The following is a 115,343-nucleotide window of genomic DNA, read 5'->3' as shown; positions in this document are numbered from 1 at the left end:
CGCGATAAGCATCCAACGCTAAGCGCAACATCCGGTTAATAACGCGTTGTTCTGTATGCGTAAACTCGCGGCCTTCCACTTTGGTCGGGAAGCGACCATCGCCACCAAACAGGTTATCAACCGCAATAAACACCAAACTCGGAGCGAAAACAAACAGTGCTGTGCCGCGCAACGGTTTCAAATGTATTAAGTTGAGGTTCGTTGGCACCGGTAAGTTACGGGCAAAATCATGGTATGGCTGAATTTTTATCGGGCCAACCGTGATGTCTGGGCTGCGGCGTAACAGGTTAAATAGCCCCATACGGAACTGACGAGCAAACCGCTCATTGATTATCTCCAGAGCATGGAGGCGCTCACGCACTACTCGTCGCTGGGTCGTCGGGTCATAAGGCTTGACGTCTGTCTCATTGCCGATGACAGCTTCGGGTTCATCACCTCCGCTGTCGCCGTTTAACAGTGCATCAATCTCTGCTTGTGAAAGAATGCTATCGCCCATAATGATTATCGCAATATAAATGCGGTAAACAGCACATCGCTGACTACCTGATTAGGTTGACCTTTAACCATTGGCGGGCTAAGAACGTTTTTAATTTCAGCAACTAACCGCTGTTTACCTTCTTCGTTCGCCAGGCTATCAGCCGACTGCCGGGAGAGTAGAAGCAGCAAACGGCTGCGCACTTCTGGCAGATAGTCATTTAGTTTTGTACGCGTGCTATCGTCGGGAAGTCTTAACGTTAATCCGATATAAAGCACACGATCCAGATTATTATCGGGTGTGATCAGATTGACCGTGAAGGTCTCTAGTGGCATGAATACCGGGATCACCGGCACCACTTTCGCTGTGGTGGGTTTACTCTTATTGAGTATCCACCAGCTGTAACCGCCACCCGCAGTGGCTGCTACGGCAATCAGCACCAGCAGGATCACCCAGATCGAACTCTTACGCTTGGCCGGGAAGGTATTTTGAGACATGGAGAAGGCAAATTCCTGTTTTGGTATCAAACCGGTGGATCACGGTAATAGCCAGGTGCAACTGACACCAAGCTATCCGAATTATTACTGACGATTATCCCGCGTATCTTTAATCCCAATAGGCAGAATAGGTGACGAAAAACGGCCTAACTTGCCCGTTTGTCACCTTTTGGCACAATTAATATCCGCGTTAGGCGAAAATATCAACGCCACCATTGCCATTTGCGAGTGCTTGTAGCGAGGCTGGAGTTACCAATGGTGTGCTGGCCAGCGCCTCTCCCGCGGCAGTTTCACCGTATCCAGGTTGACCGCGTGAGGCAAAATCTTGCTGATTCTGTTGGCTTTGTTGCTGCGCTTGCTGCCATTGGCCTTCGCTGCCGACACTGCTTTGGCCTAACTGAATACCACTTTCAGCCAGAGCGGTGCGTAAACTTGGCATGGCAGCTTCAATTGCGGCCCGAACTTGGCTGTGCGCTGAAGCAAAGTGTAACTGTGCCTGGTTATCGTCAATTTTCAGACTAATTTGCAAGGCACCCAATTCTTGCGGGTTGAGTCGCAACTCGGCATTTTGTTGCCCATTGCGGCTGAACATAATCACTTGTTGTCCCAGCGATTGTTGCCATTCCTGGCTGCCCAACTGCGCGCTTAAGTAACCACTGGCGGGAGTCGCGATATGGGTGCTGGCTGTGGTCGATAAAACGGGGCTGGACACCGGAGGGAGAGATGGAGTCACGGCAGCGGTACTGGTCAGCGTTCTGTCTGTCGTAGCAGTTGCTGCGGCATCAATTGATGCTGACAGCGGTGCGACTTTGGCGTTGAGTGTGCTGGTGTCGGCATCTTTCGCACTTAATTGGGCCAGTTTATCTTGTGCGGCGCTGGTTTTGCTCTTGGTGGCTGTGCCCGCTAATGTATCGCTACCGTTCGCGGTTTTATCACTCTTCACACTGCCTACGGTGCCACCGATCAGCGCAGCTAATCCTTTATCTTGCGATGTCAGGTTGGTCAACATGGCAATATCTTGCTGGGCGGAAGTTTTGCTGTCAGTTAAGCCTTTGCCATCAGTCAGTGTGGCCTTTTGCCCATTGTTTGCAGTGCCCAAGGTGTTAGCGACCTGATGCGGCAACATTGCCAGTAACGTCTGCAATGCAGTGGGATCAGTTTTATCATTGGTACTGTCATCATTGATTGCGGTTTTCTTACTACCGACGGCATCGCCAGTCTGTCCGGCATGAGTCAAACCCGCAGGTAACGTGGCGCTGATATCACCTAAGGTAGCCAACAATTGGTTTAACTTGCTGCTACCACCGGCTGACTTACCACTGTCAACATCGGCAACGAGGTCAGTTGTTGCAGCCAGAGATGATTTCAGAGTTGAAGCATCCAGAGCGGTGAGTTCTTTTCCCAATTGATCACCTAACAGTTTGGCGAAATCAGCCGGTAGCCCTGCGTCTGTAAAGAGCGCTGTAATGGATGACGAGGATGATGCCCCCTCGGCTTCACCAGCGGTTGTAACAGTAGGCAATAAAGACAGATTCATGAATTTAGACTCCTTTGTGAGGCGCGCTGGGCGAACTCATCCATCAATTTTTGATCCAATCGGTTTTCTTGCAAGCGCGCGCTGGTTTCGGCCCGCTCATTCAGTGTTTCAAATGCATTCAACCGCTGTTGCTTTTCTTGCCAATGCTTGACTGCTTGTTCAACTTTTACATTCCATTGGGCCAACTGATTACGATGTTGATCAATGGCTTGCTCCAATGTTTGAATAAATTGCTGATAATTTTGCCAACTAGAAGAGGCCATGCCGTGACTCAGCGTGTCATTCAGCCGTACCCGGTATTCATCCTGATAGGACAGCAACATACTGAGTTGCTGCTCAGCATTCTGATAGGACAAACGCGCTTGCCCTAATTGTGTACTTGCCTGCTCGACCGCCTTTTGAGCCAGGTCGCGCAGAGTGACGAGAGGTGACTGATTTTTCATCGTATTCCTCAAATACCTGCGTATTTAACGCCGCAAGGTTGTTAGCTATAACAAGGAAATTTCTTTTATCATCCCGGAAACAGGCTTTTCAGATGCTGGCAGGCATCTTCGTAACTGCTGCGTTCGAACATGCCTTGCTGCAAGAAGATTTCCATTTGCGGATACAAAGCAATGGCCTTATCCAATAATGGATCACTTCCGGCGGCATAGGCTCCTACACTGACTAAATCACGGTTACGTTGGAAGCTTGCAAGTAATTGTTTAAATTGGCGAACTTTGCTGTAGTGGTTCTCATCTATCAGTGAGGTCATGGCGCGGCTGATAGAAGCTTCAATATCAATAGCGGGGTAGTGGCCCGATTCAGCCAGGCGGCGCGATAGCACCACATGCCCATCAAGAATGGCACGAGCAGAGTCGGCGATCGGGTCTTGCTGATCATCACCCTCGGTCAATACCGTATAAAATGCGGTGATCGAACCACCACCGGACACGCCATTACCGGCACGCTCAACCAGCGCCGGTAATTTAGCGAATACCGACGGCGGATAACCTTTGGTCGCCGGAGGCTCACCGATAGCCAGTGCGATTTCACGTTGCGCCATGGCATAGCGCGTTAGGGAGTCCATGATAAGCAGGACATGCTGGCCACGGTCGCGAAAATCCTCTGCAATACGGGTGGCATAAGCTGCCCCTTGCATACGTAGCAATGGCGATACGTCAGCCGGAGCGGCAATAACCACTGAGCGGGCACGCCCTTCGGCACCTAAAATGTTCTCAATAAAATCTTTGACTTCACGGCCACGTTCACCTATCAAGCCAACGACTATGACATCTGCTTGGGTGTAGCGAGCCATCATGCCTAACAACACACTTTTCCCCACCCCAGAGCCAGCGAATAGGCCCATACGCTGCCCACGACCAACGGTCAGTAGGGCATTAATGGTGCGAACGCCAACATCCAATACCTGTTCGATCGCGGTACGTTGTAATGGGTTGATCGGGGGAGTGATAAGCGGGGCGCGATAGCCGGTTTCAGGGGCGGGTAAGCCATCAAGTGGCTTGGCGCTGCCATCTAACACACGCCCCAGTAATTCTGGGCCGAGTGGTAACTGTTTACTGGCAGAAGCTCCACCGGTGGTGATGCGCGCATAAACCCGGGCACCGGGCACAATCCCTTCTACTTCTTCCAATGGCATCAGGAACAAGCGCTGGCCGTTAAAGCCGACCACTTCGCTCTCAACTTCTTGTACTTCGCCATTATCGTGGCGCTCAATCAGACAGGTGGCCCCCAGTGGCAGTTGCAAGCCAGTGGCTTCCAGCACCAGACCAGTGGCGCGCGTTAATCGCCCGTAACGTCGAATGGTCGTTGATTGGCTAATACGCTCTTCGAATTTATCCATCGAAGCCAGCCAACGACCGAGGCGCGCAGTCATCATAATTCTCCCGGTGCTGCCAGACGGCATAATTCGTGCCAGCGCGTCGCCAGGCTGGCATCTAAATCACCTTCTTCAGCGCTGACTTTGCAGCCACCCGGGTGAATTTGGCTATCACCCAACAAACGCCAGCCATGCAGACTTAAGGTAGAGCCTAAGCGCTGCTCAACTACAGCGAGATCATTAGGATTGACGCGCAATTGCGGTTTACCGGCAAACATCGGCTCTTGCTGAATCATTTGCTGAATTTGTGCCAGCAACGCGGTGCCATCACAAATGGCCGGTTGACCCAGAATCTGTTTGGCTGCGGCCAATGCCATTTGCATTAGCCGTGAGGCAATGACACTGTCCAGCGCATCAAGGGTATTTTGGAAATCGCTGACCAAGGTTTGCCAGTGTGCTGTAATGGGTGCTAACTGTTTCTCAGCATCTGCCAGCGCTTGCTGATGACCCTCTTCCAAACCGGTTTGATAACCTTTATCCAGGCCTTCTTGTAGCCCTTTGGCAAATCCTTGCTGGCGACCCTGCTTCTCGGCTTCGAGTTGCAGGTTCATCAGCATCTGCTGTTCATCACCTTTTGTTGGTTCGCCGTCCTCTCTGGGCTCATCAGTAAATAGCATACTGATATCCGGCGGCGCAGTGGCCGCGCTAGGCTCAGGTTGGCTGGCAAAGTCATTCAGTGACCAGGGTTGCCAGGGCAGGGTATTAATCCTATCAGACATAGATATCCTCGCCGCCGCCGATGACTATCTCGCCGCTTTCAGCCAAACGACGGACGATAAGCAAGATGGCTTTCTGTTCGTTTTCGACCAGAGACATGCGTACCGGCCCACGGGTGGCCAGATCGTCGCGTAGAATTTCTGCGGCTCGCAGCGACATGTTGCTGAGGAAGCGCTCGCGCAGCGCCTGATCGGCACCTTTCAAGGCAATCAGTAGCGACTCGTTGTCGACCTCTTGCAGTAAACGCTGGATGCTGCGGTCGTCGACACTGACCAGATTCTCGAACAGGAACATTTCGTCGATAATTTTCTGTGCCAGCTCACCGTCGTATTCGCGTACCGCGTCCATAACCGTTTCTTCCTGCTGGCTTTTCATCAGGTTGATAATCTCAGCCGCGGTGCGGATACCGCCCATTTTGCTACGTTTGAGATTTTGACCATCGAGCAGGTTGTTCAGCACTTCGGTCAATTCAGCCAATGCTGTTGGCTGAACGCCGCCGAAGGTGGCGATACGCAACATGACATCGTTACGCAGACGCTCGTCGAATAGCGCCAGGATATCGGCCGCTTGAGCGCGTTTCAGATGAACCAAAATAGTGGCGATAATCTGCGGATGTTCGTCGCGGATCAGATCGGCCGCCATCTGCGGTTCCATAAAGTTGAGGGTTTCCATGCCACTGGTGGTTTCGCGTGACTCCAGAATGTCTTCTAACAGACTGGAAGCGCGTTCTTCCCCCAATGCTTTTATCAGCACGGTGCGCAGGTAATCGCTAGCATTCACACTCAGTGCGGCATATTGCTCAGCATCGTCTTCAAACTCAGCCAATACATCAACCAACTGTTGGTGAGAAACCTGACGCATACTCGCCATGGTGGTACTGAGTTGTTGAACTTCGCGCGAGGAAAGGTGCTTAAACACCTCGGCGGCATGGTCTTCACCCAGAGTCATCAGCATGATGGCGCTTTTTTCAGTTCCGGTCAGGCTCATTGGTCATTACTCATCCATTGACGGATAACCAGCGCGACAATACGTGGGTCTTTATCCGCTAGTTCGCGTATACGCTGGGCCTGAACTTCAGCACTCACTCGCTGCTGATTTTTCTTACGCAGGGCCAGCTCTTCTTTAGTTTGTTTCGCTGCTTCAGTGGTTTGTGCCGCCTGGACAATGTTATTGACCGACGCCGCTGCTTTATCTGCTACTTGTTTCTTAGCAATCAATGGGCGCACCAGTTTGCGCCATAAGATCCACGCCACCAGTAAGATGAGCAAGTAGCGACCAATATTCAGCAACTGATCAAAGAACGACTGCTGTTGCCAGAACGGCAAGTTACTGCCGCTGGCATCATCAGTGGCATTAAACGGTGTGTTCACCACATTTAATGTGTCACCGCGAACTGTGGAGAAGCCCATGGCCTCGCGCGTTAGCGATTCCACCTGTGCCAACTGATCTTTGCTCAGTGCGATAGGTTTGCCTGCTTTATCGCTGCCGTAATTAACAACCACTGCAACGGAGAGACGCTGTACCATGCCAGCTTGTTGCTGAGTATGGCGAATAGTACGGTCAACTTCGAAGTTGGTAGTTTGGTCGTGACGACTATTACTGGATGTCGCGGTCTGTCTGGCTGCGGTTGCTGGACGATTGGCTGCAGTCGCGGCATTCGCCGTTGTGCCAGCACCAGCCGCAGGGGTTGTCTGAGGTACTTCAATCGGTGCGACCGGTGTTGCGGATGGTTGGTTGGACAACGCGCCAGGAACGCCCCCGACATTGGTCCCACCCAGTTGTTCGCTGGTACTGACTTGCTGAGAGCGCACCGCACCTTGGTTAGCAGCCTGATTTGGTTTGTACTCTTCGTCAGTTTGCTCACGACTGGCAAAATCAACTTGTGCGGTCACTTGCGCATGAACATTACCGTTGCCCACCATCGGTGCAAGGATAGTTTCAATGCGGCGTTGGAAGCGGTTCTCAACTTCATTGGTAAATTTGAGTTGCGCAGCATTTAAATCGCGTCCGGCGCTATCTGATTGCGTCAACAGACGACCGGTTTGATCGACGACGGTAACGTTGGCCGGCGGTAAGCCCGCTACACTACTGGAAACCATATAGACGATGGCATTGATTTGACCATCGTCAAGTGCGCGACCAGGTTGCAGGGCCAAGGTGACAGAGGCAGTTGGGGATTTTTGCTCACGGACAAACAATGACGGTTTCGGCATAGCTAAATGCACCCGCACATTTAATACCGGGCCAAGCGTGCCAATCGTTCGTGCCAATTCGCCTTCCAACGCCCGCTGGTAGTTAACTTGTTCGCTAAATTGGCTGATGCCAAATTTTTCCTGATCCAATAGTTCGAAGCCTACTGTACCACCTTTCGGTAAACCTTGTTGAGCCAGTCGCAGGCGGGTTTCATGCACTTTATCTGCCGGGATCAACAATGCTCCGCCATTATCAGCGAAGCGATAGGGAATATTCAGTTGCGTCAACTGCGTGACGATATCACCACCGTCACGATCATTCAGGTTGCTATAAAGAACGCGATAATCCGGGCTTTTAGCCCATAACATCAGCGCGACAATAATAGCGACGGCCGCAGCCGCAGCAATCAGCAATGGGATTTTTGGATTCGCGCGTAGGCGTGCCAGTGTCGTCGTAAAGGTGTTCTCACGATTTTCACCGCCAGTTATCGAGGCATTCATACACGTCCTTGGCCAAGCTGAATAACGTTTGAGTTAGTATTTTTTATATAACTAATGTGTTGGAACAAAACAGACTCCCAAATGCTGTGAGCGATAACGCATCAATAGCTGATATCCCCTTTTATCGGCATGTCATTATTTGCTTTAAGTGGAAATTCGATGGCTCAATAAGCTGGTATTTTTGTATCTATTTAGCCGCTTTAGCTCAAAAATGATGTGTTAGGGTGTGATCCTGAAAAAAGTGATACCTGCTTGATGGCAAGCAAGCGCAATAACTTATCGATTTGCCATGCAGTTATTGACCAACTGAAGCATTCTGGGGATGAGTATGTCTGTTCAAGGTATCGAAGGGGTTTTACAGCAGTTGCAAGTCACTGCATTGCAAGCATCAGGTTCAGCAAAAACGCTGCCCGCAGAGGCTGGCTTTGCAAGTGAATTAAAAGCCGCTATCGGGAAAATCAGTGAAAATCAGCAAACAGCCCGTACGCTGGCGCAGAATTTTGAATTAGGTGTGCCCGGTGTCGGCATAAATGATGTGATGGTGAATATGCAGAAATCATCTGTATCTTTGCAGCTCGGTATTCAAGTACGTAATAAGCTAGTAGCGGCTTATCAAGATGTCATGAATATGGGTGTCTAAACTTCATGTGACAACGCCCATAAATAAAGAGATGCAGTTGTGCCATAAGGTGTGTAGCGACGGCGATAGCGTTCAAAACGTTCACGAGGTAGCGTTTTGTGGTGATATAGATTCATCATGCCGCGGCGGATTGCCAAATCACCCCAACTGAGTACGTCAGGGCGAGAAAGTGAAGAAATAAGCAGCATTTCTGCCGTCCAGATACCAATACCATTCAGGCTGGAAAGCTGGGTAATGATCTCATTATCCGGTAACAGAGAAATAGCCGATAAATCCAGTGCTCCATCAAGTACTGCATTCGCTGCATCTTTAATATATCCGGCTTTGCGCATCGTCATTCCACAGCCCTGAATAGATTCTATCGGTGCTGCTGCAATAGTTATCGGTGTTACCGCGCCGACTAATGTCACCAGACGCGCATTAACGGTGAGTGCCGCTTTAACGGAAATTTGCTGATCAACAATGTTTCTGATGAGTGCAGCAAATAGATCTGGTGATAATGGGCGGGCAATCATTCCTAATCGCTCGATAGCTGCCGCCATCTTTTTATCTCGTCGCTTAAGATGATTAATCTCTGTTTCACCATAGCTGTAGAACACGTATTTGCTCCCAACATTGCCGATTATAAAATGATTTGATTGAGCATAACCTTAACGCCCATCGATGACTCTGTATTTCTTGCTAACTAAGTGCTCTATGCCAGTACTATATTTTGATGGTCAATTTTTTGCAGTATTACTGAAATATCCACATCATCGATTTTGTCTGTCTCCAAGTGGGCAATGGCATATTCATACCAAATTCCAGACTCCAGGAATAAAATAAACAGATCTCTATCAAGGTGATTTTCATTCACCATGTTTAACATAATATTGAGCGCTTCAGATAATAATTTTCCTGGTTTATAAGGGCGATCTGCTGCTGTTAACGCTTCAAATACATCAGCGATAGCCATCATTCGAACTGGAATACTCATCTGTTTATAAGTGAGTTGATAGGGATATCCCTTACCATCCATACGCTCATGGTGACCACCGGCAATAGAGGGAACATTCGCCATGGTGCGCGGGAAGGGGAGTTTCTTGAGCATGACAATAGTCTGCATGATGTGCTCATTTATTTTATAACGATCCTCTTCGGTCAAGGTACCACGCCGAATACTCAGGTTGTAAATCTCACCACGGTTATAAAGTAAAGTTGGTTCTGGTAGTTTGAAATCATAATATTCTGGGCGTTTGTTTTTATTATCGCGGTAGATAAGATGATCTTGTTTATCTGCCAGTAAGGGTTCCTGTACTGGTAATGGGGTTGCCGGTTGCCGGGCTTTGCGCGCGCGTTCTTCCTGAGCAATACCGGCGTTATCATCTAATGTACGAGTCCAGTGATATCCGGCAATTTGTTGAATACGCGCGATCGCTTCATCAGACATAAATTCACCACCGACATTGCAGTGGGCAATAAAGTAAAAATCATCATCCAATTGGCGTAATTCCGCTGCCAGCACTTGTTGATCAGTTTCATTGGCGTTAACCGCGGCATGTCGACGTAAGAAGTCGATCTCTTTTTCACGTTTTATGACTTCAAATCTCATGCGTATCTCATGAATACGATCGTAGATTAATTCCAGTTTTGTCGACTTATCCACCACAAACTCAGGTGTTGTTATCTTGCCACAGTCATGTAGCCAGCATGCCGTATGCAGTTCTTCCCACTCATTCTCAGATAAATTAAAGTTAGCGAAAGGTCCTTCTTTGATATTCACAGCGGCTCTGGCAAGCATTTTAGTGATTTCAGGGACTCGCTGGCAGTGGCCGCCGGTATAAGCACTCTTGGCATCGATAGCGCCTGCAATAAGCTCAATAAATGCGTTGAGCAGGTTTTTTTGCTCTTGTAATAATTTTTGGGTCTCTACGGAAACAGATAAACTACCGACTAGCGCATTAACTAATTGAATTTTAGAACGCTCACGCTTAGTATTTAATTGATAAGGATTAAATAGCAATAAAAAACCTAAGAGTTGTTTATCGTGAGTTTTCATGGGCACAGCAACAAACCGCAAGGGTAAATAAGGCTGCAATAAGTCTTGTAATTGACTGAATATGTTTTCTTTATTTAGCGTTCCGGCAATGGTTTTTCCCTCAAGAACGGGCTGGAAAGTGATGAAGTTATCTTCTTGTATCCTTAATGAGGACATTTCAGATACTGGGATATTCTCACCATTCCAACGAAATGCTGTCGGTGTGAAATGGCCTTCTTGTTTATCTGCTAGGAATATAATGCCGCCGGTCATCGCGGCGATCTCAGTTGTTTCACTTAATAACCCCTGCATCTGGCGGAAGAAGTTATTTTCCGCCGTCAGCATATTGCCCATTGAAATAAATTGCTTCAGTGTCGATTTCATTTTTGACATTGATTTGTGCAGTTCATCGACTTCTTCAATCATAGAATGTTCAGACTCGCGCTCTTCGAAATGCAAATTACTGATGGAATCAGCATCCTGGCGGAGGCGAATCAGTGGATTGGATATCTTCCGAGAGAAGTACCACACCAACGGCAAACTGAGCATTAATAGGATAAAAGCGATAAGGGTTGTGCGATTCCGAATAGAGTTTGCATCGGCAGTCAAATAACTGGCTGGCGTCGCAATAACTAGCTGATATTTATTTCCACTGTTATCAATATCGATAATGGATCCGTACCAGTGCTTGCCTTGCGCTTCAAACATGATGCTGCTTTCATTGTTATTGGCCTGTTGGTTGTTGCTCTCAAGGCTATTTTCGTGGGTATCGAGCAATGTCTTTAATACCAGGGCTTGCTTATCCACATGAGTAGGACTTGCTGATAAATCTTTAGATTTAGGCAAGCTTGCTATAACCTCACCGTGAGAATTTATAATAATAGCCTGGCTATCAGGTGGTAGATTCTGCCTTATTAAAAACTGCGATAACGAGGCAAAGGAAACATCCAATCCAATTATTGCCTGATTATTTTCAGACCGGCGACTATAAGTAAAACCCGCCTCACCGGTCCCCTTGAAAATATAAATAGGTGATGTAATAAGACCAGGGTTGGTTGATGCCAAAATAAACCAATCCCGCTTTCTGGGGTCATAGTTATCATTATCTCTGGGCATAACGGCAATAATTTGCTGCTGTTTGTTCAGATAAATAAACTGTTTTTCCGGCAAACTATCGAGGAATCGATTACTTTGGATCATCCACTCGGCCCCCGCTGGGGCGTGAAATAGTTTACGGTTAGCGTCGGTCAGACGCCGCAACATAAATAAATCGCCATTAGAATAGGCACTATATACTGCACTGGCATAATCATTCTGTTTCAGTATTTCAATAAACTTACCGACAAAATTTATGCGCTGCTCAAGTGTTGATAACTCTGTAATTTGCATACTGGCAAGAATGTTGACAGACATCATCATGGGCCGTGTTACCGCATCCAATTCTGCCGCGATTGCCTCACCCGTTTTTTGATACTGCCTATTGGTGCTGATTTCAGTCAATTTAGTTAGTTGGCTATGACTGAAAATGATAATGACTGTACCGATTGAAACAATCAATAGAGTGAAGAGTACCGCAATCTGGATATGCAATGGATAGCGGCTTTTTAGTCCGAGCGAGTTACTGGGCATCATTGCGATCCTGATAGGATGTTATTTAATCACTTTAATCATAGGATGCCCTTGCAGAAGTGACATATTCCTCTTTGTTTCAGTGGCTTATATTTATTTATATGATTATAAAGACTTTTGTCTATGGTAAGGCTGTATTACTGGAGGAAAAAACTGGAGGTAGCCTAAAAAATAATGCTTTAGTGTGTAGAATATCTAAAAGCAGTATTTAGCAGTCCGGATGATCATGAGCAAAAAGATGAGGGGATGCAACGGGTTGTATAGCGGGAAGGTAGGTAAATCCTGGCAAAAATGATCAAAGAATAGAGTTTTAACAGACTCATTTAGGTCTTAAATTAGGTTTAAATAACGCTGAAAGTTCACTGGAGGGGGATCAGTATCCATAGGTTGCAAGCGATGATGCCCACGTATGGCTGTAGGGGCAAATCCAAAACGTTTACGAAAACGTTCTGCGAATCGTGATGCACTTTCATAACCAACTTGACTGGCGATTAATGAAATTGGCCAATCAGTACCTTGCAATAAACGTAAAGCGCTGGTCATACGGACATCAATCATCAAATCACGTAAGAGTATATTTTCGGATGCTAATTTTCGTCGCAACACCACTTCGCTCATTGCCATATGTTCGGCAACTTCAGCGGCTGACCATATTTTATGTGGGTCAATTGACAGGCAGCGTCGTACCTTTTCACTTAATAAATGATCATCATTAAGTCTAAACTTAACACCGCGCTGAGCTAACCAAAGTAATAACTCCAACATACGGTGCCTAACGATAGTGCGAGGAATATCGCCTACATCGGATATTGCTTTAAATGTATTACCAAAAGTATTAATAAATTCAGGTGCCAAATCACGCACAGGCATAACCCCAGGAATAACTCCGAGGCCAGCAGAAGCAGGATGATTAGCAAATGTTGTTATCAAACGCGGATCGCAGCGAAGTTGGTGGCTAAAAAATAGCCCTTCAGTAGATAGTCCATTAATTATGTCAATTGTTTGACCACTACTGACGGCGACTATTTCACCCTGACGGACGATGCACTCTTGATTATCCCAGCGAATAACTTTATGCCCACGATTAACCATAATGAGCAAAGGATGCTCAATATAGACAGAGGTAAGGAGTAGCTCTGTATGTTGAATAACATGTGCCGAGCTACCCACACCGGGGCAAAATTTAATTGTACGTTCCATCGATATTCATTTCACAATTTTGGCCTGAGAATATCTTTACGCTTTGAATGGCAGACTAGCAACTTATTTTAATAGAAAATTTACCATCACTGACTATTTTAGCGAAAAGCTATGGAGTGAGAATAATAGTCAATCAGACATAGGAAATTGTTACCATCAATAAATTCATTTGTTAAAAATAATAACAATTTGCATTGATTGCTATTTTAATAATTGTAGTCGCAAGCGATAATTCAGTGATAAACACTATTTTATGACCATGCTATCGGTAGATTACTGCGTTTCGCCTAATAGCAAAGCATGGTCAGGGAATTGGCCGTACGTATTATTTACCGCCTGTTGTTTGGTAGATTGCCCAACTAACTCACTTAATGCATCAAGGCGTAGTTGCAATAAACGTTTAATCTCAATTTCATTATCCAAAATAGCTCTTAGCTTCTCCCGTAATAAATCTTGTAGCATTAGCGATGAGCATGAAGAAATAGTGATAGTAGCGGTACTTTCAATAGCTTTGAGATAAGCCATTTCCAGATCAACCAGCGCATCCCAATTGCCCTCTGTCGCCAGCACTAACATTTGCTCGCTGAGGGTCAGGATTTGTTGATATTCAGACAAAAGGTGCTGGTGACGTTCCATTAAATGGGGTCCTAATCAGGTTGATAATTGGGGCCAATCTGCCGCCAGGCATCTGCAATATTGTCGAGCAAAGCGAGCACTTCGGTAATTGCCTGTTCGTCATTATGCAAGTTGGCATGCAGCAAGCGCCGCGACATATAGTCATATAAAGCTGACAAATTTTGTGCCAGCTCACCACCTTTTTCCATATCAAGGCCTGCACTCAGCCCATTATCAATAATGTTAATGGCTTTAGAAAGTGCAGCACCTTTGGCTGGAATATCTCCCTGATTCATCAATATGCGTGCACGAACCAGGGCGCTTTGCGCCCCGTCGAATAACATCACGATCAATTGATGGGGGCTGGCACTCATCACTCCACTTTCCAATCCTACCTGAGCGTAGGCCTGACTCCCTGAACGATTGTACATAATCTATCCTTTACGAAGAGAATTGCCGAGTTAAAAAGTTGCCGGTATTGGTTAATGAACTCACCAATTTATCCAATTGGGTAAATTGTGCCTTATAGCGTTCAATAGTGGCGTTAATGCTATCAGTAGTTGATGTTACCTGTTTTTCTAATGATTTTAGCGACTTGTTTATTCCGTCTGTGGCTGTTTTCAATGAGCCTTTAGTCGAATCTAGCGCGGTATTTAACAGATTATCCATTTGAGTTGCGAAACCTGTTTTTTTACCGTCACCGACAAAAAATGTGGTCACGCTATTAGGTTGCTCAGACAAGGCTTTATCAAGTTTTTTGGAGTCAATGACTAATTTTCCATCAAGATCTTGAGTAATACCCATTGCAGCTAGAGTTTTAACTTCTCCCCCTTGCGCTGAGGCTAATTGACTTTTTAACTGAGTCTGAATACTGCGCAGTGTACCATCACCCACTAACGCACCATTGCTAGTTGATTGATCTTTACCCGGTTCAACAGCGGTATATTTAGTTAAAGAGGCAAACGTCGTTTGTAATGAGTTATAAGAATCTACAAATGTTTGAATTGCGGCTTTGGTTGCTGTGGAGTCACGCGTAATGGTCAGTTGTTCCGGTTCATCTTTCTTGGTGACTGCTTTTAAGGTTAAGGTCACACCTTGTGGGGCATCTGTAATGGTGTTGCTTTGACGGGTAATCGCCACACCATTAACTGTTAGTGCGGCATCTTCTGCTTTCACTTTCTGTGTCATTGCACCGCTGCCACCGGTACTGCTCGGTGTGTAATTCAGGAGGTTATTTAAGGTGTCATCACCACTGACACTCACGGTCATTTCTGACTTGGTACCTGTTTCTTTTGATGTCAGCGCCAGATAATAGGTATTATCGTCCGCTTTCATAATACTGGCAGTAACGCTACCTTCTTGTTTATTAATCGCATCACGAATACCGGTTAAAGAGGTCTGTTCGCTGGTTAGCTTAACTTCCAACGGTTTGGTTTGACCTGGCTGTTTAATCGTTATGGTGCGGCTATCGTTGCTATTACCCAGTTTATCAGTAGCGTTGGGTACATCCGCAGAAAGCAGTGACTGCGCTTTAGCCAGATTGGTCACTTCCACAGTGTAATTTCCTGCAGTAGCGCCACTACCCGTTGTTGCTGCAAATGCAGTATTGGTGCTGGTAACAGAGGTGGTAGCCAATGTGTCTGCTTTTTTTAGCGCTGCTGATGCTGTTTCTAATTTTGCCAATGCGCTTTGTAATACACCGTAAGCGGTGAGTTTACCTTTATAGCTAGTCTGCTGGTTGGTTAGCGGAGTTAATCGAGTCTGCTCCGAAGCACTTAGCTTATCCAGTAAAGTGCCTAGCTCCATATTTGAACCGATACCTAATGAGCTGATACTTGCCATTTCTAATCCTTAATATTCAAGTGTCGTTGCAGAGGTTATCGGCCAAAGATTCAAAAAGTTTACACATAGAATAGAATTTATGATTGCAGAATAACGGGGGATAACAGGGGGCTATTTGCGCTATTGAATAGAGTGCTAACTAAATAGGCATTAGATAATAATTTTCAGGGAAAATAAAAATTATTTGGCGGAATGTCTAAAGGTTCCTTAAAGAGCGCCGATACAAGTTGTGACGGTGATGAAGCCGTGGGCAGTAAGCCCAAACCATAACCCAACAGCATTTAAGGAATATCACTATGGCGGTAATTAACACTAACACCCTGTCTCTGACGACTCAGAACAACATGAATAAATCACAGTCCTCTTTAGGCACCGCCATTGAGCGTTTGTCTTCTGGTCTGCGTATTAACAGTGCAAAAGACGATGCTGCTGGTCAGGCAATTGCTAACCGTTTCACTTCTAATATCAAAGGCTTGACTCAGGCTTCTCGTAACGCAAATGACGGTATCTCTCTGGCGCAAACCACTGAAGGTGCGTTGGGCGAAATCAACAATAACTTACAACGTGTTCGTGAGCTGAGTGTTCAGGCTGCAACGGGTTCTAACTCATCTTCTGACCTGAAATCAATCCAGGACGAAATTCAACAACGTCTGGACGAAATCGACCGTGTATCTGATCAAACTCAGTTCAACGGCGTGAAAGTTCTGGCTGGTAACAGCAGCATGAAAGTGCAGGTTGGCGCTAACGATGGCGAAACCATCAGCATCAATCTGGAAAAAATCGACTCAAAAAGCCTGGGTCTACAAGGTTTCAACGTTGATGGTGCGAAACAAGCCTCTGTTAACGATCTGACTTCCCAGTTCAAAGCTACCGGTACTAACAACTTTGATGTTGGTGGTGTGGCTTATAATACCGATATTAATAGCGGTGCAGTGACTAAAGCTGGTGCAGCACAATATATCGATGCGGGTACCGGTGCATTCTCTGGCACTTCAACTGCGGCTAATACCGCATCTACTGTTTACACTGCAACAGCCAAAGCTGGTACTGAAGCTTCTTCTATCGCTGCAGCTTCTGTTGGTAAAGCAACGGGTGATAAATTCACAGCCCAAGGTATGGAATTTACCGTTAAGACTGCGGCTGACGCGAGTGGTAACGGTGTTTACAGTGCTACAGTTGATGGTAAAAGCGTTGATTTCACCATTACAGCCAGTACCGCAGCTGCCGGTACTGCTGCCGAAGTGAAAACTTCTAGCGCTTTGTTCACCTCTGTTGTTGGTGGTGGTTTAACCACAAAAGCGGCTGAAAATAACCGTGCTGCAACCTTGGCTGACCTGGATTTACAAGGCGCAACTAAAACTGGTAGTACTCTGACAGTTAACGGCACCGCTTATACCGCTAACGCTAAAGGTGATCAAATCACTGATGGTGCTGGCAAAGTAATGTTTATGTCTCGTACTGCTAACGGCACGACTACCTTGATCAACGAAGATGCAGCGGCATCTCAGAAATCAACTGATAACCAACTGGCGACTGTTGATAAAGCGCTGGCACAAGTTGATGCATTGCGTAGTGGGTTGGGTGCGGCACAAAACCGTTTTGACTCTGCTATCACTAACTTGGGTAACACCATCAACAACCTGACTTCAGCACGTAGCCGTATCCAGGATGCTGACTACTCTACTGAAGTCTCTAACATGAGCCGTGCAAATATTCTGCAACAAGCAGGGACTTCTGTTCTGGCCCAGGCAAACCAGGTTCCACAAACTGTATTGTCTCTGCTGCGTTAATTTCTTAGCAACACAGCATTATTCAACCCCGCCTTTTCTGCGGGGTTTTTATATCGCGATAGAAATTTCACGCTAAGGAAATGATCGACAGAGTTATTTCCTTAGCGCATGAGTTCAAATCGGGCGCTAATGATTTATTTTCAGGGATTTTTTACCGCTATTTAGCGCTCTTTTTTTGCAATCCTTGCAATAGGTTAACAGTAAAAGTAGTGGGCATAAGTCAAATAGCCGCCTTTTTATAGGCCTATTCAGACGATTGCCTGACTGACCGGACAGGATAATGGTACGACTCTCTTACCCTTAGGTGCCTGTCTAGTGAGCGATCTGTATACCGCCGAAGGCGTGATGGACAAGAATTCCCTCTGGCAACGCTATGTTCCTCTGGTTCGACATGAGGCATTGCGTTTGCAGGTGCGCCTGCCGGCCAGTGTAGAATTGGATGATTTATTGCAGGCTGGGGGGATTGGTCTGCTGAATGCTGTTGAGCGTTATGACGCTTTACAAGGAACCGCATTTACCACTTATGCGGTACAGCGTATACGTGGCGCGATGTTGGATGAACTGCGCAGCCGAGATTGGGCGCCACGTAGTGTACGGCGCAATGCACGCGAAGTAGCCAGTGCTATGCAAAAGGTTGAACAACGGCTCGGACGTCCAGCGACCGAGCAGGAAGTTGCGCAAAATCTTGATATTGATTTGACTGAGTACCGCCAGATCTTGTTGGACACCAACAACAGCCAGCTTTTTTCCTATGACGAGTGGCGGGAAGAGCATGGCGAAAGCGTCGAACCCATGCTGGAAGGGCATGAAGACGCTAATCCGCTACAGCATTTATTGGAAGGAAATCTGCGCCAACGTGTTATTGAAGCGATCGAGGCTTTGCCGGAACGTGAAAAAATGGTGTTGACGCTGTATTACCAGGAAGAGCTGAACCTGAAAGAAATCGGGGCCGTGCTGGAAGTGGGGGAATCTCGCGTCAGCCAGCTTCATAGCCAGGCGATAAAACGTTTACGCGCCCGCCTGAATAACGACTCATAATTCATTTTCGCTCAGTGATATCACAGTGTTTAACTTTATTAATGCAGGTCTTCTTATGCCAGGACTTCAGTTAAAAAAGCGGCCGCTGAGCCGTTATTTAAAAGATTATAAGCACGGCCAAACTCATTGCTCACATTGTCATAAACAACTTGATCGTATGGCGTTGGTTTTCCGCGGACAAATTATCAATAAAGAAGCGATTGCTGGTATGGATCAGCCTATTGATGACCAAGTCTGGTCAAAACTTCAGCATGAATTAACCGCATTGTGCCGTTTTTGCAGTGAGATATATTGCAACAGCACGCCGGGTTATTTCGATATTATGGCGTTCAAGCAGTATTTATTTGAGCAAACTGAAATGAGTCATAGTACGGTTCGCGAATATGTTGTGCGGTTACGTCGGTTGGATGAAATGCTGGTTGCGACCAATTACCCGGCAGAGAAATTTGCCAGTGAAACTATGCATCAGCGCATTATTGATGAACTACCAAATGCAGCACATAACAATTACCGTATTGCTTTGCGTAAGTATGATCAATATTTGGCATGGCAAAAGAACTACTAATGTTTATGACGAGGTGTTTTCACTTGAGAGAACTCTGTGGTTTTCATTGAGAACACTTCTAAGATAAAGCAAAACGATTACATCATTACCTTCAGTGATTCCGCGCCCGGTAAGGTTCTCCTTAGCCGGGCTTTTTATTATCCTCTATATTTACCTGCGCTATCGCTTGCCTGCATCTATAATAAAATCAGTGATTATTGATGTCACTTCTGATAAATCTATGTTTTCCCTCCGTACTTGAGCAGGGATGTTAGCGACGTTTACTGACCTGAGCTACCGACTTGAGTCAGTCGGGGTTAGTTTGCTTCTGCCTATCTGCAAATCGAATGACTTGGATAATCGTTGCAGTAACTCATTAATTTTCTGGAGGGCCCGTGACGCTTCAACACAAACTGGCGCAATTTCCGCGTCTGGATTTAGTCGGTAATGCCACGCCATTAGAGAAACTGTCCCGTCTTTCTGACTATTTGGGACGCGAAATCTATATTAAACGTGATGATGTCACACCCTTGGCACTTGGCGGCAATAAGCTGCGTAAATTGGAGTTTTTGGCCGCTGATGCATTGCGGTTGGGAGCGGATACTTTGGTTACCGCAGGAGCGATTCAATCTAATCATGTGCGCCAAACAGCGGCTGTTGCCGCAAAATTGGGCTTACATTGTGTTGCATTACTTGAGAATCCTATCGGCACCACACGGGAAAATTATCTGACCAATGGCAATCGATTGCTATTAGATTTGTTTAATGTTGATGTGGTGATGTGCGATGGATTATTTGATCCCAGCCAGCAATTGGCTGAGTTGGCAACTCGCATCGAGGCACAGGGCTTTCGCCCTTATGTCGTGCCTGTTGGTGGGTCTAATGCTCTAGGGGCTTTGGGATATGTGCAATGCGCATTGGAAATTGCAGCTCAATCGGCCGGAAATGTCACCTTTAGCTCGGTGGTTGTGGCTTCAGGCAGTGCAGGTACGCATGCGGGGTTAGCTGTTGGTTTACAACAACTATTTGTAGCTATCGTTATTATTTTATATTTCTTTATTTCATTAGCAACACTGATAAAGTGTTGAATATCAAAAAATAAACATGACAGTTGGAGTATTTATGGGTTTTTCAATTGTACGTCGTCGGGTTGTTCTGGGCATGATGGCAGTTGCACTGGCAACAGGCCTCAATATGAAGTCGTATGCTGCGGGTGACCTGTTAGATCAAGTCAAAGAGCGAGGAATCCTGGTTGTCGGGTTGGAAGGAACTTATCCACCGTTCAGTTTCCAGGGCGAAGATGGCAAGCTCACTGGGTTCGAAGTGGATTTCGCTAATGCATTGGCAGAACATATGGGCGTTAAAGCAAAAATCACTCCAACAAAGTGGGATGGTATGCTGGCCTCACTGGAATCTAAGCGTATCGATGTGGCGATTAACCAAGTCACTATTTCAGATGAGCGCAAGAAAAAATATGATTTTTCCACGCCTTATACAGTATCCGGTATTCAGGTTTTGACCAAAAAAGGCAATGAAGGCAAGTTCAGCAAACCTGAAGATTTGGTGGGTAAGAAAGTGGGTGTAGGTCTGGGCAGTAACTATGAGCAATGGTTACGTAACAATCTGAAAGGTGTTGATATTCGCACCTATGATGATGACCCAACTAAATATCAAGACCTTCGTGTCGGTCGTACTGATGCCATTTTAGTTGACCGCTTAGCCGCATTGGATTTGGTCAAGAAAACCAACGATACCCTAGCCGTTGCTGGCCCGGCATTTGCCCGTCAGGAGTCAGGTGTGGCAGTGCGTAAAAATAATCCTGAGCTGTTGGTAGCGATCAATCAAGCTATCGCTGAAATGCAAAAAGATGGCACATTGGCCAAAATTTCAGAAAAATATTTTGGCGCGGACGTAACTAAATAATGCAAGAAAGTATTCAACTGGTTCTGGATTCAGCACCATTCTTATTGAAGGGGGCCTGGTTTACCCTCCAGCTCAGTCTGGGGGGGATGTTTTTTGGTCTGGCATTAGGTTTTATGTTAGCCATGATGCGGTTATCCCGATTCTTGCCTCTTTCACTTCTCTCTCGTTTTTACGTTTCTATTTTCCGGGGTACGCCGTTAATTGCTCAACTGTTTATGATTTATTATGGTTTGCCGCAATTCGGGATTGAGCTGGATCCTATGCCAGCAGCCTTAATCGGCTTATCGCTGAATACGGCAGCTTATACCTCAGAAACATTGCGTGCGGCGATTTCATCGATCGAGAAAGGGCAGTGGGAAGCCGCCGCCAGTATCGGCATGACGCGTTGGCAAACTCTCTACCGGGTGATATTACCGCAAGCAGGCCGTACCGCACTCCCTCCGTTGGGCAACAGTTTTATCGGTTTGGTCAAAGACACCTCTCTGGCTGCGACTATTCAGGTTCCCGAGCTTTTCCGCCAAGCGCAATTGGTGACTTCTCGCACCTTGGAAGTTTTTACTATGTATCTGGCGGCCTCACTGATTTATTGGATCATGGCGACCCTGTTATCAGCATTACAAAATCGTCTGGAAGCCCATGTTAATCGTCAGGATCAGGAGTAGCCATGAGTACCATCGACATTAAAGAGCTGACCAAACAGTTTAAAGGTCAACAGGTACTGCATGGTATCTCGCTTGAAGTGAACAGCGGCGAAGTGGTTGCGATAATCGGGCCAAGTGGTTCAGGTAAAACAACACTGTTACGCAGCATTAATCTGCTTGAGACGCCTGACTCTGGAATTATTCGAGTCGGTGATATAGAGATTGATGGCAGTATTCCTATAAATAAGCAGCAACGGCAAGTTCGTGCGCTACGACAAAAGGTCGGCTTTGTGTTCCAGAGCTTCAATTTATTTCCTCATCGCTCGGTGTTGGAAAATATCATTGAAGGGCCGGTTATTGTTAAGGATGAAAAACGGTCAGAGGCTGTAAAACGTGCTCGTGAGCTGTTGGCGAAAGTCGGCTTAAGTGGCAAGGAGAATGCCTATCCCCGCCGTTTATCCGGTGGTCAACAACAGCGTGTGGCTATCGCGCGGGCACTTGCTATGCAACCTCAGGTTATTCTATTTGATGAGCCGACATCTGCATTAGATCCTGAGCTAGTGGGTGAAGTGTTAAATACTATTCGCGCATTGGCTGAGGAAAAACGGACGATGATTATCGTCACTCATGAAATGAGTTTTGCTCGTGATGTGGCAGACCGGGCTATCTTTATGGATCACGGCAGGATTGTGGAACAAGGCCCGGCGAAAGAACTGTTTGCACATCCGCAGCATGAACGTACCCGGCAATTCCTGGATAAGTTTTTGAATAATCACTGATCACGCTATTCCAGCTAATTGTGAAATGTCATTGTGGGGGCAATCATGTGGCCCCCATTTTGTTTTTTCCATTATTCATAATAGAAAGAGAATTACGGCTAGAATTTCTTATAATTATGTGGTTGATTATATTTATACGAATGGCGGTTCTTTTCTTAAAATTTTATCAATAACATTTAACACGCCTGAATCATTATTCGAGTCGGCCCGATACTTCGCTATAGCTTTAATACGATCAGGCGCATTCGCCATCGCAAATCCAAACCCAGCATATTGCAACATCTCAACATCATTGCCACCATCACCAAAAGTCACGACTTCTTCATCTTTTACTCCCCATATATCTTGGAGTAATTTAATACCATTAGCCTTATGTACACCGGGAATGATCAAGTCAACGGAACCATGACCACTGGACACTGGGGTTACAATACCGCCCAATTCAGCCTCAATAAATGTCATAAAGTCAGCCAATTTTTCATCGGGCAAACTGATTGCGAACTTGAATGCGGGCTCCTCAACTTGACTGAAATTATCAATAATTTTAAGCCGATGATAATATTTGCTCATGGTGGTAAAGAAAGCGTTATCTGATGAACTGAGCATACAAGCCCCATTCTTTCCACAAACGATAATGTCAAGATGAGGTACTGGTAATATTGTTTTTAGAACTTTTTCACAGTTTTCACCTGATAGTGCTCCGCAAAAAATTTCTGTATTTTCATTGCTAACGTAGGCACCATTTTCGGCGACAAATGCGATTTCATCAGCGATGTCGGGAAAAAATGAGATGAGCTGGTAATATTGGTTACCACTGGCAACAACAAATTTTATTCCATTGTCTTTTAATTGTGCATATTGAGCACTAAATCGTTTTCTATCAAAATCCATCTGATCGTTAAGAAAGGTTCCATCCATATCAACAGCAACGATTTTAATATTCATTTTGTTTCCCTCTTTAAAATATTGAAGATAGTCGTTTGATAGAAAATATCTTAGTGTTATTTATCTAAAAAAAAGCTAGCAAAATTTTGCTAGCTGGTAAATTTACCATACTCAGTCACAATTGTTATCTTTAGATAAGTCTTTGCAAATAAGTTTACGCTGCATTAATTTTTTGATGCGGTTATTCCTCATTGATATATTTCAGCTTAAATGCCCCAATCCCAATAATAAGGAATGTCAGTGCTATAATGGCGAATGCAGTATAAAGATCAGTTAAGTGAGCAATAAAGCCAATCAGCGCTGGCCCGCCCAGGACACCGAAGTAACCTAGTATTGCAACCATTGCAACGGACATATTGACCGGCATCACTGTTTCCTGGCCGTCCAGGGTTATCAGTACCGGAACAATATTTGCGGCCCCAACTCCGACTAGCGCGAAACCAAGTAATGTGAATTTCCAGTCGGGGATAATGACCACAACCGCATAACCGATCATGGCAATGATACTACTGAGAACCAGTACGCGTTTACGCCCCAAAAAGCTGACAACTTTATCTCCAGTGAAACGCATGATTGACATCGTTCCACCAAAAATTGCGAATCCCCAACCTGCATGTGTTATATCAAGGCCCCTATCATGAGTGAGAAAAACGCCGCTCCAATCTAATACTGCACCTTCAGCCATAAAACAAATCATGCACATCAATGCCATCAACACGAGCCGGAAATTGGGTCTTGGTTTTGTTATTGCTTGCTCAGTAGGTTCTTTATGATCCCCAAAGGGAATTAATTCATTGAAAACTGTCACAGTAATAATAGCGATTACTGCAATGGCAATGAATGTCACGGAGAGAGGCATCAAACTAAGCGTAAATAATATTGCACCACCACCGGCTCCTGCGATCGAACCAACACTGAACAAACAATGAAAACCTGACATGAGTGGTTTATCAGATGATTGTTCAACCAGTGAGCCTTGGACATTGACCGCAACATCAGCCAAGCCGATTCCGGCTCCAAAGAAAAACAGGCATAAAGCCATCAAAGGGAATTGACCAATGACTGCCAGAGTAGGCAGGAATATACAGGTTAGGGCGATACCTAATAATATAATATTTCTACAACCAAAACGGCCGATGAGTTTCCCGGAGAACAGCATGGCAAGCAGAGAGCCAGTTCCTAAGCAAAGCAACAGTAATCCTAACGAACCGGCATCAAAATTTAGACGATTTTGTGCATAGGGTACTAGCGAAGCCCAGAGGCCCATTGCAAATCCTGCGACAAAGAATATTGCCCGTGTAGCGGAGCGTTTAGCATAAGTATCCAGAGTGGTATCGAGTGTAGAGCTAGACATTCAGTAGTTACCTTTCTCTGGTTAGTGGTCGCGAAATCGAATTTGTTAGCGATGTAAAATTACTTACTAAAAGACTTGCATTAAGTTGTAAAATATAATGGTGATGCTCAAGAAGTCAAGAACATTCTTGTCGTGGAAGATGTTTATTTATAGGTGTTAAATAGGGGATAGAATGCGAGCGCTGAAATTGGATTTTTAGTGCTAAGGCAGGTTTTTGACATCATTGATCTGGGTAAGTTAGCTATCGAAGACTCTAAAATTATTATAGGCGTCGAGGGTATATTCAGATATGCCTTTATGATAATCAGATTTTATACAATCGCGATAGACAAATTGCGGGATATGTTTGCTATCAAATCTTTTTAATAACTCAATAGCTAGCGCATCAATGCATGCTTGATCTATGTTATTACCTGATATTGCTACGGTGAGCGGATTAATAATAACAATCAAAGATGAAGTGATATGCAGAAGTCTTTCAAATTCGGGAGTATGATGAGAGCTAGTATTCGTTTCGTTGCTTAAATTATCATAGAAGGGCAGTTTTGATACCTCCCCCGCAAATTGGCTAGCCCCGCGTAACATTTTCCCGGAAATAACCATGCCACAACCCGCGCAGTGTCTTGGAGGCATGAAAATATAAGCGATAGGATCATTTGTATCGCGGCAATCATTTCGGTAGAAGCCAAATGCAGTGTAATTCATATCATTGCCCACTTGGACAAAAATACCAAATTGGTTATTTAACTGCTCAGCAATATTTACTCCTTCTAAGTGAGTAATATCGCAAGTTAGGACTTTTCCATCAACTACAACACCAGGAAGGCCAAGACCTAATGCTTTGATGTTAGGGTGTTTGTTTATTATTTCTTTGATGTGGTTAATTAATTTATCTACAGTCAGATTATTATAAACTTCATTATACTCTTCAGTTTTTTTGCCATCGGCCGAGGTAAGATAAGACGAAATAACGCCGCTGTCATTTGTACCCTCAGCATAGACACTTAATATACTAAAGTAATTTGGATTATATATATAGCGTCTGGCTGGCCGACCACCGCGTGATTCATCGAGAGATTCCTCTATAACCTCTCCCTCAGCGCATAATTCATTCAGTATCGTGCCACAGGTTGCTAAACTTAACCCAGTTTGAGCGGATATATCGCTTTTAGTTGCAGATGCCAATGATTTTAATGTGCCAGTCACCAGCATGATATTTTTTTTCTTCATCTGTCTGGTAGTATTAATCAGCACTGTTGTCATTTTTTTCACTCATAATTTAGCTGGAAGAAATATAACATGTTCGTATTTATGAATAAATAATTATCATGGTCTTCGCCGGATGTTACAGTGCTTAAAATGAGAGATAAACCCCTTGTGCTTGTCGATAGATATTGACAACATTAATATAGCAGCACTTATCCCGAGATTTATCAGTAGGCTGTCATATTTTTCTACCCCAAAGCAGCGTTCAGTATGATAGGAATAAAGTTATGATAAAGATTATCTCGGTGAGAAATCATCCAGATTATAAAGATAAAGCTATTCATTACTTTCAAAGTAAGTGGGCCACAGAAGAAACCCAAATGCTTTATCAAGATAGCATTACGCATTGTATTGGTGCAAAAAAGCCGTTGCCGCAATGGTATTTGATGGAGCTCAATGCGGAGATTATTGGCTGTGCGGGCCTAATTACTAATGATTTTATCAGCCGGATGGATCTGTACCCTTGGTTGTGCGCGCTCTATATTGAAGAGAACTTTCGCGGGCATGCTTATGGTGAGTTGTTGATAAAGCACTTGGCTGACGAGGCCAAAAGTATCGGTTTCGATGAATTACATTTATGCACTGACCATATTGGTTTCTATGAAAAATACGGTTTTACTTTTACCGGGATGGGCTATCACCCATGGGGGGAGTCTTCACGAATTTACTCTCTGTCACTGATTTAATTTGAATAGTGAAATGAGCGAAAGGGGATTGCTGTGAGTATAAATAAGGTCACATTGCTACGGGTCTATGATGTTGAACCACCTTATCAGGCCAATACTTTCTTAGTTGACCGCTTATGGCCGCGTGGGATCAGTAAGGCTCGCCTGGAGGGGGTTGTATGGCTGAAAGAGGTCGCACCGGATAACGCGTTGCGACAATGGTTTCATCAGCATTTGGATTGGCCGGAATTTGTCATACGCTATCGTGCTCAGCTCAATAACTCTACGGCCTGGGAACCTTTGCTGGCGTTGTTGAAACAACAGCCAATCACGTTGTTATATGGCAGTCGTGATGAGCAAAATAACCAAGCAGTCGTTTTACGCGATTTTCTTCTCAGTAAACTGTAGTCCTTTAACTTTACTGACTATTGTGAGTCAATCGGTAGTGTACATTTCATTATTCAATAGTGGTTTGATATTAACCTTAACCGTACTCGCGTAAAACTCAGCCCGTAAGTTTTTTATCATCATACGGGCTGAATGCCTTCTATAACCTACTGGCTTTTGTTCATACAAATCACAGGTTGTACTGTTTTAGCTCCACTTTCTTTGACTGGCATATTTATGTGTTCTGCTGCGACCTCTCGGGCACGTTTACGTAAACTAAACCAGCCAACGACTAACAATACGGCGATGATAGGTAAAGTCGCAACGGTCCAGGTACCATTCGGATAGTCTAACGCCATCATAATTAAGACGCCGGCCAGGAAAAATAGGGTTAACCAAGATGTCACGGGAGCGCCAGGCATTTTGAAAGCGACAGGTTTGGCCGTGCCGTTTTTTATCGCCTGACGTAACTTCATCTGACACACAATAATGAATGCCCATGAGCTAATAATACCAAGCGACGCAATATTCAAAACAATCTCAAATACCTGTGATGGGACGAGAAAGTTGAGCACTACACCAAAAACATAGATGCCGACAGTGACCAGTATCCCGGCATAAGGGACCGATTGGGGGCTCATTTTGGACATGAATTTTGGTGCTGAACCGCCCATCGATAATGAACGTAGAATGCGGCCTGTAGAATACAGCCCCGAGTTCAGGCTGGAAAGAGCGGCTGATAGTACCACGATATTCATGATCGTGCCAATATAAGGAACGCCTAAGTTACTGAAAAATGTCACAAAGGGGCTTTGACCCGCCTGATAGGCATTCCAGGGCAATAAGCATACCAACAGAACCACTGAGCCGACATAAAACAGGCCAATACGTAGAATCACACTATTGATCGCTTTGGGTAGCATTTTCTCTGGGTCTTTGCACTCGCCAGCTGCGGTGCCGATTAACTCAATACCTGCAAAAGCAAATATAACTCCCTGAACTAATACCAGTGCGGGAAGTAACCCGTGGGGGAAGAATCCGCCATTATCAGTGATCAGATGCATACCGGACGAGTGTTCACCTACACTTTGGCCGGTTCCAAGAAAGACAACCCCGACGACCAGAAATATGGAGATGGCAGCCACTTTAATCAATGCAAACCAGAATTCCATCTCCGCAAACCATTTAACGCCAATCATATTCATGGTGGCGACAATTGAAAGTGCGCCTAATGCAAACAGCCATTGGGGTACATCAGAGAAGGTTCCCCAATAATGCATATAGAGAGCAACGGCGGTAATATCGACGATCCCAGTCATTGCCCAGTTGAGAAAATACATCCATCCAGCAACATAGGATGCCTTTTCGCCGAGAAACTCGCGAGCATAAGAGACAAAACTACCACTGGAAGGGCGGTGTAAAATTAATTCGCCGAGAGCTCTGAGAATGAAAAATGAGAAAACTCCGCATACTAAATAAACCAAGGCTAATGCTGGGCCTGCCATTTGCAGACGAGCACCTGTACCTAAAAATAGGCCGGTACCAATAGAACCGCCGATCGCTATCATTTGTATATGACGTCGGCCCATACTTTTGTGATAACCAGTATCATGAGAATCTAACCAGCGTTTTTTTGCGTCGTGATGGGTTTCTGCAGAGTGCTTTCCTGACATCATAGACATTCCCTATTTTCCTGTCTGTTGTGCAATCATCGTGAATGTATTACTGCAACCGATTGCTAAAGGTTAATGCATAAATAGCGTCTTAGCGCCTTCACTTGTTATGGCTTTGATCATGACTCTTGAATTATGGGAGGGCATGCTATCGTTTCTATCGTGATGAGGCAAAAAAATATTCACTTATAAATTATTTTTTTTGCGGTATTAACGGAGTCACTAATTGAATGGCTAAGGTTAATTTATAATCACACCACATGCTTCAATGTTTATGCATTTAGTGTGACTATTGATTGTTTTTAGAGCAACTCGTAACCGGTTGTTATGTAGGTGAATGCGGAGAGCTTGTTTTTTGCTATAAATAAATTCTGACTATTTTCTATCAATACTATTTTTAGCCTGACTTTATCTTTTATTACTATCATTTTGGATTAAATTATAGTTGATCTTAATTTTTTGCATCAGGTGAAGTATTTTATACAGATATTCTTTTTATATTCATGGTTTGTCTTTTCGGCACAAAGCACGTGCTTTAGTATCAGACCTATAAATATTTTAATCATGATCAATATACAGGATTGCCAATAAGGTATCACTCCTGGTGCTGATCACGTACTGAGTTGTATATGGGGGACCGCAAAGCCATAGCACTTAAGGCCGCGAATAGACAGGTTGTCATGAGCGAGAAATTTCGTACATGCAAAAATGTTTATAACTAAACCAAGACATTAATCTCGCTGTCTACAACTAAAAAAGCATAACAGAGAAAATTGATTACATTCAAATTTTTTAATTACAAAACACCGAGTTAAGTTAATTAAAATAAACCTGTCGAGATGCTCTCAAATGCAATAAGTATATCTGTGTCGCTTGTTCTTTTACTCAGAGTGGAGTGCTATCTTGAGGTTGAGTATTTACATCTTATGTTTTTATTATTGATGTTAATAATAATTTTTAGCGACAGGTCAATCGATTATTTCCTTAAATAGGTCGGTGATAAATAGCAAGTTTCTTCAGCTGACCACAATGTTCAATACGTTACCTCTTGTTCCTTAGGTGCTACCAACAGTAGGTCTAAAATGAAAAAAACAAATCAGGACATCACTCTTGCTTCCGACGAAGAGAACGATATGGCAGATAAGTCTTCCATCAAAACATTGATTGCCAACTTGAACCAAATGAATATAAATACGATGCCGATGGTTTTATTTATGACCATTTCGGCTATTGTGTTTATTTCGGCTTATGCCAGTTATCTACCCAAAAATATGATTGGTGGTTTGGCTGTTATTATGACAATGGGCTTTGTGTTATCCCATATTGGTCGCCATATTCCAGTATTAAAAGACATCGGTGGCCCAGCTATATTGTGTCTGATGGTGCCATCAGTGTTGGTCTACTTTGGTATTTTCCAAACCAATACGCTAGATACGGTTCACTTATTGATGAAGGAGGCGAACTTACTCTATTTTGTCATTGCCAGTCTGGTCGTTGGCAGTATTCTTGGCATGAATCGCGTGGTGCTCATTCAGGGGATGACGCGTATGTTTATCCCGCTGGTAGTGGGAACCATCACTGCTGTCGCTACCGGTTTACTGGTGGGTAAGTTATTTGGTTTCACCCTTTATCATACTTTTTTCTTTATTATTGTCCCTATTATCGGTGGGGGCATTGGTGAAGGTATCTTGCCGTTATCCTTGGCTTATTCGGCGATTCTCGGGCAAGCACCTGATGTTTATGTTGCACAGCTGGCTCCAGCGGCAGTAGTTGGAAACATTTTTGCTATCATCTGTGCCGGTGTGCTGTCTCGTATCGGCATGCGGCGTAAAGATCTGAATGGCGAGGGGATGTTAATTCGCTCAGCGCAAGACAACGCGGTGTTTACCTCGCAAGAAGGCCCAAAACAGGCTGATTTTCAGTTAATGGGTGGCGGGTTATTAATGACCTGTGCATTCTTCATTGTAGGCGGGTTATTTGAAAAGATTGTGCATATTCCTGGCCCGGTACTGATGATTTTGATTGCCGTAATGTGTAAATACGCACAGGTTATTCCATCAAAAATGGAGCAGGGCGCGCACAGCTGGTATAAATTTGTTTCTACTACGTTGGTCTGGCCTCTAATGATTGGCCTGGGGATGTTGTATGTTCCGTTAGAAAGTGTTGTCGCCGTATTCTCCGTTGGCTATGTTGTGGTCTGTGGGTCTGTTGTTTTATCAATGGCTGCCATCAGTTTCATTATTGCTCCCCATCTAAATATGTATCCCGTTGAGGCCTCTATTGTGACCAGCTGCCACAGTGGGCTAGGTGGGACAGGGGATGTTGCTATTCTTTCTGCCTCAAACCGGATGTCATTGATGCCATTTGCCCAGATAGCTACCCGTATTGGCGGTGCATCCACGGTCATTGGTGCCACATTGCTGTTAGGTTGGATAATTTAAACAAACATTTTAAGTAATAACATAATAAACGGCATTTTTTATTGGATGCCGTTTATTATTGAGAATTGAGCTCTTCTTGGTGTTAATACTATTGGCAATACTGCTTTAATACCTCCTGCTGGCTGGGCAAGAGTTTATAGAGATAAACCGGCCGTCCAGTTGCACCATACAGAACTTTAGTGCTGAGAACTTCAGTATCGGAAAGATAAATTAAATATTTACGGCAAGAAACACGTGAAATACCAATCGCATTTGCCATCTGCTCTGTCGAAAACTCTCCATCCTGCACTTCCAGAATCCATTCACATACAGTTCGTAGTGTTTGAGCTGTCAGCCCTTTTGGTAACTTTTTGCGCTCGATCGGAGCAGCATTACTGCGCCGCAATAAAGAATCGACATCTTCTTGTGCGCAATATTCACGCTGCCCTAGCAAACTCTGTTTTTCACGATAAGTCGACAGTGCTTCTTCAAAACGTGAGAATTGGAACGGCTTAATTAAGTAATCTACCACTCCGTATTGCAGTGCTTTTTTGATGGTATTCACATCAGTCGCAGATGAAATAACAATAACATCAGTATGCTCACTGAATTCACGTAGGACTGGCAGCAAATCTAACCCATTGTCCTGGCGCATGAAAACATCCAGCAGGACCAAGTGGATCGGCTGTTTCGCTGCCATCACATGTTCCCGGGCTTGCTGCAAACTAGAGACTGAGCCGCAGCAGTTGAAGCCCGTCACTTGGCTTAGATAACACTTGTTCAGCTCAGCTACCATTGCATCATCATCTACTATTAATACATTAATCATGATTTACCGCGCTGATGTTGTTTGAATAATTATCACTGGAAGTCATATTATTTGAGGTTACATCGTAGGGAAGGTTGATAAAGAATTGGGTAAAAACACCCGCTTCGGAATCGAACTCAATATTGCCACCAATACTCTCCAAGCTCTGGCGAACCAGGCTCAAACCGATGCCGTGTTCATTTCCTTTCGTGGAAAAACCATTATCAAAAATACTGTCTTGTAACTCGGTTGCAATACCCGGCCCATCATCACTGACAACGCAATGGACTCTGCCATTTTGATAATGGAAGCTGACATTAATTTCTCGTTGAGACTGGTTGCCAATAGCTTCCATGGCATTCTCAATCAGATTACCCAAAACTGTAATCAAGGTGGTCGTTATTTGCTCATTATCGGTATCGGGCAACAAGCTATCGTCACTGATGGATAACGTGATGCCCAAATCACGTGCCCGATTGATTTTCCCCAGCAGGAAACCGGCAATGACTGGGGATTTTACTTTGCGCAGTAGAGAGCCAATTTCCGCCTGATAATTATTTGATGTTTTGACAATATAATCTTCAAGTTGCTGATAATACTTCATATGCAATAAACCCAAAATCACATGGAGTTTATTCATAAATTCGTGTGACTGTGTTCGTAAGGCATCGGCATAATGTACCATGCCGGTCAGGCGTTGCATCAATTGACTCACTTCGGTTTTATCGCGGAAAGTGGCGATTGCGCCGATAATATCGCCTTTTACCATTACGGGAACAGTATTGGTCAGTAATATGCTGCCATTAAAGTTTATTTCTTCATCGCGTCGGGCAATCCCGGTTTCCAAGACCTGCTCTAAATACAAACGCACAGGCCAATACTTGCTGGCGCTACTGAGTAATAAATTTTCCATCGGCCCACTTTGTTTAAATAAGCGCTTCGCCTCATGATTTACTACGGTAATGCGCGAGTTCGCATCAACTGCGATGACGCCTTCTTTAATGGATTGCAGCATGGCGTTACGTTGTTCAAATAAGTTGGAGATCTCGTAGGGTTCGAAACCCAACATAATTCTTTTCAGTGCTTTGACTAAAAACCAGGTGCCGAGTGATCCAATCAGCGCTCCAAATAATATGGTCCAGGGAATCGTCCAGCGGGTTTCACTGACAACCGAGGCAATGCTAGTAAGAGAAATCCCAATCGCGACAACACCTATTTGTTTGCCGTGAGGCTCATAAACAGGAATGAAAATACGCAATGCTCTTTCCAGTACACCTCGGTTTATCGCGCTGTTTTCTTTGCCTTGTAGCGCTGGTTCTAAATCATTGCCGATAAAATGTTGTCCGATCATCTCTGGATTAGGATGTGAATAGCGAATGCCGTTCATATCAGTCACAACAATAAATAGCAGGTTATTCGCTTTCTGAACTTGGCTGGTATAGGCCTGAATTCGTTTCCCGGCTTCAGGATCAGTTAATCCGTGAATGATGGTGGGCGAAAAAGAGAGTGACCGAGCGACGGCAACTGCTTTGTCTTGCAAACCCTCTTGGGCCATCTTGCTAAGTTGAACGAAGAACAGCGTGTGAACCACCAATAACACGGAGATAATCACCGCAGAAACCATTAGAGTGATAGACGTGCTGAGTCGTAACGGCACTTTTTGCTTTCCAGCCGTTGATGCATTGTTCATGTCATGCTCCAGAAACACCGGCCTGTGTGATTCTCAGATATCCAGATTGATGAGATGGGTGCGCTGTATCAATAGTTGCAAACGAAAAAGGATACAAACGAAGTTGCCCTGTAGTTTACGCTGTTTATTTATTAGGGTGCTAATACTTGGGGTTACTTTAGCTACATAACTATTTATATAGTTATCAATCTTGCCCATGGGCGTTTTTTTTTGCTGTGAGGGAATGACTGTTTTTAAGCTTATGTACACCAGTGAGTGAGGCGCTGGCGGCACTGCCAGTGTGGATGCTCAACGTGATATTGTTTGGCATTAAAATATGTCTATCAATGTATAGCATTTATTTAAATGGCTCGTTATCGATAATAATTTATTATTATATCGGATTAATGCTAGCTGACATGTTTATCTGCTGTTTGTCATTATCTAACTCTTCATAAAACCTTCATGCCTTATCGTTATTACGATGATATTGCAACAATTCTGATGATTTTTCTCTGTAAAAACATAAGTAAACTATTCAAAAACAACTGATATACAGTTTTCTAAACCTAAGATATCTTACTCTAAGAATTTCATGAGTAATTCATAAATCCAAAGGTTAAAGAAGCGCAAATCATTATTACTATTTCATATAAACTAAAAGTATAAGTATTTCTGCTGCTTAAAATAAGCCTTATAGGCAAAAGAAAGACAATAATATAAACAGAAGTTAAACGGGAGGTAACTATATGCCTACAGATGATAGCAAAAATAGAATTATCGACTACGTATCCACCGGGCATCTGCCGGATCCCGAGACTGTGGTCAAATTGGTGAAAGAAGCCCACAAACGGTTTAGCACTGATAATGAAGGTGTCGTTTCGACGGTTTATCCTGCATTAGAACGCATCCCTTCTAATCTATTTGGCGTCTGCATGGTTGGTACTAACGGTAAAGTGCATTCAGCCGGTGATGTAGATTATGAATTTACTATCATGAGTGTCTCCAAACCTTTTGTTTTTGCTCTGGTCTGCCAGGCCATAGGTGCGAAAGTCGCCCGTGAAAAACTGGGGGTGAATAGTACGGGTATGGCATTTAACTCAGTGACTGCCATTGAACGGGCTCCTGATGGGCGTACTAATCCTATGGTGAACTCCGGTGCTATCGCCACGACCAGCTTGGTACCCGGTGCCAACAGTGATGAGCAGTGGAAATTCATTTATGACGGTTTGTGCCGTTTTGCTGGTCGTGAGCTGACTCTTAACGAAGAAGTGTATCAATCTGCATGTGAAACCAATTTTCGCAACCGTGGCATAGCCAATGTGCTGGAAGGTTATGGTCGTCTGGGGTGTGATCCCCTTATCGCAACCGATCTCTATACGCGCCAGTGTTCACTGAATGTCAGTGCCCGGGACTTAGCTGTCATGGGCGCGACACTGGCAGACGGGGGCGTCAATCCACTGACCCGCGAGCGCGTGGTAGATAATGATGTTTGCCATTACGCATTAGCAGTAATGGTAACTGCTGGGTTGTACGAAACATCTGGGGACTGGCTTTATGATATCGGCCTTCCTGGGAAAAGCGGTATTGGTGGCGGTATTGTCACAGTGTCACCAGGTAAAGGTGGGTTGGGGACTTTTGCCCCGTTACTGGATAGCGCTGGTAATAGTGTTAAAGGTCAACTGGCCGCGCGGTTCTTATCACGTAGTCTTGGGATGGACATGTTTGTTTCTGAGCCTTATACCGAAAAGAGTTGAGACGTGAGAGTCAGGTAAAGCTCAAAAAATCGGTCATGTGGCGACAGACGTGCTTTGTAAAACCGGATTGAGCTTAAAACAATATTTTTTCAAAAGGATAAAGATATTTATGGCGAATCAATCAACTCACCGAGCAGGTGCGGATGTTAAAGAGTCTTGGGTACCGATGATCACCATCGCATTGGCCCAGATTCTGATGTCATTTAACGTTGCCTCCCTGCCGGTAGCGTTAGGCGGTATGGTCAAAAGCTTTAATGTGCCACCAACGACGATTGCAACGGCGATCGTGATGTACTCACTCTCTGTTGCTGGTTTCGTTATGTTGGGTGCCAAACTCAACCAACGTTTCGGGCCGCTGGTGGTATTCCGTAGTACTGTTCTGTTGTTTGGTATCGCGCAGGTCATGATGACATTTAGCCCGAATGTGACCGTGATGATCAGTGCCCAGGCATTAAGTGGTCTGGCGGGAGCAGCGTTGGTTCCTGCACTGGTGGCCTTGATTGCTGAAAACTATCGCGGCACGCAACAAGCTACGGCGCTCGGTGCATTAGGCTCAGCACGTGCCGGTGCCGGTGTGGCGGCATTCCTGATTGGTGGTGTTCTGGGAACATACATCGGCTGGCGTCCCGCATTTGGCATCTTGATTGTGTTGTCTGCAATTATCTTTGTATTGAGCTTCCGCTTGAAGTCTGACCAAGGCCGCCCGGAAGTTGGTATCGATTTGTTCGGTGTTATTTTGGCAGCGTCGGCGATTATTCTGCTGTCATTTGGCTTTAACAACCTGAACCGCTGGGGCTTCGGTCTGGTTCGTGATGGCGCGCCATTCGACCTGCTGGGTTTTTCTCCTGCACCTTTCATGATTGTGCTGGGTATCGTGTTGGGGCAGGCGTTTGTCGTCTGGACTCGCCGTCGCCAAGAACAAGGCAAAACGCCTTTATTGGCACTGGAAGTGCTGAGCTCACCGACTGAAAAAGCAGCTGTATTTGCTATGTTTGCGGTGGTTGCACTGGAAGCTATGCTGAACTTTTCGGTTCCGCTGTATATCCAGATAGTGCAGGGCAGTACCCCGTTGGCGACGGCGATTGCCATGATGCCATTTAACTTATCGGTGTTCTTCTCAGCGATGTTGATTGTTCGTTTCTATAAGAAGCTGACCCCACGCAAAATTGGCCGTTATGGTTTCATCACCTGTACCATCGCTCTGTTGTGGCTGGCATTTGTGGTGCGCAATAACTGGAGTGAATTTGCTGTAATGTTTGGTTTAGTGGTGTTTGGCCTGGCTCAGGGTGCATTAGTAACTTTATTGTTCAACGTATTGGTCAGTGCCTCGCCGAAAAAATTGGCCGGTGATGTTGGCTCATTACGTGGTACCACGAATAACCTGGCAAATGCCATAGGTACTGCTGTAGCTGGCGCGTTACTGGTTGGTTTGCTCAGCGCTAACGTGATACGTGGCGTGGCTGAAACGCCAATTCTGACGCCAGAAATTCAGGCGCAAGTGAATATGGACAGCATCAACTTCGTGAGTAATGACCGCCTGCAAGGTGTGTTGGCGCAAACCACTGCGACACCTGAGCAGGTCGCGGAAGCGGTGCGAGTCAATGAAGAAGCCCGTCTTCGTTCGCTGAAATTTGGCTTATTGATTATGGCGTTGTTATCACTACTGGCTATCTTCCCGGCGGGACGTTTGCCTAATTATCTGCCAGGGGAATTACCTGCGGATAATCTGGTTAAAAAAACCGGTAAGTAAGCTGAGCTATCATCGGCAGTAAAAAGAAACTGACTATCTATCATGAACTGACAGTGTGCCGCGAATACGGGCCCTGTCAGTTTTTTTAGCCGAAACACTCATTCAATCATGTCGTTTTTATCTCAGCACTGTAATAGCAGAAAACTGCAAATGATGCATAAATTCGCGTAAAATCAGCAAACGTGCAGCAAATTCATTATCTGCGGGAATTCCTTCCGATGCAGCCGGTCTACCCATCATGACGGCTGCCAGTCGGTCAAACATCCGCTCAACAGACTCCAGTGACATAATAATTTCCGCTTGTATGGATAAGCCCGCAAGATGTGCAATCTCTGAAATATAACCATCGGTGGTAATCAGTTGTGAGGTTTTATCCACCGTCGAGCTGATGCGAATAACTTCATCTTCCACCACCATAATGGCGGTTTCCATCTCATCTGGCGTGGGGGGATTATGTTTGAAATAACTCAAAGCAACATGATTAGAGCCAACAGTAAGACGCTGTTCAGTGAAAACCATGCCAGAGCTACCCATGACCACAGTTGTCGATTCATGGCCGATAGATAGCAAAGTTATCAAAGAATTATCACCGATAATTGCGCGAACCTGTTCATATTCCGTTTGAATGTGACTCATCACCAAACCGCCTTATTCATTGCTGTTACTCGCTCTAATCTTGCGAGGCATTTCGCATTTTTAAACAAAAATTCAAAAGACTAAATATATTTTGATACGGATCAAGACACATTTCCGTTGTTTAGTGTTAATGTTAATAAATCTCATTATCAACTTCATGTGCGTCACTCATTATGCGAATTTGGCACAAGCTTTTCCTGCTTTGCTGTTGTTGGTGGCTATCCAGCTCTTTAGCTTGGGCGACTCCAGATTATCAGCAGTGGGTCAATGATATCCAATCCCGTCTTGATAAAACCTCGCAGTTATACCAACAGCAGAAAAATGATGAGGCCCGCACCACGGTGCAAATGGCCTATTTTGAAGTATTTGAAAATCTGGAAGGCCCGATTCGGATCAATATTTCGGCGCAGAAAAGTTATCAGATGGAAGCCGCTTTTGGTGAAATCCGCCGCATGATCGGTGAGGGGAAACCCCAAGTTGAGGTTGATAATAAAATTAATTGGCTTAAAGGTGAGTTGACTGGCGTCCTGCCGATTTTGACTGATGGCCATAAGCTTACCGCTGAACAGCAACATGCAACCTATGAAAATAGCGACATTGCTGTTTACTGGCAGCAAAGTTTCAAGATTATCGATGACTTATTAGCGCAGGCTATTAGTGAATATCAAGAAGGTAAATTCGCCGCTGCTAGCCAAAGTGTGCAACAGGCGCACTATTTGGGGTTTAAAAACTCTGAAATGGAGATGTCAGTGCGTGGTAATCGCTCTGCACAACAAGCAGCGGCGATTAACCAACAATTTACTGCTCTCATCGATTTAACTCGCAAACCTGACCAACTAACCGAAGTCGCCTATCGTATCACGGGATTACTTCAAACTATAGAAGACATATTGCCGGGCTTACCGACGACCCGCGAACAGCAGCCAGTTACCGCAGATCAACCAGCATCAGGACGACCTTCTGAATCAAATGCCAATTCTGATGGACAGGCTAATGCCGATTGGGCTGCTGTTTCCCGCAAAATAAATCAGGCTATTAGCGAAGCTATCAGCCAGTACCAGAGTGGGCAAACCACGCCAGCAATGATGGCCGTTCAGGATACTTATTTTGATTTATTCGAAGCCAGCGGTATGGAGAATAAAGTTGGCTCGCGTGATGCTGCGTTTAAATCAACATTAGAGGGCCATTTCACCCGCTTAGTCAGCTTGATGAAAGCTGGCCAGCCACTAGAACAGCTACAAATAGAAGCCGCGGCCTTGAAAAAAGATCTGGCCAGCGCGGTGGAGATGCTCGGTGGCGGGGATGAAACTGATTGGAGTTTGTTCATCTATAGCTTGCTGATCATTGTCCGCGAAGGGTTGGAAGCCCTGCTGATTGTGGCGGCTATCGTCGCTTATCTGGTGAAAAATAATCATCAGGACAAGTTACCACTGATTCGCCAATCGGTGGTGGTGGCTTTAATTGCCAGTGTGTTAACAGCCTTTGTCTTCCAGTGGCTATTTGCAAACTCAGGGCAAAGCCGAGAGTTATTAGAAGGTTTCACCATGATGATTGCTGTGGTGATGCTGTTCTCCATGAGTTATTGGTTGCTATCAAAAACGGAAGCGCGCCAATGGAAAGCCTATTTGGAGGGGAAATTCTCCAAGTCACTCAGCAGTGGCTCAATGATAGGGCTATGGCTAACCAGTTTCCTGGCGGTGTACCGCGAAGGGGCTGAAACCGTTCTGTTCTATCTCGCACTGATGGGCGACGCCAATACAACTAGCGGTCATCTGTCGATTTTGGCCGGTTTTGGTATCGGTTGTGTCATCTTGCTGGTGGCTTATCTAGTCATGCGTTTTACAGTCGTCAAGTTACCACTTAAACCGTTCTTTATGTTTACCGGTGGTTTTATGTACCTGATGGCATTTGTATTTGCTGGTAAGAGTGTTCTTGAGTTGATTGAAGGCAAATTGTTTGAGCCAACACTGCTACCTGGCGTACCTGAAATTAGTTGGTTGGGGATCTATCCGTATTTGGAGACATTGATTCCTCAAGGAATATTGCTGATTGCTGCGCTGGTTGCCTTGTGGGTAATGCAGCGGCGGGGGCGAGTTATTCCGGCTTAGTAATATCTCAGTATGACGGCCCGGCATGATGCCGGTATGAATAACAAACTGTACTTATCATTTGATACCTGAGGGTGTGTTATATGACTATCAAGAAAACGATTATTGCCAGCAGCATCATTGCCAGTATTTTTACAGCACCTACCGCTTTTGCTTTTAAAGAGTATCCTGCGGGCGAACCTATCAAAATTAATGATATGGAAATTGCTGCGGTTTATTTGCAACCGATTGATATGGAACCTCGTGGCATGGGCTTGCCTGCCGCGAAAGCTGATATCCATCTGGAGGCGGATATTCATGCTACTGAAGGTAATAAAAATGGTTTTGGTGCCGGTGAATGGATGCCATACCTGACTATCGCTTATACCCTGGTAAATACAGACACTGGCGCTAAACAAGAAGGCACATTTATGCCTATGGTTGCCAGTGATGGCCCACATTATGGCGCTAATATCAAAATGATGGGCGTAGGTAATTATAAAGTTACCTATCATATCAGTGAGCCATCCAAAGCGGGTTTGCATCGCCATACCGACAGCGAAACCGGTGTTGGTCGCTGGTGGAAACCTTTTGATGTGAGTTATGACTTTAAATATACCGGCCTGAATTGATAGAACCGGCCGCGATGACGCATCGTTGTCGCGGCTTTTCTTTATGATAAATGGTCAGATAATGGGTGTTATCAGTTTCCTGTAAGGTCAGCAGTGATAACTGGCAGGTGTTGTGATTCCTCCAAGGTGTGCTAATGAGTTACTTTTTTGTTTCCGTACTACAAGCCTTTTTACCTGTCGCGTTATTGCTGGGGCTGAGTTGGGTTTTTAGGCCCGCGCCGGCACTAAATCGCATCGTATGGATAACAATACTTATGGTAGTGGTGGGGATATGGGCCGGTACCCATTATCCTAAATCGCAGCAATTGCAGTTAGCTCTGGCAGGGGTTCAGCTCCTGGCATTGATATTATTTTTATTCAGTCAGTTTACTCCGAGCCGTGTATTAGGCTATTGCTGGCAGGCTTTACTGGTATTGGGGGCTGCATTTAATTGGGGAAATAACCCCAATCTGGGCGCTTTTACCAATACTCATGTGATTAATACTGATTTACTGCTTAATCTGGCCGCTATTGTGGCGGCATTTGCTTGGGTCGTCTTCAGTGCGGTATTGCTCTTGATGATGGTAAGGCAGTTGCGGTATATCCGCTGGCCGCTGCTGATTCTGTTAACGCTATTGCTGATTTTGCCTCTGAGTGGCGATGCAATCTTGTTATTGATCAAGTTGCAGGCCTTGCCGTTAACCAAATCTCTACTCAGTTATGTCGCTTTAGTGACCAATGGGCATGCCTGGTTGAGCTATGTTTGTGCGCTGTTATTGGCGATAACTACCCTGTGCTATTTAATACCGCTGCGCCATGCCAATGTGATAGTGGCTGAACATTCGGAGCCGATCGCGCGCCGTAAAGCTTTGGCCGATTACCGTAACGTACGCAGAATCTTTATTTTCTCCTTTCTGGCTTGGGTAGTGGTGTCTGGTGCCCAACTTTACTGGGATAAAGTCGCCTCTCAACCCCCTCAATTATCTGAAGCTTTACCCGTTACGCTAACCGCTGATGGTTTAGTTCATATTCCCGTCGAACAAGTGCGGGATGGAAAATTGCACCGTTTTGTCTGGGTTGCTGATGATGGAAAAGCTGTTCGCTTCTTTATTATTAACCGCTATCCCGATCGCTTGCGCCTGAGTGTGGTCTTTGACGCTTGCCTATTATGTGGTGATCAGGGTTATGTGATGGAGGGTAATCAGGTGATCTGTGTTGCCTGTGCGGTGCATATTTTCATTCCGTCTATCGGCAAAGCTGGGGGATGTAATCCGATCCCGCTGGAAGACTGGAAAAGCGATGATAAAGAGTTGGTTATTCCCAAAGCTTCTCTTGAAGCGGGCGTGAATTACTTCACGACGATTGTTACCTTAGACGTCATTGATCCAGTTGATAAAACTCACCTGACTAACCAAAAGGCTGAGTATAAATATAGTTATGGCGATAAAACCTACTTCTTCTCATCCGAGGCTAATTACAACCGCTTCCGCGAACATCCAGAGCAATTTGTCACCCCGGTACTCAGTGATGAAGACAGTGACTCACAGGAGAACCCGTAATTATGCTGTGGCGCATGCTCAAACAGTCTTGGTTGCGAAATGTCCGTCGTAAATCGCTGGCAGTATTCACGGTGTTTTTGGCCGCCGGACTTATTTCTTCATTACTGGCAGTGTCGATAGATATTGGCGATAAAATGTCGCGCGAACTGAAGTCTTATGGTGCCAATATTCTGATTGAGCCAGCCGGTCAGGTAGCATTACCATCCCTGTTTGGTGAGAAAAGTAACCCACTCACGGGCCAGGATTTTCTGGATCAAGCTGAATTACCCAATATCAAAGATATTTTTTGGCGTAACAATATTGTGGGTTTTGCCCCATTGCTGAGTGGGGAAACTGAGGTTAACGGTCAGGATATCCCGCTATTAGGTACCTATTTTAATCAGCCCGTTGATGTACCTGATGAAGAGGATTATCACACCGGTCAGCAAATTATTAGCCCTTATTGGCAAGTTAATGGTCACTGGCCGCAAGAGCCTGTCAAACCTGATGCCACAGAGGTAGAGGCTTTATTAGGTAAGCAACTAGCACAACAGACTGGTTGGAAAGTTGGTGATGAACTGAATCTCAACGGAGCTTCTGGCCCGATGAAAGTGAAGGTAAGTGGCGTGCTCAGCAGTGGTGGTGAAGAGGAAAGCCGCTTAGTGTTGCCACTGGCCGCAGTGCAATCACTGCTTGGTCTTCCGGGGAAGGTTCAGGCAATCCGAGTCTCGGCTCTGACGGTGCCGGAGAATGAACTATCGCGTAAAGCGCGCGAAAATCTGGACGCTCTTAACGCCGAAGAATATGACTTGTGGTACTGCACTGCTTACGTTTCTTCCATTGCTCATCAATTGGAAGAGGCAATATCCGGTTCAGTGGTGCGGCCTATCTGGCAAGTCGCCGCATCGGAAGGGGTGGTGATTGAAAAAATACAGCTATTGTTGGCGGTGGTGACATTGGCCGCATTGATTGCCGCAGCTATGGGGATCGCGTCGCTGATGACCAGCACGATTATGGAGCGGGCGAAAGAGATTGGTTTAATGAAAGCCTTGGGCGCTCGGCAATGGCAAATTCTGATGCTGTTCTATCTTGAAGCGGCAATCAGCGGCTTGATTGGCGGGCTGGCAGGTTGCCTGGCGGGGTGGGGATTGGCAAAAACCATCGGCCTGATGCTGTTTGGTGCACCGCTGAGCTTTGCCTGGATGGTGGTACCTTGTGTGCTGGTGATTTCTGTTTTAATTGCAGTGATTGGAACATGGTTCCCCGCTCGTCGCATCGCCCGTCTTTATCCGGTGGAGGTGCTCTATGGCCGTTAATCATCGGGCAATTCAGCATAAAGGGTTGGATGGCATGTTCTGGCGATTAGTGCTGCGTGCACTGCGCTTGCGCTTGCAACGAGTCAGTGTTGTCTTTGCAGCATTGACAGTTGGCGCGGCGATTGTCACGGCAATGTCGGCGGTATATTTCGATATTAATGCCAAAATGAGTCAGGAATTACGTACTTTTGGTGCGAATTTTTATATTGGCCCTGGGCATGGCAGCACATTTGAACAAGGGCGCTTCCAGCCAATCATTGATGCTGCGCCCAAAGGGCTGATCAATGCTTCAAGTCCCTATATTTATGGGATGGCGCGCACTGAGCTGGAAAAAGTGGTGCTGATGGGCGTGTGGTTTGAATCATTGCAACAGTTGGTCCCTTATTGGCAAGTGACCGGCAACTGGATTGGCGTTAGTTTTGATGATCGCAATGCCATGATTGGTGCCAAACTAGCCGAGCGTTTGCATGTCAAGGTGGGTGAGACTCTCACTTTGGTCAATGGTAGTGAACGCCAACGTTTGCAAGTTAAAGGTATTGTTGAGGCCGGCGACGCCACAGATAACATGTTGATCGTCAATCTGGAGTTGGCGCAAAAATGGCTCAACCAGCCGGGGCATATCAGTAATGCATTGCTGAGTGTCAGTAATGACGTAGGCCAGGTTGAAACCTTTGCCAGCCATCTTCGTGAGCAATATCCGGATCTTGAGATTAGGCCGATTCGTAAGGTTTCAGCTTCCGAAGGGCAGGTTCTCGACAAGATAAAAGGGCTGATGGGGTTGGTCTCTGTGGTTATCCTCATTTTGTCATCTCTATGCGTCAACACCACCTTAATGGCGATAGTGGGCGAGCGCTCAAAAGAGTTCGCTTTGCAAAAAGCACTGGGCGCCAGTGGCGGTGACATTATCCGCCAGATGTTAACCGAAACTTTGATTATCTCGCTGGCTGCTGCCATCTGCGGTGCATTGTTAGGTTATATATTGGCACAAGTGTTGGGGCAGACCGTATTCAGCGCGGCAATTGCTTTGCGTGCGCCGGTATTGCCGCTGACGCTGGTGTTGTCATTGTTAGTGGCCGCTGTGGCGGCAATTGTTCCCACGCGCCGGGCAATTCACATTGAACCCGCTAAAGTCCTGAAAGGAGAGTAGAAAATGACCTCATCACTATTACGGGTGCAACCTGAACACGACACCGATGCGGTTATTGAAACTCGGCATTTATACAAACGCTTTGGGCAAGTGACCGCACTGGACGATATTAATATCCGCATTAATCGTGGCGAGTTTGTGGCGATTATGGGGGCATCAGGTTCAGGTAAAACTACATTGATGAATATCCTGACCTGCCTGGATACCGTAACTGAAGGACAGGTATTGCTCGATGGGGTTGATGCTGCCGGCTTGGATGAAGAAGGGCGCAGGAAATTTCGAGCAGACAAGATCGGGTTGGTGTTCCAGCAATTCCACCTTATTCCTTATTTGACTGCGCTGGAGAACATTATGTTGGCGCAGCATTATCACAGTGTGGTGGATGAAGACGCGGCTCGCCAAGTCTTGGAACAAGTCGGGATGACGCCACGTATGAGTCACTTACCTAGTCAACTTTCGGGGGGTGAGCAGCAGCGGGTATGTATTGCGCGGGCGCTGGTCAATCAGCCACCCATTATTTTTGCTGATGAGCCTACGGGAAACCTTGACGAAGAGAATGAGCAGCGGGTATTGGATTTGTTAAACCATATCCATCGCCAAGGTAGAACCATTGTGATGGTGACCCATAACCCTGATTTAGGCTGTGTTGCTGACCGGATTATCCGCCTCCAGCACGGTAAATATCTTAATGAAGAGAGTAATCATCATGTGGCGTAAAACGGTCGGTTTATGCGCTTTACTGTTATTGCTGAGTGCTTGTAAGCAAGAAGAAGTTGCCTTGGGAGAAGTTGCACCCCAATTGGCGGCCTACGACCTGCAAGGCAAACCTGTTGCACTTGAACAGTGGAAAGGCAAGCAGGTTTACCTCAATTTCTGGTCAGCAAGCTGTGGTGGCTGCCTGGCTGAGATGGCGGCATTGGATAAACTAAGTCAACAATATCAGCAGGATATTGTGGTAGTGGCGATTAATACTGATCCGGAACAGGTGGATATTGCCCCAGTGCTGGCCCAGCGTAACATCAGTTATCCCGTCATTCGCGATCAACTGGGCATTACGCAGGAGCGCTATCAAGTCATTGGCACACCAACCTCTTTTATGATTGACCGTAACGGTAAGGTAACGGAGTTGCATCAAGGGGCGCGGGATGAGAAAGCGCTGGCCACATTGTTCCAACAATGGGCTGCGGGGGCATAATGAAAGTCTCGCTGCTGGCTGCGTGCATAATCGTGTTTAGTGCTGCTGCTCAGGCTGCCACTGACGGTGAACATATCTATAAACAAACTTGTTCAAGTTGTCATGGGCGTTTAGCCGATCGAAAAGGGCTGGATAAAGCACCTCCGCTGATATCGTTATCTCACAATGAAATTGTTGAGAGTCTAACCGCGCGGCGTGATGGCAAGATTGTCGGCAGAGGTAATAAGGCAAAAGCACATTTGACTGATGATGATATTCAAAAATTGGCAGACCATATTGAGAGCCTAAAAGCGGCTAAGTCCAAAATCCCATAGAGTTATTTTGCCCGATATTCTACTGATTTTATGAGTTAGATAAGTTGAAGCCTTGCTACTGATAAACTCCAATGACTCGATCTTGTAAGGTGAGGATAGGTAGAAGAGTAAAGTCTCTGCACCAAGGATGGCGAGGATCGAGACCCCAGGGAAGGGGTTACGGCGTCTTTACGTTCTGCCTGTTTTCACCGATACGAGCACTTTGTCATTAACCTCAAGTTTTGCTGCGAGCTCGCCTGGCAGGGCAGCTTCATTTAATGGTATTTATGCTGTACTATATGTTGCATATTAAATGCAACTTTAATTTATCTGAGGAATATTAGCATGGAAAATACATCAGCCTTGCTTTGCTATAAACAGTTACCTGTCTGGGAAAGCGCTGGCGTACCCGCGATGTTTCGTGAAAAGCACAATACCAAAGCTGGAACATGGGCCAAATTGACGATTCTGAGTGGGGAAATGGATTTTTTGATCCTTGATGAGTCGGGTAATACGCTGGAAAGGCACTCCTTCTCTTGTGAGAATCAGCCCCCCTTTATTGAACCACAAGTTTGGCACCGTATTGCCGCGTGTTCAGATGATTTAAAATGCCAACTCAGTTTTTATTGCACGCCAGAAGACTTTTACCATAAGAAATACAATTTAACACCGACTCATTCTGAAGTGATTGAGGCCGTGAAAACGGTGAAACCCGGAAAAGCGCTGGACTTAGGCTGTGGTTCTGGACGTAATTCGTTGTACCTGAATTTATTGGGTTTTGATGTGACTGCCGTAGATAAAAATGGCGACAGTATTAGTCATCTGCAACAGATCATTGAACAGGAAAAACGGCTGAACATTACCGCTAATACTTATAATATCAATGAAGCCAGCCTGGATAATCGCTACGATTTTATTCTTTCAACCGTCGTATTAATGTTTCTACAGCCAGAAAGAATCCCATATATTATCAATAACATGCAAAACTGCACCTTACCTGGTGGCTATAACCTGATTATCTCCGCGATGTCGACTGATGACTTCCCTTGTACAGTACCTTTTTCCTTCACATTAAAAGCGGGTGAATTGCGCCATTACTATAAAGATTGGGACATCATGAAATACAACGAAGATGTTGGGCAATTGCATAAAACCGATGCACATGGTAACCGGATAAAACTGCGTTTTGCGACTCTGCTTGCAAAAAAACCATAATGACACTGACTGCTTAGTAAGATTCAACGCTCCGCTGGGTAATGTCTTATTTAGCGGGGCGGTAAATCGGGTTCATCACGTAATCGACCGACAATATAATCAATAAAGACACGAAGTTTGGCGGGCAAATAGCGTGTTGGAGGATAGAGTAACCATAAACCGCCGCTGTATGAGCTGATAAAGCGCCATTCGGGTAATACCTGTACTAGCTGTCGGTTCTGCAAGGCAGTTCTGGCGGTAAAATAGGGCAAACTGCCAATACCGATATGTTGCAATACTGCATCTAGTCTGACACCGGTGTGGTTCGCGGCGTAGCGGCCCTTTACTGCGACCGTGATAGCCTTAGTTCCTTGACGAAACTTCCAACGCGCGTCCCCCGGTGTTTCTCCGAGATAAATGCAACTGTGTTGAGCTAAATCATGGGGGTGCAGCGGCATACCGTGGGTAGCAAGATATTCAGGGGTTGCGCACAGTAGGTGTTCGATATTCATCAGTTGCCGCCCGACCATCCCCGGTGGGGGTTGATCAGTAATCCGAATGGCCAAATCCACATTTTCATCAATCAAATCGACATAGCGATCATCCAATATCAGCTGCACATCTATTTTACTATAGCGCTGTAAAAATTCAGACATATGAGGATGGACCACAAATCGACCCACCGCTTTTGGCACACTGACGCGGATAAGCCCTTCCCGTTCCTGACTATATTGGCCGCTGATCTCCATCACCGAGTTAGCGGCATTGAGCATGGTATTACAGCGTATAAAAACTTCTTCACCGCTTTCGCTTAAACGCAATTTACGCGTCGTGCGCTGCAATAAACGGGTTGCCAGTGCTTTTTCAAGCCGACTGACGCTGCGGCTAATCGCTGAAGGTGAAACCCCTAATTGGCGGGCGACAGTTGAAAAACTGCCAGTTTCGACGACCTTAACAAAAATAGCCATTTCACTCAGTAAAGCTAGCGGCAGATTTGTGCTCACAGCGCAATAGTCCTTTGAGTATGTAACGGATTATCACATCAGACTGACATCAATATAATCATAATGGAAATGATAAAAGGATAATGTTTATGACGACGCGTCTATTTTTTGAGAATGATACGCTGACAATGGATGTTGATGTACTGAGCTGTACGCCGGATGGCGAGGCGTTTGCCGTGACATTGCTGGAGACTATTTTCCATCCACAAGGTGGGGGGCAACCTTCTGATACCGGTTATATAGGCGATAATGAGGTGTTGCGGGTTGTTCAGCAGCAGGATCAATTAATTCATTATCTGGCGAAGCCCATCGTACCGGGGACTCATTATGCTCATGTGGATAATGAGCGCCGCCTGTTAAATACGCGTATGCATTCAGCAGGGCATCTTATCGGGAATATTGGTGAAGGTTATGGTTGGAAGCCAGTAAAAGCACATCACTGGCCGGGAGAAGGGCGAGTGTCATTTAAACGGACACAGAACCCACAGGTACTTGATATTGATATTATTCAGGCAGCGTTGGCGCAATTTATCCGGCAAGATTTACCACGAAAAATTTCAGTACAAGGCAATTTCCGCGAAGTTGGTTTTGGTGATTTATCAGCCTATGCTTGTGGTGGTACCCATGTTGGTTCATTACGTGAACTGGGTAAGGTGACTGTACAGTCGATTTCGGAGAAGAAAGGCGTTATGTCAGTCAATTATCGGGTTGATTAACCTGCGAAGATAAAAGGCATAAGTAATTTCTGAGATGACTTGGACGGATGATTATTTAGCATTTAATGCTGTTGATAATTATTAATTAACTTCATTGATAATCATTATCACTGAGTGTAATAATATCATCCATATGAGTTCCGTGGAGTATGGATTGTGGCGAATGCAGCTGAAGTGATTTACCCTTCAACAACTGCGATTTCTGATGAAATCGTCAGTTTGTTCGCCCGCACATTCGTGCACTTCTCAGAATCGTTTTATGTTGATGCGGTAGATATACCCCAAGATAGTGTATTGCTTGAGCAGTGGTCGGCTGAAAATAGTCTGCCAGTATTGATGCAAAACTATGAGAGTCACTATTACAGCGATATTGGACTTAATCCAAATCACAAAGCTCTGTATTCATTATGGGGACAATGGTATTTCGGGTTGGTTATCCCCCCAATGATCTTGATGTTACTGGCATTACCTGCAGCGATTGATACCCGCCCGGAGAGAGTACACATTAAATTTCACGCAACAGGGCGGCCTGAAGCTATCTACTACCAACACGACTGGTTAGATAAATCACCGTCATCTTTACTACAACGGCTCTATTTATTACTCGATCATCATATTATTCCTGTTATGAAGAGGATAGAACGTCAGCCAAAAGCCAATATCCGTCTGATATGGAATAACATAGGGTATCTGATGTTTTGGTATTTGCGCGAATTCGCAAATAAGTTAGGCCCAATTGAAGGCTATGACGCCATTATTGACAACCTTTTTCTCACCTCAAACTTGCCTGATGGGCGAGATAATCCGCTCTATCGTACTGTTATTATACGTAATGGGGAGATGGAACGCCGTACTTGCTGCCAACGTAATAAACTTCCTGGTGTTGGCAGTTGCCTTGATTGCCCGTTAGAATCTCGCCCATAACCGGTATATCATTGAGCTTACAGATTAAAGTAAGCCCTCAAGGATATTTCGGTGAATAAAGAAAAAATTGCTCATTTAAATATGGTCAGTCGCAAAGCTCGTATGGTCATGGAGCGAGAAGGGCTTGATGCTTTGGTTGTCACCGTTTGCGATAATTTCTATTACTTGACTGGTTTTGCCAGTTTCTTTATGTATACCTTTCGGCATACCGGTGCCGCTGTCGCGATTATGTTTCGTGATGAAAGCATTCCATCTCAAATCATCATGAATGAGTTTGAAGCTGCCAGTACGCATTTTGATATGCCCAATATGGCGCTGAAAACCTTCCCAGTGTGGGTGGATGTTGATGACCCGCGCAACCCACTGAATCATCAGAAAAAACTCGAACGTCCTATTGGCCCACCTATCGAGGCTGTTTTTGGTCTGGTGAAAGATGCCCTTGAGAGCGCAGGAGTATTGGATAAGACCATTGCTATTGAATTACAGGCTATGTCTAACGGCGGTAAACGTGTGTTAGATAAAGTTGCTCCTGGGCTGAAGTTGGTTGATTCGACCGCGCTATTCAATGAAATACGAATGATTAAAAACTCGTGGGAGATTCAGCATCTACGGAAAAGTGCTGAAATCACCGAGTTTGGTATTGCCAGCGCGGCTAAGCATATCCGTGTGGGGTGCACTGCTGCTGAATTGACCGCTGCATTTAAAGCTGCCGTCATGACTTTCCCTGAGACTAATGTCTCTCGCTTTAATCTTATTTCAGTTGGTGATAATTTCTCACCTAAGATGTTCCCTGATGGGATCCCGGCAAAGCTCGGTGACTTAATTAAGTTCGACTGTGGAGTCGATGTGGCGGGTTATGGTGCCGATCTTGCCAGAACATTTGTCTTGGGTGAGCCAGATGAACTCACACAACGTATATATAACACTATCCGAATTGGCCATGAACATATGCTCTCAATGGTAGCTCCGGGGGTTAAGTTAAAAGACGTGTTTGATAGCACCATGGATGTGATCAAAAATTCCGGTTTACCGCATTATAATCGTGGTCATCTTGGCCACGGTGATGGTGTATTTTTGGGGCTTGAAGAAGCGCCCTTTGTTAGTACATTGGCAACGGAAACATTTCGGCCAGGCATGGTGCTAAGTCTGGAAACACCTTATTACGGTATCGGAATTGGCTCGATTATGCTGGAAGACATGATTCTCATTACCAATGACGGTTACGAGTTTTTAAGCAAATTGGATCGCGATTTACGCCGCTATAATTAAATTGTGCGTAACTTCTCATTTTTATGAATTAAATTCATTCCTAAATAGACTCTCGTATTTTTAATAGAGTCTATTTTTAATTTTAAGAATGATATATTTAATGAGATGAATATAATAAAATATCCATATAAAATATGGGGTTGAAGTATGATTGTGATTTGATTTTTTGGCAATGCTATTGCGTTAACTCAACAGGCAATTTAAATCACTCTATTTTCTATTATAATGATTATGACATTTTCGCTATATCTTTATTACAGAAGTTCGCTAGGTGTCAGTTTAGGAAATCCTTTAGAGAGTCAAAATTTTAAGTAGCAAATTTCTCCATAACACGCCTGAAACCGCGCCACACGCACTTTTCTTCAGAATACTGTATCGTCGCATTTGCTTAGTAAAAATATTTAGTCTTTAAATTTCACTTACTATTAGCATTTTTCACTAAGAATAATCCTAATGCAATCTAAATTAACGTCCATTCTACTTTTCTGCCTCTATTAATCGCTGGAATAACAATATTCTATAATAATTACGCAATAGTATTTTCTTTCAACTATCCTATGTAACATGCTGTAATACATTCCAAGGACTTCATTTCATCATAATTCCATAATGAAAAATGGATGTTCGTGAAGTAGCTTTTCTTGAAAATCAAACAAGTTGCTGGCTTAAGGGTTATATAATGTATAACGCATTCACGACACTTCTGCGCCCGCTGCACCGGCACAGAATTACTTTATTAGCGCTATTAATTTCCGGTCTTTCCGTTAATCCAGCTTTGGCAGAAACACAGTATGATTCATTGATCATCAAAGCCAGAGCAGGGGATACCGCGCCGGTACTTGATTATTTACAAAAAGAATCTAAAGCCGGGCCGCTTAATAGTGGTCAGGTTGATGACTGGCTACAAATCGCAGGTTGGGCTGGGCGTGATCAGGAGGTCATCGATGTTTACGAAAGATATCACTCCTCGGTGAATCTCTCCTCGCGTGGACTGGCCTCTGCCGCGCGAGCATATCGCAATGAAAAACGTTGGGATCAAGCTCTGGCGCTGTGGCAAAGCAGTTTGAAGAAAGACCCCACCAACCCTGATCTCATTACCGGTATGATCATGACGCAGGCTGATTCCGGCCGTGGTGGTGTGGCGTTACAACAGGCAAAAGAGTTGGCTGAGCGTAACCCTTCCGCACAAAATTATATGACCCTGTCATATCTCAATCGAGCCACTAATCGTAATTATGATGCGTTGCAGGCCTCCAGTGAGGCGGTACGGTTGGCACCTGAATCTGAGGAGATATTAAAAAATCACCTCGAGATTTTACAGCGAAATCGTATTGCTGACCCGGCATTGCAGTTGGCCAGAGAAAACCCGAAATTAGTGACGGCTGAGCAGTATCGACAACTTGAAAGAGATGCGGCGGCTGAGCAAGTTCGTATGGCTGTATTGCCAACACGCAGTGAAACTGAGCGTTTTTATATTGCTGATCAAGCCTTAGCGGACTATCAGGATTTGTTAGCGCGCTGGAGTAAAGACCCTGATGCACAGTCAGATTATCAACGGGCGCGTATTGACAGACTCGGCGCATTATTGGTGCGTCGTAACACCGCAGAGTTGATTAAAGAGTATGAAAGTATGGAAGCTGAGGGCTATAAAATGCCTGACTATGCCCGCCGTTGGGCCGCTTCTGCTTATATTGATCGCCGAATGCCAGAAAAAGCCGCGCCAATCCTCACCAGTCTCTATTACGCCGACGGAAAAACATTCCGCAATAGTGATGATTTGCTTGATGCTGATGATCTCTATTACGCATTGAATGAAAGTGAGCAATTGGATAAGGCTCATCAATTCGCCAAGAACTACAGCGAGCAAACACCTTATCAGCTGGGGGTTTATGGCCTGCCAGGTAAAGAGCCAAATGACGATTGGATGGAAGGCCAGACCTTGCTAGTTCAATCTTTGGTCGCACTGAATGATTTGCCCGCCGCCCAGAAAAAACTGGAGACGCTATCCAGCACCGCACCTGCTAACCAGAACTTACGTATTGCCTTGGCGGGTGTTTATCTGGCCAGAGATTTACCGCGCAAGGCTGAGCAAGAGCTGAAAGCAGTGGAGTCATTAGCACCACGTAGCCTTATTCTGGAACGTGCGCAAGCCGAAACAGCGATGGATTTGCAGGAATGGCGTCAGATGGAATTGCTAACTGATGATGTTATTGCACGATCCCCGGAAGATGTCCCTTCGCAAGAGTTAGACCGGCAACGCAAAGTTCATAATATGTATGAATTGCGTATTTCAAGTAACCGCACGCTCTCGTCCAATAGCCCAGTGAGTGGCAATAAGGACTATGGTGTCGAGACTCTATTATATAGCCCACCTATAGCTGACAACTGGCGTATTTTTGGTGGCGGCGACTATAACAATGCGCAATTTGAAGAAGGTAAGGGCATCAACCGTATTATGCGCCTTGGCGGAGAGTGGACTTCACGTGATGTCTGGGCTGAGGCTGAAGTGAATAACCAGAATTACGGTTTTGGTAATAAGACCGGTTTCCGTTTAGCAAGCTGGTACGATTTTAACGACCACTGGCGTGTGGGTGGGCAGGTGGAGCGACTGGCGAAAGATACTCCGCTGCGCGCCATGAAAAATAATATTACGGCTAACAGTGCCTCTGCCTTTGTGTTGTGGAAAGGTGATGATCGGCGTGATTTAGAATTCCACGTGACGCCATCAGATTACTCTGACGGTAACAAACGTTGGGAATACGAGCTTAACGGGCGTCAGCGTATCTGGACTGGGCCTTATCTGACAGCTGATTTCAATTTGGGCTTAGCAGCCAGCACTAACACCAAAGAAGACGTGATTTATTACAACCCGAAAAGGGATTTCACTTATCTTCCTGCGGTAACCCTGAATCATATTATGTATCGCCATTATAAAACTATCTGGAGCCAGCAAGTGCAACTTGGTGTGGGCGGCTACTGGGAGAAAAACTACGGTAATGGCCTGGTCACTACGGCAAGTTACGGGCAGCGAGTTCAGTGGAATGATGTCGTCGATACAGGGTTAGCAATTACCTACGATAAGCGCCCCTATGATGGTGTCCGTGAACATGACCTCTCACTTGCTTTCGATTTGAATTACCGTTTCTAAGGGAAGTCGCTATGGCGAAGATACTATTTTTTATCCGGATACTTGTAGTTGGAATGATAACGTTGCTGGCTTCCGTTTGTTATGCAGAGAAACCGGTATTTGTTCCACCTGCCGAACGCGCATTGCCGCTCAGTGAAAGGCCGTGGCAGAAGAATACGTTTGTGGTCATTGCTTATCATGATGTTGAAGATGAGTCAGCAGACCAGCGCTATTTGTCGGTAAGAAGTAGCGCATTAAGTGAACAACTGGCCTGGTTAAAGGACAACCGCTACAACGTCGTTTCCGTCGATCAAATTCTGGCAGCACGCAATGGTGGCACTCCCTTACCTAATAAGGCTGTTTTACTGACATTCGATGATGGCTATAGCAGTTTCTATAACCGCGTTTATCCATTATTAGAAGCCAATAATTTGAGCGCAGTATTGGCTCCCGTTGGGACGTGGATCGATACACCACCCAATAAAAAAGTGGATTTTGGTGGTTTAAGCACTGACAGGGATCGTTTCCTCACGTGGAAACAGATAACTGAAATGTCTAAGTCAAAGCTGATTGAGATCGGCGCGCATACTTATGCTTCACACTATGGGGTGATTGCCAACCCACAAGGAAACACTGAACCGGCAGCAGCCAACCTGATTTATGATCCCAAGACCAAAAAGTATGAGACTGAAGCTGCATTTAAGCAGCGGATGGAAAAAGACATTTCCTTAATAACTGAACGCATTACTAAAGCGACCGGTAAGCAGCCGCGGGTTTGGGTGTGGCCATACGGCGCGCCAAATGGCACTGTGCTTAAAATCTTGCGCCAACATGGCTACCAAATGGCGATGACATTGGAGCCGGGTATTGGCAACGTCAATGATCTGATGAATATTCCACGTATTCTGATCAGTAATAATCCGTCATTGAAAGATTTCGCCCAGCTTGTCACGTTAGTGCAGGAAAAAGACATTATGCGGGTGGCGCATGTCGATTTGGATTATCTCTACGATCCCGATCCGGTACAGGAAAAGGAAAATCTGGATAAATTAGTCCAGCGGATTTCCGATTTACGTGTCACTACCGTATTTTTACAAGCATTTTCTGACCCGAAAGGGGATGGTAATATTCGCCAGGTTTACTTCCCGAACCGCTGGATCCCGATGCGTCAGGACTTATTTAACCGAGTTGCATGGCAATTAGCTTCTCGTCCGGATGTTAACGTTTATGCCTGGATGCCGGTATTGGCATTTGAGATGGACTCCTCTTTACCCCGTATTCAGCGTATTGATCCGAAAACCGGTAAGACCAGCATCGATCCGGACCAGTATCGTCGCCTGTCACCGTTTAACCCTGAAGTTCGGCAGCGCATCATCGATATCTATCGCGATATGGCCTATAGCGCACCAATTGATGGCATTCTTTATCACGACGACGCAGTCATGTCTGACTTTGAAGATGCTTCACCCGATGCTATTGGCGCATATGAAAAAGCCGGTTTCCCAGGTTCCATTGCAGAAATACGCAAAGACCCGGAAACGATGGCCCGCTGGACACGTTATAAGAGTAAATATTTGGTTGATTTCACCAATGAATTGACCCGTCAGGTCCGTGATATTCGTGGCCCGCAAGTCAAATCAGCCCGTAATATATTCGCTATGCCGATTTTAGAACCGGAAAGCGAAGCATGGTTTGCGCAAAATCTTGATGACTTCCTGGCTAACTATGATTGGGTTGCCCCGATGGCAATGCCATTAATGGAGAAGGTGCCGTTATCAGAGTCTAACGAATGGCTAGCGCAACTGGTGAATAAAGTTGCGCAGCGCCCAGGGGCACTGAATAAAACTGTTTTTGAACTGCAATCGAAAGACTGGACCAAACCAGAAGGCAGTAATGCCATCAGTGGCCCAATACTGGCAGGATGGATGCGCCAGTTGCAGTTAAATGGCGCGCAAAATTTTGGTTACTATCCGGATAACTTTATCACTGGCGAACCACCGCTAAAAGATGTCCGCCCTGTGCTATCTTCTGCCTGGTATCCCTTATATGATCGATAGAATTATTGCATTACTCATCCTATGCCTGGTGCTGAGTATTCCCGCGGGAATGATCTTGCTCTTTACCGGCGACGTGTTGCTGAATTTTGTCTTCTTCTATCCGCTGTTTATGTCCGGTATTTGGATAACGGGTGGTGTCTATTTCTGGCTAACGCGAGAAAGACACTGGCCATGGGGCGATGATGTGCCGCCCCCAGAGCTGAAAGGTAACCCGCTGGTGTCAATTTTAATCCCTTGTTTTAATGAGGGGCTGAATGCGCGGGAAACTATCCACGCAGCGCTGGCACAGACTTACACCAATATCGAAGTGATCGCTATCAACGATGGTTCCAGTGATGATACTGCGCAAGTGCTGGATGCCTTATTGGCTGAAGACCCGCGTTTGCGTGTTATTCATCTGGCTCATAATCAGGGCAAAGCTATTGCCTTGCGGATGGGGGCAGCGGCGGCGCGCAGTGAATATCTGGTGTGTATTGATGGTGATGCTTTATTGGACAGTAAGGCAGTGCCTTATCTGGTCGCGCCATTAGTTGCTAACCCTCGAACCGGTGCGGTAACAGGGAATCCGCGCATCCGTACCCGTTCTACTCTGATTGGCCGAGTTCAGGTAGGGGAGTTCTCTTCTATCATTGGGCTGATTAAACGAACTCAACGGGTTTACGGGCAAGTCTTTACCGTTTCTGGCGTAGTGGCTGCTTTTCGCCGTAGAGCATTGGCGGATGTCGGTTACTGGAGTCCGGATATGATAACTGAAGATATTGATATCAGCTGGAAACTCCAGATAAGACATTGGTCAGTATTCTTTGAACCACGGGGCCTGTGCTGGATTTTGATGCCAGAAACCTTAGGGGGGCTGTGGAAGCAGCGCCTACGCTGGGCGCAGGGTGGGGCAGAGGTTTTCCTGAAGAATATGTTCAAGCTATGGCGCTGGCGTAATCGTCGGATGTGGCTATTGTTCCTTGAATACTCACTGTCTATCACTTGGGCCTTTACTTATCTGTTCAGTATCATCCTGTTCCTGCTGGGTCTGGTTATTACCTTACCACCAGGCATTCATGTGCAGGCCGTGTTCCCGCCCGCCTTTACCGGCATGGTATTGGCACTGACTTGCCTGTTGCAGTTTGCTATCAGTTTGGTGATTGAACGGCGCTATGAGCCTAAACTGGGTAGTTCACTATTTTGGATTATCTGGTACCCAATGGTTTATTGGATGCTAAGTTTGTTTACCACCGTTGTTTCGTTCCCAAAAGTCATGCTGAACACCAAACGTAAACGTGCGCGCTGGGTCAGTCCAGATCGCGGGATCGGGAGGGTTAAACCATGAGTGCGCCTCTAATTCATACTGAGCAGCGGCTGCTACCGCGCTTAATTGATATTATGATTACCGCTTTGGCCTGGTTCGGTTTTATCTTCCTGCTTGTGAAGGGCTTTTTGGATATAATCCACCGCGCCCCAAACATGGGGCCGATCCCGTTCAGAATGTATATTTTGGCTGGTCTGACGACGTTGGTGTTATATGCAGCCATTGCGGCATTTAATGCCATTGTGCTTATTGTTTGGGCCAAATATAACCAGATACGTTTTCAGGTTGAGCGCCGTGGGCACCGTCCTCATTTGGGTGACGATGAACTTGCCGATAGCATGGAAATGACTGGGGAGATGATTGCCCAATTAAAAGCCAGTTCGTGCCTTACCTTGTACAACGATGAGCATGGGCAACTGTTGGAAGTCAAAGAAGGGTTACAACTTCCCGAAGTCGCACCGGTCATTAATTTGCGGCGAGGGTGATAAGTAATCACCGCTGAATACCTGATAGCAGGCTACCTTGTGCTTATATCAGGTATTCAGAACCAACCAGTATGTTATTTCCACCTAAGTTAATCGTGCCAAACTTCACTTTTAATTCCCCCCTTTCTTTATATATTGCTATGATTTAGCCGGTATTGTTACAGGCAGTCATAATGAATATTCCTATGGAAGCGACATGACAACGGGAGCACACAGTGAATCAAAACCCTTTCGGACAAATTATTGGTGCAGAATTACCGCAGTGGCAATCAGCACAGCAGCCTCAACGAGAAATTTTACCCGGACACTTTTGTTATTTGGCCCCCGTTGACTCAGATAAACATGAAGCATCTTTGTATCAGGCGTACCACTTGATTCCTGATGCCAGTGACTGGACCTACTTTTATTGTGAGCGTCCAGAGAATGAAAATGATTTCCAGCAGTACCTGCAAACATTAATTAATGCGAAAGATTCGTTGCATTACACCGTAGTGGATGCGCAAACAGGTGTGGCGTTAGGAACGGTTGGCTTACAGCGAATTGATGAAACGAATGGTGTGATTGAGATTGGCTCAGTTAATTGGTCACCGCGCTTAAAACGCAATTCAGCGGGCACTGAAGCCATCTATTTGCTATTACATTATGTATTCGACAAATTAGGCTATCGCCGCTGTGAGTGGAAATGTGACTCCTTAAATGGGCCTTCAAATGCGGCAGCAATGCGATTTGGTTTCCAGTATGAAGGGCAATTTCGGCAGGCGATTGTGACTAAAGGGCGCAACAGAGATACCAATTGGTATTCCATTACTGACAGGGAATGGCCATTAATTAAACAGGCATTTCATGATTGGTTAGCGATGGACAACTTTGATTGCCAAGGTAAGCAAAAGACACGTTTACAGGATTTAAGAATCAGTCGCTAATACTGATAAAGTGATATAACGCGATATTAGAAATAATTAGAGTAAAAAATGAGCAAACTAAAAAGTTATATTTTTTTACATTTTGATATCGCGAATTTTAAGAGTGTCATTATACTGTAATCATCTGGCGGTATTTTTCACACGGTGCACAGCTTAGGCTGTTATCTATCACTGCGGGGATCGCTAATGGTAAAGTCCATGATTGGGCTGTTAAGAAAAAACCAAAGTTTTATCCAGGCGACTCGTTGTTACGAGGGCATAAACTCCGACTCTCAAATTCCAGTATTACCATCATCATGTGCTGTTAATATATTATCGTCACCCGTATTCCCGTCTCCAGTTTCAACATCATGTAATAACTCCCCTTGCGATATTGTTTCCCTCCGGCTATTGAACCGGGTGTCGACTTTATTCGCATTTTCATTGGCTATTATTGGCTGCAAAGGAAGCCAAAACCGCATCTGTATGTGAAACATAATCGCGCAGGCTTTCCTGCTGCGGTAGTTGAATCAAACTGAAAGGTGCCACTATGGGAAGACAGAAAGCAGTGATCAAAGCTCGTCGTGAAGCGAAACGCGTTATTAGACGTGATTCACGTAGTCATCGTCAGCGTGAGGAAGAAAACGTGACATCGTTAGTGCAAATGGGCGGTGTTGAATCAATAGGTATGGCGCGGGATAGCCGTGATACCTCCGTTATTCAGGCGCGTACCGAAGCTCAAGGTCATTACTTATCAGCCATAGAAAGTAAGCTGCTCATCTTCGCCACCGGTGAAGCAGGGTGTGGTAAAACCTTTATTAGCGCGGCCAAGGCTGCTGAAGCATTAATTCACAAAGAAGTAGATAGGATAATTGTGACGCGACCTGTACTACAGGCAGATGAAGACTTGGGCTTTTTGCCCGGTGATATTTCTGAGAAATTCGCGCCTTACTTCCGCCCGGTGTATGACATTCTGCTGCGCCGACTCGGATCTTCTTTCATGCAATATTGTTTGCGGCCGGAAATCGGCAAAGTCGAAATTGCGCCTTTTGCGTATATGCGCGGGCGTACCTTTGAGAATGCGGTGGTGATCCTCGATGAGGCACAAAACGTGACCGCCAGCCAAATGAAAATGTTCCTCACCCGCCTCGGTGAGAATGTCACTGTTATTGTGAATGGTGATATCACTCAGTGCGACCTGCCGCGTGGGGTGAAATCAGGTCTCAGCGACGCACTGGAGCGCTTTGCTGAGGATGAAATGATTGGCATTATTCGCTTTGATAAACAGGACTGTGTCCGCTCTGCACTCTGCCAACACACCTTGAATGCCTATTCATAACTCAGGTTATGAATGGATGACCTGATAAAAAAGGGCAAGCGTTTATAGCGCTTGCCCTTTGCTTATCCCCTTACGGGATATCGACAAAGAATTATCGCTACAACATAATCGTCATCATATACGCGGCGAATAATGCCAGATGGGCGGTGCCGTTGAGCACGTTGGTTCTGCCGGTAGAGAATGAGATTTGCGACAGAATCAGGACACTGACCATGACCACGATATGCGGCGCTTCCAGGCCAAAATTCAACTCCTGCCCAGTCAGTACGGCAATTAAGGTTACCGCTGGGACAGTTAGGGAAATCGTGGCCAGTACCGAACCGAAGAACAGATTCATCGCCCGCTGCACCTGATTTGCTAATACTGCTTTTAGTGCGCCCAACCCTTCCGGCGACAAGATAAGCAAAGCAATCAGGAAGCCGGTAAATTTAGCCGGTGCATTTAACTCAGTCAGCAGCGCTTCCAGTGGGTTGGCATCAAATTTAGTCACTGCGATTACCGCAACCAAATGAATCAACAGCCAGAATGTATGCCACAGGCTACTATGAGATGATGGTTTACCGTGATGCGGGTCACTTGGGTCATCGCCTTCATCTTCATGTTCGTAGACAAATAGGCTTTGGTGAGTTTTGGTCTGGATCAGCAGGAAAACCCCATACATCGCCGCCGAAATCGCGGCGACTACCAGTGATTGCGTCACACTAAAATTGCCACCGGGCAGGGTGCTTGGTAATACCAGTACAATGATAGCCAGCGGGAATATAGCCATCAAATACTGTTTGATACCGACCAGATTGACATGTTGGGTGGCAAATTTACGCCCACCGAGCAGTAAAGACACACCTACCAATCCCCCGATAACAATCATAATGATGGAATAGAGTGTATCGCGCATCAAGGCGGGGGCGGCATCACCTGTTGCCATCATCGCTGAGATCAAGCTGACCTCCAGCACCACCACCGACAGACTAAGAATCAATGATCCATAGGGTTCACCCAAACGGTGTGCTAAAACGTCAGCATGGCGTACCACACTGAAAGCACTGCTCAGGATACCAACCAGTGCAATCATGTTGATAACGATTACGGCAGCAAAATTGCTGGTATTACCCCAGATATTAAGAATAACCAGCGCAATCATAGGCAGGATAAGGGAGTATTCGTGATGGCGAGATTTAGATCGGCCAGGATCATTTTGCGACTTCATTTCGAGCACGCTCCTAATAACTTTACTGCATTAAACGGGCATTAGAGCCATTTAACGATAATTAAGCGCCATATTGCAGGCTAAGTAGCTTTAAGACTAACAAATAACAGGGAATTGTCGCAGAAAATTTACAAGGTTTTAACGAGAAAAGGTAAAAAAAGAGTCAACAAAATGGACATCAGAGGATAATGTCCATTGATTTTTCAGATATTAATGAGATCTAGTCGTCAATGTTGTCCATCACTTCATGGCGTTGGTGATGATAGTCCTCTTCATTGAGGCCTTCACGCCAATAGGGAACGGCATAGAGCTGCTGGCGTTCGCAGCCTTTTTCACGCCGGAGATAACGGCGTAACTGTACCACCATCCGATCTTCACCTGCCAGCCAAAATGTAGCTTCCTCCATCGGCAGCTCAAGTGCGCAGAACTGGGTGATAACTTCATCGGTTTTTTCAGTACCACCAATGACCCAACTCAGTTCAATACCTGCCGGTTTCACCAGATTAAGCACATCCTGTGGGGTATCGACACGAATAATGGCATGGCCCTGTGCATCGGCGGGTAATGTTTCTAATAGGGCCGCGATAGCAGGTAATGAAGAGGGGTCGCCAACCAGATAGCTGTATTCAGCTGCTGGTAGCATGGTTTCAGGGCCACCAGGATTGGTAATACCTATCCAGTCACCTGATTTAGCATTGCGGGCAAAATTAACCGCTGGGCCGCTGTGGTCATGAAGCGCAAATTCAATGTCTATCTCACAAAACTCAGGTCTGACGGCCCGAACAGAGTAGGTTCGAACAATCGGTCGCACTTCTGCTGCTGGCCATTGCGGGCCTTTCTCACCAAGTACCGGCAGTTCCGGCTGCGTTTGGTGTGCTAATGGCAGGAAGATTTTTAAATGTGCCCCGGCACAATCTGCCGGATAATTATGCAATGTCGGGCTGTAGAATGTGACTCGGCGTAGGTGTGGGGAAGTGTCTACCACCTTTTTGACCTGCACCAGGCGCGGAGGGGTTGGACGGTATTTGGGTTTTGCTGCGGTTGATTCTGTGGTCACAGTTTATCCTTCTTATCTTATGGCGTTTTATTCTTGTTCGTTAGCAGCATGGATGCGGCTTATCAAGCCATAAACTATATCATCAACCAATGTTAATGATAATTATTTGCATGAGTGGAATGTAAGAAAAACGACAAGAGTGGGTTGCCCCCGGCGGAGTGGGGGCAAAGATATGATTTATCGAAGAGAAGTATTAGCTGATAGGTTGCACGATAGCCACACGGCGGAAGTGCATTCGTAGCCGCAACATGGTCACCAAGGCAACAATCATCACCGCCATAGCGGCCAGAGGGAGTTGTTGTAAGTGCAAGCCAAATGCCAGCAGGGTACCACCGAGCCAGGCCCCCAACGCATTGCCTAAATTGAACGCACTCTGATTAAAGGTTGATGCCAGATTAGGAGCATCTCGGGCTTGATCCACCACCAGTAGTTGCAACATTGGGCAAAGGGCAAAAGCCACAATACTCCAGATGAACAAGGTCAGAACTGCCGGTAAGTAAAAACCGATGGTGTAATGCAATGCCAGCAGAATACCCATCAAAATGGCAATCAGGCGTGTCATTGATCCGACCAGATTTTTATCACCTAACCGCCCGCCCAGCACACTGCCAATGGATAATCCAACGCCGAGGATCAGCAAGACAATCGTGACACCATGTTCAGAGACACGGGTAACCTCGCGCAGCAGGGGGGCAATATAGGTGAAGACGGTGAATAGACTGGTATTGGTTAATACTGAAAGCAGTAAAGCGGTTTGCACTTTTTTCTGCATCAGCGTTTTAAACTCTAATTTTGGGCTGATTTTCTTCATCGGAATATTGCTAGGTAACCAGGCAATCACTGCGATGATGGCAACAACACCGATGGCGCTAACACCCCAGAATGCGGCACGCCAGCCGAAAGCTTGTCCAATGGCCGTGCCCAATGGCACACCGAGCACATTTGCCAGCGTGACCCCCATAAACACTAATGCAATTGCCCGCGCACGGCGATTGGGCTGAACCAAATCGGTAGCGACCACTGAAGCTAGTCCAAAGAATGTGCCATGACACAATGCCGCAATAATACGAGCAGCCATCAGCAAGTTATAAGTTTCAGCCAAGGCACACAGAATATTGCCGATAATAAATAAAACAATTAAACCCAATAGGGTGGATTTACGTGGCACTCGTGCTGTTGCAATGGCCAACAGTGGAGCACCAATGACCACGCCCATAGCATAGACTGATACCAACATTCCGGTTTTAGGGATACTGACCCCGAGATCATGGGCAACTTCTGGTAATAGCCCCATAATGACAAACTCGCTGGTACCAATGCCAAAGGTAGCAATGGTCAGCGCGATAATAGCCAACGGCATGAATAACTCCTGAACCGGCAACGGGTATGAAGAGACTGAAGAATAGTCTTTGCAGGTAAATTTAATCGGCCGATTCTAGCACTGCCCTAAAATAGCGTCTAACGGCAAAGTGCTATATTAAAAAGTTATTTAATATAGCTGATTTTATTCTTGTGTATTAACTTGCGTGAAGCTAGCCATTTTCTACAAATCTTTATTTTTTTGATAATTAAGCTTATTTTTCAATGTTTGGGGTTAATCCGACTTTTTGTGTAAGTCATCAACTTTGCTTAGTACAAAAAAACATAAACAACGGTTTTTTTGTATTTGTTTGTCTCTACTATCCCCGCGATTCTGTACATCAATCAGAATGAAAGGGGTAAAGTATGAATTTCCAACAGCTTAAAATTATTCGGGAATCAGCCCGTTGTAATTACAATCTGACTGAAGTGGCAAACACATTATTTACCTCGCAATCAGGTGTGAGTAGGCATATTCGCGAGTTAGAAGAAGAATTGGGTATTGAGATATTTATTCGGCGTGGAAAACGCCTGTTGGGAATGACTGAGCCGGGCAAAGAGTTACTGACAGTCGCAGAGCGCATGTTAAATGATGCGAATCAAATTCGCCGTCTGGCTGACGTTTTTAGCAATAATGATAGCGGGCAGTTACATATTGCCACCACGCATACTCAAGCCCGTTACAGTTTACCGCGGGTGATAAAAGAGTTCCGTCTGCTGTATCCACAGGTCAAACTGGTTATTAGCCAGGGAAATCCACAAGAAATTGCGGCTATGCTGCAATCCGGTGAGGCTGATATTGGGATTGCCACTGAAGTACTGATGAGTGATGAATCTATCGCAGCATTTCCTTATTACCGTTGGCATCACGCGATTGTGGTACCAGAAAATCACCCATTAACGCAAGAGCCAAACATCACGCTGGAAACCTTGAGTAACTTGCCATTAATTACTTATCGTCAAGGAATAACCGGCCGATCACGGTTGGACAATGCCTTCAAAAATGCCGGATTAACCCCCGATATTGCCCTCAGTGCACAAGATTCTGATGTGATCAAAACCTATGTTGAGCTGGGCATGGGTGTAGGGATTCTGGCGGATATGTCGTATGAAGCACATCGTGACAAGGGGCTGGTGCGCCTTAATGCAGAGCACTTGTTTGATGCGAATACAGTGTGGTTAGGATTAAAACGAGGTCAGTTACAACGTAACTTTATCTGGTTCTTCATTCAACTCTGCAATCCAACACTTTCTGTGCATGATATTAAAGAGAAAGTGTTGGCAGAAACGGCTGACGAAATTGTGATTGATTACCAGATTTAGTCCCTATGTGAGTCGGCTGGCGATTATGTCATATTGTCAGTCAAGGTCATCATTTTCCGGCGTAAATCGTACCTGTACTTCTGTTCCCCCTTCTTCCCGTTGGCGGATATCACAATACCCATGCAGGGTGGCAGCTCGGTCTTGCATAATCATTAGACCGTAATGATTCGGCCGTTTACTGGCTTGACCAATGCCACAGCCATTGTCGAGGATTGACATGACGATATCACCTTGCTTCGCAGTGACTTTAACAGTGGCCTCAGTGGCGTGGGCATGTTTATAAATATTATTCAGCGCTTCACGGGCTATGTTGACCATGTGAATGGCTTGATGGTTGGGAATAGAGTCTGATGGTAAGTTGAAATCGAGTGTAATGGGTAAGTTGGCACGCTCGCTGAATTCATTAACTAAGTTTTGGAGGGCGGCTTGCAATGTCGCTTCATTGAGTTTCAAGCGAAATGTGGTCAGCAACTCCCGCAGTTGGCGGTAAGCGATATTAAGTTCGTCGCGCATTTGCTGTATCAATAGCTTACTGGGTTCGGGCATGTCCGGAACTTGCATCTGCAAACAACTAATTTGTATTTTGAGGCAGGAAAGAGATTGCGCGATTGAGTCATGCAGTTCGCGCGCAATGGCTGAACGCTCCTCCATCAACAGGAGTTGCTGCTGATGTCTCGCCTGGCTTTCCAGGGCCAATGTGCTGGTCAATTGTTCGACCAACATATTCACCAACTGTTGCTGATCGGAGTTAAGCGGTGTTTCTGAAGGGAGCTTTGCCAGTAATAAACCATATTGACCCAGCTTATCACTCAAACTCCAGCTGAGTGATTCCCGCGCGGTGGGTGGGTTCGTGGCAATGAGTGACCCGCTAATGGTTAATTGTGTCGGGCGATTTTGTGGCGGTAAATATTCACCATCCAATTGGTCAGCCAGGTGTGAGCGATAAAGGTGATTCTCGTATAAACAGATTTGCACATTTTCTAGCGGTGTCAGCGTTTGCAATTGTTCGATGACAGGCACCAAACGCTCACTTAATGGTTGAGTGGTATGCAGTTGACGACTGCTGTGATAAAGAAACGCCAGTACCTGGTTTTTCTGTTGTAAATCAGCTGTTTTCTGCGCAACTCTCTGCTCCAAATCACTGTATATCACAGACAGCTCCTGCGACATTCTATTCAGTGCTGTGCCCAACATTCCCATCTCATCGCGCTGATAAGGCAGAGAGAAGCGCTTGCTGAAATCACCGCGTCCGATGGCATTCGCCATTGAGATCAGTTGCAGCCACGGACGCAATAAACGGCGGCGAAGATAATAAATGGTGGCGAGCATCAAGCCCAGAGTCAACACAATGAACACTAACTGAATCATCGTCATCAGCAGTAGACGCTGCTCGGTTTTATGGTCAATGGCTAATACCAATGCATCAAGCTGGTGGACAAAATCGGCCACATTGACGGCAACATCATCGGGCTGCTTAGCTTGTAGCAGTTGCGGTTTTAAGGTGTCTTGCCAGTAACGTTCTATTTGTTGGTATTGACGGGTTAACCCCTCCCGCTGAAGGGCGTGTTGTAAATCATCACTGGTTTTGTCCTGCTCCAGTGCCGCTAAATAGGGGAGATCCTCTTTATCTAATGGCACCATAGAAAGCAGCCGGTAACTTTGCATCCGCAGAGAACCCGCTTTATTGATTGCGTGTGCATTACCTTGAATGCTTTGGGCCATCCATGACGAGATCGTCATACCAGCCAGCCCCAACATGCCCAGTAGTATCATCAGCAATGCAATCTGATTAACTAATGGAATTAGGTAACGTTTCATAAAGCGGGATCCCTGTCATTAATAAGCTGGCAACCTTGCCGTTGTTTATCCCACAGCGTGAGCGCTAATGAGACTTCATGCCGGCGGCTGTCATCATCATACGGAACAGCATAGAAACTGCCAATAAAGCCAGCACACTACTGCACCAGATAAGTAACATCCAACCGACTCTCTTCCACCAAGGAGACTTTACTGGCTCAAGTGGTTGAGATGGTGATGGTGATTTCATCATTCAGTGATAACCCTGTTCGTGATTGATTTTCCCACGGAATACGTAGTAGCTCCAGAAGGTATAAACCAGAATGATTGGAATAATAAAAAGTGCGCCGACCAGCATGAATCCCAAACTTTGCGGAGGAGCCGCGGCCTGCCATAAGGTAATTGATGGCGGAATAAGATAAGGCCAAATACTGATACCCAAGCCGCTGTAGCCTAAAAACACTAACAACAAGATCAATAGGAAGGGAGCATAATGTTCGCCATGCTTGACTGCGCGCAGTAGTGCCCAACTGGCGAAGAGCACCAATATAGGTACCGGTAGGAACCAGAATAAATTAGGCAGGTTGAACCAGCGTGCAGCAATCTGTGGGTGAGTCAGTGGTGTCCAAATACTAATAATGGCAATAATAAGCAACATCATCAGGGTCAGTGGGCGGGCCAGTCTATGCATCACTTGCTGTACATGATCGTCAGTTTTCATAATGAGCCAGGTACAGCCAAGCAGGGCATAGGCAATGACCAGCCCTAAGCCACAAAACAGCGCAAAGGGGGTAAACCAGTCAAATGGCCCGCCACTGTAACTACGGCCGATGACCGGGAATCCGTGAATAAAAGCACCGACCACCATTCCCTGGGTAAATGTGGCGACCAGCGAACCGCCAATAAAGGCTTTATCCCAGATATGCTGTTTTTCCGGCGTAGCTTTAAAGCGGAATTCGAATGCGACACCGCGGAAAATCAAACCCAGCAGCATTAACGTCAGCGGAATCGCCAGCGCATCAAGAATAACCGCGTAAGCCAGCGGGAAAGCGCCCAGTAAAGCTGCGCCACCGAGTACCAGCCAGGTTTCGTTGCCATCCCAGACTGGGGCGACGCTGTTCATCATCAAGTCCCGGTCACTGCTGCTTTTTACCAGCGGAAACAGGATGCCAATCCCTAAATCAAAACCATCCATTACCACATACATCATGGTGCTGAATACAATGATAACAAACCAAATCAGTGGAAGATCGATACCCATCATTAGCTCCTGTTTTGGTTATGGTCAGTGGTCAATATGCCGCTATCAGTATTGGCATCGCTAACTGCCGATAGTGGTCTGGCAGGCGTTGCGTGTTGACCGGGCCCACCTCTATCTTGCTGGCGCCCTTCATGGGCGATTGGCCCTTTGCGGATCAGCCGCATCATATAGGCGTAGCCCACACCAAAGACCGAGCCATACACCAGGATAAATATCAGCAAGCTGATGCTCATATGCATTTCACCGTGTGACGACACCGCGTCACTGGTGCGCTGCAAACCATAGACGATCCAAGGCTGACGACCCACTTCGGTAGTAAACCACCCCGCCAGAATGGCAATCAGTCCTGATGGCCCCATCCATAGCACAAAGTAAAGGAAGGGACGAGACTGATACAAAGCGCCACGCCAACGCAGCCATAAACTCCAAAAACCTGACAAAATCATCAACATGCCTAATCCGACCATAATGCGGAAAGACCAAAATACGATGGTTGAATTAGGACGGTCTTCGGGTGGAAAAGATTTCAGCGCCGGGATCTGCTTATCCAGACTGTGAGTCAGGATAAGACTGCCTAAATATGGGATTTCCAGTGCGAAATGGGTTTTCTCTTGTTTCATGTCTGGCCAGCCAAACAGAATGAGTGGGGTAGGTTCACCGGGTTTATTTTCCCAGTGCCCCTCAATGGCTGCAATTTTGGCTGGCTGATATTCCAGCGTATTAAGGCCGTGAGCATCACCAATAACCGCTTGGAGTGGGGCAACAATCAAAGCCATCCACATTGCCATCGACAACATTTTCCGCATCGCCGGAGTATCGCGTTTTCGCAGCAAATGCCAGGCGGCGGAAGCCCCAACAAAGAAGGCTGAGGCCAGGAAAGCAGCGGTCGACATGTGTAATAGGCGGTAGGGGAAGGAGGGGTTAAAGATCACTTTTAACCAGTCAACTGGCACCACTTGCCCATTAATGACTTCAAAACCTTGTGGTGTCTGCATCCAGCTATTCGAGGCCAGAATCCAGAAGGTTGACATGAGTGTTCCCAATGCCACCATGCAGGTGGCAAAGAAATGTAAGCCGGGGCCAACACGATTCCAGCCAAATAGCATCACACCCAAGAAACCGGCTTCGAGGAAGAAGGCGGTCAAGACTTCATAAGTTAGCAGCGGGCCAGTGATGCTACCGGCAAATTCTGAGAAAAAGCTCCAGTTGGTACCAAACTGGTAGGCCATAACCAAGCCGGAAACCACGCCCATACCAAAGTTGACGGCAAAGATTTTTGACCAGAAATGGTAGAGGTCGCGGTAATCTTCATTTTTGGTTTTTAGCCATAATCCTTCGAGTACCGCCAGAAAACTGGCAAGACCAATAGTGATAGCCGGGAAAATAATATGGAACGAAATGGTGAAAGCGAATTGGATTCTGGCCAACTCGAGAGCGGTTAAGCCAAAGATAGCGACCTCGCTAAAAACATGGTACTGCCTCATCAAACGATAGAAGAAATCGCGCCATAGTGACGATTCAGTGACATCGGCACGGGCAATTATTTCGCGGAGTAAACTTGGCAGTTAGTTAACCATAAGTTAAAGTGACTATAATAGTGACAATTAATTCAATCTTACCTATAACAGTTGGCTTATGACTCGATATGAACAGTTAGCGCAACAAATCCGCGCGCAAATACAATCCAAGGTCTGGCAGGCGGGTGACAAGCTGCCATCCCTGCGCGAAAGTTGTAAGCAATCGGGTTTAAGCTTAATGACTGTGGTGCAGTCTTATCAGTTACTGGAAAGTCAGGGATGGATCGTGGCCCGCCCACAGTCGGGATATTATGTTGCTTCGCGTCCAACCCAGTTGCCGCAACCTCAGCGGGGAAAAAAACTGCATCTGGACGAGCAAGTCGACATTAACACTTTTATTTTTGATGTATTACAGGCGGGAAAAGACCCAGCCATCATGCCGTTTGGCTCGGCATTTCCCGATCCGAGCTTATTGCTGCAACCCCGGTTGTCACGTGCCCTGGCAGGCGTTGCCCGTAAAATATCACCCCAAAGCTCTGTCACTAACTTACCGCCGGGTAATGAAAGTTTGCGCCGTAATATTGCTCAGCGTTATGCCACCAGTGGGATGAATGTTTCACCCGAAGAGATTGTGATTACTGCTGGTGCGATGGAGTCCCTTAGCCTGAGTTTACAGGCGGTGACTCAGCCCGGAGATTGGGTTGTTATTGAATCCCCAGCGTTTTATGGTGCGCTACAGGCCATAGAGCGCCTGCGTTTAAAAGCTATTGCTATTACCACGCACCCGCAAAATGGGATGGATCTTGATGCTCTTGAGCAGGTCATCAGCCAGTATCCGATCAAGGCGTGTTGGTTGATGACGCACTTCCAGAATCCGCTGGGTAGCACGATGTCCTGGCCTCAGAAAAAACGGCTGGTGGCGCTGCTACAACAGAATAATATTTCGTTAATTGAAGATGATGTTTATGGTGAGCTGTACTTCGGTTCTGAGCGCCCCTTGCCGGCCAAAGCACTCGATCAACACCGCCAAATTCTGCATTGCTCCTCTTTTTCAAAATGTCTGGCTCCCGGATTTCGTGTCGGTTGGGTGGCTGCGGGGGAACATGCACAGCGGGTGCAACATTTGCAATTGATGAGTACCGTTTCGGCCAGTGTTCCGACTCAGTTAGCTATTGCTGATTATCTCAGCCAAGGAGGGTACGATACTCATCTGCGCCGGTTGCGTCGTATGATGGAACAGCGGCTAAACGCGCTGCGTCAGGCGGTGGTTGAACACTTTCCCAAGAACGTCAAAATCAGCCATCCATCTGGAGGCTACTTCCTGTGGCTGGAATTGGAACCGCCATTTAATGCCAGTGAATTATATCGGCGAGCGTTGGCGCAGGGCGTCAGTATTGCACCAGGACGGATGTTTACCACCGGCAATCAGTTCGACCACTGTTTTCGCCTCAATGCTTCATTTGCCTGGTCGGAGCAAAGCGAAAAAGCCATCCAAATTCTGGCTATGCTGATAACTCAATTGACCAGCGGTGTTGATTATCGCTCGCGCTAGTCCTGCCATTTCCCCTCTCTAATCGCCTAATGCTGAAGGCTCCAGAAAATGGGGCCATGACCGCATGATCTGCTGTTGAACTCATCGCCTTATTGTTGCACTTGTTATGCATAAACGTCTTTGCCCATCCTTTGCCCATCCTTTTATCCTCCCTTTCCCGATAGCAGGAATGGACTAAATTGATGCATTGACTGCTCATTTATAGGGCATAAGAATCTCTGGTGTTGTTTTTATGTTGCAAAAGTGTGATCTGATAGGGCAAAAATCAACATTAGCTACCAATGCATACAATTTCGAGCCAACCCCCTCTAATTGGTCATTTTGAAGTTCAATACACAGTATGAATGCGAGTGTTTTGCATAATTATGCAAATTAAAACTTTGTTTTAATGAGGTTTATACATTTTATTCACATTATGAACGGTGTGGCACGAAAGCTGCTCTACACTTTATATCAGGTGAATATATTTCATTCTTTATTGTTAACAGAATAAGAGATTTTGTTGGGCGGCAGGGTGATTCCTGGCAATAAGCCTTTCAACAAATGCCGACTCAAACAGTCGGCCTCTCAAACAACAAGTCTCTCAACCCATATTTACGCTGATTAAAGAGGCCACTATGGAACAGCCAATCCCGGTTACCCGGCAGTCTTTTGATGAATGGATCGTCCCAACTTATGCTCCAGCTGACTTTATTGTGGTACGAGGTGAAGGGGCGACACTGTGGGATCAACAGGGTAAATCTTATATCGATTTTGCGGGGGGGATTGCCGTCAATGCCCTAGGACATGGGCATCCGGCCGTAAAAGCCGCATTGATTGAGCAAGCAGACAAAGTATGGCATTTGGGAAATGGTTATACCAATGAACCGGTATTGCGACTGGCAAAACAACTGATTGATGCCACCTTCGCTGAAAAAGTATTTTTCTGTAATTCAGGAGCTGAAGCCAATGAAGCAGCACTGAAATTGGCGCGTAAATATGCCTTGGATAATTTTGCTAATAAGCCGGGACAGCAGGGTGAAAAGAACCAGATCGTTGCCTTTAGAAACGCATTTCATGGTCGGACACTGTTTACCGTTTCGGCGGGAGGCCAGCCCAAGTACTCGCAGGATTTTGCTCCGTTGCCGGGGGGGATTAGCCACGGTATTTTCAATGATCTGGCCTCTGCCGAAGCCCTTATTACCGATCAAACTTGCGCGGTGATCGTCGAGCCGATTCAGGGCGAAGGGGGCGTATTACCCGCAGATAGCGAGTTTCTGCATGGCCTGCGTGCATTGTGTGATCGCCATAATGCTGTACTGATTTTTGATGAAGTACAAACCGGTGTTGGCCGTACTGGTGAGTTGTATGCCTACATGCATTATGGCGTCACCCCTGATGTCCTGACCAGCGCCAAAGCTCTTGGGGGCGGGTTCCCGATAGCCGCCATGCTGACGACAACAAAATATGCTAGTGCACTGAATGTCGGCAGTCACGGGACAACTTACGGCGGTAATCCATTAGCTTGTGCGGTGGCGGGCACTGTTTTATCTCTCATCAATACACCAGCTGTATTGTCGGGTGTGAAAGAGCGGCACCAATGGTTCCTGGAGGGGTTGGCAGATATCAACGCGCGTTACAAGGTTTTCGCCGAAATACGCGGGCGCGGCTTGTTGATCGGCTGTGTGCTGAACAGTGATTATGCCGGCAAATCTAAAGACATCATTCAGGCCGCAGCTCAGCATGGGCTAATTGCCTTGATTGCTGGTCCCGATGTCGTCCGCTTTGCCCCATCACTAATTATTTCTCAGCACGATATTAAAGAGGGCTTGGCCCGACTTGCTATGGGTATTGAGCAGGTCTGTCGTAAGGCTAAGTCGTAATACATAAGCCGTAATACTTCGGCAGTCAGCAAGGACCTTGAATATGATGAGAGTTCGCCCGGTAGAACGCCGTGATTTAGCCGATATTCTGGAGTTGGCTGGGAAAACTGGCGTTGGCATGACCTCACTGCCACAAAATGAGCAACACCTCGCCGCCAGAATTGAGCGTGCATTAAATACCTGGCAAGGTTCTTTGGCTGCGGGTGAGCAAGGTTACTTGTTCGTATTAGAAGACACTGAGCGAGAAAAAGTGGTGGGCGTCAGTGCGATAGAAGTGGCTGTGGGAATGAATGACCCTTGGTATAACTTCCGCGTGGGAACACTGGTTCATGCCTCTAAAACCCTCAATGTGTACAAATCGGTGCCGACGCTGTTTTTGAGCAATGACCACACTGGCTATAGCGAACTCTGCACACTGTTTCTTGATCCTGAATATCGCAAAGATAAAAACGGCCCCTTCTTATCGAAAGTTCGATTTCTGTTTATCGCCGCATTTCGCCAGCACTTTTCGCGCAAATTGATTGCCGAGATGCGCGGTTACACCGATGAACAAGGCCGTTCACCATTTTGGGAAAATGTCGGTCGTCACTTTTTCTCTATCGAATTTGCAAAAGCCGATTACCTGAGTGGAACGGGGCAAAAAGCGTTTATTGCCGAACTGATGCCGAAACACCCGCTGTATGTGGATTTTTTGGCAGAAGAAGCTCGTGCGGTGATAGGCCAGGTTCATCCTCATACCGCGCCTGCTCGCGCGGTTCTGGAGACTGAAGGCCTGCAATATCAGGGATATGTCGATATTTTTGATGGTGGGCCGACTTTGGAAGCCAACACCGACGAAGTGCGGGCTGTACGTGATAGCAGTCAGCGAAAAGTGGTTATTGATGATATTGATATTGATCCAAGTGGTAGCGCTTATTTAGTGGCCAATGACCGTTACCAAGATTTTCGTTCCATATTGATTAACACCCATCTATCAGACGAATCTCTGCATTTAACCACTGACAATGCAGCGGCACTGGATGTGATGGCGGGCGATGTAGTTCGGATAGTCAGCCTTTTTGCACCGGAGAACAAAAAATGACCCATCCTGCACTGTTTATTCAGGGGGAGTGGCGCACCGGTAAAGGTGCTCATTTCGATAAACATGACCCAATGGAACAGCAATTATTGTGGCAAGCGCGTGGTGCTGATAGCGCAGATGTCGCCACAGCTTGTCGTGCCGCGCGTGATGCTTTCCCCCTATGGGCCCGAACGCCACTGGAACAGCGAGTGGCGATTATTCAGCGCTTTGCCGCATTACTTGAACAACATAAGCAGCAATTGGCGCGAACGATAAGCCTGGAAACCAGTAAACCGCACTGGGAAACGCTAACAGAAGTTCAGGCCATGATGGGCAAAGTGGCTATTTCGTTGCAAGCCTATCAAACCAGAACCGGTAGTAGTCAAACGCCGATGGCGGACGCTATCTCAGTGCTGCGGCACCGGCCACATGGCGTGTTGGCAGTCTTTGGTCCTTATAACTTCCCCGGACATCTGCCCAATGGACATATTGTTCCTGCCTTGTTAGCGGGCAATACGGTAGTATTCAAACCCAGTGAACTGACCCCGGTGACGGCAGAAGAAACTGTCAAGTTATGGCAATTGGCAGGCATTCCTGATGGTGTACTCAATTTAGTTCAGGGCGGCTGTGACACTGGCGAAGCGCTGGCGGCTCAATCTGATATTGATGGTTTACTGTTTACCGGCAGTGCTAATACCGGTTACCACTTACATCGGCAACTGGCGGGGCAACCGGAGAAAATTCTGGCGTTGGAGATGGGGGGAAATAATGCGCTGATTGTTGAGCAGGTCAAAGACTGTGATGCCGCGGTAAATCTCGCGATTCAGTCGGCTTTTATCTCTGCTGGTCAGCGTTGTACCTGCTCGCGCCGCTTATTGGTCAAAAGTGGCGCTGAAGGTGATGCATTTTTACAACGGTTCATTGCGGTAAGCAAAGCGCTACGTATTGGGCGTTGGGATAGCCAACCGGCCCCCTTTATGGGGGCGGTGATTTCATCTCAAGCGGCTGAAAAAATGCTGGCGGCACAGCAACATTTGCTGGCATTAGGGGGAAAAGCCTTATTAACCATGACCCGGCCTGACAGCCAAAGCGCGGTTTTGACCCCCGGTATCATTGATATCACTGGCATCAGCGAGGTTCCTGATGAAGAGTATTTTGGCCCACTGGTGAGTGTTATCCGTTATAGCGATTTTAGTCAGGCACTAAAAATAGCCAATCAAACCCGATTTGGTTTAGCCATTGGCCTGGTTTCAGAAGACAGGCAACAGTTTGAAAAACTGCTATTGGAAGCTCGTGCAGGTATTGTTAACTGGAATAAACCTTTGACCGGAGCCTCCAGTGCAGCTCCCTTTGGCGGGGTTGGGGCTTCAGGTAATCATCGACCAAGTGCATTTTATGCCGCAGATTATTGTGCCTGGCCCATGGCATCACTCGAAAGTGAAAGCCTGACACTGCCTGCAACACTGTCGCCAGGCATTTCATTCGACTTATCTGATTAATTCATAGGCGCGAACGGAGAATACGATGGCAGGATATGAAGTTAACTTCGATGGATTGGTTGGGCTAACACATCACTATGCCGGATTGTCTTTTGGCAATGAGGCCTCCACCAAGCATCAAAATATGCTCTCTAACCCACGGCTGGCAGCAAAACAAGGCCTGCTAAAAATGAAAGCGCTGGCCGATTTAGGTTATAAGCAAGGCGTTCTTCCCCCGCAAGAGCGTCCAGCGATGGGAGTTTTACGCCAGTTGGGTTTTAGTGGCTCAGATGAGCAAGTATTAAGTGAAGTGGCGCGCAAATCGCCGCGGCTATTATCGGCGGTCAGCTCAGCCTCATCAATGTGGACAGCTAATGCGGCAACAGTATCACCTTCCGCGGATAGCGCTGACAGGCGAGTTCATTTTACTGTTGCAAATTTAAATAATAAATTTCATCGCGCCATCGAGGCAGATACTACGTCAGCAATATTAAAAAGCATTTTTAATAATCATCGTCACTTTGTTCACCACGATGCATTGCCTTCTGTTGAGCTATTTGGCGATGAAGGTGCAGCTAATCATAATCGCCTGGGGGGAGAGTATGACCGCCCGGCGATTCAGGTCTTTGTTTATGGCCGTCAAGGGCTTGAAAGCGGTGCGATGCCCAGTCGATATCCAGCGCGCCAAACATTAGAAGCTAGCGAGGCCGTGGCACGTTTGCACTTGTTAGACCCTGAACGCGCTGTTTTTGTGCAGCAGAATCCGGCGGTGATCGACCAAGGGGTGTTCCACAATGATGTTATCGCGGTCAGTAACCAAAACGTGTTATTCCACCACCAACATGCCTTTGTACCCGATATCCGAGTAATGGAAGATCTGCGTCGCAAAATGGGGCGAATTGAGCAACAGCTGTTCACTATTGAAGTGCCCGCAGCACAAGTTACTGTCGCGCAAGCGGTATCAAGCTATCTGTTTAACAGCCAGTTACTGAGTAAACCCAATGGCAAGATGCTGCTGGTTATTCCACAAGAATCCCAGGAATGTCCCGCAGTGTGGGAGTATCTGTCTGAGCTGATAAATAGCGGTGGCCCTATTGATGAGGTCAGAGTATTTGACCTGCGTGAAAGTATGCACAATGGTGGTGGTCCTGCCTGCCTTCGGCTACGTGTTGCGCTCAATGATACTGAGTTAGCTGCAGTGAATAGCAGAGTGATGATGACACCCGCTTTGTTTGTTGCGCTGAATAATTGGGTCGACCAGCACTATCGTGATCGCTTGCAATTTAAGGACTTGGCTGACCCACAATTGTTACAAGAAGGGCGGCAAGCATTAGATGAATTGACCAAAATACTCAATTTAGGTTCGATATACCCGTTCCAACATCCTTAACCGAAACATCAAAAATCGAACGGCATGCACCATGAAAAAGATAAGCAAAGGGAAGGGACGATGATGCCAGATTTTCTGTCAATCACCCTATCGGGGTCTCCTCCGCCACTCACTAGTGGCGAAACATCAAACCTTACTTGGCAATGGATGGATGAAGGGGTGTTGATGCTCACCCCCCATGCTACCAGTTCGCAATCAGTGGTGTTATCGGCCGGTATCCATGGAAATGAAACCGCTCCGATTGAGATTCTAAATCAATTAGTCTCTGATCTATTAACTAGTCAGCTGCCATTAGTAGTACGTTTATTAGTGATATTAGGTAATCCACCAGCAATCAGAGCCGGGGAGCGCTATCTCACCGCAGATATCAATCGCATGTTTGGTGGGCGTTATAAAAACTATTCACTAACTGATGAGGCAAGACGAGCTGAAGTCCTCGAACAAAAGGTGGGAGAGTTTTTTGCACCTGATCCACTGTCTTTACGCTTACATTATGATTTGCATACTGCCATTCGGGGTTCACATCATAACCGATTTGGTTTGTTACCTTACCGGACAACGCCTTATTGTGCGGCAATGTTACGTTGGTTAAAAGATTGTGAGTTAGATGCCTTAGTCATGCATACCTCGGCGGGAGGAACCTTTGCCCACTTCAGTAGTGAGTTCTGCCAGGCGGCCAGTTGTACGTTGGAATTAGGTAAAGCGCTACCCTTTGGACAAAATCAGCTCGAGCAGTTTAGTCCAATCACTGAGGGCTTACGTGCATTGGTCAGCGGAGGGCAACTGCCGACTCGATATACTGAGGCAATGATATTTTATCGTGTCGTTAAATCACTCCTGAAGCAACATGCTGATTTTAAGCTGTGGGTGGCGGATGACACGGTAAACTTCACTCGCTATCCGCAAGGAACATTGATGACAGAACAACTCAATGAGCATTATCGCGTTGAGCATGAATATGAGTGGATTTTATTTCCCAATCCGCGAGTTGCGTTGGGATTGCGTGCAGGCATGATGTTAGTGCAGATGGATGAGAATGAGTTACCACAAGTATAAATCAGGCTATACCTAAATAATTCGAGTTGTAGGAAAGGGGTAATTGAGAAATAAATCGGTCGGGAACCGATTTGAACAGCATTTATGCTAGCCCGCAGGGTGAGCCTCAAGGATGAGGCTCATTAATTCCCAAAAGCTTACAACGAGTAACGAAAGCAACCAACGCACATGCAGCTTGAAGTATGACGGGTATATATGACTCATACCGCCCTGGATAGTAACGTAAGTTAATATAACCACAGGGCGTTTTACTTAAGTTAAATTTTAAGAGATATATCTCATTTGGTATGTAAAAAATAATTTCCTATCATCAATAGTTCATTTTCTCAGCATTAAATCAAAAAATATCTTATTTGATTTTATATAACTCATCTCCCGCTTGATAAAGTCTATCTAATTAACGACGATCTAAAGCCATACTTTTTATAAACCTATTGATGCAATCTGTAATTTGCTCTTTTCTTCGTTGCACCAAATAGGATACTCATCCCTCGATGATTTTTATTTTAAATAGTCAATAAATGGCTTTTTATATATAAAAAATAGATTATAAGTGTGATATCCATTCCATTTTACAAATCTAGCCACTCAAAAGAACAAAAAAGAAACAAATTGAAATGACTTTGCACCTAAATGGTGCTAATGCACTTTTTTGGTTATATCTAATTACCTAAAAATGCAGCTAATCAAAGAGTTATGTAAAGTTCCATTGAAAACATTTTGTTACATTTTATTACCTGTTTATACCTATATATCTTCATTTTTGACGTTTTAACTTTTCGTGCTTAGTGATAATGTCTATTCGCTTTACAAAGACAGGTAACTATAAAAAATTAAAAGTTAACTTTTATGAGGCTAAATAACTAATTTAGTCTGCGGGTTAATTTTATTAAAATTTAAAGGAAAAATAATGATGAAGCGCAGTGTACTGGCCTTGGCGGTCACCTTGAGTATCGTTCCTACTCTCTCAAACGCAGCAGAAATTTATAATAAAGATGGCAATAAGCTGGATCTTTATGGCCGCGTAGCCGCTAAATACATTTTTACAAATCATAATAATGCCGATGATACTTATGTGCGTTTTGGTTTTAAAGGTGAAACACAGATCAATAGCCAACTGACCGGTTTCGGCCAGTGGGAATATAACGTTGCGGCTAAAAACGCTGAATCTCAGGGCGACAAAGGCAATAAAACCCGTTTAGGTTTTGCCGGTTTGAAATTTGCTGAGTTTGGCTCTTTCGATTATGGCCGTAACTATGGCGTAGTGTACGACGCACTGGCTTATACCGACATGTTGCCCGAGTTCGGTGGCGACTCAATCTCATACACTGATAACTACATGACCGGCCGCTCAACCGGTCTGGCAACTTATCGTAACTCTGACTTCTTCGGTCTGGTAAAAGGCCTGAATGTTGCAGCTCAGTATCAGGGCCGCAATGATGATGGTGATACCACCAAGAATGAGCGCGCAATTCAGAAAGCTAACGGCGACGGTTATGGTTTGTCTGTTGATTATCAAGATATCGAAGGCAGCGGTGTTGGCTTCGTAGCAGCATACTCTAACTCTAACCGTACCTTGGGTCAGAAAAATCTGGCTAACAGTGCTACTGGTGATAAAGCTCAAGCTTGGGCTACTGCGCTGAAATATGATGCAAATCAGGTTTACATCGCAGCCATGTACGGCGAAACGCTGAATATGACACCATACAAAGCATTGATCGCGAACAAAGCCCAGAACGTAGAATTGGTTGCTCAATATCAATTCGAAAATGGCATTCGCCCATCTATCGCTTATGTTCAGTCTAAAGGTAAAGACCTGGATGCCGTCGGCAGTGCTGATTTGCTGAAATATGCCGAAATTGGTGTGACTTACTACATCAATAAAAACATGTTTACCTATGTTGACTACCAAATTAACTTGCTGGATGAAAACAACCCGCTGGGTCTGGGTACCGACGATACTGTTGCGGTTAACCTGACTTACCGTTTCTAAGTTAATTCAGTAAATATTACCCTTTTCTGTGTCGGAAATAGGTGAATAAAAAAGGCGGGGTAATCCCTGCCTTTTTTGCATTTAAAATCATTAAACGTTGGATAAGAAAGGATTACGACAAATTAGTACTGATAAATTAGCACTGATATTGTTGTTCACCCCACTTCAGCATTGTATTAACTAACTGCTGGAGTAACTGTTGTAAGTGCGCAGCCCTTTCAGGTAGATAAGGATATGGTTCGGCCTCAGACATATAGTTTAACTGTGATAACTCGAGCTGCACCGCATGCTGATGATCCTGTGGTGAACCATATGCTCTAGTAATGTAACCACCTTTAAAGCGGCCATTTAATATATGACTAAACACATATTGATGTTCGCAACACTCAATCAATTTCGTGCTTAGCGATGGCGCGCAACTGGCTCCACTATTGGTCCCAAAATTCAAATCTGGCAGTCGTCCATCAAATAATCTCGGGATAACTGAAGCAATTGAATGGGCATCAAGCAGCAATGCATAACCAAATTTGGCTTTAAGTCGCGTCAATTCGAACTGAATTTGCTCGTGGTAAGGCCGCCAGATGTGTAACAAGTAGGATTGACGCTCCTCAGGAGACGGCGTTTTGCCTGGTACAAAACAGGGGCGGCCATCGAACAGCGTCTCCGGGAACAAACCAGTAGTTGCAGTTGTATATAGCGGCTGATCATCTTCTGGACGGTTCAGATCAACCACTAAGCGGGAATAATTACCGATAACCATGCTGACGCCAATATTATGGGCGAAATCATAGAGACGAAGAATATGCCAGTCAGTATCTGAAAGGGGGCGGGCGGCATCTGTCAGGCCAGCCTCAACGGCGGGAGTCAGCCGTGTACCTGCATGGGGGATACTGATGAGTAAAGGCAGTTTTCCAACCTGGAAATTTAACGGGTCAACCAGATTCATGGGCGAGCATCTCCTTGGAAAATAACAGATGCAGGTAATTGGCCACCGAGCCAATAAGCCAATTCAGCAGGGTGCGATAATGGCCAATGAACCCAATTTGCCAATTTACCTGTCTCCAGTGTTCCTTGAGTTTCTTGCAACCCCAGAGCCTGAGCCGCATGGCAAGTGATACCTGCGAGTGCTTCTTCCGGAGTCATACGGAATAAGGTGCATGCCATATTGAGCATCAGCCGTAGTGAGAGGGCTGGTGATGTTCCCGGATTGGCATCACTGGCTAATGCCATCGGCACGTTATATTGGCGAAATAGTTCAACTGGAGGGCATTGCGTTTCTCGCAATAAATAATAAGCCCCCGGTAGCAATACTGCGACAGTACCTGCATCAGCCATTGCTCTAACATCTGACTCCGTTGCGTATTCAAGGTGATCAGCTGACATAGCATTAAATTTGGCAGCCAGCGTACTACCATTGAGCGAAGAAAGTTGTTCTGCATGCAGTTTTACCGGTAAACCGGCTTGTTGTGCTGCTAAAAATACACGTTCAACTTGAGCGGGTGAAAACGCCAGATATTCACAAAAAGCATCAACAGCATCGGCGAGCTTTTCTTTTGCAGCCTGGGGAATAATGGTGTTGCAAACGAAATCAATGTAATCATCAGCCCGACCAGCAAATTCGGGTGGCAAAGCATGAGCAGCCAGACAGGTCGTTTTGACTGTGACAGGCAATAATTCACCTAACTGGCGTGCCACGCGGAGCATTTTCATTTCACTCTCAAGGCTAAGGCCATAACCAGATTTAATTTCAATGCAGGTTACCCCTTCAGCAAGTAATGGCTTCAGACGAAATAAAGCTTGTTCCAGTAATTGCTGTTCACTGGTGTTTCGTGTTGCTCTGACAGTTGACACGATACCGCCGCCATTGGCGGCAATTTCTGCATAACTTACGCCATTAAGACGTTGTTCGAACTCGGCACTTCTATCTCCACCAAACACCAAATGGGTATGGCAATCAATTAATCCGGGGGTGATAAGACCACCCGAGTAGATGACCTCGCGTGAAGCGCTGAGTCTGGGTAATTCATTATATGGCCCGATCCAGACTATTATGCCGTCAGTCACCGCGATTGCTCCCTGCGGGATCAGGTGATACTTCCCTCCACGCATGGTCACGATATCGGCACCGTACCACAAACTGTCGCAGTGAATTGTTGACACCATCTGACTCCCTAAGACGTACAGAATTTAGTTGTATATACAATTATGGACAACCTAGCGCATAAACTCACTATCGGCAAGATAGGAATTTCAACAATTGCGTAACACTTCGCACTTCTCGCACAGAAATAAAATTGATCAGGACGTGACGGTACCTTGTGGGGTAAAACGGCCATAGAGTTGATAGCGAGAGCCGGGATAAAGCAGTTGAGCAGCGGTCACAATTGCTTTTCCATACCAGGTTCTACGTCGAATCAATAGGCACGGTTCATGCTCTTCTAATTGCAGCAACTGCCGCTCAAGGGGGTTGGGAATAACAGCTTCGACAATATGTTCACCTTCAGTCAGCGGGGCGGCTTGGGTGAGGTAACTGTAAGGGGTGATTTGGTTGAAATCCTGCTTCATATAATCGGGCGCAGTACTTGGGTTGACGCAGCGATTCTCGACCTGAATGGGGACATCATTCTCGTAATGAACAATTTGCGAATAGAACAGCTGTTGACCGGGCTGAATGCCTAAAGCAATCGCCTCTTCAGAACTTGCTGGCCGCGCCTCTAACTGTAAAATTTTACTACTATGGCGATGACCACGCGCAGTGATTTCGTCAGCAATATTATGAACTTCAAGTAAGGCACTGTGCGCCTTTGCTTCAGCAACAAAGGTTCCTACGCCTTGCATGCGGATCAGAAAACCTTCACTGGTGAGTTCGCGTAACGCCCGATTGATGGTCATACGACTGACCCCTAACTCGGCGACTAGCTCACTCTCTGATGGTACACGTTGATGGGGCTGCCAGACTCCAGTCCTAATCTGGCGAATGATAGCTAACTTAACGCGTTGATAAATGGGGGCAGGAGTATCGTCCATTGCGGGACTTAATTGTAAGGTCGTTTGTTGTTCCGCCACGGCGTTAACCTCGTCAGATAAGAAGATATACGCTAAGTCTACGGTTGAATTTAGCGTGTGTATATGTATATACAAGTTAGTGATTTAATTAATTGACGCAGCTGCTGCTCAGTGCGTTTGACTCTGAACAAAATATTGGGATATCGCTATGCCAGTTTATTTTACCAAACGTGCTTTCTTACCAGATGGATGGGCGAATGACGTACAGATAACTGTCAATGAACAAGGCAACATTCAGCGCATTATGACGGGCAGCAGTAATACGGATTGCCAAATTCTCTCGGGGCCGATAGTGCCCGGTATGCCTAATCTACATTCTCACGCTTTTCAGCGCATGATGTCTGGATTAGCTGAGATTGCTGGTCATCCTCAGGACAGTTTTTGGACATGGAGAGATTTGATGTATCGACTAGTCCAGCGATTGACACCAGAACATGTCGGTGTGATTGCTCGTCAGTTATATATCGAAATGTTAAAAGGTGGCTACACCCAAGTTGCAGAATTCCATTATTTACATCACAGCCCCGACGGTAGCCCATACAGTGATCAGGGAGAGATGACGTTACACCTAAGTCAAGCTGCGCAAGACGCTGGAATAGGGATGACCTTATTACCCGTATTGTACAGTTACGCGGGATTCGGTGGTCAACCCGCCCAACAAGGGCAGCGTCGGTTTATTCAAAACACTGAAAGCTATCTTAAGCAGCAGCAAGTTATTACTAAACAACTGGCGACTCAGTCCCTACAAAATCAAGGCTTATGCTTTCATTCATTGCGCGCTGTAGAGTTAAGTCAAATGCAGGAGATATTGCAGGCATCGGATAAACAATTGCCAGTGCATATCCATATTGCTGAGCAGCAAAAAGAGGTCAACGATTGCCTCGCCTGGAGTGGGCAACGACCTGTGGCGTGGTTGTACGATCATCTGCACGTCGACAGTCGTTGGTGCCTGGTTCATGCTACACATTTGGATGAGTCAGAACTTGTTCGGTTGGCTAAAAGTCAGGCTGTTGCCGGATTATGCCCAACAACGGAAGCCAATTTGGGGGATGGTATCTTCCCGGCAGTAGATTATTTACAGCATCATGGTCGCTGGGGAATAGGCTCCGATAGCCATGTTTCACTGAATGTAGTGGAAGAGTTACGTTGGTTGGAATATGGGCAGCGCCTGCGTGATCAGCGTCGTAATCGTCTGACTGATGAACAGTATCCAGCGGTTGCCGATTTACTTTACACCCAAGCTTTAGCTGGGGGGCGGCAAGCTTGCGGTAGCAATATTGGTCAGATAGCAGAAGGTTATCGTGCTGATTGGTTAGTTTTGGATGGCGATGATCCTTATATTAGTGGCACAGAATCTGCTTCTTTATTGAATCGATGGTTATTTGCGGGGGATAAATCGCAAATTCGGGATGTTTATGTGGCGGGCAATGCGGTAATAGTGGATAGATATCATCCGATGCAACAGCAAACTGCACAGGCTTTTCTGGCGGTACTAAAAGCCTGTCAACAGGAGGTCTGATGAGCTTTACCGTTTTTGATTTTGCCAGTTTACCGGTTAGCCGTTGGCGAAATGGCGGTGGTGAAACCCGTGAAATTGCATGTTGGCCAGTTGGAGGTGATGATTTTGCATGGCGTGCCAGCATCGCAACCATTGAGCAGGATGGCCCGTTCTCAGTATTCCCCAATGTTGACCGATCTATTACTTTACTCTCAGGAAAAGGAGTCGTGCTTTCCAGCCCTCACTGGGAAGCCCATACCCTTTCAACACCATTACAACCTTTTGCTTTCCCTGGTGATATACCCATCCATGCTCATTTACTAGGGGGGATCAGCCAGGATTTTAATATCATGACTCGCCGTGGCTGCTGGCAGGCAAGCGTAATACCTATTAGCTCAGCGCAAGAACTTCCTGCTTCACATGGCGGATTAGTCTATGTAGTGAGGGGAAAATGGCTTATCAGCCACACAGAAACGCATGAACTTAGCACTTCGCAAGGAAGTTGGTGGTTGCCAGCCATTAAAGGTGGTCAATTACAGCCACAGCTTCCTGATAGCCATTTGTTATGGGTGAGTTTATTTCCTGAACGATAAAACACCCAATATTCACATCGCTGACACGATGATGCTGTCTCTGGTGGGGGTTGGTGAAAGAGTACAGCGTCCGAGCCAGGAATGGCGATGGCTGGAAATGACATGGTTGTAGTGAGTTGATAAGTAGTAGAAACCTGTTGATTGACGGAGTTGTAATAATATAACATTACAATAATATTAGCCAACAGGAGTTATTCATGCCAATGAAATCGTACCGCCTATCCATCATTGCGCTTAGTGTCTGCGTATCTTTGACCAGTTCTAATTCGTTTGCTCATGGTAAACATAGCCATGTGCATCAACAATCTGAAGCAGCACGCAAAGCAAGTGAAGGTATCTTTGCAGATAAAGACGTTAAAGACCGGCCACTCAGTGATTGGGATGGTGTGTGGCAATCGATTAATCCCTATCTGTTGCAAGGTGACTTGGATCCGGTGCTGGCAGATAAAGCCAAAAAGAACAAAAATAAAACAATAGAGGAGTACCGGGAGTATTATAAAAAAGGCTATGCAACTGATATTACGATGATTGGTATTGAGAACAACACTATTGATTTCCATACCCCGGAAACGGTTAACTCCTGCCAATACAGCTACTCTGGTTTTAAAATAATGCACTATGATTCAGGGAAGAAAGGAGTGCGCTATTTATATGAATGCAAAGATGCCAGTTCCAAAGTCCCGAAATATGTCCAATTCAGTGACCATACCATTGAGCCACAGAAATCCCAGCATTTTCATGTCTATATGAGTAACGAATCGCAAGAGAAGCTACTGGACGAAATGGATAACTGGCCAACCTTTTACCCGATAACGTTAGATAAAGATGACATTGTCCACGAGATGTTGCATCACTAAGGATATGAAAAGCCGCGCAGTTGAGCGAACTGATCCCATAAAGTTGCGCGGCTTTAGTTTGTATCTAATCAGTTAGACTCCAACGATCCGCCCAAGAGATTTGCAAGTTCCTTCCTCAGACTTAACTCCAGCTAGTCTAGATAAACTCTGAAATGTGATATTTATAAAACATCCTTTCATTAAAATTGAAATTTTGTTTCCAAGTTGCTATGGTCTGCACAGTCAAGTCTAACTATCATACCCAATGGGCTGAAGCTCGTTGGCGCAACGGAGATAATAAATGAAAATCGCACTGATGATGGAAAACAGCCAAGCGGGTAAAAACGCAATCATCCTGAAAGAGCTGAACGCCGTAGCCTCAGAAAAAGCGTACCCGGTATACAACGTAGGTATGAGTGATGAGAACGATCATCATCTGACTTATATCCATCTGGGGATTATGGCCAGCATCCTGCTTAATGCTAAAGCCGTCGATTTCGTCGTCACTGGCTGTGGTACAGGCCAGGGTGCGATGATGTCATTGAACATCCACCCAGGTGTAGTGTGCGGTTATTGCATCGATCCAGCAGATGCTTTCCTGTTTGCTCAGATTAACAACGGTAACGCACTGTCACTGCCATTCGCCAAAGGTTTTGGCTGGGGTGCTGAACTAAATGTGCGTTACATCTTTGAGAAAGCGTTCACTGGCGTGAAAGGTGAAGGCTACCCATTGGATCGTAAAGAGCCGCAAGTGCGTAACGCGGGTATTTTGAACCAGGTGAAAGCAGCAGTAGTGAAAGAAAATTATCTGGATACACTGCGCGCTATTGATCCGGAATTGGTGAAAACAGCCGTAAGCGGTGAACGTTTCCAGCAGTGTTTCTTCGATAACTGTCAGGTTGACGAAATCAAAGCATTTGTGAAGCAAATTCTGGCGTAATGATTGCCGCGCTTTATGATTGAAATAAGTATCAAAAAACAAGGCTCCTCAGCAGGAGAGGAGCCTTCAGACTGCTGATAAAGTCAAATGAAGGGGAATCGTGCCGTTGGGGCCGTAGTCGTGTAAGCGACCGGAGTGGCCCTAGGTGCGGTAAACCCTTCACTCACTAAGTTATCAATAGCTTTGTTATTAAGCTCAAGGCTCCTCAGCAGGAGCCTTGAGCTTATCTGCAATTGCATAAAACCCAAGAAAAGCGTTAATTAACTAGCACTTTGGTGGCGTTCCTTGCGCGGGTAGATAGCGCAGTGGGTCAAGCGCTGTTGCCCGGTAGCGAATCTGAAAATGCAACATTATGGTATCTGTTCCTGTGCTTCCCATGGTGGCTATTTTCTGCCCAGCCTTAACATCCTGACCATTATTCACCAGCATGGTGTCGTTATGGGCATAAGCGGTAATGAAATCCTCGCCGTGCTTAATCATGATGAGATTGCCATAGCCTCGCAGCTGATTGCCGACATACACCACTTTCCCTTTGGCTGATGCATAGACTGGCTGTCCGCGTTTACCTCCAATATCAATCCCTTTGTTGCCACCATCTGCAGTCGAATATTTAGAGATAACTTGGCCGCTGGTGGGCCAACGCCAGCAACGACTTGCACCAGGCGGTGGTGTCGATTTAGCCAACGCCGTACTCGATGATTTGCGTTTAGTTGATGTCAAACGCCCCGCTGAACTCGAACTATCAAGTCGCAACTTCTGTCCAACTTCCAGCCGATAAGGGGGTTTTAGCTTGTTGATACGGGCAATGTCACTGACTTCACTGTCACTGATCCAGGCGATAAAATAGAGAGTATCACCCTTTTTAACGGTATAGGATTTGTCGTTGTAACTGCCTTTCGGCAGCTTGGCATAGTCACGATTTGCATTGTTTGAGCACCCAGCCAATAGCAAAATAGCCATTGCATATAACGCCAACCGTGGCCACAACCGCATTCTGCTTTTCGTGTTCAAAACGTTTCCCTTGTCATCGTGATTTCAATTGCCCTCAGCCACTTATCATAACATTGTAACAATAAGCGTCAAAAGCCAGAACAAGGTTATCGTTTAAGATTCGGATATTGGGAGAGTGGATGAACGGCGTTACCCGACAATGGCCGGGTAACATTTACCAGCACAAGATTTATAGCGAGGTTTCAGTTTCAGGGATGAGTTTATTGGCTGATCCGCAGACAGTGATCTTACTGCGCACCACTTCTTTCATGGCATCCATTCCGACGCGCATGTAATAGCGCGGATCGTTACCTTCCGGGTTATCGCCAAACCATTTTTTCACCGCGTCGGCAAAAGCGATTTTTAGCTCAGTTGCGACATTCACTTTGCATACGCCGAGTTCGATAGCACGCCTGACATATTCGTCAGGGACATCACTTGCGCCATGCAAGACCAGCGGAATATCGACGATTTCATTAATTTCCGCTAAACGCTTGAAATCAATTTTGGGGCGCTTGGTGTAAAGGCCGTGCGCTGTTCCAATGGCGACAGCAAGGCTATCGACACCGGTAAGCTCGATAAAACGACGCGCCTCTTGTGGGTCGGTGAGAAACGCGCTCTCCTCATCGACATCCATATCATCTTCCACACCGCCCAGACGGCCCAACTCGGCTTCAACACTGCAATCGTGGCGATGACAAAAATCAACTACAGTCTTGACCAGACGCACGTTCTCGGCAAACGGGAAATGGCTGCCATCAATCATTGCACTACGCACACCGGCATTCACCTTGCGGCTAATATCATCAAGGGATTCGTGGTGGTCAAGATGGAGCGCCAGTGGCATCCCGTAACTCTCAGAATAGGCTTCACACAGTGCGTAGATTTCTTCAAAAGCGATATGTTTAAAAGTACCGGGCGTGCCCGCCAGTATCACCGGAGACTGCATCTCTTTACAGACTTCGAGGATGGCCTGAATGGTTTCCGCGTTATGGATGTTGAAAGCCGGTACTGCGTAGCGCCGGGCCTGCGCATCCTGAAGAAGATATTTAGTAGAAATAATACTCATGTCATGCTCCTCTCAGCCTTTCCAGGGATGAATAACCACACCTTGCACTACACGGTTTACCGTGCCGCTGGCAGAAGGGGTGTCCGGGGTAATACCTGCTTTGATGGATTCGGTGAGGGCGAAAATTTGTGCATACATCAGGAAGCAGAAGGCCTGTTCGACATCAATAAAATGCCGTGATGCTGGTAACAGGATGTGCGGGCCTTGTTCTATTTCAGGACTGGTTACGGCAGATATTGCTACGACGCGCATCGCCTGTTGATCGCGGTGTAATTCGGCCAGTAAATCGAGGTCATACTGGCGAGTGTATGAGTGGCTTGAAACAAAAACCACCACCAGTGTTTCAGCATTTACCAGTGATTTTGGTCCGTGGCGAAAGCCAGTCGATGAGTCATAAAACGCGGCCACTTTACCTGCCGTCAGCTCTAATATCTTGAGTGCAGACTCACGTGCGACGCCTTGCAAACCGCCGCTGCCGAGGTAAACCACGCGTTTGAAGGGCAGGTCACCAAATACATTTTCGTGAAAGTCACCTTGTGAGGCGACAATCTGCTGACAACGTGTGGCTACATCCTGAAAACTGACTTGGTTGATAACTTCTGGTGCGAATACAGACAGGCAACTGGCCATCATAGTGGTGATGCTACTGGTCATGGCGAAACCGCGGTCATGTGTTTCGGGTGGCATCAATAGCGCCAGCGCGTTGTCATTTTTCACCGCATTTTGATACAGGCTGCCGGCTTCGTTACAGGTGATGACCAGATGGTGGCATTGCTTTACCAGTTGGTTAGTAAGGTCTACCGCGGCGACACTTTCCGGGCTGTTGCCTGAGCGCGCAAAGGAGATGAGCAACGTCGGTCGGTCAGTCGATAAATACTCCACCGGATTGGTGACGAGGTCAGTTGTCGGAACTGAAACAAAACTCTCCCCAGTGTGGTGTGATAACCATGGCGCAATAATATCGCCAATAAACGCAGACGTACCTGCACCAGTCAGGACAATCTGCAAGTCAGATTGTTGTAAAAGTGGCGCAAGAAAGGCGTCGATAGCATCACGTTGATTTTCTTGATTTTTTAACGCTCGGATCCAGCTATCGGGTTGCTGACGGATCTCTTCTTCAGTCCAGGTGGAGCTGCCACAAATAGAGGTGGAATGGGTTTTGCTCATAACTAAGTCCTTAGCAATACATTTTCAAAGGTTCAGCACAAAACAGAACAGACTATCTTTCGTTTTGTTTCACTTAATTCACTTTATGCTTTAATGAAAATCTATAGAAAAGGAAACGAAAGGTCAATGTGCAAAAAAGAAATAAAACGAAAAACGTGATCTAAAAGAGGGTGGGTTAATTAAACTGGTTGATTTATATGAATATATTATTTACTAACCTGAGCTTTACGAGAGAAAGAAAAGGAAAAGAAAGATTTGAGACGAAAACGTCACTCATCAAAAAGAGGGTTAATGAAAGGGTAGGTTGCCTCAAGGCTCAATTGTGGATATCGCACCAGCCGTGATCCATAAGAACACGACTGGATTAATACCATGATGCTATATGCCTTCCTCGACAGCGACGGCCTCGCGATAGCGCCCCATTTCGTCAACCAGGCTGGTTAATCCCCGATGGCCGCATTCAAGTGCCTGAAGCCGGAACTCCTGACTATTGAGGCCATCGCGCTCCAGCACCATCTCCAGCAGCAGTTGTAAATTCACTCCGGTGATCACTTCGTAGTTTGCTTTCTGCATTGCCAGAGTAGAAGCTACGCGAAAGGGCGTGCCGCCAAGTAAATCCGTTAAAAAAATCAGCCCCTCGCGTTGATCCAAATTGGCTAGTGCTTCTTCGAACTGAGCTGTGAGCAGGGCGGTGGACGAACTTTCAGGAAAATCGATAGCGATCACTTGCGGCTGTTCGCCTAATATCTGCTTCATGGCTTTTTCCAGCCCGGTGGCAAACCCACCGTGGCCGCTGAGAATAATGCTTAACATGCGGTTTCCTCTCACTTACAAAAAGTGACCAAACTTGCCGACAATGCCCAATACCACGGTAAGGCCGATTAATCGCAGCGGGCTCCAGCCACGGCGCACTAACCAATACATAGTTAGGGTGTATAGCAGTGGAAGAAAAGCGGGCATAAGTTTATCGATAACATCGGCTTGTAACTTAACTACCGCGTCACCCGCCGTGATTTCAAGCGTAGTTGATAAACGAACGTAGGTGGCAACAAGAGCACCAATCACCGTCATCCCAACGATAGAGGCGGCATGACCCACTTTACGTGTATTGGCTTTTATCAGTGGGATGGCGGCCACACCCATACGATACGCATAGTGAGCAAGCCCAAATCGTAACCCGAGGTGGACGACATTAAACATAACGATAAATACCACTGCGCCAAGGATAGATCCTTGCAAAGCCAAACTGGCCCCAATCCCGCCACAGATCGGAAGTAGGGTGAGCCAAAACATAGCATCGCCTATCCCTCCCAGCGGTGCACCCACGGCGATTTTAGTACTTTGGATACTGTTCACATCCTGCTTGGATCGCTCCATTGCCAGAATGATACCGATAACGAAAGTCACCAGAAAGGGGTGAGTGTTGAAGAACCCCATATGGCCTTTCATTGCCCGCGCCAGGTCATTTTTATTGGTGTGGATCTTTTTCAAGGCGGGCAGCAAACCATATAACCAACCGGAAGCCTGCATACGCTCATAGTTAAAAGAGGCCTGCAATAGCATAGATCGCCATGCTACGCGGTTGATATCTTTCCTGGTTAATTCGGCACCAATGGTTTGATCTTCATAGATATTATCATTGCTATCAGTCATCGGTTTTTCTGTCACATTGACGTCTGGCAAAACTTGAGTATTAAATGCCATCTTCGAATTCCTCTTGCTGTGTGCGGGAAGGCTGCGGTGGAGTGGAGTCTTTGCGCATAAAGTCAATTAACGCCATCGCCAGTGCGGCGGCGGCAATCGCCAACACCGGGAGTTTCAGCCAGGCGGCAGCGACAAAACCGAGAATGAAATAGGGGATATAGACGTTTTTCATCATTATTTTCAGCAATACGGCAAAACCGATTGCAGGCATGATGCCCCCAGCCACACCAAGCCCATCTATCAGGCGGGCGGGCAGGACATCGATGACGGTTTTTGCATGCTCTGCACCAAAATAGATGGGCAGAAATGCGCACAGAAAATAGAAAGTTCCAAGTGCCAGTAAGGCCAGATAGTTAACCCGCTCGATGCCATCGGTATCCGCATTGGCGGCCATCCTGTCGCAGCGCGCCATCACACCAGACATGATGGAGAACAAGAAGGTGATCCCCATCTGCACGGCCACGGCGAACGGCACGGCCACCCCAACGGCAACTTCGGGTTTGACACCGGCAGTAATTGCAAAAGCAGTTCCGACGATGGTACCAATAATCACATTGGGGGGTTGGGCTCCAGCAAGTGGAGCAAGTCCCATCCAGACCAGTTCCAAAGTCCCCCCGGTCAGTATCCCCATGTGAAGGTCACCGAGGATAAGGCCCACTAGAGGCCCAAGCACCACAGGGCGGTGCATATGCGTAAGGCCATTGAACATATCCAAGCCAGCAATAAAGGCCAGAATCCCCAACGCTAATGCCTGTAATAAGCTAATTTCCATAGAAAATACCTCAGAGGAGTTTGTAGAGATCCTGAGCGGGCTCAGTCGGAACGCCTTGAATAAAACATTCCACCCCTGCTTTTTTCAGGCCATAAAAAGCTTCAATATCCTGATCGTCAACAGAGACAGTTTTTGCTATCTGTTGCTTACCATCGGCGTAATGCATATTGCCGACGTTGATGCGTGTCACCGGTACTGCACCGTTGACCAACGTCAGAAAGTCTGTTGGGTTTTTGCAAACCAGTAGAATTTTCTGCCGATCGGCCGCGCGGTGAATGTTGTCGATAACTTTTTGCAGTGGCCAAAAGCGCACAGCAATGCCCTCCGCCAGCACCATTTCCATCAAATTTTGCTGAACCTGATCTTCAGCGACTTCATCATTGGCAACCAAAACCAGATTTGCGCCGGAAAAACCGACCCATTGAACGCCGACCTGACCGTGAATGAGGCGCTCATCAATACGACTTAATACAATGTTTGGCATATTTTATTCCTTATTATCATTGTGTTAATGGGATGGCGATGTTCCCAAACAAGCAGCATGGTACTGGTGCAACACATCCTGAATATGGTCGATGATCAATTCGTGTGGTGTAGCGGTAATTCGGCCTTCACGGACCTTAACGTATTGAAGCGGGAGATATTGGCTGATCAGCGGCAGTGGAATCGATTCATCCGCCAAATTTCTCACTAATCTAGAGTAAGCCTCGTCAATATCGTGATCAGGCCAGTAATAGCGAACACGATCGGAGTAGCTGTATCCACGCGCCAACCGCCGCGCATCGTTATTACCGTGATAGTGATGTTTCCAATGTTCGGGATGTTCTAACATGACTGTTTCCAACACATCCCGCAGGCCCGAACACTGATGTGCAGGCCGCAATTCCTGTTCGATAGCCGCCAACGAAAATAGCGCTTCACGTAAAGCAAAAGTGAGCGCAGGGCCGACTTTCAGAATAGCGAAGTGATGTTGGACTAATTGTTGTAAGGCGAGTGGAGTCTGATAATCAGTGGAGTGAGCTTCAAAGACCAGAGTATCAAACCCTTCAATCATCTTACTGAGAGAGAGTGACTTTTCCGGTTGATAATCAATTATATGAGTGTGGTCGAACTCGACACCTGGTTGGACGACTAACCCGATAATACGTGGCCACAGATCATGCAGGCCCCGTTGTTCAAACGCGTGGCGATGGGCTTCTAGTGTGGCTTTTGCCGCCTGTGGTGAGGTGACAGCCAGCTCTGACAAGGTTTCATGCGCCCCACCAGGAACGGGGACTTCTGTTCCGATGATATATACCAAGTCGGATGAACCTTGCATTTCTTTGCAGGTTTGTTCCGCAATCTGAGCTAATCTGGCTGCGCGAGTGGCAACGATTTCGTCCGTTAATGGCACCGGATCATCGGTGCAAGACATACTACAGTCGAGGTGGATTTTCTTAAATCCAGCGGCCACATAGTGGCGGATAAGCTCTTCCGCATGAGACATGGCTTCTGTCGCAGGCGTGTTTTGCCAGCGATTGGGCCCGAGGTGATCTCCCCCTAAAACTAATTGGTCGCGGGGGAAGTGATGGCTATCCGCCATTTGCTCAACAAACCGATGAAAATCAGCCGGCGTCATACCGGTATAGCCACCATACTGATCGACCTGGTTGGAAGTCGCTTCTATTAATAAGATGGATTGCGTGTCCCGTGCGTGACGCAGTGCCGCTTCCAAGACCAGCGGGTGAGCAGAACAGACGGCAAAGATGCCACATCCTGTATCCTGTTTATGGTCAGCCACAAACTCGGTTAAATGTTTCACTTTCCTCTCCGTATGAGTTAGATATCTCTTTGTCTTTCGATTTGTTTCATTTAATACTGCTTTATGGGTTAATAAAAACAAAATGAAAGATAATGGAATTGGGATCTGTTTCGCAAAAGAAACATAATGAAAGGTTTTTTACGGCGTAAGACTGCAGATTTTCAGTCATGTTAAGACTTGCTTTCCGGCAAAGGAAAGGCGTTAATAGATGAAGTGAAATGAAACGAAAGGCTTCTAGAAAGGATCACCTATGAGCAATACTGATTCGACAATGGATAAACGGATAACAGGTACCAGTGAACGGCGTGAGCAAATTATTCAGCGCCTTCGCCAACAGGGAAGTGTCCAGGTTAATGATTTATCGTCATTCTTTGGCGTTTCAACGGTGACTATCCGCAACGATCTGGCTTTTTTGGAAAAACAGGGGATTGCCGTGCGTGCCTATGGTGGTGCCTTGGTTTGTGATGGCGGCACGCCAGCCGTTGAGCCAACCGTAGAAGATAAAAGCGCCCTGAATACTTCTCTAAAACGTCGCATTGCTCGTGTTGCAGCAGGTCTGATAAAACCTGGGCATCGCGTTATCCTCGATTCTGGTACGACCACCTGCGAAATCGCGCGACATATGCGTAATCATAAGGAGGTTATTGCCATGACCAATGGCATGAATGTGGCGAACTCGTTGCTGGATGCCGAAGGCGTGGAACTGTTGATGACCGGTGGGCATTTGCGCCGCCAGTCGTTATCTTTCTATGGGGATCAAGCTGATCAATCTTTGCAAAATTATCATTTCGATATGCTTTTTCTCGGAGTAGATGCTATCAGTCTTGAACGCGGGGTGAGCACTCATAATGAAGATGAAGCGCGTTTAAACCGTCGGATGTGTGAAGTGGCGGAACGCATTATTGTGGTCACTGACTCCAGTAAATTTAACCGTTCCAGTTTGCATAAAATTATTGATACCCAGCGCATCCATATGGTGATTACCGATAAAGGTATTCCCGACGACAGTTTGAATGGATTACGCAGAGTTGGGATTGAAGTGATTCTGGTTGGTGAGTAAAAGCATTCTTTTATCCATATAATAGAAAACTTAATAACGTAGGGTTATTGAGTGTTGATATTTTCAGTATCAAAGGATTTTATGTTTAGCAAACACACGCTAATTTACTCACCTGCGCTGATAGCGTCGGTTTTTTTGCTGACCGGCTGCCCGCCGCCACCTGATTTAACGCAATGGCAGCGACCGAATTCGACGGTGAATGAAGCCCGCGTAGCAATGGGGCAATGTGGTGTTCCTCTGCCAGGGCCTCAACCCGACTTTACCGATAACGAGACGGTGTTGTATTACCACTGTATGGAGCAACAAGGTTTTGTTTTTAAACATGGTTTTAAGATTTGTGACGTTTATGAACAAACGCCTGCCTGTGTTGCACAGAAACAGGGGAGAGCAGTGAGTCTACGCCAGCTTGAGGCGCTGCCTTTTGTCGCTGATAGTGGATTCCACCCCATCAAGCCGGATTCGGGTATTGATCAATCTTCACGAATAAGCTGGCGTAAAGCAGGGGCTTCATTGCATTTCTCATATGCCATTGAGAATGACCGTGTTGCCAAACAAATGATGTACCAGTGTGGTTATCCTCAACCCCTGGGTTCAAATTCCTTTGTTCCTACTATTAGAAAGGCGGCTGATATACAGCGCTGCATGCTGGATAACGGTTTTGAGCCCAAAAGAAAACTCATGTTGGTGTGCCGTAACTATCCGCAAGTCACTGGGTGTCAGAAATAGTATTCTCTCTCCCCATATTTAATATTGATTATTAGACAGAAAAGTTATCTCTATGACATGAGCTTTAAGTGTTTTGTTCGTCTTTTTCAAGTTGGAGAGGCACTTTCAATATAGGTAGGTAGGCTTTTTTACATCCCCATACACATCTTGACATTTGTTGCTCTATTCTCAGGTTGTTTACTCCACTTTATTGGTGAAGATTATGAATAACTTGATGCAACAATTACAGTCAATGCTAGGGCAGACAACGAAAAAGAACGGTGATGGAGCTTCTGGTCTGAGTAATCTGTTAGTGCCTGGTGCATTGGGTGGTCTTGCCGGCTTACTCGTTGGCAGTAAATCCTCACGTAAACTGCTGAGCAAATATGGTAGTAGTGCGTTATTAGCTGGCGGTGGCGCGGTACTGGGAACCGTGTTATGGAATAAATATAAAGACAGAATTCGCCAGAACCATCAGGATGAACCGCAGTATGGTCAGCAAGCCGCCCCAGTAGATCAACGTGTGCAGCGGTTGGTTATAGCACTGGTATTTGCGGCCAAAAGTGATGGGCATATTGATGCGAAAGAACGCAGTATCATTGAGCAGAATATGCGCGAAGCTGGTATCAGTGAGCAGGGTGAACGCCTGGTGCAACAGGCAATTGACCAGCCATTGGATCCTCAATTACTGGCGCGTGATATTCAAAATGAAGAGGAAGCGTTGGAGCTCTACTTCTTGAGTTGTGCCGTCATTGATGTGGACCACTTTATGGAGCGTAGCTATCTTGCCGCGCTGGGCGACGCACTGAAAATTCCACAAGATGTTCGTGATGGAATTGAACAAGACATTCGAGAGAAAAAGCAAAGCATTACCGACTAATTTATTCGCTGGTGGCCTGTGGTATTCTCCAATAGGCCACTGTTCAAACAGGGTTATTAGATGTTGATACAGCGCTATCCTCCCTAAGACTTAATTTCAGATAATAACCACAGAGCAAAATCCCGCATAGCCGGCGTTTCAGTGCGAGACTGTAGGCGAGTTAACCAATATCCCCCGAGGCTGACTGTCATGCTAAAAGGTTGGATTATGCGTTCACTACGCAGCAGGTGCATAAACATGGCGGGGGGAGCCAGTGCGATACCTATTTCTGCCTGCGCCGCTTCCAGCATACTGACTGACGAGTCGAACGTCATTATTTGCTGGGAAGGTGAAGGTACTGACCCTCCTGCAGCAGCAAACCAAGCCGACCATTCATCGCGACGATAGGAACGAAGCAGCATAAACTTCTGAAGATCAGTAGGATGGCTTAATTCTTTAGCAAATGAGGGGGCGCACAGGGGAGTAAGTGGGGCATCACATAAAAATTGTGACTCAGTGCCGTGCCAGGCCCCATTACCGTAGCGAATAGCATAATCCAGCCCTTCAGCCACGACATCGACACGATTATTATGTGTTGAAAGTAAAATATCTACATGTGGGAAATGTTGTTGAAAGTCCCTCAGTCGAGACAATAAATAGCCTGTTGCAAAGGTCCCAACAACGCCCACCCTGACTTTTTCACGCATTATTCCAGCGGAGAAACGGTCTAGCGTATCGGCGATACGATCAAAAGAATCGTTCAGGATGGGGAGCAGATTCTCCCCTTAGGTTGTGAGCACTAATCCGCGTGAAATACGAATGAAGAGGCGGCAGTTGAGGCGCTGTTCCAGCGCTTTGACCTGCTGACTTATTGCTGCATGGGTAACATTTAATTCGATAGCAGCCTTAGTAAAACTTAACTGTCTGGCCGCAGCCTCGAAGGCGCGAAGTGAATTTAACGGAATATAGCTACGAACCATAGATTTACTTGTTAGATTTTCTATTATCAAGTGCTAAATATAATCGATTGTTATCCGTAGTCAATCATTGCAGAATCTTCAACGCAAAAGGAGCCACACTGCATGCCATTTACCATTCTATGGAAGATTTACTAATGATGAAAAAGTCTATAATCAATACCTTGATCTTTACCGCTATCGCAACTTTCCCACTTTATACTTTGGCACAAACCAAACTTACGGAGCAGCAGGTTGCCACTATCGTCAATAAAACGCTGACGCCGTTGCTCGAAAAACAGGATATTCCCGGTATGGCCGTCGCAGTATTTTATGACGGAAAGCCGCAATTCTTTAACTATGGCATGGCGGATATAAAAACAGGTCGTCCGGTAACCGAAAATACACTGTTTGAACTCGGTTCAGTGAGTAAGACCTTTACCGGCGTCGCCGGAGAATATGCCATGCAAACCGGTATTATGAACCTTAATGATCCCGTGACGGAATATGCTCCCGAACTAACGGGTAGCCAGTGGAAAGATGTGAAAATGTTGCATCTGGCTACGTACACTGCGGGTGGACTTCCTTTGCAACTCCCGGATTCGGTGACCGACCAAAAATCATTGTGGCAATATTATCAACAATGGCAGCCACAGTGGGCTCCTGGGGTGATGCGCAATTATTCTAATGCCAGCATTGGACTATTCGGCGCGCTCGCGGTGAAAAGAAGTCAGTTAACATTTGAAAACTATATGAAGGAACATGTGTTCCAGCCTTTAAAACTGGATCATACTTTTATCACTGTCCCCGAATCCATGCAGTCAAATTATGCGTGGGGATATAAAGATGGTCAGCCAGTGCGTGTCACCCTAGGCATGCTGGGTGAGGAAGCCTATGGAGTGAAATCCACCTCGAAAGATATGGTGAGATTTATGCAGGCCAATATGGACCCAGACACCTTACCTGCCGGTAACGATAAGCTAAAAGAAGCGATCATCGCATCTCAATCACGTTATTTCCAAGCAGGAGACATGTTCCAAGGCTTGGGATGGGAAATGTATAACTGGCCTATCAATCCACAGAGGGTGATTGCCGATAGTGGCAATGATATTGCGCTGAAACCACGTAAGGTTGAGGCATTGGTACCCGCACAGCCTGCCGTGCGAGCATCTTGGGTTCATAAGACCGGTGCGACCAATGGCTTCGGCGCTTATATTGTATTCATCCCAGAGGAGAAGGTTGGCATAGTGATGTTAGCGAACAAGAATTACCCTAATCCAGTCCGCGTACAAGCAGCATATGATATTCTTCAAGCATTGCGTTGAGACGACAGATAGCTAAACATTTCTGCTGCGTTTCCACGAGATAAATTGAAGCATTGTAAAAAAAAATCCACGCAAGTGCGTGGATTTTTTATTGATTGTTATTCTTCATGAGGCTCAGTAAATCCTCATGAGACAACAAAAGCGGTTTAGACGTTGAACAAGAAGTTCATTACATCGCCATCTTTTACAATGTAATCTTTACCTTCTGAACGCATCTTCCCAGCTTCTTTTGCACCTTGTTCACCTTTGTAGGTAATAAAGTCGTCAAAAGCGATAGTTTGTGCGCGGATAAAGCCTTTTTCAAAGTCGGTGTGAATTTTACCGGCAGCTTGTGGCGCGGTTGCACCTACAGGGATAGTCCAGGCTCGGACTTCTTTAACACCGGCGGTAAAGTAAGTTTGCAGATTCAACAATTCATAACCGGCACGGATCACACGGTTCAAACCTGGCTCTTCAATACCCAACTCGGCCATAAATTCAGCGCGATCTTCATCTTCCAGCTCTGCAATGTCGGATTCAACCGCCGCACATACGGCAACCACGACTGAACCTTCAGCGGCAGCAATGGCACGCACTTGATCAAGGTATGGGTTATTCTCAAAACCATCTTCATTGACGTTAGCAATATACATGGTTGGTTTCAGCGTCAGGAAGCTCAAATAACGGATGGCCGCTTTATCTTCTGCTGTCAGATTCAACGCACGCAGCATGCCAGCATTCTCTAAATGCGGCAGGCATTTTTCCAGGGCTTCCAGTTCAGCTTTAGCATCCTTATCACCACCTTTGGCTTTCTTCTGCACGCGATGAATAGCACGTTCGCAAGTGTCCAGATCGGACAGCGCTAATTCAGTATTGATGGTGTCAATATCGTCAGCTGGATCAACTTTACCAGCAACATGGATGATGTTGTCATTTTCAAAACAACGCACTACATGTCCAATTGCTTCGGTTTCACGAATATTGGTCAGAAATTGGTTACCCAGCCCTTCACCTTTCGAGGCTCCTTTCACCAGGCCTGCGATATCAACGAATTCCATAGTGGTTGGCAAAATGCGCTGAGGTTTTACAATTTCTGCCAGTTGGTCCAGACGCGGATCCGGCATTGGCACCACACCCGTATTGGGCTCAATGGTACAGAACGGGAAGTTAGCGGCTTCAATACCCGCTTGTGTCAACGCGTTGAACAGGGTGGATTTACCAACGTTAGGCAGGCCCACAATACCGCATTTGAATCCCATGTTTTATATCACCTTAAATAACTTAAAAATCAACTCGTTAGGGTTAACGGGCCGATGTAATCAAAATTTATGCCGCCATTATACACATTCTAACGATTTATCTCGATCACGCTCTTTCATTGTGTGAATTGCTTGCATCGCAATATCCGATAGGTAATTGATTTTTCTGACTCTGTGCTCTGGATCACGCTTCCTCTATCTGAAGTTTTTTGCTTAATGTCCGATAACTAAACATTAGGATCAGCATACTGAATTTGGATTATTCCCATGGAAATGAATATCTATAAATGGCTGATAGTAATTTTGTTTGGGGGAGTGGTTGGGATCTTGGGAATGTGGTTTCTGACGACAGATTCTGAACCTGCTGGGCCAAGTTTTGCAGAGTGGGTTGATCAATATGGTCTGCAAATAGAAAACCGATCAGACAAAAGTTTGAGATATGTGGGTTACCAGAAAAAAACACTGTATGAGGATTTTGACGGTGTTCAATTAAAATTCACCGCCATTAATGACAAGTTCGAGCGTAGCCATGATTTATCAGATAATAGAAAAAAAGCTGCAGATTGGGATACGCTTTTTTGCACTGATGAACTGCAAGATATTGCGGATGAATATGATGCCATAAGTAATCATTTTCTAGGGCGGGTTAGAGTGATTATTGCCGGTGTTGTCCTAACCGGTGAAGGTCAGCAGGGTATCAATGCGTTGTGCAACAAAAATCAATAAAATGAAAGGTAAGGTAAACTCCCCGGTGAATGGCGGGTTCCGGGGAATTAGGCAAACCTTTATGCTGACGCTTTGAAAGAATGTAGGCGATTCATAGCCTTGGTAATATCTTCTTTCAGCAGCACTTCAGTACAGCGAATAGATTCATCAATGGCGTCGTCAATTAAGGTTTGTTCACTGGCAGGGGGTTTGCCCAGAACAAAACCAGTTACTTTACTTTTATCGCCAGGATGGCCGATACCAATGCGTAAACGATAGAAATTAGGATTATTGCCGAGCTTGCTCTGAATATCTTTTAGACCATTATGGCCACCGTTGCCTCCCCCGAGCTTCAATTTCGCCACACCCGGTGGGATATCCAGCTCATCGTGCGCGACTAAAATTTCTTCTGGTAAGATGCGGTAAAACCCTGCCATTGCCGCAACAGCCTTGCCACTTAAATTCATAAAGGTAGACGGTACCAGCAAGCGCACATCTTGGCCTGCCAGATTTAACCGTGCGGTATAACCGAAGAATTTGCTCTCTTCTTTCAGTTGTTGGTTATGGCGCTGCGCCAATAAGTCCACATACCAGGCTCCCGCATTATGGCGGGTTTGGGCATATTCTGCGCCCGGATTTGCCAGTCCAACGATTAATTTAATGCTACTCACATCGTCATTCGCTATTACTAAAGGAATTAAAGTGTGACAGTTTACCTGTCATGGCGCGTAATGACAAAACTGCTGGGGTGAGTTTGCTGGGGGTTAATAATTCGAACGGTGAATAGTTCATTTGTGTAACAATTCAACTTTAGTGCCAAATAACTGGAAAATGTAAAGATTTGTCGGAATATATTCGCCAGTTGTGATCGCAAGCGCAATACCTTTACGGCCAGCCTGACTATACTAAGTTATTAAGTGGACATGAATAATCGCATTAAGCAAGCAATTTCGGATGCTGAACATAGTGATTATTTATTGGCAACCCAAGTGGAGGTGGCATATGAAACGTAAAAGCGCAGCGAGACTCGGTAATGTGCTGATGGGACTGGGATTGGTGACAATGGTCGTTGGGGTAGGTTACTCAATTTTGGCCGAAGTTACACAGTTTGGTTTACCGCAATTCTTTGCCCACGGCGCAGTGATGAGTATTTTTGTTGGTGCTCTGTTATGGCTGGTCGGCGCTCGTATTGGTGGGCGCGAAGAAGTTGCAGACCGTTATTGGTGGGTTAAGCACTTTGATAAACGTTGCAATCGCAACCAGCGCCACTCATAACATCTGAGTGGTTGCACGAGGTATATGACAACATTTAACCTGTTACCGCAGCTCTAAATTGAGCTGATGTCCAGGAGGCGTAATGATGGCTCAAAAATCCGCAGATAATGAACCTATAGAACAAGAGTAGAAAACCCGTTGTAGCAGCCGCTTCAACGGGTTTTTCTTTCTCTGTATTATACCCGTCATACCTCAAACTGCATGTGCGTTGGCTGCCTTCGCTCACCCCAGTCACTTACTTGTGTAAGCTCTAGGGGATTTACTCAGTTGCTGCTTTCCTGCAACTCGAATTATTTAGGGTATAATTCATTCATCAGTTATGAACGCCCACACAATGATGCCAAAGTGGCTCATCATCTTAACTGCGGCCAGATAGCACCGCAGGGATATTCACAACTCAATGTTGATTAATGCTCAAACATCGCAGAGATTGACTCTTCATTACTGATGCGGCGGATGGCTTCAGCCAACATGCCAGACAGTGTCAGAGTACGTACATTTTTCAATGCTTTGATTTCAGCTGACAACGGAATAGTGTCACAAACAATCACTTCGTCAATCACTGAGTGCTTGATGTTTTCAACCGCATTACCAGAGAAGATCGGGTGAGTCGCGTAGGCGAACACACGCTTAGCACCACGTTCTTTCAAGGCTTCAGCCGCTTTACACAAAGTGCCACCGGTATCGATCATATCGTCAACCAATACGCAGTCACGGCCAGCTACGTCACCGATGATATGCATCACCTGAGAAACGTTAGCGCGTGGACGGCGTTTATCGATAATCGCCATATCAGTATCGTTCAGCAGTTTTGCGATGGCTCTGGCGCGAACAACGCCGCCAATGTCTGGAGAAACGACGATGGGGTTTTCCAGATTCTGCTGCAACATGTCTTCCAGCAGGATTGGGCTACCAAATACGTTATCAACCGGAACATCAAAGAAGCCTTGGATCTGTTCAGCATGAAGATCCACTGTCAATACGCGGTCAACCCCAACACTTGAGAGAAAATCGGCAACAACTTTGGCAGTGATCGGCACACGAGCGGAGCGCACACGGCGATCCTGACGGGCGTAACCGAAGTAAGGAATAACAGCAGTAATACGTCCTGCGGAGGCGCGACGCAGGGCATCAACCATGACAACCAGTTCCATCAGGTTATCGTTCGTGGGTGCGCAGGTGGACTGGATGATGAAAATATCACCACCGCGTACATTTTCGTTGATTTGCACGCTCACTTCGCCGTCGCTAAAACGACCTACAGCGGCGTCACCAAGACTGGTGTACAAACGGTTGGCAATACGTTGTGCTAGTTCCGGGGTGGCGTTACCAGCAAAAAGCTTCATATCAGGCACGAGAAGAACCTCAGGCATGCGTCCAGAGAAGATATTGTCAGATCAGTAATCACGGGCGACTATTCATACTGATTGCAATATACATACGGGTATTTAAAACCAAAACAGTATTATGAACCGGCTTTCAATCAAATGAGACAGCTATTTTCACAAACTCAGGTCAGTGGTGCCATGATCTAGACCTTTGTCGTGCATTCTTATCTGTGCTCACTGTTTTCCATTTTCCCAGAGCGTACGCGATGCAGTGGCGAAAGGTTCACTCCACGGGCAACAAAACCGTGCAACCACTCCGGGGCAATACTTAACACCTGCCGGGCCGATGACTCCGTGTCAAATTCTGCAAAGACACAAGCTCCGGTTCCAGTCAGGCGTGACGGGGCATATTCTAACAGCCATGAAAGAGCCTGTTCAACCTCGCGAAAACGTTTTCTTGCGATTGGTTCGCAATCATTTGCGTACGGAGCGCTTAAAAGCGCCGCCAGTGGGCGAATTGGCGTGTTTCTTTTTAATTCCGGATCGGAAAAAATAATGGGTGTTGGGATGTTTACACCGGGGTGTGCCACCAAATACCACTTCTCTACAGGCTCTGCGGGGTGCAACTTTTCACCAACTCCCTCGGCAAAGGCGGCATGACCGCGAACAAATACCGGCACATCGGCCCCCAATGTGAGTCCAAGAGCGGCTAATTCTTCATCAGACAGACCATAGTGCCACAGGGTATTGAGTGCGATTAGCACGGTTGCTGCATTAGACGAACCGCCGCCCAAACCGCCCCCCATAGGCAAGCGTTTATCGATGCTAATATCCGCCCCTCGAGGTACTTTTGCTGAGCTGGGGTATTGTTGCAGCAATCGCGCCGCACGGATTATCAGATTTTGTTCATTTTCCACCCCGACAATGGGGGTTAATAGCCGAATCTGATCGTCATCACGGGGCACAATCGTCAGTTCGTCGCCATAATCGAGAAACTGGAACAGAGTCTGCAATAGGTGATAGCCATCAGCGCGTTGCCCGGTGATATAAAGAAACAAATTCAATTTAGCAGGTGACGGCCAGACGTATTGATTGGTATTCACCATACTATTTGACCGTCCAGTTATCCATCTTCAGTTTGATGCGCTGACCACCCTGACTGAGCTCCATGCGGCTAGGTAATGCCGGTGTGACCTGAGTATTATATGCTTGATAATCAACCACCCACGTAACGCCATTTTGTTGGTAAGTCAGTTGTTTCAGGCGATATTTATCGTCGAGAGTAAAATCAGTGGTATCACCCGGCAAGCCCAGAATCCATTGGCGTAAACTTTCCAACGGAATCGACATCCCGGTTAATTTTTGAATCATTTCTTGTGGATCATTACTGACATAGCGTTTGCCTTGATTGTCCGTCAATTGGCTCACCCCGGGTTGTACGACCAATTCTAATTCGGTGCTACCCAACGGATTGGTCAGCAACAGGCGATAGCGCTCAGGGGCCGTTTGTTGCCAGAAGAAACGCGCATAAACTTTTTGTTTTTCTGAGAGATAAGCAAAGGCACCGCGGGTTTGAAACTGGCTCAATTGCTGCAACTGTTGCTCATGCTGACGCCATTGTGGCGATGTGGGGCTGGTCGCAGGGCCGGATGGTGGCGTGGTGCTACAGGCGGCTAATAGCAAAGTAGCTAATGGAAGTAGACGATAAAAACTGATTTTGCGCTGAGGCATATGGGTATAAATCCTATCGGTCGCACTGGCGGCACGTTTTATAAAGCATCATTATGATAAAGCAAATTCGGTTGTTGCGTATGAATAATGGGCATCATTGTTGCTCACGCTAACGACCTGAGGGCTGAGCGTCAATATCTTGTTCTGTGTTGTACATCATATAATCAATTATTGAGCATAATTTGGGATAATACTTAGGATGATGCACTGCGACTTTTATTGATCCCGCGCATCAAGTAGAATGCGGTTCAGACGAGAATCCATACTAACATCAGTATTACTCGAAGCCGTTCTCATGACTCTGCTTGCATTAGGCATTAACCACAAAACTGCTCCTGTATCGTTACGTGAACGGGTGACATTTTCACCTGAATCGATCGATCAGGCACTTGCTAGCTTGCTCCAACAGCCGTTGGTGCAGGGCGGTGTCGTGTTGTCTACGTGTAACCGAACTGAGTTATATCTCAGCGTAGAACAGCAAGAAAACCTGCACGAACAACTGATTGCCTGGCTGTGTAACTATCATAAGCTCAGCCTGGATGAAGTGAAAAAGAGTCTCTATTGGCATCACGGCAATGACGCCGTCAGCCATCTGATGCGCGTTGCCAGTGGGCTGGACTCCCTGGTGTTGGGCGAGCCGCAAATTCTGGGACAGGTAAAAAAAGCCTTTGCTGAGTCGCAACGCGAGCAATCGCTCTCTGGCGAATTGGAGCGGTTATTCCAAAAAACATTCTCGGTCGCCAAACGGGTTCGTACAGAAACTGAAATTGGTGCCAATGCTGTTTCGGTGGCGTTTGCCGCCTGTACATTGGCACGGCAAATCTTTGAATCCCTGTCCGAGTTGAATGTATTGTTGGTTGGCGCGGGGGAAACCATTGAGCTGGTAGCTCGTCATCTTAGAGAACATCAAGTCAAGCATATGATTATTGCTAACCGTACCCGCGAGCGCGCCCAAGCGCTGGCGACAGAGGTCGGAGCAGAGGTCATTACATTGCCAGAAATTGATGCGCGTTTAGCCGATGCCGATATTATTATCAGTTCAACCGCCAGCCCGCTGCCCATTATTGGTAAAGGGATGGTGGAGCGCGCGCTGAAAAGCCGCCGCAATCAACCCATGTTGTTTGTTGATATCGCGGTGCCGCGTGATATTGAGCCGGAAGTGGGTAAACTGTCGAATGCCTATTTATACAGTGTTGATGATTTACAGGCGATTATTCAGCACAATATGGCGCAACGCCAGGCTGCCGCAGTTCAGGCAGAGTCGATAGTACAGCAAGAAAGTATGAATTTTATGACCTGGTTACGCGCTCAAGGTGCGGTAGAAACCATTCGTGATTATCGCTCTCAGGCTGAACAAGTTCGTAGTGAGATGACGGCAAAAGCGTTAGCCGCCATTGAGCAGGGTGCCAATGTTGAGCAGGTGGTAAATGAATTGGCTCATAAGCTAACCAACCGTCTGATTCATGCTCCCACCAAATCCCTCCAGCAAGCTGCCAGTGATGGCGATATGGAGCGGTTGCAATTATTACGCGACAGCCTTGGGCTGGATCAGCACTAGTTTCCTCTAATTACAGGGTTTAAAACCACGGATGAAGTCTTCTATTGTTGCCAAATTGGAAGCGTTACAAGAGCGCCACGAAGAAGTGTTAGCGCACCTTGGCGATGCCAATGTTATTGCCGACCAAGACCGTTTCCGCGCGTTATCACGTGAATATGCGCAATTGACGGATGTTACTCGCTGTTTCAAAGAATGGCGCAGTGTACAAGATGATATCGAAGCAGCAGAAATGATGCTCGATGATCCCGAAATGCGAGAAATGGCGCAGGATGAGCTGAAAGAAGCTAAAGCTCGTTGTGAAGAGCTGGAACAGCAACTGCAAGTTCTGTTACTACCTAAAGATCCTGATGATGAGCGTGATTGCTTCCTGGAAATCCGCGCAGGAACCGGTGGTGACGAAGCGGCTATTTTTGCCGGTGACATGTTCCGCATGTATAGCCGCTACGCTGAAGCCCGTCGCTGGAAAGTGGAAATAATGAGCGCCAGCGAAGGTGAACATGGCGGTTATAAAGAAGTGATTGCCAAGGTATCCGGTGATGGCGTCTTTGGGCAGTTAAAATTTGAGTCGGGTGGTCATCGTGTTCAGCGCGTACCAGAAACCGAATCGCAAGGCCGAATCCATACTTCTGCTTGTACGGTGGCGGTGATGCCGGCTATTCCCGAAGCTGAAATGCCGGAAATCAATGCGGGTGATTTGCGCATCGATACCTTCCGCTCTTCAGGTGCCGGTGGTCAGCACGTTAACACCACGGATTCAGCCATTCGTATTACCCATATTCCCACCGGAATTGTGGTGGAATGTCAGGACGAGCGCTCGCAACATAAGAACAAAGCCAAGGCGATGTCAGTGTTGGGCGCACGTATTCGTGCCGCCGAGATGCAAAAACGTCAGCTAGCCGAGGCCTCTGAGCGCCGTAACTTATTAGGCTCTGGTGACCGTTCTGACCGCAATCGTACCTATAACTTCCCTCAAGGACGCGTGACAGATCATCGTATCAACCTGACACTTTACCGTCTGGATGAGGTGATGGAAGGTAAACTGGATATGCTTATCCAGCCGATTGTGCAGGAATATCAAGCTGATCAGCTCTCTGCGTTGTCCGAGCAAGATTAATGGATTATCAGCAGTGGCTGTCGCAAGCGGCAGCCCGTTTTAACCAAAGTGACAGTCCAAAACGCGACGCCGAAATTCTACTGAGTTTCGTTACAGGACGCGCTCGTACCTATTTATTGGCCTTTGGTGAAACCCCACTTACTGCCGAGCAATTGGCGGCGTTAGAACCCTTGGCCGCGCGTCGTGAACAAGGTGAGCCGGTTGCCTATCTGGTGGGAGAGCGTGAATTTTGGTCTCTGCCGTTGAGTGTTTCCTCCGCCACATTAATTCCCCGTCCGGACACCGAGTGCCTAGTTGAGCAAGCTTTGGCGTATTTGCCTGCCACTCCATGTCGTATTCTGGATTTAGGAACGGGCACTGGTGCTATTGCTTTGGCATTAGCCAGCGAGCGCCCAGATTGCACGGTGATAGGGGTTGATATTAAAGCTGATGCTGTTGCTCTGGCCTGCCATAATGCCCAAAAACTCGCGATAAATAATGTGGATTTCCTGCAAAGTAGCTGGTTTGACTCGGTGAGTGGGCGATTTATGCTGATTGTGAGCAATCCTCCCTATATCGATGCCAATGATCCTCATCTTAATGAAGGTGATGTGCGCTATGAACCACATAGTGCGCTGGTGGCTGAGGCTGAGGGAGTAGCTGATCTGGCTGAAATTATTCGCCAATCTCCGGCTTATTTAGAGGTGGGGGGATGGTTGATGTTGGAGCATGGTTGGCAACAAGCCACAGTGGTACAGAAGCTGCTTAACAAGACGGGATTTAGTGCTGTAATGACGTATAAAGATTATGGTAATAATGATCGTGTGACTTTGGGTCAATGGGCACTTAAACAAGAAAATTCCCGTTCAGCATAAATTAAGGACTGAGAGACATGTGGGTTGACTACATCGCCATGAAGTATTTGCATTTACTCACAGTGGTTATCAGTATTACGCTGTTTGTGTTACGTTTCTTCTGGAAATGTCGCGGTTCAGCTATGATGGATAAACGCTGGATAAAAATAACACCTCATATCAATGATACGCTGCTATTTGTCAGCGGCATTGTATTGATTTTTATGACTGGATTTTATCCTTTCAGTCCGCAAGGAACCTGGCTGACTGAAAAGTTGTTTGGCGTTATTATCTATATCCTGCTTGGCTATGTTGCATTAGGTAAGCGAACTCGCAGTCAGAATCGTCGCTGGCTTGCCTTTATACTCGCATTGGGTTGCCTGTATTTAATTATAAAACTGGCAACAACTAAGTTACCACTGCTGATGGGATATCTATGAGTAGCATTGCTGATTTCGAATTTAACAACGCGTCCCTGTGTGATGGGGTGTTACTGGTTACCCAGGAGATTCGACAGAATTTTCCACTGGCTGATGTACGCAATCAACTACAACAGCTCGTCGATGATGCCAGGGCTGCAATGCCCGACGGTCTCAATCAGGATCAGCAATTAGAAGTGCTTATCGATCTGTTTTACCGTAAGTGGAAGTTTGGAGGGGCGGGCGGTGTTTACCGTCTGTCAGATGCTATCTGGCTGGATAAAGTGCTGGATAAGCGGCAGGGGACTCCGGTATCACTAGGGGTGATTTTCTTGCATATCGCGCATCAACTGGACTTGCCATTGATGCCTGTTATTTTTCCAACCCAATTGATTCTTCGCGCGGATTGGCTAGACGAAGAAATGTGGCTGATTAACCCATTGAACGGTGAAACACTGAACGAGCATATGCTGGAAGTGTGGATAAAGGGCAATCTGGGCTTGAGTGCCGAATTGGAAGATGAAGATTTGGAAGAAGTGGAAAACACCTTGATTGTGCGTAAAATGCTCGACACTTTAAAAGCCGCATTAATGGAAGAAAAGCAGATGGAACTGGCTTTACGTGCCAGTGAAGCGGTGTTGGCTTTTGACCCCGATGACCCGTATGAAATCCGCGACCGTGGCCTGATTTATGCCCAACTGGACTGTAACCATATTGCTATCTCTGATTTAAGCTATTTTGTCGAACAGTGCCCGGAAGACCCCATCGCTGAAATGATAAAAATGCAGATCCACTCCATTGAGCAACAGCGAGTGACATTGCACTGATACCCGTCATACTTCAAGCTGCATGTGCGTTGGCCGCCTTCCTGCAACTCGGATTATTTTGGGTATATTTATGGTAATCACCTTGTTGAGTAATAACTCACTGTAATTAATCTCGATTTATCCTTTATAAAGGTATTTGTATGAAACAGAAAGTGGTTAGCATTGGCGATATCAACGTAGCGAACGACTTGCCTTTCGTGCTGTTTGGTGGCATGAACGTGCTTGAGTCTCGCGATCTGGCGATGCGCATCTGCGAGCATTACGTGACTGTCACCCAAAAGCTGGGTATTCCTTACGTCTTCAAAGCCTCGTTCGACAAAGCCAACCGTTCTTCAATTCACTCTTACCGTGGTCCTGGCCTGGAAGAAGGGATGAAAATTTTCCAGGAACTGAAACAGCAATTTGGCGTAAAAGTGATCACCGATGTTCACGAAATAAGCCAGTGCCAGCCTGTTGCAGAGGTTGTTGATGTTATCCAATTGCCAGCATTTCTGGCGCGTCAAACTGATTTAGTTGAAGCGATGGCACGGACTGGTGCGGTTATCAACGTGAAGAAGCCTCAGTTTGTTAGCCCAGGCCAAATGGGCAATATCGTTGAGAAATTCAAAGAAGCCGGTAATGATCAGGTTATTCTTTGCGATCGTGGTAGTAACTTCGGTTATGACAATTTGGTTGTTGATATGTTAGGTATCAATGTGATGGTACAAGCGACGGGCGGTCATCCGGTCATTTTCGACGTGACTCATGCATTACAATGTCGCGACCCGTTTGGCTCTGCATCAGGCGGCCGCCGTGCTCAAGTGGCTGAACTGGCCCGTGCGGGTATGGCTGTTGGCTTGGCTGGGCTATTTATTGAAGCTCACCCAGAGCCGAACAGCGCTAAATGTGATGGCCCATCTGCATTACCACTAGACAAGCTGGAGCCGTTCTTGGTGCAGATGAAAGCTATTGATGATTTGGTAAAAAACTTCCCAGAACTTGATACCAGCAAGTAATCCAATCTATCACCCGCATCCTTGATGTTGTTGCGGTGAAATAGACAAAAAGGCAGTGTAGGTCATCTACACTGCCTTTTTTGATCGCGGAAAAGGTTATTTTATTGCTAATGCCGCCAACGCCTCAGGGAGTGAGCCGTAGAAGCTCAACTTACCCTCGATAGGTTGTACTCGTGCTCTGGCCAGCGTTTTCAGCGGTTGGAAAGGAATATTCGTGATAATGAGTTGCTGATGCTCGCCTAAGGCCTCTGTGAAGCGCAGAAACGCGTTCAGCCCTCCTGCATCCAGAACCGGTACCGCGTCCCATTGCAGAATGATGGTGTCGTAATTCTCGCTGCGGCTGAGTAACTCGTTAAAAATCCGCTCTGCGGCGGCGAAGAACAGTGGCCCATTCACGCGTAACACCAGCCGATGTTCATTCATTTCAGTAGGTACTTCACTTAAACGGGTCATGCGGGCAATACGGCGCATAAACAGCAGTGAGGCCAATACAATACCTACTGTGATAGCAATCACCATGTCGAATAATACTGTCAGACTCATACACAACAGCATGACGATAATGTCATCTTTAGGGCCACGACGCAGTAAGTCGACCACTTTATGCGCCTCACTCATATTCCAGGCTACGATAAGCAGCAACGAGGCCATGGCAGCTAGCGGCAGGTACGACAACATCGGTGCCAGAACCAATAAAGCCAATAACACCAGCAGTGAATGGATAATTGCTGACACCGGTGAGGTTGCTCCTGCACGAACGTTAGCTGCAGAACGTGCAATAGCTGCAGTGGCGGTGATACCACCAAAGAAGGGTGCGACCATATTACCGAGCCCCTGACCGACTAACTCACTGTTTGAGTGATGTTTTTGTCCAGTCATGCCATCAAGAACCACTGCGCATAATAACGACTCAATCGCGCCGAGCATTGCCATCGAAAAGGCTGCTGGTAGCAGTGCCGAAAGTGTGGCCCAATTCAGAACAAATTCTTGCCCATTGGCGGCTGGGAGATGCCAGGGTAAAACAAATTGCGGCAAAATAGGGGGGATGCCGTGACCCTGTGTGCCATCAGCTAATAAATAGCCAAAACGTGAGCCGATAGTGGCAACTTGATGATCAAATAACGATAAAACTGCCATAACAGCGGTACCGGCGATGAGCGCAGGTAAGTGACCTGGTAACTTTAATTTTAATCGTGGCCAGAGAATTAAAACCATCAGAGTGACAGCTGCAATTAACGTATCACTGAAGTTGATGGTTGGCAGCGCTTGGGCAAGTGCTGCCACTTTACCCACATAAGTTTCCGGCACCTCCGGCAAGTGTAGACCGAAGAAATCTTTCACTTGCATGGTGGCGATGGTAATACCAATTCCCGAGGTGAAGCCAAGCGTGACTGACAGCGGAATATATTCAATTAAACGGCCTAATCTGCCGAGCCCCATGCACAATAAAAACACGCCAGAAAGCAATGTCGCCAGTAATAAACCCGCCAAACCAAATTGTTGTGATACTGGATAAAGAATAACCACAAAAGCCGCGGTAGGGCCAGATACGCTATAACGGGAGCCGCCGCTGACCGCAATAACAATCCCGGCAATAGCCGAAGTATATAAGCCGTACTGTGGGGGAACACCACTGGCAATTGCCAGGGCCATAGCCAGTGGGATCGCAATAATGCCGACTGTAATACCGGCAATAATATCTTTTAAAAATCTTTGAAATGTATAGGTTTCTCGCCAGCAAGCGTCAATTATCGCGCTGAACGGCCTAATGCCGTTAATTCCGTGCGTTTTCATCTAAGGTGCAAACCAAATAAAGAAAAGACAAAATAAATGGCGGGCCAATAAGGGTCCGTCTCGAGTAGCAGATAACCACGATACGCCAATTCACAGTCTGAGATCTAGATGTATATCAATCTCTGGCAGAAATAGAGATAACAGCCGGTTTTATAAAGTGGTTTAAATGAGCGGATTCATGACCGGCAAGACAATTTTCTGTAAGGCTAAATTCAAACTGCTTATTATCTCGGGTAGGAGCTGCTTTGAGCATCAAGTGTTAGAAACTGAGTGAAAGCTTTAACAATAGAAGAATGCAGCTTGTCTTAAGTGGGTTAAGTGATTAGGCGATATCTTGTTACCCCAAGAGAGGGGAAGGCCGCATAATAAAATTATTCAAGAATAAAGCCTATCTCGCAGCTAAGATTTAGGTTAGAAACTATCAATCTCTGTATAAGACCTAAGGTTCCGATGAATAATTTAGAGCTAGAACGTGACTTGATTTTAGAAAATAATCGGCAGCATGTGTGCGGCCAAAAATCATCACTGAGAATTCAAAGGACTGATGCTACGCCATGAGTGAATTAGATTCTTTGTCGACGTTATACCGAGATGCCTGTGTCACTTATGCAACTCTCTCTATTGGTTATTTTGCCTTAAGTAAGAACAGCCCTTTCTCCTATAATGGGGAGGTTTGGAAGCGTATCGTATTTGGGCTAATATCGGGGCTGGTGTCACTTTACCTCAATCAAGATCAGTGGGTTATTTCTGGAGCTTACTTCTACAGTTTCGAGATGATCCCGATTATTTTGGTCACATTTTATGGCGGTTGGCTAAGTGGTTTAACTGCGTTGATGATAAATTTCATTTTTACAGGTTGGCTGACATTAGATAATGTTTTAATAACAATAGCAATTATTCCTCTTTTGTTCTCTAAAGTGTGGGAGAAAAAGAGTAGTCGCATCTTTTATACCACTATTATCTTAATTGCCATTTATCGAATGCTTACCGCTGTTTTATTGGTTCCTAATACTCTTTTCTGGACACAGATTGTAGTATATCAACTCATTTCTGCTCTTTGTTTAGCTATTTGTTATCACGCTCTGAATTTTAAAGAGCGCCATATTTATGCATATTTTGCAATGAAAAATCGAGCAAACATCGACAAGTTAACTCAGTTAAATAGCCGGTCGAGTGTCGATTATCGCCTGAACAGCATTCATCACAATCGTCAGGCATGTGGTTTACTTATTTTGGATCTCGACAACTTTAAGTCCGTTAATGATACCTATGGTCATGATGGTGGTGACATCTTATTAACTGAAGTTGGGAAATTATTGATGACGGCTATCAGGGATGAAGATTTTGTGGGTCGCTATGGTGGTGAGGAGTTTATTATTATTACTTATAGCCATGACCCACAAGCTATTAAAGCGGTTGCAGAGCGTATTCGTCAGCGTGTAGAGAGTTTAGATGTGCAATTGCCTGATGGACGAAAAGTTAAGGTGACAATTTCAATTGGAGCCTCTCTTTACTTACCGGGAATGTCGATGCTAAAGGCATTGAAAATGACGGATGAAGCACTGTATCAGGCGAAAAATCAAGGTCGTAATCAGGTGGTTTATAGCCGATTAATGCCTCTTTCTCCTCTGGGTGACCGCATAGTTAAAGATAAACGCAGACGATCTTTATAATGAATCGACTCCGAATTTGGTACCAAAGAAAAAGGCCCTGACTTTCGTCAGAGCCTTTCGCTCGAATATGGCGGTGAGAGAGGGGTTCGAACCCTCGATACACTTACGCGTATACACACTTTCCAGGCGTGCTCCTTCAGCCACTCAGACACCTCACCGTTCCGTTACTGCGCTAAGCACTCCAACGGGGCGCTACTATAGTGACCGGTACGCAGATGGTCAAGCAGTATTTATTTGTTGTTTGTCATCTGGTTATTCCGCGCACAGATAGACTGATTCACCAACAAATAAGATGAGTTTAACGCCA

101 protein-coding genes, 1 tRNA gene and 3 pseudogenes (2 of these 105 only partly in view) are annotated in these 115,343 nt (G+C 46.1%); 56 read left to right on the top strand and 49 right to left on the bottom strand.

The genetic code is table 11. The features are described 5' to 3' along the window. The 8 genes from fliM to fliF form a co-directional block, all read right to left on the bottom strand. Window positions 1–496, bottom strand: partial view of a flagellar motor switch protein FliM gene (fliM, locus tag ACF3VQ_RS12210; RefSeq protein WP_005160396.1) — the 5' end (the start) only. 509 nt of this gene lie to the left of the window's left edge; only the first 496 of its 1,005 coding nucleotides appear in the window; it begins with the start codon at window positions 494–496; its stop codon lies off the left edge, out of view. 5 nt (window positions 497–501) lie between these two features. Next, window positions 502–972: a flagellar basal body-associated protein FliL gene (fliL, locus tag ACF3VQ_RS12205; protein WP_392431155.1), complete on the bottom strand. Its 471-nt coding sequence runs from the start codon at window positions 970–972 to the stop codon at window positions 502–504. A gap of 190 nt (window positions 973–1,162) precedes the next feature. Beyond that, on the bottom strand, window positions 1,163–2,509 hold the full coding sequence (locus tag ACF3VQ_RS12200; protein WP_392431153.1) for a flagellar hook-length control protein FliK: 1,347 nt from the start codon (window positions 2,507–2,509) through the stop codon (window positions 1,163–1,165). Continuing rightward, window positions 2,506–2,952 carry a flagellar export protein FliJ gene (gene fliJ / locus ACF3VQ_RS12195; protein ID WP_392431151.1) on the bottom strand — a complete coding sequence of 149 codons (447 nt, stop codon included), beginning with the start codon at window positions 2,950–2,952 and terminating at the stop codon, window positions 2,506–2,508. Before fliJ ends, ACF3VQ_RS12200 begins: the two co-directional genes overlap by 4 nt. 68 nt (window positions 2,953–3,020) lie before the next feature. After that, complete coding sequence (gene fliI / locus ACF3VQ_RS12190; RefSeq protein WP_392435559.1) at window positions 3,021–4,385, bottom strand: flagellar protein export ATPase FliI; 1,365 nt, start codon at window positions 4,383–4,385, stop codon at window positions 3,021–3,023. After that, window positions 4,385–5,107, bottom strand: coding sequence for a flagellar assembly protein FliH (gene fliH, locus ACF3VQ_RS12185; RefSeq protein WP_392431149.1), 723 nt, complete (start codon window positions 5,105–5,107; stop codon window positions 4,385–4,387). The genes fliI and fliH overlap by 1 nt, the downstream gene beginning before the upstream one ends. Beyond that, a complete protein-coding gene (gene fliG / locus ACF3VQ_RS12180) occupies window positions 5,100–6,092 on the bottom strand; it encodes a flagellar motor switch protein FliG (protein ID WP_392431148.1) in 993 nt (330 codons plus the stop codon). The genes fliH and fliG overlap by 8 nt, the downstream gene beginning before the upstream one ends. Beyond that, window positions 6,089–7,798 (bottom strand): flagellar basal-body MS-ring/collar protein FliF, encoded by a 1,710-nt coding sequence (gene fliF, locus ACF3VQ_RS12175; protein WP_392431147.1) that lies wholly within the window; start codon window positions 7,796–7,798, stop codon window positions 6,089–6,091. The genes fliG and fliF overlap by 4 nt, the downstream gene beginning before the upstream one ends. A gap of 328 nt (window positions 7,799–8,126) precedes the next feature. Here fliF and fliE point away from each other — a divergent pair, with 328 nt between their 5' ends. Beyond that, window positions 8,127–8,438 (top strand): flagellar hook-basal body complex protein FliE, encoded by a 312-nt coding sequence (fliE, locus tag ACF3VQ_RS12170; protein ID WP_005160376.1) that lies wholly within the window; start codon window positions 8,127–8,129, stop codon window positions 8,436–8,438. On the opposite strand, the gene ACF3VQ_RS12165 is transcribed toward fliE, so the two are convergent. The 6 genes from ACF3VQ_RS12165 to fliD all read right to left on the bottom strand — a co-directional run bounded on the left by ACF3VQ_RS12165 (window position 8,435) and on the right by fliD (window position 15,741). After that, the gene (locus ACF3VQ_RS12165) at window positions 8,435–9,037 is read right to left on the bottom strand and encodes a DNA-3-methyladenine glycosylase family protein (protein ID WP_392431144.1); all 603 of its coding nucleotides are present in this window, start codon (window positions 9,035–9,037) and stop codon (window positions 8,435–8,437) included. The genes fliE and ACF3VQ_RS12165 overlap by 4 nt on opposite strands. 95 nt (window positions 9,038–9,132) lie before the next feature. Further along, the gene (locus tag ACF3VQ_RS12160; RefSeq protein ID WP_392435557.1) at window positions 9,133–12,084 is read right to left on the bottom strand and encodes an HD domain-containing phosphohydrolase; all 2,952 of its coding nucleotides are present in this window, start codon (window positions 12,082–12,084) and stop codon (window positions 9,133–9,135) included. A gap of 330 nt (window positions 12,085–12,414) precedes the next feature. After that, entirely contained in the window at window positions 12,415–13,284 is an 870-nt protein-coding gene (locus ACF3VQ_RS12155) for a helix-turn-helix transcriptional regulator (RefSeq protein ID WP_392431143.1), read from the bottom strand. 273 nt (window positions 13,285–13,557) lie between these two features. Next, window positions 13,558–13,920 (bottom strand): flagella biosynthesis regulatory protein FliT, encoded by a 363-nt coding sequence (gene fliT / locus ACF3VQ_RS12150; protein ID WP_392431141.1) that lies wholly within the window; start codon window positions 13,918–13,920, stop codon window positions 13,558–13,560. An 11-nt stretch (window positions 13,921–13,931) separates the two neighbouring features. Then, window positions 13,932–14,330 (bottom strand): flagellar export chaperone FliS, encoded by a 399-nt coding sequence (gene fliS / locus ACF3VQ_RS12145; protein WP_392431139.1) that lies wholly within the window; start codon window positions 14,328–14,330, stop codon window positions 13,932–13,934. Between the two features lie 10 nt (window positions 14,331–14,340). Further along, a complete protein-coding gene (gene fliD / locus ACF3VQ_RS12140) occupies window positions 14,341–15,741 on the bottom strand; it encodes a flagellar filament capping protein FliD (protein WP_392431137.1) in 1,401 nt (466 codons plus the stop codon). A gap of 296 nt (window positions 15,742–16,037) precedes the next feature. Between fliD and ACF3VQ_RS12135 the strand changes: the two genes are divergently transcribed. The 7 genes and pseudogenes from ACF3VQ_RS12135 to tcyN all read left to right on the top strand — a co-directional run bounded on the left by ACF3VQ_RS12135 (window position 16,038) and on the right by tcyN (window position 22,456). Continuing rightward, the gene (locus tag ACF3VQ_RS12135) at window positions 16,038–17,531 is read left to right on the top strand and encodes a flagellin (RefSeq protein ID WP_392431135.1); all 1,494 of its coding nucleotides are present in this window, start codon (window positions 16,038–16,040) and stop codon (window positions 17,529–17,531) included. A 315-nt stretch (window positions 17,532–17,846) separates the two neighbouring features. Further along, a complete protein-coding gene (locus tag ACF3VQ_RS12130; protein WP_005160341.1) occupies window positions 17,847–18,569 on the top strand; it encodes an RNA polymerase sigma factor FliA in 723 nt (240 codons plus the stop codon). A gap of 55 nt (window positions 18,570–18,624) precedes the next feature. Beyond that, window positions 18,625–19,134, top strand: a complete 510-nt coding sequence (gene fliZ / locus ACF3VQ_RS12125; RefSeq protein WP_005160338.1) for a flagella biosynthesis regulatory protein FliZ — start codon at window positions 18,625–18,627, stop codon at window positions 19,132–19,134. Window positions 19,135–19,508: 374 nt separating this feature from the next. Continuing rightward, window positions 19,509–20,138: pseudogene (locus tag ACF3VQ_RS12120) on the top strand (D-cysteine desulfhydrase family protein); the annotation flags it as partial. Between the two features lie 97 nt (window positions 20,139–20,235). After that, entirely contained in the window at window positions 20,236–21,036 is an 801-nt protein-coding gene (gene tcyJ / locus ACF3VQ_RS12115) for a cystine ABC transporter substrate-binding protein (protein ID WP_392431134.1), read from the top strand. Beyond that, window positions 21,036–21,698 (top strand): cystine ABC transporter permease, encoded by a 663-nt coding sequence (gene tcyL, locus ACF3VQ_RS12110; protein WP_005160319.1) that lies wholly within the window; start codon window positions 21,036–21,038, stop codon window positions 21,696–21,698. Before tcyJ ends, tcyL begins: the two co-directional genes overlap by 1 nt. Window positions 21,699–21,700: 2 nt before the next feature. Further along, window positions 21,701–22,456, top strand: coding sequence for an L-cystine ABC transporter ATP-binding protein TcyN (gene tcyN, locus ACF3VQ_RS12105; protein ID WP_392431131.1), 756 nt, complete (start codon window positions 21,701–21,703; stop codon window positions 22,454–22,456). Window positions 22,457–22,588: 132 nt separating this feature from the next. On the opposite strand, the gene ACF3VQ_RS12100 is transcribed toward tcyN, so the two are convergent. The 3 genes from ACF3VQ_RS12100 to ACF3VQ_RS12090 form a co-directional block, all read right to left on the bottom strand. Then, complete coding sequence (locus tag ACF3VQ_RS12100) at window positions 22,589–23,401, bottom strand: Cof-type HAD-IIB family hydrolase (RefSeq protein WP_392431129.1); 813 nt, start codon at window positions 23,399–23,401, stop codon at window positions 22,589–22,591. A 181-nt stretch (window positions 23,402–23,582) separates the two neighbouring features. Then, window positions 23,583–24,755 (bottom strand): MFS transporter, encoded by a 1,173-nt coding sequence (locus ACF3VQ_RS12095; RefSeq protein WP_392431127.1) that lies wholly within the window; start codon window positions 24,753–24,755, stop codon window positions 23,583–23,585. A gap of 237 nt (window positions 24,756–24,992) precedes the next feature. Next, a complete protein-coding gene (locus tag ACF3VQ_RS12090; protein ID WP_392431126.1) occupies window positions 24,993–26,018 on the bottom strand; it encodes an ROK family protein in 1,026 nt (341 codons plus the stop codon). Between the two features lie 230 nt (window positions 26,019–26,248). Here ACF3VQ_RS12090 and ACF3VQ_RS12085 point away from each other — a divergent pair, with 230 nt between their 5' ends. Both ACF3VQ_RS12085 and ACF3VQ_RS12080 read left to right on the top strand, forming a co-directional pair. After that, on the top strand, window positions 26,249–26,707 hold the full coding sequence (locus tag ACF3VQ_RS12085) for a GNAT family N-acetyltransferase (protein WP_392431124.1): 459 nt from the start codon (window positions 26,249–26,251) through the stop codon (window positions 26,705–26,707). A gap of 33 nt (window positions 26,708–26,740) precedes the next feature. Then, window positions 26,741–27,094 (top strand): DUF488 domain-containing protein, encoded by a 354-nt coding sequence (locus ACF3VQ_RS12080; protein WP_392431122.1) that lies wholly within the window; start codon window positions 26,741–26,743, stop codon window positions 27,092–27,094. 146 nt (window positions 27,095–27,240) lie between these two features. Here ACF3VQ_RS12080 and ansP read toward each other — a convergent pair whose 3' ends face one another. Further along, window positions 27,241–28,755, bottom strand: a complete 1,515-nt coding sequence (gene ansP / locus ACF3VQ_RS12075; RefSeq protein ID WP_392431120.1) for an L-asparagine permease — start codon at window positions 28,753–28,755, stop codon at window positions 27,241–27,243. A gap of 1,073 nt (window positions 28,756–29,828) precedes the next feature. Between ansP and ACF3VQ_RS12070 the strand changes: the two genes are divergently transcribed. Continuing rightward, window positions 29,829–31,187 (top strand): 2-hydroxycarboxylate transporter family protein, encoded by a 1,359-nt coding sequence (locus ACF3VQ_RS12070; RefSeq protein WP_392431118.1) that lies wholly within the window; start codon window positions 29,829–29,831, stop codon window positions 31,185–31,187. A gap of 88 nt (window positions 31,188–31,275) precedes the next feature. Here ACF3VQ_RS12070 and dcuR read toward each other — a convergent pair whose 3' ends face one another. Both dcuR and ACF3VQ_RS12060 read right to left on the bottom strand, forming a co-directional pair. Next, complete coding sequence (gene dcuR / locus ACF3VQ_RS12065; protein ID WP_392431116.1) at window positions 31,276–31,995, bottom strand: two-component system response regulator DcuR; 720 nt, start codon at window positions 31,993–31,995, stop codon at window positions 31,276–31,278. Next, entirely contained in the window at window positions 31,988–33,664 is a 1,677-nt protein-coding gene (locus tag ACF3VQ_RS12060; RefSeq protein WP_392431114.1) for a sensor histidine kinase, read from the bottom strand. The genes dcuR and ACF3VQ_RS12060 overlap by 8 nt, the downstream gene beginning before the upstream one ends. A 728-nt stretch (window positions 33,665–34,392) precedes the next feature. Here ACF3VQ_RS12060 and glsA point away from each other — a divergent pair. Both glsA and ACF3VQ_RS12050 read left to right on the top strand, forming a co-directional pair. Then, window positions 34,393–35,400 carry a glutaminase A gene (glsA, locus tag ACF3VQ_RS12055; protein WP_392431112.1) on the top strand — a complete coding sequence of 336 codons (1,008 nt, stop codon included), beginning with the start codon at window positions 34,393–34,395 and terminating at the stop codon, window positions 35,398–35,400. Window positions 35,401–35,509: 109 nt separating this feature from the next. Next, window positions 35,510–37,150, top strand: coding sequence for an MFS transporter (locus tag ACF3VQ_RS12050; RefSeq protein ID WP_392431110.1), 1,641 nt, complete (start codon window positions 35,510–35,512; stop codon window positions 37,148–37,150). A gap of 117 nt (window positions 37,151–37,267) precedes the next feature. On the opposite strand, the gene ACF3VQ_RS12045 is transcribed toward ACF3VQ_RS12050, so the two are convergent. Then, entirely contained in the window at window positions 37,268–37,786 is a 519-nt protein-coding gene (locus tag ACF3VQ_RS12045) for a hypothetical protein (RefSeq protein WP_392431108.1), read from the bottom strand. Between the two features lie 173 nt (window positions 37,787–37,959). Here ACF3VQ_RS12045 and ACF3VQ_RS12040 point away from each other — a divergent pair, with 173 nt between their 5' ends. The 9 genes from ACF3VQ_RS12040 to tehB all read left to right on the top strand — a co-directional run bounded on the left by ACF3VQ_RS12040 (window position 37,960) and on the right by tehB (window position 47,188). After that, window positions 37,960–39,894 carry an FTR1 family protein gene (locus ACF3VQ_RS12040; protein WP_392431106.1) on the top strand — a complete coding sequence of 645 codons (1,935 nt, stop codon included), beginning with the start codon at window positions 37,960–37,962 and terminating at the stop codon, window positions 39,892–39,894. Window positions 39,895–39,977: 83 nt separating this feature from the next. Continuing rightward, complete coding sequence (locus ACF3VQ_RS12035) at window positions 39,978–40,505, top strand: iron transporter (protein WP_392431105.1); 528 nt, start codon at window positions 39,978–39,980, stop codon at window positions 40,503–40,505. Between the two features lie 134 nt (window positions 40,506–40,639). After that, window positions 40,640–42,043 carry a Fe-S-containing protein gene (locus ACF3VQ_RS12030; RefSeq protein WP_392431103.1) on the top strand — a complete coding sequence of 468 codons (1,404 nt, stop codon included), beginning with the start codon at window positions 40,640–40,642 and terminating at the stop codon, window positions 42,041–42,043. A gap of 2 nt (window positions 42,044–42,045) precedes the next feature. Beyond that, window positions 42,046–43,338 carry an ABC transporter permease gene (locus ACF3VQ_RS12025; protein WP_392431102.1) on the top strand — a complete coding sequence of 431 codons (1,293 nt, stop codon included), beginning with the start codon at window positions 42,046–42,048 and terminating at the stop codon, window positions 43,336–43,338. A 34-nt stretch (window positions 43,339–43,372) separates the two neighbouring features. Further along, window positions 43,373–44,485 carry an ABC transporter permease gene (locus ACF3VQ_RS12020; protein WP_392435555.1) on the top strand — a complete coding sequence of 371 codons (1,113 nt, stop codon included), beginning with the start codon at window positions 43,373–43,375 and terminating at the stop codon, window positions 44,483–44,485. Between the two features lie 3 nt (window positions 44,486–44,488). Next, on the top strand, window positions 44,489–45,202 hold the full coding sequence (locus ACF3VQ_RS12015; RefSeq protein WP_392431100.1) for an ABC transporter ATP-binding protein: 714 nt from the start codon (window positions 44,489–44,491) through the stop codon (window positions 45,200–45,202). Next, window positions 45,192–45,680: a TlpA family protein disulfide reductase gene (locus ACF3VQ_RS12010; protein WP_392431099.1), complete on the top strand. Its 489-nt coding sequence runs from the start codon at window positions 45,192–45,194 to the stop codon at window positions 45,678–45,680. Before ACF3VQ_RS12015 ends, ACF3VQ_RS12010 begins: the two co-directional genes overlap by 11 nt. Further along, window positions 45,680–45,994, top strand: coding sequence for a c-type cytochrome (locus ACF3VQ_RS12005; protein ID WP_392431097.1), 315 nt, complete (start codon window positions 45,680–45,682; stop codon window positions 45,992–45,994). Before ACF3VQ_RS12010 ends, ACF3VQ_RS12005 begins: the two co-directional genes overlap by 1 nt. Window positions 45,995–46,318: 324 nt before the next feature. Further along, complete coding sequence (tehB, locus tag ACF3VQ_RS12000; RefSeq protein WP_392431095.1) at window positions 46,319–47,188, top strand: SAM-dependent methyltransferase TehB; 870 nt, start codon at window positions 46,319–46,321, stop codon at window positions 47,186–47,188. 50 nt (window positions 47,189–47,238) lie between these two features. Here the strand turns inward: tehB and ACF3VQ_RS11995 are convergent, their stop codons facing one another. Continuing rightward, on the bottom strand, window positions 47,239–48,171 hold the full coding sequence (locus ACF3VQ_RS11995) for a LysR substrate-binding domain-containing protein (protein WP_392431093.1): 933 nt from the start codon (window positions 48,169–48,171) through the stop codon (window positions 47,239–47,241). 89 nt (window positions 48,172–48,260) lie between these two features. On the opposite strand from ACF3VQ_RS11995, the gene ACF3VQ_RS11990 reads away from it, so the two are divergent. The 9 genes from ACF3VQ_RS11990 (at window position 48,261) to phoH (ending at window position 60,293) form a co-directional block, all read left to right on the top strand. Next, window positions 48,261–48,887, top strand: coding sequence for an alanyl-tRNA editing protein (locus ACF3VQ_RS11990; protein WP_392431091.1), 627 nt, complete (start codon window positions 48,261–48,263; stop codon window positions 48,885–48,887). 156 nt (window positions 48,888–49,043) lie between these two features. Then, window positions 49,044–49,811, top strand: coding sequence for a siderophore-iron reductase FhuF (gene fhuF, locus ACF3VQ_RS11985; protein WP_392431089.1), 768 nt, complete (start codon window positions 49,044–49,046; stop codon window positions 49,809–49,811). 51 nt (window positions 49,812–49,862) lie between these two features. Continuing rightward, window positions 49,863–51,080, top strand: a complete 1,218-nt coding sequence (locus tag ACF3VQ_RS11980; protein ID WP_392431087.1) for a M24 family metallopeptidase — start codon at window positions 49,863–49,865, stop codon at window positions 51,078–51,080. Window positions 51,081–51,759: 679 nt separating this feature from the next. Continuing rightward, window positions 51,760–54,228 carry a poly-beta-1,6 N-acetyl-D-glucosamine export porin PgaA gene (gene pgaA, locus ACF3VQ_RS11975; RefSeq protein WP_392431085.1) on the top strand — a complete coding sequence of 823 codons (2,469 nt, stop codon included), beginning with the start codon at window positions 51,760–51,762 and terminating at the stop codon, window positions 54,226–54,228. An 11-nt stretch (window positions 54,229–54,239) separates the two neighbouring features. After that, window positions 54,240–56,264: a poly-beta-1,6-N-acetyl-D-glucosamine N-deacetylase PgaB gene (gene pgaB, locus ACF3VQ_RS11970; RefSeq protein ID WP_392431083.1), complete on the top strand. Its 2,025-nt coding sequence runs from the start codon at window positions 54,240–54,242 to the stop codon at window positions 56,262–56,264. Then, window positions 56,254–57,588: a poly-beta-1,6-N-acetyl-D-glucosamine synthase gene (gene pgaC, locus ACF3VQ_RS11965; protein WP_392431081.1), complete on the top strand. Its 1,335-nt coding sequence runs from the start codon at window positions 56,254–56,256 to the stop codon at window positions 57,586–57,588. The genes pgaB and pgaC overlap by 11 nt, the downstream gene beginning before the upstream one ends. Beyond that, window positions 57,585–58,052, top strand: coding sequence for a poly-beta-1,6-N-acetyl-D-glucosamine biosynthesis protein PgaD (gene pgaD, locus ACF3VQ_RS11960; protein ID WP_392431079.1), 468 nt, complete (start codon window positions 57,585–57,587; stop codon window positions 58,050–58,052). The genes pgaC and pgaD overlap by 4 nt, the downstream gene beginning before the upstream one ends. Before the next feature lie 215 nt (window positions 58,053–58,267). After that, a complete protein-coding gene (locus tag ACF3VQ_RS11955) occupies window positions 58,268–58,975 on the top strand; it encodes a GNAT family N-acetyltransferase (RefSeq protein ID WP_392431077.1) in 708 nt (235 codons plus the stop codon). A 529-nt stretch (window positions 58,976–59,504) separates the two neighbouring features. Next, complete coding sequence (gene phoH / locus ACF3VQ_RS11950; protein WP_005169005.1) at window positions 59,505–60,293, top strand: phosphate starvation-inducible protein PhoH; 789 nt, start codon at window positions 59,505–59,507, stop codon at window positions 60,291–60,293. Window positions 60,294–60,390: 97 nt separating this feature from the next. Here the strand turns inward: phoH and chaA are convergent, their stop codons facing one another. From chaA to ACF3VQ_RS11935, 3 genes are all read right to left on the bottom strand, one after another. Next, window positions 60,391–61,500, bottom strand: a complete 1,110-nt coding sequence (chaA, locus tag ACF3VQ_RS11945; protein WP_392431075.1) for a sodium-potassium/proton antiporter ChaA — start codon at window positions 61,498–61,500, stop codon at window positions 60,391–60,393. A gap of 220 nt (window positions 61,501–61,720) precedes the next feature. Further along, window positions 61,721–62,557, bottom strand: a complete 837-nt coding sequence (locus ACF3VQ_RS11940) for a siderophore-interacting protein (protein WP_392431073.1) — start codon at window positions 62,555–62,557, stop codon at window positions 61,721–61,723. Between the two features lie 193 nt (window positions 62,558–62,750). Continuing rightward, the gene (locus tag ACF3VQ_RS11935) at window positions 62,751–63,917 is read right to left on the bottom strand and encodes an MFS transporter (RefSeq protein ID WP_392431072.1); all 1,167 of its coding nucleotides are present in this window, start codon (window positions 63,915–63,917) and stop codon (window positions 62,751–62,753) included. A 365-nt stretch (window positions 63,918–64,282) separates the two neighbouring features. On the opposite strand from ACF3VQ_RS11935, the gene cbl reads away from it, so the two are divergent. After that, window positions 64,283–65,239, top strand: a complete 957-nt coding sequence (cbl, locus tag ACF3VQ_RS11930) for an HTH-type transcriptional regulator Cbl (RefSeq protein ID WP_392431070.1) — start codon at window positions 64,283–64,285, stop codon at window positions 65,237–65,239. Between the two features lie 36 nt (window positions 65,240–65,275). Here cbl and narX read toward each other — a convergent pair whose 3' ends face one another. From narX to ACF3VQ_RS11910, 4 genes are all read right to left on the bottom strand, one after another. Further along, the gene (gene narX / locus ACF3VQ_RS11925) at window positions 65,276–67,057 is read right to left on the bottom strand and encodes a nitrate/nitrite two-component system sensor histidine kinase NarX (protein ID WP_392431068.1); all 1,782 of its coding nucleotides are present in this window, start codon (window positions 67,055–67,057) and stop codon (window positions 65,276–65,278) included. A gap of 64 nt (window positions 67,058–67,121) precedes the next feature. Next, window positions 67,122–67,289, bottom strand: coding sequence for a DUF2474 domain-containing protein (locus ACF3VQ_RS11920; RefSeq protein WP_392431066.1), 168 nt, complete (start codon window positions 67,287–67,289; stop codon window positions 67,122–67,124). Beyond that, window positions 67,290–68,297: a cytochrome d ubiquinol oxidase subunit II gene (gene cydB / locus ACF3VQ_RS11915; RefSeq protein WP_392435553.1), complete on the bottom strand. Its 1,008-nt coding sequence runs from the start codon at window positions 68,295–68,297 to the stop codon at window positions 67,290–67,292. Between the two features lie 2 nt (window positions 68,298–68,299). Then, window positions 68,300–69,748: a cytochrome ubiquinol oxidase subunit I gene (locus tag ACF3VQ_RS11910; RefSeq protein WP_392435551.1), complete on the bottom strand. Its 1,449-nt coding sequence runs from the start codon at window positions 69,746–69,748 to the stop codon at window positions 68,300–68,302. 184 nt (window positions 69,749–69,932) lie between these two features. Here ACF3VQ_RS11910 and ACF3VQ_RS11905 point away from each other — a divergent pair, with 184 nt between their 5' ends. From ACF3VQ_RS11905 to ACF3VQ_RS11875, 7 genes are all read left to right on the top strand, one after another. Then, window positions 69,933–71,366 carry a PLP-dependent aminotransferase family protein gene (locus ACF3VQ_RS11905; RefSeq protein WP_392431064.1) on the top strand — a complete coding sequence of 478 codons (1,434 nt, stop codon included), beginning with the start codon at window positions 69,933–69,935 and terminating at the stop codon, window positions 71,364–71,366. A 617-nt stretch (window positions 71,367–71,983) separates the two neighbouring features. Further along, on the top strand, window positions 71,984–73,228 hold the full coding sequence (locus ACF3VQ_RS11900; RefSeq protein ID WP_049526497.1) for an aspartate aminotransferase family protein: 1,245 nt from the start codon (window positions 71,984–71,986) through the stop codon (window positions 73,226–73,228). Window positions 73,229–73,271: 43 nt separating this feature from the next. Continuing rightward, entirely contained in the window at window positions 73,272–74,309 is a 1,038-nt protein-coding gene (gene astA / locus ACF3VQ_RS11895) for an arginine N-succinyltransferase (RefSeq protein ID WP_392431063.1), read from the top strand. After that, complete coding sequence (gene astD / locus ACF3VQ_RS11890) at window positions 74,306–75,787, top strand: succinylglutamate-semialdehyde dehydrogenase (protein WP_392431061.1); 1,482 nt, start codon at window positions 74,306–74,308, stop codon at window positions 75,785–75,787. Before astA ends, astD begins: the two co-directional genes overlap by 4 nt. Before the next feature lie 25 nt (window positions 75,788–75,812). Further along, window positions 75,813–77,156, top strand: coding sequence for an N-succinylarginine dihydrolase (astB, locus tag ACF3VQ_RS11885; RefSeq protein WP_392431059.1), 1,344 nt, complete (start codon window positions 75,813–75,815; stop codon window positions 77,154–77,156). A 63-nt stretch (window positions 77,157–77,219) separates the two neighbouring features. Next, window positions 77,220–78,212 carry a succinylglutamate desuccinylase gene (gene astE, locus ACF3VQ_RS11880; protein ID WP_392435549.1) on the top strand — a complete coding sequence of 331 codons (993 nt, stop codon included), beginning with the start codon at window positions 77,220–77,222 and terminating at the stop codon, window positions 78,210–78,212. A gap of 910 nt (window positions 78,213–79,122) precedes the next feature. Continuing rightward, window positions 79,123–80,205, top strand: coding sequence for a porin (locus ACF3VQ_RS11875; RefSeq protein WP_392431057.1), 1,083 nt, complete (start codon window positions 79,123–79,125; stop codon window positions 80,203–80,205). A 136-nt stretch (window positions 80,206–80,341) separates the two neighbouring features. Here ACF3VQ_RS11875 and hutG read toward each other — a convergent pair whose 3' ends face one another. The 3 genes from hutG to hutC form a co-directional block, all read right to left on the bottom strand. Beyond that, a complete protein-coding gene (hutG, locus tag ACF3VQ_RS11870) occupies window positions 80,342–81,151 on the bottom strand; it encodes an N-formylglutamate deformylase (protein WP_392431055.1) in 810 nt (269 codons plus the stop codon). Then, on the bottom strand, window positions 81,148–82,368 hold the full coding sequence (gene hutI, locus ACF3VQ_RS11865; protein ID WP_392431053.1) for an imidazolonepropionase: 1,221 nt from the start codon (window positions 82,366–82,368) through the stop codon (window positions 81,148–81,150). Before hutI ends, hutG begins: the two co-directional genes overlap by 4 nt. A 135-nt stretch (window positions 82,369–82,503) precedes the next feature. Beyond that, window positions 82,504–83,271, bottom strand: coding sequence for a histidine utilization repressor (hutC, locus tag ACF3VQ_RS11860; protein ID WP_392431051.1), 768 nt, complete (start codon window positions 83,269–83,271; stop codon window positions 82,504–82,506). Between the two features lie 148 nt (window positions 83,272–83,419). Between hutC and ACF3VQ_RS11855 the strand changes: the two genes are divergently transcribed. The 4 genes from ACF3VQ_RS11855 (at window position 83,420) to ACF3VQ_RS11840 (ending at window position 87,138) form a co-directional block, all read left to right on the top strand. Further along, window positions 83,420–84,790, top strand: a complete 1,371-nt coding sequence (locus ACF3VQ_RS11855; RefSeq protein ID WP_392431049.1) for a formimidoylglutamate deiminase — start codon at window positions 83,420–83,422, stop codon at window positions 84,788–84,790. Further along, a complete protein-coding gene (locus tag ACF3VQ_RS11850) occupies window positions 84,790–85,362 on the top strand; it encodes a HutD family protein (protein ID WP_392431047.1) in 573 nt (190 codons plus the stop codon). The genes ACF3VQ_RS11855 and ACF3VQ_RS11850 overlap by 1 nt, the downstream gene beginning before the upstream one ends. Window positions 85,363–85,559: 197 nt before the next feature. Next, window positions 85,560–86,219, top strand: coding sequence for a metal-binding protein ZinT (gene zinT / locus ACF3VQ_RS11845; RefSeq protein ID WP_392431045.1), 660 nt, complete (start codon window positions 85,560–85,562; stop codon window positions 86,217–86,219). Window positions 86,220–86,499: 280 nt separating this feature from the next. Continuing rightward, window positions 86,500–87,138: an RpiB/LacA/LacB family sugar-phosphate isomerase gene (locus ACF3VQ_RS11840; RefSeq protein ID WP_392431043.1), complete on the top strand. Its 639-nt coding sequence runs from the start codon at window positions 86,500–86,502 to the stop codon at window positions 87,136–87,138. 264 nt (window positions 87,139–87,402) lie between these two features. Here the strand turns inward: ACF3VQ_RS11840 and actS are convergent, their stop codons facing one another. From actS to kbaZ, 8 genes are all read right to left on the bottom strand, one after another. Then, a complete protein-coding gene (gene actS, locus ACF3VQ_RS11835) occupies window positions 87,403–88,131 on the bottom strand; it encodes an amidase activator ActS (RefSeq protein WP_392435548.1) in 729 nt (242 codons plus the stop codon). A gap of 187 nt (window positions 88,132–88,318) precedes the next feature. Beyond that, on the bottom strand, window positions 88,319–89,197 hold the full coding sequence (kbaY, locus tag ACF3VQ_RS11830; protein WP_392431041.1) for a tagatose-bisphosphate aldolase subunit KbaY: 879 nt from the start codon (window positions 89,195–89,197) through the stop codon (window positions 88,319–88,321). 12 nt (window positions 89,198–89,209) lie between these two features. After that, window positions 89,210–90,364, bottom strand: a complete 1,155-nt coding sequence (locus tag ACF3VQ_RS11825; protein WP_392431039.1) for an SIS domain-containing protein — start codon at window positions 90,362–90,364, stop codon at window positions 89,210–89,212. A 378-nt stretch (window positions 90,365–90,742) separates the two neighbouring features. After that, on the bottom strand, window positions 90,743–91,177 hold the full coding sequence (gene agaF, locus ACF3VQ_RS11820; RefSeq protein WP_392431037.1) for a PTS galactosamine/N-acetylgalactosamine transporter subunit IIA: 435 nt from the start codon (window positions 91,175–91,177) through the stop codon (window positions 90,743–90,745). Window positions 91,178–91,192: 15 nt separating this feature from the next. Then, entirely contained in the window at window positions 91,193–92,068 is an 876-nt protein-coding gene (agaE, locus tag ACF3VQ_RS11815) for a PTS N-acetylgalactosamine transporter subunit IID (protein ID WP_392431035.1), read from the bottom strand. Beyond that, window positions 92,058–92,840, bottom strand: a complete 783-nt coding sequence (gene agaW / locus ACF3VQ_RS11810) for a PTS N-acetylgalactosamine transporter subunit IIC (RefSeq protein ID WP_050869974.1) — start codon at window positions 92,838–92,840, stop codon at window positions 92,058–92,060. The genes agaE and agaW overlap by 11 nt, the downstream gene beginning before the upstream one ends. Window positions 92,841–92,850: 10 nt before the next feature. Next, window positions 92,851–93,324: a PTS N-acetylgalactosamine transporter subunit IIB gene (gene agaV / locus ACF3VQ_RS11805; protein ID WP_075336749.1), complete on the bottom strand. Its 474-nt coding sequence runs from the start codon at window positions 93,322–93,324 to the stop codon at window positions 92,851–92,853. 24 nt (window positions 93,325–93,348) lie between these two features. Further along, window positions 93,349–94,641: a tagatose-bisphosphate aldolase subunit KbaZ gene (gene kbaZ, locus ACF3VQ_RS11800; protein WP_392431033.1), complete on the bottom strand. Its 1,293-nt coding sequence runs from the start codon at window positions 94,639–94,641 to the stop codon at window positions 93,349–93,351. A 250-nt stretch (window positions 94,642–94,891) separates the two neighbouring features. Between kbaZ and ACF3VQ_RS11795 the strand changes: the two genes are divergently transcribed. From ACF3VQ_RS11795 to ACF3VQ_RS11785, 3 genes are all read left to right on the top strand, one after another. Further along, entirely contained in the window at window positions 94,892–95,701 is an 810-nt protein-coding gene (locus tag ACF3VQ_RS11795) for a DeoR family transcriptional regulator (protein WP_392431032.1), read from the top strand. 81 nt (window positions 95,702–95,782) lie between these two features. Continuing rightward, complete coding sequence (locus ACF3VQ_RS11790; RefSeq protein WP_392431030.1) at window positions 95,783–96,427, top strand: hypothetical protein; 645 nt, start codon at window positions 95,783–95,785, stop codon at window positions 96,425–96,427. A 202-nt stretch (window positions 96,428–96,629) separates the two neighbouring features. Then, window positions 96,630–97,286 (top strand): tellurite resistance TerB family protein, encoded by a 657-nt coding sequence (locus tag ACF3VQ_RS11785; RefSeq protein WP_392431028.1) that lies wholly within the window; start codon window positions 96,630–96,632, stop codon window positions 97,284–97,286. An 83-nt stretch (window positions 97,287–97,369) separates the two neighbouring features. Here the strand turns inward: ACF3VQ_RS11785 and ampR are convergent. Beyond that, window positions 97,370–98,245 (bottom strand): annotated as a pseudogene (gene ampR / locus ACF3VQ_RS11780) (LysR family transcriptional regulator AmpR). Between the two features lie 134 nt (window positions 98,246–98,379). On the opposite strand from ampR, the gene ampC reads away from it, so the two are divergent. Beyond that, window positions 98,380–99,546 carry a class C beta-lactamase gene (gene ampC, locus ACF3VQ_RS11775; protein ID WP_392431026.1) on the top strand — a complete coding sequence of 389 codons (1,167 nt, stop codon included), beginning with the start codon at window positions 98,380–98,382 and terminating at the stop codon, window positions 99,544–99,546. A 146-nt stretch (window positions 99,547–99,692) separates the two neighbouring features. Here ampC and ychF read toward each other — a convergent pair whose 3' ends face one another. Beyond that, window positions 99,693–100,784: a redox-regulated ATPase YchF gene (gene ychF, locus ACF3VQ_RS11770; RefSeq protein WP_392431024.1), complete on the bottom strand. Its 1,092-nt coding sequence runs from the start codon at window positions 100,782–100,784 to the stop codon at window positions 99,693–99,695. Window positions 100,785–101,051: 267 nt separating this feature from the next. Here ychF and ACF3VQ_RS11765 point away from each other — a divergent pair, with 267 nt between their 5' ends. Continuing rightward, window positions 101,052–101,510, top strand: a complete 459-nt coding sequence (locus ACF3VQ_RS11765; RefSeq protein ID WP_392431022.1) for a hypothetical protein — start codon at window positions 101,052–101,054, stop codon at window positions 101,508–101,510. A 59-nt stretch (window positions 101,511–101,569) separates the two neighbouring features. On the opposite strand, the gene pth is transcribed toward ACF3VQ_RS11765, so the two are convergent. Beyond that, window positions 101,570–102,160, bottom strand: a complete 591-nt coding sequence (pth, locus tag ACF3VQ_RS11760) for an aminoacyl-tRNA hydrolase (RefSeq protein ID WP_392431020.1) — start codon at window positions 102,158–102,160, stop codon at window positions 101,570–101,572. A 331-nt stretch (window positions 102,161–102,491) separates the two neighbouring features. Between pth and ychH the strand changes: the two genes are divergently transcribed. After that, entirely contained in the window at window positions 102,492–102,764 is a 273-nt protein-coding gene (ychH, locus tag ACF3VQ_RS11755) for a stress-induced protein YchH (protein WP_005161340.1), read from the top strand. A gap of 407 nt (window positions 102,765–103,171) precedes the next feature. On the opposite strand, the gene prs is transcribed toward ychH, so the two are convergent. The 3 genes from prs to lolB form a co-directional block, all read right to left on the bottom strand. Then, a complete protein-coding gene (prs, locus tag ACF3VQ_RS11750; RefSeq protein WP_004390739.1) occupies window positions 103,172–104,119 on the bottom strand; it encodes a ribose-phosphate diphosphokinase in 948 nt (315 codons plus the stop codon). 197 nt (window positions 104,120–104,316) lie between these two features. Then, entirely contained in the window at window positions 104,317–105,198 is an 882-nt protein-coding gene (gene ispE, locus ACF3VQ_RS11745) for a 4-(cytidine 5'-diphospho)-2-C-methyl-D-erythritol kinase (RefSeq protein WP_392431017.1), read from the bottom strand. A 1-nt stretch (window position 105,199) separates the two neighbouring features. Beyond that, entirely contained in the window at window positions 105,200–105,823 is a 624-nt protein-coding gene (lolB, locus tag ACF3VQ_RS11740; protein ID WP_392431015.1) for a lipoprotein insertase outer membrane protein LolB, read from the bottom strand. A 295-nt stretch (window positions 105,824–106,118) separates the two neighbouring features. On the opposite strand from lolB, the gene hemA reads away from it, so the two are divergent. The 6 genes from hemA to kdsA all read left to right on the top strand — a co-directional run bounded on the left by hemA (window position 106,119) and on the right by kdsA (window position 111,569). Continuing rightward, entirely contained in the window at window positions 106,119–107,381 is a 1,263-nt protein-coding gene (hemA, locus tag ACF3VQ_RS11735) for a glutamyl-tRNA reductase (protein ID WP_392431013.1), read from the top strand. Window positions 107,382–107,412: 31 nt separating this feature from the next. Further along, the gene (prfA, locus tag ACF3VQ_RS11730) at window positions 107,413–108,495 is read left to right on the top strand and encodes a peptide chain release factor 1 (RefSeq protein WP_392431011.1); all 1,083 of its coding nucleotides are present in this window, start codon (window positions 107,413–107,415) and stop codon (window positions 108,493–108,495) included. Continuing rightward, complete coding sequence (gene prmC / locus ACF3VQ_RS11725) at window positions 108,495–109,349, top strand: peptide chain release factor N(5)-glutamine methyltransferase (protein ID WP_392431008.1); 855 nt, start codon at window positions 108,495–108,497, stop codon at window positions 109,347–109,349. Before prfA ends, prmC begins: the two co-directional genes overlap by 1 nt. 17 nt (window positions 109,350–109,366) lie before the next feature. Then, window positions 109,367–109,768, top strand: coding sequence for a SirB2 family protein (locus ACF3VQ_RS11720; RefSeq protein ID WP_392431005.1), 402 nt, complete (start codon window positions 109,367–109,369; stop codon window positions 109,766–109,768). Then, window positions 109,765–110,574 carry an invasion regulator SirB1 gene (gene sirB1, locus ACF3VQ_RS11715; RefSeq protein WP_392431002.1) on the top strand — a complete coding sequence of 270 codons (810 nt, stop codon included), beginning with the start codon at window positions 109,765–109,767 and terminating at the stop codon, window positions 110,572–110,574. The genes ACF3VQ_RS11720 and sirB1 overlap by 4 nt, the downstream gene beginning before the upstream one ends. Window positions 110,575–110,714: 140 nt before the next feature. Further along, entirely contained in the window at window positions 110,715–111,569 is an 855-nt protein-coding gene (gene kdsA, locus ACF3VQ_RS11710) for a 3-deoxy-8-phosphooctulonate synthase (protein WP_129196417.1), read from the top strand. 96 nt (window positions 111,570–111,665) lie between these two features. Here the strand turns inward: kdsA and dauA are convergent, their stop codons facing one another. Next, window positions 111,666–113,363, bottom strand: a complete 1,698-nt coding sequence (gene dauA / locus ACF3VQ_RS11705; protein ID WP_392431000.1) for a C4-dicarboxylic acid transporter DauA — start codon at window positions 113,361–113,363, stop codon at window positions 111,666–111,668. A 554-nt stretch (window positions 113,364–113,917) separates the two neighbouring features. On the opposite strand from dauA, the gene ACF3VQ_RS11700 reads away from it, so the two are divergent. Beyond that, complete coding sequence (locus ACF3VQ_RS11700; RefSeq protein WP_392430998.1) at window positions 113,918–115,036, top strand: GGDEF domain-containing protein; 1,119 nt, start codon at window positions 113,918–113,920, stop codon at window positions 115,034–115,036. A 68-nt stretch (window positions 115,037–115,104) separates the two neighbouring features. Here ACF3VQ_RS11700 and ACF3VQ_RS11695 read toward each other — a convergent pair. Both ACF3VQ_RS11695 and ACF3VQ_RS11690 read right to left on the bottom strand, forming a co-directional pair. Further along, window positions 115,105–115,194 (bottom strand) — tRNA-Ser (locus tag ACF3VQ_RS11695). A gap of 140 nt (window positions 115,195–115,334) precedes the next feature. Then, window positions 115,335–115,343 (bottom strand): annotated as a pseudogene (locus ACF3VQ_RS11690) (glycerophosphodiester phosphodiesterase family protein) (it continues 876 nt past the right edge of the window).

It is taken from the genome of Yersinia fenwicki (assembly GCF_043099325.1).
Lineage (GTDB): Bacteria > Pseudomonadota > Gammaproteobacteria > Enterobacterales > Enterobacteriaceae > Yersinia.
The sequence above is the reverse complement of the archived record's forward strand: the minus strand, read 5'-3'. Positions and strand labels throughout refer to the sequence as shown.

What these genes read in the sequence shown, in the direction of transcription:
- fliL (WP_392431155.1), bottom strand. Translation starts at nt 972, where the DNA reads ATGTCTCAAAATACCTTCCCGGCCAAGCGTAAGAGTTCGATCTGGGTG.
- ACF3VQ_RS12200 (WP_392431153.1), bottom strand. Translation starts at nt 2,509, where the DNA reads ATGAATCTGTCTTTATTGCCTACTGTTACAACCGCTGGTGAAGCCGAG.
- fliJ (WP_392431151.1), bottom strand. Translation starts at nt 2,952, where the DNA reads ATGAAAAATCAGTCACCTCTCGTCACTCTGCGCGACCTGGCTCAAAAG.
- fliI (WP_392435559.1), bottom strand. Translation starts at nt 4,385, where the DNA reads ATGACTGCGCGCCTCGGTCGTTGGCTGGCTTCGATGGATAAATTCGAA.
- fliH (WP_392431149.1), bottom strand. Translation starts at nt 5,107, where the DNA reads ATGTCTGATAGGATTAATACCCTGCCCTGGCAACCCTGGTCACTGAAT.
- fliG (WP_392431148.1), bottom strand. Translation starts at nt 6,092, where the DNA reads ATGAGCCTGACCGGAACTGAAAAAAGCGCCATCATGCTGATGACTCTG.
- fliF (WP_392431147.1), bottom strand. Translation starts at nt 7,798, where the DNA reads ATGAATGCCTCGATAACTGGCGGTGAAAATCGTGAGAACACCTTTACG.
- fliE (WP_005160376.1), top strand. Translation starts at nt 8,127, where the DNA reads ATGTCTGTTCAAGGTATCGAAGGGGTTTTACAGCAGTTGCAAGTCACT.
- ACF3VQ_RS12160 (WP_392435557.1), bottom strand. Translation starts at nt 12,084, where the DNA reads ATGCCCAGTAACTCGCTCGGACTAAAAAGCCGCTATCCATTGCATATC.
- ACF3VQ_RS12155 (WP_392431143.1), bottom strand. Translation starts at nt 13,284, where the DNA reads ATGGAACGTACAATTAAATTTTGCCCCGGTGTGGGTAGCTCGGCACAT.
- fliT (WP_392431141.1), bottom strand. Translation starts at nt 13,920, where the DNA reads ATGGAACGTCACCAGCACCTTTTGTCTGAATATCAACAAATCCTGACC.
- fliS (WP_392431139.1), bottom strand. Translation starts at nt 14,330, where the DNA reads ATGTACAATCGTTCAGGGAGTCAGGCCTACGCTCAGGTAGGATTGGAA.
- fliD (WP_392431137.1), bottom strand. Translation starts at nt 15,741, where the DNA reads ATGGCAAGTATCAGCTCATTAGGTATCGGTTCAAATATGGAGCTAGGC.
- ACF3VQ_RS12135 (WP_392431135.1), top strand. Translation starts at nt 16,038, where the DNA reads ATGGCGGTAATTAACACTAACACCCTGTCTCTGACGACTCAGAACAAC.
- fliZ (WP_005160338.1), top strand. Translation starts at nt 18,625, where the DNA reads ATGCCAGGACTTCAGTTAAAAAAGCGGCCGCTGAGCCGTTATTTAAAA.
- tcyJ (WP_392431134.1), top strand. Translation starts at nt 20,236, where the DNA reads ATGGGTTTTTCAATTGTACGTCGTCGGGTTGTTCTGGGCATGATGGCA.
- tcyL (WP_005160319.1), top strand. Translation starts at nt 21,036, where the DNA reads ATGCAAGAAAGTATTCAACTGGTTCTGGATTCAGCACCATTCTTATTG.
- tcyN (WP_392431131.1), top strand. Translation starts at nt 21,701, where the DNA reads ATGAGTACCATCGACATTAAAGAGCTGACCAAACAGTTTAAAGGTCAA.
- ACF3VQ_RS12100 (WP_392431129.1), bottom strand. Translation starts at nt 23,401, where the DNA reads ATGAATATTAAAATCGTTGCTGTTGATATGGATGGAACCTTTCTTAAC.
- ACF3VQ_RS12095 (WP_392431127.1), bottom strand. Translation starts at nt 24,755, where the DNA reads ATGTCTAGCTCTACACTCGATACCACTCTGGATACTTATGCTAAACGC.
- ACF3VQ_RS12090 (WP_392431126.1), bottom strand. Translation starts at nt 26,018, where the DNA reads ATGACAACAGTGCTGATTAATACTACCAGACAGATGAAGAAAAAAAAT.
- ACF3VQ_RS12085 (WP_392431124.1), top strand. Translation starts at nt 26,249, where the DNA reads ATGATAAAGATTATCTCGGTGAGAAATCATCCAGATTATAAAGATAAA.
- ansP (WP_392431120.1), bottom strand. Translation starts at nt 28,755, where the DNA reads ATGTCTATGATGTCAGGAAAGCACTCTGCAGAAACCCATCACGACGCA.
- ACF3VQ_RS12070 (WP_392431118.1), top strand. Translation starts at nt 29,829, where the DNA reads ATGAAAAAAACAAATCAGGACATCACTCTTGCTTCCGACGAAGAGAAC.
- dcuR (WP_392431116.1), bottom strand. Translation starts at nt 31,995, where the DNA reads ATGATTAATGTATTAATAGTAGATGATGATGCAATGGTAGCTGAGCTG.
- ACF3VQ_RS12060 (WP_392431114.1), bottom strand. Translation starts at nt 33,664, where the DNA reads ATGAACAATGCATCAACGGCTGGAAAGCAAAAAGTGCCGTTACGACTC.
- glsA (WP_392431112.1), top strand. Translation starts at nt 34,393, where the DNA reads ATGCCTACAGATGATAGCAAAAATAGAATTATCGACTACGTATCCACC.
- ACF3VQ_RS12050 (WP_392431110.1), top strand. Translation starts at nt 35,510, where the DNA reads ATGGCGAATCAATCAACTCACCGAGCAGGTGCGGATGTTAAAGAGTCT.
- ACF3VQ_RS12045 (WP_392431108.1), bottom strand. Translation starts at nt 37,786, where the DNA reads ATGAGTCACATTCAAACGGAATATGAACAGGTTCGCGCAATTATCGGT.
- ACF3VQ_RS12040 (WP_392431106.1), top strand. Translation starts at nt 37,960, where the DNA reads ATGCGAATTTGGCACAAGCTTTTCCTGCTTTGCTGTTGTTGGTGGCTA.
- ACF3VQ_RS12035 (WP_392431105.1), top strand. Translation starts at nt 39,978, where the DNA reads ATGACTATCAAGAAAACGATTATTGCCAGCAGCATCATTGCCAGTATT.
- ACF3VQ_RS12030 (WP_392431103.1), top strand. Translation starts at nt 40,640, where the DNA reads ATGAGTTACTTTTTTGTTTCCGTACTACAAGCCTTTTTACCTGTCGCG.
- ACF3VQ_RS12025 (WP_392431102.1), top strand. Translation starts at nt 42,046, where the DNA reads ATGCTGTGGCGCATGCTCAAACAGTCTTGGTTGCGAAATGTCCGTCGT.
- ACF3VQ_RS12020 (WP_392435555.1), top strand. Translation starts at nt 43,373, where the DNA reads ATGTTCTGGCGATTAGTGCTGCGTGCACTGCGCTTGCGCTTGCAACGA.
- ACF3VQ_RS12015 (WP_392431100.1), top strand. Translation starts at nt 44,489, where the DNA reads ATGACCTCATCACTATTACGGGTGCAACCTGAACACGACACCGATGCG.
- ACF3VQ_RS12010 (WP_392431099.1), top strand. Translation starts at nt 45,192, where the DNA reads ATGTGGCGTAAAACGGTCGGTTTATGCGCTTTACTGTTATTGCTGAGT.
- ACF3VQ_RS12005 (WP_392431097.1), top strand. Translation starts at nt 45,680, where the DNA reads ATGAAAGTCTCGCTGCTGGCTGCGTGCATAATCGTGTTTAGTGCTGCT.
- tehB (WP_392431095.1), top strand. Translation starts at nt 46,319, where the DNA reads ATGGAAAATACATCAGCCTTGCTTTGCTATAAACAGTTACCTGTCTGG.
- ACF3VQ_RS11990 (WP_392431091.1), top strand. Translation starts at nt 48,261, where the DNA reads ATGACGACGCGTCTATTTTTTGAGAATGATACGCTGACAATGGATGTT.
- pgaA (WP_392431085.1), top strand. Translation starts at nt 51,760, where the DNA reads ATGTATAACGCATTCACGACACTTCTGCGCCCGCTGCACCGGCACAGA.
- pgaB (WP_392431083.1), top strand. Translation starts at nt 54,240, where the DNA reads ATGGCGAAGATACTATTTTTTATCCGGATACTTGTAGTTGGAATGATA.
- pgaC (WP_392431081.1), top strand. Translation starts at nt 56,254, where the DNA reads ATGATCGATAGAATTATTGCATTACTCATCCTATGCCTGGTGCTGAGT.
- pgaD (WP_392431079.1), top strand. Translation starts at nt 57,585, where the DNA reads ATGAGTGCGCCTCTAATTCATACTGAGCAGCGGCTGCTACCGCGCTTA.
- phoH (WP_005169005.1), top strand. Translation starts at nt 59,505, where the DNA reads ATGGGAAGACAGAAAGCAGTGATCAAAGCTCGTCGTGAAGCGAAACGC.
- chaA (WP_392431075.1), bottom strand. Translation starts at nt 61,500, where the DNA reads ATGAAGTCGCAAAATGATCCTGGCCGATCTAAATCTCGCCATCACGAA.
- ACF3VQ_RS11935 (WP_392431072.1), bottom strand. Translation starts at nt 63,917, where the DNA reads ATGCCGTTGGCTATTATCGCGCTGACCATTGCTACCTTTGGCATTGGT.
- cbl (WP_392431070.1), top strand. Translation starts at nt 64,283, where the DNA reads ATGAATTTCCAACAGCTTAAAATTATTCGGGAATCAGCCCGTTGTAAT.
- narX (WP_392431068.1), bottom strand. Translation starts at nt 67,057, where the DNA reads ATGAAACGTTACCTAATTCCATTAGTTAATCAGATTGCATTGCTGATG.
- ACF3VQ_RS11920 (WP_392431066.1), bottom strand. Translation starts at nt 67,289, where the DNA reads ATGATGAAATCACCATCACCATCTCAACCACTTGAGCCAGTAAAGTCT.
- cydB (WP_392435553.1), bottom strand. Translation starts at nt 68,297, where the DNA reads ATGGGTATCGATCTTCCACTGATTTGGTTTGTTATCATTGTATTCAGC.
- ACF3VQ_RS11905 (WP_392431064.1), top strand. Translation starts at nt 69,933, where the DNA reads ATGACTCGATATGAACAGTTAGCGCAACAAATCCGCGCGCAAATACAA.
- ACF3VQ_RS11900 (WP_049526497.1), top strand. Translation starts at nt 71,984, where the DNA reads ATGGAACAGCCAATCCCGGTTACCCGGCAGTCTTTTGATGAATGGATC.
- astA (WP_392431063.1), top strand. Translation starts at nt 73,272, where the DNA reads ATGATGAGAGTTCGCCCGGTAGAACGCCGTGATTTAGCCGATATTCTG.
- astD (WP_392431061.1), top strand. Translation starts at nt 74,306, where the DNA reads ATGACCCATCCTGCACTGTTTATTCAGGGGGAGTGGCGCACCGGTAAA.
- astB (WP_392431059.1), top strand. Translation starts at nt 75,813, where the DNA reads ATGGCAGGATATGAAGTTAACTTCGATGGATTGGTTGGGCTAACACAT.
- astE (WP_392435549.1), top strand. Translation starts at nt 77,220, where the DNA reads ATGCCAGATTTTCTGTCAATCACCCTATCGGGGTCTCCTCCGCCACTC.
- ACF3VQ_RS11875 (WP_392431057.1), top strand. Translation starts at nt 79,123, where the DNA reads ATGATGAAGCGCAGTGTACTGGCCTTGGCGGTCACCTTGAGTATCGTT.
- hutG (WP_392431055.1), bottom strand. Translation starts at nt 81,151, where the DNA reads ATGAATCTGGTTGACCCGTTAAATTTCCAGGTTGGAAAACTGCCTTTA.
- hutI (WP_392431053.1), bottom strand. Translation starts at nt 82,368, where the DNA reads ATGGTGTCAACAATTCACTGCGACAGTTTGTGGTACGGTGCCGATATC.
- ACF3VQ_RS11855 (WP_392431049.1), top strand. Translation starts at nt 83,420, where the DNA reads ATGCCAGTTTATTTTACCAAACGTGCTTTCTTACCAGATGGATGGGCG.
- ACF3VQ_RS11850 (WP_392431047.1), top strand. Translation starts at nt 84,790, where the DNA reads ATGAGCTTTACCGTTTTTGATTTTGCCAGTTTACCGGTTAGCCGTTGG.
- zinT (WP_392431045.1), top strand. Translation starts at nt 85,560, where the DNA reads ATGCCAATGAAATCGTACCGCCTATCCATCATTGCGCTTAGTGTCTGC.
- ACF3VQ_RS11840 (WP_392431043.1), top strand. Translation starts at nt 86,500, where the DNA reads ATGAAAATCGCACTGATGATGGAAAACAGCCAAGCGGGTAAAAACGCA.
- actS (WP_392435548.1), bottom strand. Translation starts at nt 88,131, where the DNA reads ATGCGGTTGTGGCCACGGTTGGCGTTATATGCAATGGCTATTTTGCTA.
- kbaY (WP_392431041.1), bottom strand. Translation starts at nt 89,197, where the DNA reads ATGAGTATTATTTCTACTAAATATCTTCTTCAGGATGCGCAGGCCCGG.
- ACF3VQ_RS11825 (WP_392431039.1), bottom strand. Translation starts at nt 90,364, where the DNA reads ATGAGCAAAACCCATTCCACCTCTATTTGTGGCAGCTCCACCTGGACT.
- agaF (WP_392431037.1), bottom strand. Translation starts at nt 91,177, where the DNA reads ATGTTAAGCATTATTCTCAGCGGCCACGGTGGGTTTGCCACCGGGCTG.
- agaE (WP_392431035.1), bottom strand. Translation starts at nt 92,068, where the DNA reads ATGGCATTTAATACTCAAGTTTTGCCAGACGTCAATGTGACAGAAAAA.
- agaW (WP_050869974.1), bottom strand. Translation starts at nt 92,840, where the DNA reads ATGGAAATTAGCTTATTACAGGCATTAGCGTTGGGGATTCTGGCCTTT.
- agaV (WP_075336749.1), bottom strand. Translation starts at nt 93,324, where the DNA reads ATGCCAAACATTGTATTAAGTCGTATTGATGAGCGCCTCATTCACGGT.
- ACF3VQ_RS11795 (WP_392431032.1), top strand. Translation starts at nt 94,892, where the DNA reads ATGAGCAATACTGATTCGACAATGGATAAACGGATAACAGGTACCAGT.
- ACF3VQ_RS11790 (WP_392431030.1), top strand. Translation starts at nt 95,783, where the DNA reads ATGTTTAGCAAACACACGCTAATTTACTCACCTGCGCTGATAGCGTCG.
- ACF3VQ_RS11785 (WP_392431028.1), top strand. Translation starts at nt 96,630, where the DNA reads ATGAATAACTTGATGCAACAATTACAGTCAATGCTAGGGCAGACAACG.
- ampC (WP_392431026.1), top strand. Translation starts at nt 98,380, where the DNA reads ATGATGAAAAAGTCTATAATCAATACCTTGATCTTTACCGCTATCGCA.
- ychF (WP_392431024.1), bottom strand. Translation starts at nt 100,784, where the DNA reads ATGGGATTCAAATGCGGTATTGTGGGCCTGCCTAACGTTGGTAAATCC.
- ACF3VQ_RS11765 (WP_392431022.1), top strand. Translation starts at nt 101,052, where the DNA reads ATGGAAATGAATATCTATAAATGGCTGATAGTAATTTTGTTTGGGGGA.
- ychH (WP_005161340.1), top strand. Translation starts at nt 102,492, where the DNA reads ATGAAACGTAAAAGCGCAGCGAGACTCGGTAATGTGCTGATGGGACTG.
- ispE (WP_392431017.1), bottom strand. Translation starts at nt 105,198, where the DNA reads ATGGTGAATACCAATCAATACGTCTGGCCGTCACCTGCTAAATTGAAT.
- lolB (WP_392431015.1), bottom strand. Translation starts at nt 105,823, where the DNA reads ATGCCTCAGCGCAAAATCAGTTTTTATCGTCTACTTCCATTAGCTACT.
- hemA (WP_392431013.1), top strand. Translation starts at nt 106,119, where the DNA reads ATGACTCTGCTTGCATTAGGCATTAACCACAAAACTGCTCCTGTATCG.
- prfA (WP_392431011.1), top strand. Translation starts at nt 107,413, where the DNA reads ATGAAGTCTTCTATTGTTGCCAAATTGGAAGCGTTACAAGAGCGCCAC.
- prmC (WP_392431008.1), top strand. Translation starts at nt 108,495, where the DNA reads ATGGATTATCAGCAGTGGCTGTCGCAAGCGGCAGCCCGTTTTAACCAA.
- ACF3VQ_RS11720 (WP_392431005.1), top strand. Translation starts at nt 109,367, where the DNA reads ATGTGGGTTGACTACATCGCCATGAAGTATTTGCATTTACTCACAGTG.
- sirB1 (WP_392431002.1), top strand. Translation starts at nt 109,765, where the DNA reads ATGAGTAGCATTGCTGATTTCGAATTTAACAACGCGTCCCTGTGTGAT.
- kdsA (WP_129196417.1), top strand. Translation starts at nt 110,715, where the DNA reads ATGAAACAGAAAGTGGTTAGCATTGGCGATATCAACGTAGCGAACGAC.
- dauA (WP_392431000.1), bottom strand. Translation starts at nt 113,363, where the DNA reads ATGAAAACGCACGGAATTAACGGCATTAGGCCGTTCAGCGCGATAATT.
- ACF3VQ_RS11700 (WP_392430998.1), top strand. Translation starts at nt 113,918, where the DNA reads ATGAGTGAATTAGATTCTTTGTCGACGTTATACCGAGATGCCTGTGTC.